90 protein-coding genes, 4 pseudogenes and 1 riboswitch are annotated in these 115,343 nt (G+C 71.6%); of the genes and pseudogenes, 33 read left to right on the top strand and 61 right to left on the bottom strand.

The features are described 5' to 3' along the window. Positions 1–2 precede the first annotated feature (2 nt). From AMK21_RS29330 to AMK21_RS29315, 4 genes are all read right to left on the bottom strand, one after another. Complete coding sequence (locus AMK21_RS29330) at positions 3–710, bottom strand: GntR family transcriptional regulator (RefSeq protein WP_073882199.1); 708 nt, start codon at positions 708–710, stop codon at positions 3–5. A gap of 221 nt (positions 711–931) precedes the next feature. Beyond that, entirely contained in the window at positions 932–1,747 is an 816-nt protein-coding gene (locus tag AMK21_RS29325; RefSeq protein ID WP_073882198.1) for a M23 family metallopeptidase, read from the bottom strand. Between the two features lie 13 nt (positions 1,748–1,760). Further along, a riboswitch (cyclic di-AMP (ydaO/yuaA leader) is annotated at positions 1,761–1,927 on the bottom strand. 223 nt (positions 1,928–2,150) lie between these two features. Beyond that, entirely contained in the window at positions 2,151–3,521 is a 1,371-nt protein-coding gene (locus tag AMK21_RS29320; protein ID WP_073882197.1) for a M16 family metallopeptidase, read from the bottom strand. A 26-nt stretch (positions 3,522–3,547) separates the two neighbouring features. Further along, a complete protein-coding gene (locus AMK21_RS29315) occupies positions 3,548–4,903 on the bottom strand; it encodes a M16 family metallopeptidase (RefSeq protein WP_073882196.1) in 1,356 nt (451 codons plus the stop codon). A 281-nt stretch (positions 4,904–5,184) separates the two neighbouring features. Between AMK21_RS29315 and AMK21_RS29310 the strand changes: the two genes are divergently transcribed. Continuing rightward, entirely contained in the window at positions 5,185–7,638 is a 2,454-nt protein-coding gene (locus tag AMK21_RS29310) for a DNA gyrase/topoisomerase IV subunit A (RefSeq protein ID WP_073882195.1), read from the top strand. Positions 7,639–7,675: 37 nt separating this feature from the next. Here AMK21_RS29310 and AMK21_RS29305 read toward each other — a convergent pair whose 3' ends face one another. Both AMK21_RS29305 and AMK21_RS29300 read right to left on the bottom strand, forming a co-directional pair. Further along, positions 7,676–8,812, bottom strand: a complete 1,137-nt coding sequence (locus AMK21_RS29305) for a CobW family GTP-binding protein (RefSeq protein ID WP_073882194.1) — start codon at positions 8,810–8,812, stop codon at positions 7,676–7,678. A 24-nt stretch (positions 8,813–8,836) separates the two neighbouring features. Then, positions 8,837–9,991 carry a citrate synthase gene (locus AMK21_RS29300; protein WP_073882193.1) on the bottom strand — a complete coding sequence of 385 codons (1,155 nt, stop codon included), beginning with the start codon at positions 9,989–9,991 and terminating at the stop codon, positions 8,837–8,839. A gap of 110 nt (positions 9,992–10,101) precedes the next feature. Here AMK21_RS29300 and AMK21_RS29295 point away from each other — a divergent pair, with 110 nt between their 5' ends. Then, positions 10,102–11,379, top strand: coding sequence for a citrate synthase (locus tag AMK21_RS29295; RefSeq protein ID WP_073882192.1), 1,278 nt, complete (start codon positions 10,102–10,104; stop codon positions 11,377–11,379). Here AMK21_RS29295 and AMK21_RS36385 read toward each other — a convergent pair. After that, positions 11,369–11,672, bottom strand: a pseudogene (locus AMK21_RS36385) (hypothetical protein); the annotation flags it as partial. The gene AMK21_RS29295 and the pseudogene AMK21_RS36385 overlap by 11 nt on opposite strands. A gap of 40 nt (positions 11,673–11,712) precedes the next feature. On the opposite strand from AMK21_RS36385, the gene AMK21_RS29285 reads away from it, so the two are divergent. Together AMK21_RS29285 and AMK21_RS29280 are read left to right on the top strand one after the other, a co-directional pair. Beyond that, complete coding sequence (locus tag AMK21_RS29285; RefSeq protein ID WP_073882191.1) at positions 11,713–13,380, top strand: ATP-binding protein; 1,668 nt, start codon at positions 11,713–11,715, stop codon at positions 13,378–13,380. Continuing rightward, a complete protein-coding gene (locus AMK21_RS29280; RefSeq protein ID WP_073882190.1) occupies positions 13,377–14,045 on the top strand; it encodes a response regulator in 669 nt (222 codons plus the stop codon). The genes AMK21_RS29285 and AMK21_RS29280 overlap by 4 nt, the downstream gene beginning before the upstream one ends. A gap of 56 nt (positions 14,046–14,101) precedes the next feature. Here the strand turns inward: AMK21_RS29280 and AMK21_RS29275 are convergent, their stop codons facing one another. The 3 genes from AMK21_RS29275 to AMK21_RS29265 form a co-directional block, all read right to left on the bottom strand. Beyond that, entirely contained in the window at positions 14,102–15,694 is a 1,593-nt protein-coding gene (locus AMK21_RS29275) for a cation acetate symporter (RefSeq protein WP_073882189.1), read from the bottom strand. After that, complete coding sequence (locus AMK21_RS29270) at positions 15,691–16,167, bottom strand: DUF485 domain-containing protein (protein WP_073882188.1); 477 nt, start codon at positions 16,165–16,167, stop codon at positions 15,691–15,693. Before AMK21_RS29270 ends, AMK21_RS29275 begins: the two co-directional genes overlap by 4 nt. A gap of 181 nt (positions 16,168–16,348) precedes the next feature. Beyond that, entirely contained in the window at positions 16,349–18,475 is a 2,127-nt protein-coding gene (locus AMK21_RS29265) for a DNA gyrase/topoisomerase IV subunit B (RefSeq protein ID WP_073882187.1), read from the bottom strand. Positions 18,476–18,922: 447 nt separating this feature from the next. Between AMK21_RS29265 and AMK21_RS29260 the strand changes: the two genes are divergently transcribed. Continuing rightward, positions 18,923–19,156, top strand: coding sequence for a DUF7455 domain-containing protein (locus tag AMK21_RS29260; protein ID WP_073803639.1), 234 nt, complete (start codon positions 18,923–18,925; stop codon positions 19,154–19,156). A 175-nt stretch (positions 19,157–19,331) separates the two neighbouring features. On the opposite strand, the gene AMK21_RS29255 is transcribed toward AMK21_RS29260, so the two are convergent. From AMK21_RS29255 to AMK21_RS29230, 6 genes are all read right to left on the bottom strand, one after another. Next, positions 19,332–20,162, bottom strand: coding sequence for a S1 family peptidase (locus tag AMK21_RS29255; protein WP_073882186.1), 831 nt, complete (start codon positions 20,160–20,162; stop codon positions 19,332–19,334). 155 nt (positions 20,163–20,317) lie between these two features. Beyond that, positions 20,318–21,865 (bottom strand): RNA polymerase sigma factor, encoded by a 1,548-nt coding sequence (locus tag AMK21_RS29250; protein WP_073882185.1) that lies wholly within the window; start codon positions 21,863–21,865, stop codon positions 20,318–20,320. A 323-nt stretch (positions 21,866–22,188) separates the two neighbouring features. Then, entirely contained in the window at positions 22,189–23,079 is an 891-nt protein-coding gene (locus tag AMK21_RS29245) for a FadR/GntR family transcriptional regulator (protein ID WP_199863306.1), read from the bottom strand. A 160-nt stretch (positions 23,080–23,239) separates the two neighbouring features. Further along, complete coding sequence (locus AMK21_RS29240) at positions 23,240–24,973, bottom strand: ATP-binding cassette domain-containing protein (RefSeq protein ID WP_073882183.1); 1,734 nt, start codon at positions 24,971–24,973, stop codon at positions 23,240–23,242. 146 nt (positions 24,974–25,119) lie between these two features. Next, positions 25,120–25,863: an NUDIX hydrolase gene (locus AMK21_RS29235; protein ID WP_073882182.1), complete on the bottom strand. Its 744-nt coding sequence runs from the start codon at positions 25,861–25,863 to the stop codon at positions 25,120–25,122. A gap of 142 nt (positions 25,864–26,005) precedes the next feature. Then, complete coding sequence (locus AMK21_RS29230) at positions 26,006–27,397, bottom strand: DUF4192 domain-containing protein (protein WP_073882181.1); 1,392 nt, start codon at positions 27,395–27,397, stop codon at positions 26,006–26,008. Between the two features lie 309 nt (positions 27,398–27,706). On the opposite strand from AMK21_RS29230, the gene AMK21_RS34600 reads away from it, so the two are divergent. Continuing rightward, positions 27,707–28,342, top strand: coding sequence for a hypothetical protein (locus tag AMK21_RS34600; RefSeq protein ID WP_073882180.1), 636 nt, complete (start codon positions 27,707–27,709; stop codon positions 28,340–28,342). 35 nt (positions 28,343–28,377) lie between these two features. Here AMK21_RS34600 and AMK21_RS29220 read toward each other — a convergent pair whose 3' ends face one another. Continuing rightward, positions 28,378–30,537, bottom strand: a complete 2,160-nt coding sequence (locus AMK21_RS29220; protein ID WP_073882179.1) for a RecQ family ATP-dependent DNA helicase — start codon at positions 30,535–30,537, stop codon at positions 28,378–28,380. A 341-nt stretch (positions 30,538–30,878) separates the two neighbouring features. Here AMK21_RS29220 and AMK21_RS29215 point away from each other — a divergent pair, with 341 nt between their 5' ends. Further along, on the top strand, positions 30,879–31,529 hold the full coding sequence (locus AMK21_RS29215; protein WP_073882178.1) for a hypothetical protein: 651 nt from the start codon (positions 30,879–30,881) through the stop codon (positions 31,527–31,529). A 77-nt stretch (positions 31,530–31,606) separates the two neighbouring features. Here AMK21_RS29215 and AMK21_RS29210 read toward each other — a convergent pair whose 3' ends face one another. The 6 genes from AMK21_RS29210 to AMK21_RS29185 all read right to left on the bottom strand — a co-directional run bounded on the left by AMK21_RS29210 (position 31,607) and on the right by AMK21_RS29185 (position 37,450). Continuing rightward, positions 31,607–32,257, bottom strand: coding sequence for a hypothetical protein (locus tag AMK21_RS29210; protein ID WP_073882271.1), 651 nt, complete (start codon positions 32,255–32,257; stop codon positions 31,607–31,609). 62 nt (positions 32,258–32,319) lie between these two features. Continuing rightward, the gene (locus tag AMK21_RS29205) at positions 32,320–33,030 is read right to left on the bottom strand and encodes a ribonuclease HII (protein WP_073882177.1); all 711 of its coding nucleotides are present in this window, start codon (positions 33,028–33,030) and stop codon (positions 32,320–32,322) included. Between the two features lie 95 nt (positions 33,031–33,125). Then, on the bottom strand, positions 33,126–34,889 hold the full coding sequence (locus AMK21_RS29200; protein ID WP_073882176.1) for a DUF4153 domain-containing protein: 1,764 nt from the start codon (positions 34,887–34,889) through the stop codon (positions 33,126–33,128). Between the two features lie 238 nt (positions 34,890–35,127). Next, positions 35,128–36,036, bottom strand: a complete 909-nt coding sequence (locus tag AMK21_RS29195) for an ADP-ribosylglycohydrolase family protein (RefSeq protein ID WP_073882175.1) — start codon at positions 36,034–36,036, stop codon at positions 35,128–35,130. A 12-nt stretch (positions 36,037–36,048) separates the two neighbouring features. After that, positions 36,049–36,708 carry a histidine phosphatase family protein gene (locus AMK21_RS29190; protein WP_073882174.1) on the bottom strand — a complete coding sequence of 220 codons (660 nt, stop codon included), beginning with the start codon at positions 36,706–36,708 and terminating at the stop codon, positions 36,049–36,051. Positions 36,709–36,844: 136 nt separating this feature from the next. Beyond that, positions 36,845–37,450: a YdbC family protein gene (locus tag AMK21_RS29185; RefSeq protein ID WP_073882173.1), complete on the bottom strand. Its 606-nt coding sequence runs from the start codon at positions 37,448–37,450 to the stop codon at positions 36,845–36,847. Positions 37,451–37,657: 207 nt separating this feature from the next. On the opposite strand from AMK21_RS29185, the gene AMK21_RS29180 reads away from it, so the two are divergent. Continuing rightward, complete coding sequence (locus tag AMK21_RS29180; RefSeq protein ID WP_073882172.1) at positions 37,658–38,194, top strand: TerD family protein; 537 nt, start codon at positions 37,658–37,660, stop codon at positions 38,192–38,194. A gap of 244 nt (positions 38,195–38,438) precedes the next feature. Here AMK21_RS29180 and AMK21_RS29175 read toward each other — a convergent pair whose 3' ends face one another. Both AMK21_RS29175 and nrdR read right to left on the bottom strand, forming a co-directional pair. Continuing rightward, positions 38,439–41,333, bottom strand: a complete 2,895-nt coding sequence (locus AMK21_RS29175) for a vitamin B12-dependent ribonucleotide reductase (protein WP_073882270.1) — start codon at positions 41,331–41,333, stop codon at positions 38,439–38,441. 165 nt (positions 41,334–41,498) lie between these two features. Next, positions 41,499–42,011 carry a transcriptional regulator NrdR gene (gene nrdR, locus AMK21_RS29170; protein WP_073882171.1) on the bottom strand — a complete coding sequence of 171 codons (513 nt, stop codon included), beginning with the start codon at positions 42,009–42,011 and terminating at the stop codon, positions 41,499–41,501. Between the two features lie 479 nt (positions 42,012–42,490). Here nrdR and lexA point away from each other — a divergent pair, with 479 nt between their 5' ends. Further along, on the top strand, positions 42,491–43,288 hold the full coding sequence (gene lexA / locus AMK21_RS29165) for a transcriptional repressor LexA (protein WP_073882170.1): 798 nt from the start codon (positions 42,491–42,493) through the stop codon (positions 43,286–43,288). A 90-nt stretch (positions 43,289–43,378) separates the two neighbouring features. Here lexA and AMK21_RS29160 read toward each other — a convergent pair whose 3' ends face one another. The 5 genes from AMK21_RS29160 to AMK21_RS29140 are packed head-to-tail and all read right to left on the bottom strand — an operon-like array spanning position 43,379 to position 51,546. Continuing rightward, positions 43,379–45,349, bottom strand: a complete 1,971-nt coding sequence (locus AMK21_RS29160; protein ID WP_073882169.1) for an ATP-dependent DNA helicase — start codon at positions 45,347–45,349, stop codon at positions 43,379–43,381. A 38-nt stretch (positions 45,350–45,387) separates the two neighbouring features. Next, a complete protein-coding gene (locus AMK21_RS29155) occupies positions 45,388–47,304 on the bottom strand; it encodes an IucA/IucC family protein (RefSeq protein WP_073882168.1) in 1,917 nt (638 codons plus the stop codon). Between the two features lie 60 nt (positions 47,305–47,364). After that, complete coding sequence (locus AMK21_RS29150) at positions 47,365–48,126, bottom strand: GNAT family N-acetyltransferase (protein WP_073882167.1); 762 nt, start codon at positions 48,124–48,126, stop codon at positions 47,365–47,367. A gap of 41 nt (positions 48,127–48,167) precedes the next feature. Next, a complete protein-coding gene (locus AMK21_RS29145; RefSeq protein ID WP_073882166.1) occupies positions 48,168–50,114 on the bottom strand; it encodes an IucA/IucC family protein in 1,947 nt (648 codons plus the stop codon). A 28-nt stretch (positions 50,115–50,142) separates the two neighbouring features. Then, positions 50,143–51,546: a diaminobutyrate--2-oxoglutarate transaminase family protein gene (locus AMK21_RS29140; protein WP_073882165.1), complete on the bottom strand. Its 1,404-nt coding sequence runs from the start codon at positions 51,544–51,546 to the stop codon at positions 50,143–50,145. Positions 51,547–51,902: 356 nt separating this feature from the next. Between AMK21_RS29140 and AMK21_RS29135 the strand changes: the two genes are divergently transcribed. After that, positions 51,903–53,072, top strand: coding sequence for a trypsin-like serine peptidase (locus tag AMK21_RS29135; protein WP_073882269.1), 1,170 nt, complete (start codon positions 51,903–51,905; stop codon positions 53,070–53,072). 72 nt (positions 53,073–53,144) lie between these two features. On the opposite strand, the gene AMK21_RS29130 is transcribed toward AMK21_RS29135, so the two are convergent. Both AMK21_RS29130 and AMK21_RS29125 read right to left on the bottom strand, forming a co-directional pair. Further along, positions 53,145–53,495: a hypothetical protein gene (locus AMK21_RS29130; RefSeq protein ID WP_073882164.1), complete on the bottom strand. Its 351-nt coding sequence runs from the start codon at positions 53,493–53,495 to the stop codon at positions 53,145–53,147. 59 nt (positions 53,496–53,554) lie between these two features. After that, positions 53,555–53,797 carry a DUF6411 family protein gene (locus tag AMK21_RS29125; RefSeq protein WP_073882163.1) on the bottom strand — a complete coding sequence of 81 codons (243 nt, stop codon included), beginning with the start codon at positions 53,795–53,797 and terminating at the stop codon, positions 53,555–53,557. 173 nt (positions 53,798–53,970) lie between these two features. Here AMK21_RS29125 and AMK21_RS29120 point away from each other — a divergent pair, with 173 nt between their 5' ends. Continuing rightward, the gene (locus AMK21_RS29120) at positions 53,971–54,420 is read left to right on the top strand and encodes an ATP-binding protein (RefSeq protein ID WP_199863305.1); all 450 of its coding nucleotides are present in this window, start codon (positions 53,971–53,973) and stop codon (positions 54,418–54,420) included. A gap of 81 nt (positions 54,421–54,501) precedes the next feature. Here AMK21_RS29120 and hflX read toward each other — a convergent pair whose 3' ends face one another. The 6 genes from hflX to miaA form a co-directional block, all read right to left on the bottom strand. After that, complete coding sequence (gene hflX / locus AMK21_RS29115) at positions 54,502–56,022, bottom strand: GTPase HflX (protein ID WP_073882161.1); 1,521 nt, start codon at positions 56,020–56,022, stop codon at positions 54,502–54,504. 161 nt (positions 56,023–56,183) lie between these two features. Continuing rightward, positions 56,184–57,638 carry a M1 family metallopeptidase gene (locus AMK21_RS29110; protein WP_073882160.1) on the bottom strand — a complete coding sequence of 485 codons (1,455 nt, stop codon included), beginning with the start codon at positions 57,636–57,638 and terminating at the stop codon, positions 56,184–56,186. 84 nt (positions 57,639–57,722) lie between these two features. Next, the gene (locus AMK21_RS29105; protein WP_073882159.1) at positions 57,723–59,873 is read right to left on the bottom strand and encodes a RelA/SpoT family protein; all 2,151 of its coding nucleotides are present in this window, start codon (positions 59,871–59,873) and stop codon (positions 57,723–57,725) included. A 193-nt stretch (positions 59,874–60,066) separates the two neighbouring features. After that, positions 60,067–60,939 carry a diaminopimelate epimerase gene (gene dapF, locus AMK21_RS29100; RefSeq protein ID WP_073882158.1) on the bottom strand — a complete coding sequence of 291 codons (873 nt, stop codon included), beginning with the start codon at positions 60,937–60,939 and terminating at the stop codon, positions 60,067–60,069. Positions 60,940–61,007: 68 nt separating this feature from the next. Continuing rightward, positions 61,008–61,448: a hypothetical protein gene (locus tag AMK21_RS29095; RefSeq protein WP_073882157.1), complete on the bottom strand. Its 441-nt coding sequence runs from the start codon at positions 61,446–61,448 to the stop codon at positions 61,008–61,010. A 107-nt stretch (positions 61,449–61,555) separates the two neighbouring features. Beyond that, positions 61,556–62,494: a tRNA (adenosine(37)-N6)-dimethylallyltransferase MiaA gene (gene miaA, locus AMK21_RS29090; RefSeq protein WP_073882156.1), complete on the bottom strand. Its 939-nt coding sequence runs from the start codon at positions 62,492–62,494 to the stop codon at positions 61,556–61,558. Between the two features lie 171 nt (positions 62,495–62,665). Here miaA and AMK21_RS29085 point away from each other — a divergent pair, with 171 nt between their 5' ends. Next, on the top strand, positions 62,666–62,932 hold the full coding sequence (locus AMK21_RS29085; RefSeq protein WP_073882155.1) for an antitoxin: 267 nt from the start codon (positions 62,666–62,668) through the stop codon (positions 62,930–62,932). A 66-nt stretch (positions 62,933–62,998) separates the two neighbouring features. Here AMK21_RS29085 and AMK21_RS29080 read toward each other — a convergent pair whose 3' ends face one another. Both AMK21_RS29080 and miaB read right to left on the bottom strand, forming a co-directional pair. After that, positions 62,999–63,712, bottom strand: a complete 714-nt coding sequence (locus tag AMK21_RS29080; protein ID WP_073882154.1) for a hypothetical protein — start codon at positions 63,710–63,712, stop codon at positions 62,999–63,001. Positions 63,713–63,802: 90 nt separating this feature from the next. Next, positions 63,803–65,323 (bottom strand): tRNA (N6-isopentenyl adenosine(37)-C2)-methylthiotransferase MiaB, encoded by a 1,521-nt coding sequence (miaB, locus tag AMK21_RS29075; RefSeq protein WP_073882153.1) that lies wholly within the window; start codon positions 65,321–65,323, stop codon positions 63,803–63,805. 89 nt (positions 65,324–65,412) lie between these two features. Between miaB and AMK21_RS29070 the strand changes: the two genes are divergently transcribed. Next, entirely contained in the window at positions 65,413–66,411 is a 999-nt protein-coding gene (locus tag AMK21_RS29070; RefSeq protein WP_073882152.1) for a TAXI family TRAP transporter solute-binding subunit, read from the top strand. On the opposite strand, the gene AMK21_RS29065 is transcribed toward AMK21_RS29070, so the two are convergent. Both AMK21_RS29065 and AMK21_RS29060 read right to left on the bottom strand, forming a co-directional pair. After that, the gene (locus AMK21_RS29065; protein WP_073882151.1) at positions 66,390–67,841 is read right to left on the bottom strand and encodes a sensor histidine kinase; all 1,452 of its coding nucleotides are present in this window, start codon (positions 67,839–67,841) and stop codon (positions 66,390–66,392) included. The two genes, AMK21_RS29070 and AMK21_RS29065, sit on opposite strands and share 22 nt — an antisense overlap. A gap of 18 nt (positions 67,842–67,859) precedes the next feature. Beyond that, complete coding sequence (locus tag AMK21_RS29060; RefSeq protein ID WP_073882150.1) at positions 67,860–68,552, bottom strand: response regulator transcription factor; 693 nt, start codon at positions 68,550–68,552, stop codon at positions 67,860–67,862. Positions 68,553–68,860: 308 nt separating this feature from the next. On the opposite strand from AMK21_RS29060, the gene AMK21_RS29055 reads away from it, so the two are divergent. From AMK21_RS29055 to AMK21_RS29020, 9 genes are all read left to right on the top strand, one after another. Beyond that, positions 68,861–69,646 (top strand): amino acid ABC transporter ATP-binding protein, encoded by a 786-nt coding sequence (locus tag AMK21_RS29055; protein ID WP_030571273.1) that lies wholly within the window; start codon positions 68,861–68,863, stop codon positions 69,644–69,646. Positions 69,647–69,692: 46 nt separating this feature from the next. Next, the gene (locus tag AMK21_RS29050) at positions 69,693–70,616 is read left to right on the top strand and encodes a glutamate ABC transporter substrate-binding protein (protein WP_073882149.1); all 924 of its coding nucleotides are present in this window, start codon (positions 69,693–69,695) and stop codon (positions 70,614–70,616) included. A gap of 157 nt (positions 70,617–70,773) precedes the next feature. Continuing rightward, a complete protein-coding gene (locus AMK21_RS29045; protein WP_073882148.1) occupies positions 70,774–71,421 on the top strand; it encodes an amino acid ABC transporter permease in 648 nt (215 codons plus the stop codon). Then, positions 71,418–72,371, top strand: coding sequence for an amino acid ABC transporter permease (locus tag AMK21_RS29040; protein WP_073882147.1), 954 nt, complete (start codon positions 71,418–71,420; stop codon positions 72,369–72,371). The genes AMK21_RS29045 and AMK21_RS29040 overlap by 4 nt, the downstream gene beginning before the upstream one ends. A 166-nt stretch (positions 72,372–72,537) precedes the next feature. After that, on the top strand, positions 72,538–74,280 hold the full coding sequence (locus tag AMK21_RS29035; protein ID WP_073882146.1) for an FAD-dependent monooxygenase: 1,743 nt from the start codon (positions 72,538–72,540) through the stop codon (positions 74,278–74,280). A gap of 32 nt (positions 74,281–74,312) precedes the next feature. Further along, on the top strand, positions 74,313–74,399 hold the full coding sequence (locus tag AMK21_RS37225; RefSeq protein ID WP_311307652.1) for a putative leader peptide: 87 nt from the start codon (positions 74,313–74,315) through the stop codon (positions 74,397–74,399). A gap of 74 nt (positions 74,400–74,473) precedes the next feature. Then, positions 74,474–75,118: a cysteine dioxygenase gene (locus AMK21_RS29030; protein ID WP_073882145.1), complete on the top strand. Its 645-nt coding sequence runs from the start codon at positions 74,474–74,476 to the stop codon at positions 75,116–75,118. Next, positions 75,115–75,537, top strand: coding sequence for a rhodanese-like domain-containing protein (locus tag AMK21_RS29025; protein WP_073882144.1), 423 nt, complete (start codon positions 75,115–75,117; stop codon positions 75,535–75,537). Before AMK21_RS29030 ends, AMK21_RS29025 begins: the two co-directional genes overlap by 4 nt. 175 nt (positions 75,538–75,712) lie before the next feature. Continuing rightward, positions 75,713–76,390, top strand: coding sequence for a DUF6197 family protein (locus tag AMK21_RS29020; RefSeq protein WP_073882143.1), 678 nt, complete (start codon positions 75,713–75,715; stop codon positions 76,388–76,390). An 85-nt stretch (positions 76,391–76,475) separates the two neighbouring features. Here the strand turns inward: AMK21_RS29020 and recX are convergent, their stop codons facing one another. The 3 genes from recX to AMK21_RS29005 form a co-directional block, all read right to left on the bottom strand. Beyond that, complete coding sequence (gene recX / locus AMK21_RS29015) at positions 76,476–77,246, bottom strand: recombination regulator RecX (RefSeq protein WP_073882142.1); 771 nt, start codon at positions 77,244–77,246, stop codon at positions 76,476–76,478. Positions 77,247–77,249: 3 nt separating this feature from the next. Further along, positions 77,250–78,383 (bottom strand): recombinase RecA, encoded by a 1,134-nt coding sequence (gene recA / locus AMK21_RS29010; RefSeq protein ID WP_073882141.1) that lies wholly within the window; start codon positions 78,381–78,383, stop codon positions 77,250–77,252. A gap of 227 nt (positions 78,384–78,610) precedes the next feature. Further along, positions 78,611–79,258, bottom strand: coding sequence for a hypothetical protein (locus AMK21_RS29005; RefSeq protein WP_234422073.1), 648 nt, complete (start codon positions 79,256–79,258; stop codon positions 78,611–78,613). 323 nt (positions 79,259–79,581) lie between these two features. Between AMK21_RS29005 and AMK21_RS29000 the strand changes: the two genes are divergently transcribed. The 5 genes and pseudogenes from AMK21_RS29000 to AMK21_RS28980 all read left to right on the top strand — a co-directional run bounded on the left by AMK21_RS29000 (position 79,582) and on the right by AMK21_RS28980 (position 85,810). Further along, the gene (locus tag AMK21_RS29000) at positions 79,582–81,171 is read left to right on the top strand and encodes a S8 family peptidase (protein ID WP_073882140.1); all 1,590 of its coding nucleotides are present in this window, start codon (positions 79,582–79,584) and stop codon (positions 81,169–81,171) included. 282 nt (positions 81,172–81,453) lie between these two features. Continuing rightward, positions 81,454–84,315 carry an ATP-binding protein gene (locus AMK21_RS28995; RefSeq protein ID WP_073882139.1) on the top strand — a complete coding sequence of 954 codons (2,862 nt, stop codon included), beginning with the start codon at positions 81,454–81,456 and terminating at the stop codon, positions 84,313–84,315. Between the two features lie 151 nt (positions 84,316–84,466). After that, positions 84,467–85,351: an SDR family oxidoreductase gene (locus AMK21_RS28990; RefSeq protein ID WP_234422072.1), complete on the top strand. Its 885-nt coding sequence runs from the start codon at positions 84,467–84,469 to the stop codon at positions 85,349–85,351. Between the two features lie 26 nt (positions 85,352–85,377). After that, positions 85,378–85,512, top strand: a pseudogene (locus AMK21_RS28985) (cytochrome ubiquinol oxidase subunit I); the annotation flags it as partial. Positions 85,513–85,606: 94 nt separating this feature from the next. Further along, positions 85,607–85,810 (top strand): hypothetical protein, encoded by a 204-nt coding sequence (locus tag AMK21_RS28980; protein WP_234422078.1) that lies wholly within the window; start codon positions 85,607–85,609, stop codon positions 85,808–85,810. Between the two features lies 1 nt (position 85,811). On the opposite strand, the gene AMK21_RS28975 is transcribed toward AMK21_RS28980, so the two are convergent. Together AMK21_RS28975 and AMK21_RS28970 are read right to left on the bottom strand one after the other, a co-directional pair. Next, positions 85,812–86,957, bottom strand: coding sequence for an AI-2E family transporter (locus tag AMK21_RS28975; RefSeq protein WP_073882137.1), 1,146 nt, complete (start codon positions 86,955–86,957; stop codon positions 85,812–85,814). A gap of 186 nt (positions 86,958–87,143) precedes the next feature. Next, complete coding sequence (locus tag AMK21_RS28970) at positions 87,144–87,338, bottom strand: DUF3046 domain-containing protein (RefSeq protein ID WP_073882136.1); 195 nt, start codon at positions 87,336–87,338, stop codon at positions 87,144–87,146. A gap of 80 nt (positions 87,339–87,418) precedes the next feature. On the opposite strand from AMK21_RS28970, the gene AMK21_RS28965 reads away from it, so the two are divergent. Beyond that, on the top strand, positions 87,419–88,333 hold the full coding sequence (locus AMK21_RS28965; RefSeq protein ID WP_073882135.1) for a hypothetical protein: 915 nt from the start codon (positions 87,419–87,421) through the stop codon (positions 88,331–88,333). 12 nt (positions 88,334–88,345) lie between these two features. On the opposite strand, the gene AMK21_RS28960 is transcribed toward AMK21_RS28965, so the two are convergent. The 3 genes from AMK21_RS28960 to AMK21_RS28950 form a co-directional block, all read right to left on the bottom strand. After that, the gene (locus tag AMK21_RS28960) at positions 88,346–88,651 is read right to left on the bottom strand and encodes an AzlD domain-containing protein (protein ID WP_018516352.1); all 306 of its coding nucleotides are present in this window, start codon (positions 88,649–88,651) and stop codon (positions 88,346–88,348) included. Further along, the gene (locus AMK21_RS28955) at positions 88,648–89,487 is read right to left on the bottom strand and encodes an AzlC family ABC transporter permease (RefSeq protein ID WP_073882268.1); all 840 of its coding nucleotides are present in this window, start codon (positions 89,485–89,487) and stop codon (positions 88,648–88,650) included. Before AMK21_RS28955 ends, AMK21_RS28960 begins: the two co-directional genes overlap by 4 nt. 104 nt (positions 89,488–89,591) lie before the next feature. Beyond that, positions 89,592–90,449, bottom strand: coding sequence for an AraC family transcriptional regulator (locus AMK21_RS28950; RefSeq protein ID WP_073882134.1), 858 nt, complete (start codon positions 90,447–90,449; stop codon positions 89,592–89,594). Between the two features lie 101 nt (positions 90,450–90,550). On the opposite strand from AMK21_RS28950, the gene AMK21_RS28945 reads away from it, so the two are divergent. From AMK21_RS28945 to AMK21_RS28935, 3 genes and pseudogenes are all read left to right on the top strand, one after another. Continuing rightward, positions 90,551–95,236 (top strand): DEAD/DEAH box helicase, encoded by a 4,686-nt coding sequence (locus AMK21_RS28945; RefSeq protein WP_073882133.1) that lies wholly within the window; start codon positions 90,551–90,553, stop codon positions 95,234–95,236. A gap of 41 nt (positions 95,237–95,277) precedes the next feature. Beyond that, the gene (locus AMK21_RS28940; RefSeq protein ID WP_073882132.1) at positions 95,278–96,129 is read left to right on the top strand and encodes an Fpg/Nei family DNA glycosylase; all 852 of its coding nucleotides are present in this window, start codon (positions 95,278–95,280) and stop codon (positions 96,127–96,129) included. Positions 96,130–96,188: 59 nt separating this feature from the next. Next, a pseudogene (locus AMK21_RS28935) lies at positions 96,189–96,820 on the top strand (SDR family NAD(P)-dependent oxidoreductase). Here the strand turns inward: AMK21_RS28935 and AMK21_RS36380 are convergent. The 11 genes from AMK21_RS36380 to AMK21_RS28880 form a co-directional block, all read right to left on the bottom strand. Next, the gene (locus AMK21_RS36380) at positions 96,768–97,100 is read right to left on the bottom strand and encodes a hypothetical protein (RefSeq protein ID WP_073882131.1); all 333 of its coding nucleotides are present in this window, start codon (positions 97,098–97,100) and stop codon (positions 96,768–96,770) included. The pseudogene AMK21_RS28935 and the gene AMK21_RS36380 overlap by 53 nt on opposite strands. 184 nt (positions 97,101–97,284) lie before the next feature. Beyond that, entirely contained in the window at positions 97,285–97,461 is a 177-nt protein-coding gene (locus AMK21_RS28925; protein WP_073882130.1) for a CsbD family protein, read from the bottom strand. A gap of 36 nt (positions 97,462–97,497) precedes the next feature. Next, positions 97,498–97,968, bottom strand: coding sequence for a Dps family protein (locus AMK21_RS28920; RefSeq protein ID WP_073882129.1), 471 nt, complete (start codon positions 97,966–97,968; stop codon positions 97,498–97,500). 253 nt (positions 97,969–98,221) lie between these two features. Beyond that, on the bottom strand, positions 98,222–98,605 hold the full coding sequence (locus tag AMK21_RS28915; RefSeq protein ID WP_003965837.1) for a helix-turn-helix domain-containing protein: 384 nt from the start codon (positions 98,603–98,605) through the stop codon (positions 98,222–98,224). Between the two features lie 109 nt (positions 98,606–98,714). Next, entirely contained in the window at positions 98,715–99,224 is a 510-nt protein-coding gene (locus AMK21_RS28910) for a CinA family protein (RefSeq protein ID WP_073882128.1), read from the bottom strand. Further along, positions 99,221–100,054, bottom strand: coding sequence for a CDP-diacylglycerol--glycerol-3-phosphate 3-phosphatidyltransferase (pgsA, locus tag AMK21_RS28905; protein ID WP_073882127.1), 834 nt, complete (start codon positions 100,052–100,054; stop codon positions 99,221–99,223). The genes AMK21_RS28910 and pgsA overlap by 4 nt, the downstream gene beginning before the upstream one ends. Next, the gene (rimO, locus tag AMK21_RS28900; protein WP_073882126.1) at positions 100,051–101,532 is read right to left on the bottom strand and encodes a 30S ribosomal protein S12 methylthiotransferase RimO; all 1,482 of its coding nucleotides are present in this window, start codon (positions 101,530–101,532) and stop codon (positions 100,051–100,053) included. The genes pgsA and rimO overlap by 4 nt, the downstream gene beginning before the upstream one ends. Positions 101,533–101,687: 155 nt before the next feature. Next, a complete protein-coding gene (locus tag AMK21_RS28895; protein WP_073882125.1) occupies positions 101,688–102,491 on the bottom strand; it encodes a helix-turn-helix domain-containing protein in 804 nt (267 codons plus the stop codon). 312 nt (positions 102,492–102,803) lie between these two features. Continuing rightward, positions 102,804–105,626, bottom strand: a complete 2,823-nt coding sequence (locus tag AMK21_RS28890; RefSeq protein ID WP_073882267.1) for a DNA translocase FtsK — start codon at positions 105,624–105,626, stop codon at positions 102,804–102,806. A 174-nt stretch (positions 105,627–105,800) separates the two neighbouring features. Further along, positions 105,801–106,484, bottom strand: coding sequence for a response regulator (locus tag AMK21_RS28885; protein ID WP_018516365.1), 684 nt, complete (start codon positions 106,482–106,484; stop codon positions 105,801–105,803). A gap of 244 nt (positions 106,485–106,728) precedes the next feature. Beyond that, a complete protein-coding gene (locus AMK21_RS28880; RefSeq protein ID WP_079181272.1) occupies positions 106,729–112,218 on the bottom strand; it encodes a HAMP domain-containing protein in 5,490 nt (1,829 codons plus the stop codon). Between the two features lie 342 nt (positions 112,219–112,560). Here AMK21_RS28880 and AMK21_RS28875 point away from each other — a divergent pair, with 342 nt between their 5' ends. Together AMK21_RS28875 and AMK21_RS37220 are read left to right on the top strand one after the other, a co-directional pair. Continuing rightward, entirely contained in the window at positions 112,561–115,188 is a 2,628-nt protein-coding gene (locus tag AMK21_RS28875) for a SpoIIE family protein phosphatase (RefSeq protein ID WP_073882123.1), read from the top strand. Between the two features lie 78 nt (positions 115,189–115,266). After that, a pseudogene (locus tag AMK21_RS37220) lies at positions 115,267–115,343 on the top strand (transposase); the annotation flags it as partial.

Genomic DNA, 115,343 nt, shown 5'->3' with positions numbered 1-115,343 from the left:
TGTTAATGGCGGGCGCCAGCGATGTTTACGCCGTGTTGCGAAGAACTCACCCGAGGGGGCGGCGCCGCGCGCCGACCGGGGCGGTCCGGGCGGCGCAGCCGGTGCGCTCCGGCCGCCCGTTCCGCATGCTGGGCGGTCAGCGCCCTGGCCCGCTCCGCGTCACCGCGCGCCACCGCGTGCACGATGGCCCCGTGCTCGGCCCACGAGTCGACCGGGCGGGCCGGCTGCTCGACGGCGTACATCCAGGCGATCTTGTGCCGGAGCTGGGTGAGCAGGGCGATGAGACCGGGGCTGCCGGACGCCTGGGCGAGGGTCTCGTGGAACCACCCGCCCAGCGACCGCAGATCCTCCCCCTCCCCGCGGCGGGCCCGCTCCTGGCCGAGCCTGACCAGCCCGCGGAGCACCTTGAGGTGGGCCTCCGTACGGCGCTGGGCGGCCCGGGCCGCGCCGAGCGGCTCCAGGAGCATCCGCACCTCCAGCAGGTCGGCGGCCTCCCGCTCGGTGGGCTCGGCCACACAGGCCCCGGCGTGCCTGCGGGTGACGACGAAGCCCTCGGACTCCAGGGTGCGCAGCGCCTCACGCACCGGGACGCGGGAGACCCCGTACCGCCGCGCCAGCAGCTCCTCGGTGAGGCGGCTGCCGCGCTCGTAGACACCGGAGACGATGTCGTCACGGATTGCCGTGCATACCGAATGCGCGGGAATGCGCATGTCCGAACCTCCGCCTTAATCCCCGCGAAACGCGGCCGGCCGACGCCTGTTCCGTGACTCTATTGCAATCTGCCGCAATTTCCGACGGCAGGCCGGAATTCATGGATATCTTCTGGCCAAGACCGGGGTGGGCGGGCCTCGGTACGGGCTTTCCCGGCTCGTGCCGAAGGCCCCGGCGGGAAGCCGGGGCCTTCGGGATTCAGGGGTCGCGCGAGGTGGGGTCAGACGTTGACGCCGTGTGAGCGCAGGTAGCCGACCGGGTCCATGTCCGAGCCGTACTCCGGGGTGGTCCGGGCCTCGAAGTGGAGGTGCGGGCCGGTGGAGTTGCCGGTGGAGCCGGAGAGGCCGATCTGCTGGCCGGAGGTGACGCTCTGGCCGACGGAGACGCCGATCGAGGAGAGGTGGCCGTACTGGGTGTACGTGCCGTCCGTCATCCGGAGCACGATGTTGTTGCCGTACGCGCCGCCCCAGCCGGCCTCGACGACCGTTCCGGCGCCGACCGCGACGACGGAGCTGCCGGAGGCGGCGCGGAAGTCCACGCCGGAGTGGCTGCCGGAGGACCAGAGCGCGCCGCCCGACTTGTAGCCGGTGGTGACGTACGAGCCGGCGACCGGGAGGTGGAAGGCGTTGAGGCGGGCGCGCTCGGCGGCGCGGGCGGCCCTGGCCTTCTCCTCGCGGATCTCCTCGGCACGGGCCTCGGCCTCGCGCTGGGCCTCCGCCCTAGCCTTGGCCTTCGCGGCCTTGGCCTTGGCTTCGGCGGCCGCCTTGGCCTTCGCCTTGGCGACGGCCTGGGCCTGCTGGTGCTGCGCATGGGCCTGGGCGTCGATCTGCTCGGCGAGCGTGGCGTCGAGGGCGATGGCCTGGGTGAGTCCGGTCTCGACGGCCTTGGGGGCCTCGGAGTCCGCTGCGGCGGCCGGGGAGGCCAGGGAGCCGAGGACTCCGGTGGTGGCCAGGGCCGCGACGCCGGCGACCTGGGCGCCGCGGCGCGTCAGGCGGCTCGGGGCACGGTGCTTCCCGGTGGCACGGGTGAACGCCATGGAGGAGCTGATCCTTTCCTTCCTTCTCGCCTACCGGGTTAGCTGACGGGTTCGGAGCAGGAAGGTCTCCTACGGAACTCCGCGCCGGGTCACGGCACGGGGATCCGATTCACCCCAGGGACTGCGTGGGTCCCCGGCTCCCCAGGCTCGCGCCTGACGGGGACTCGGCGATGGCTGCCCGGCGCCGCGGATGCGGCATACGGGTGACGGACAGCCGGGCCGACGCTAGGCGGGGCGGCTTCCCGTCACCAAATGGACAGGGGGATTTGTCGCGCATCCCACAGGGCATATAGCCACCTTCTCCTACAAGTAGGATTAACAACTCTTAGCGGACATACGAGAGGACCCCGGCGATTCACTCCTCGCCGGGGTCCTCTTCGTCCTGGTGTGTGCCGACGGCGTGTCAGCCGCTGACGACGGTCACCTCTCCGATGCCGAGCGCCTTCACCGGCTCCGCGATCTGGGCCGCGTCGCCCACGAGGACCGTGACCAGCCGGTCCACCGGGAAGGCGCTGACCACGGCCGCGGTCGCCTCCACGGTGCCCGTCTCGGCGAGGCGGGCGTACAGCTGGGCCTGGTAGTCGTCGGGCAGGTGCTGCTCGACCTGGTCGGCCAGCGTGCTCGCGACCGAGGCGGCCGTCTCGAACTTCAGCGGGGCGACGCCCACCAGGTTCTGCACGGCCGTCTCGCGCTCGGCGTCGGTCAGCCCCTCGGCCGCCAGCGTCCGCAGGACCTTCCAGAGGTCCTCCAGCGCCGGGCCGGTGGACTCGGTGTCCACAGAACCGCTGATGGCGAGCATCGCCGCGCCGCCCGAGTCGGGGCCGGTGGAGCGCAGGACCTGGGCGAAGGCGCGTACGCCGTAGGTGTAGCCCTTCTCCTCGCGCAGCACCCGGTCGAGCCGGGAGGTGAGCGTGCCGCCCAGGCAGTACGTACCGAGCACCTGCGCGGGCCAGACGCGCTCGTGCCGGTCGGCGCCGATCCGGCCGATCAGCAGCTGGGTCTGGACCGCTCCGGGGCGGTCCACGATGACCACCCGGCCGGTGTCGTCGGCGGTGATCGGCGGGACCGGCCGGGCCTGGCCCGCGTTGCCCGACCAGTCGCCGAGGGTGTCGGCGAGCAGGGCGTCCAGGTCGATGCCGGTGAGGTCGCCGACGATCACGGCCGTCGCGGTGGCCGGGCGGATGTGGGCGTCGAAGAAGGCGCGCACGGCGGCGGCGTCGATCCGCCGCACCGTCTCCTCGGTGCCCAGACGCGGGCGGGACATCCGGGCGGTGGCCGGGAAGAGCTCCTTGGAGAGCTGCTTGGCGGCGCGCCGGGACGGGTTGGCCTGCTCGTGCGGGATCTCGTCGAGGCGGTTGCCGACGAGCCGCTCGATCTCGCTCTCCGCGAAGGCCGGGGCGCGCAGGGCCTCGGCGACCAGGCCGAGCGCCTTGGCCAGCCGGGAGGCCGGGACCTCGAGGGAGACGCGGACGCCGGGGTGGTCGGCGTGCGCGTCCAGGGTGGCGCCGCACCGCTCCAGCTCGGCGGCGAACTCCTCGGCGCTGTGCTTGTCGGTGCCCTCGGAGAGCGCGCGCGACATGATCGTGGCCACGCCGTCCAGGCCCTCGGGCTCGGCGTCGAGCGGCGCGTCCAGGAAGATCTCCACGGCCACGACCTGCTGGCCGGGGCGGTGGCAGCGCAGCACGGTCAACCCGTTGGGCAGGGCGCCGCGCTCGGGCGCGGGGAACGCCCACGGCCGGGCGGTGCCCGGGGTCGGCTGCGGGTGGTACTCCATGGCTACTCCAGTCACGGCGGCGTCGCTCACTTGTCCGCCCCCTCGGGCACGTCGGTGGCCTCGTCGGCGTCCTCGGCCGGCTCGATGGGCTCGTAGACCAGCACCGCCCGGTTGTCGGGGCGCAGGGCCGCCCGGGCCGCCGCACGCACCTCGTCCGCGGTGATGTCCAGGACGCGTCCCACGGCGCTCAGGGCGAGCTGCGGGTCGCCGAACAGGACCGCGTAACGGCACAGTTCGTCCGCGCGGCCCGCGACCGTGCCCAGCCGGTCCAGCCACTCACGCTCCAACTGGGCCTGCGCGCGCTCCATTTCCTCCGGCGTCGGGCCCTCCTCGGCGAACCGTGCCAGCTCCTCGTCGACGGCGGCCTCGATCGTCTCCACCTCGACACCGCCGGAGGTCTTCACGTCCAGCCAGCCCAGAGAGGGCGCCCCGGCGAGCCGCAGCAGACCGAAGCCCGCCGCCACCGCCGTACGGTCGCGGCGGACCAGGCGGTTGTGCAGGCGGGAGGACTCGCCGCCGCCCAGCACCGTCAGCGCCAGGTCGGCCGCGTCACAGGCACGGGTGCCGTCGTGCGGGAGCCGGTAGGCGGCCATCAGCGCACGTGCCGGGACCTCCTCGTGGACCACTTCGCGCAGCTGCTCGCCGATGATCTCGGGGAGGGTGCCGTCGCGCGGCGGCTGCTTGCCGTCGTGGGACGGGATGGAGCCGAAGTACTTCTCGACCCAGGCGAGGGTCTGCTCGGGGTCGATGTCCCCGACGATCGAGAGCACCGCGTTGTTGGGCGCGTAGTACGTGCGGAAGAACGCGCGGGCGTCCTCCAGGGTTGCCGCGTCCAGGTCGGCCATGGAGCCGATCGGGGTGTGGTGGTACGGGTGGCCCTCGGGGTAGGCGAGGGCGGTGAGCTTCTCGAACGCGGTGCCGTAGGGCACGTTGTCGTAACGCTGGCGCCGTTCGTTCTTGACGACGTCGCGCTGGTTCTCCATGGACTCCTCGTCGAGGGCGGCGAGGAGGGAGCCCATACGGTCGGCTTCCAGCCAGAGAGCCAGCTCCACCTGATGGGTGGGCATGGTCTCGAAGTAGTTGGTCCGCTCGAAGCTGGTCGTCCCGTTGAGCGAGCCGCCGGCTCCCTGGACGAGCTCGAAGTGACCGTTCCCCTTGACCTGTCCCGAGCCCTGGAACATCAGGTGCTCGAAGAGGTGAGCCAGACCGGTGCGTCCCTTGACCTCGTGGCGCGAACCGACGTCGTACCAGAGGCAGACCGCGGCGACCGGGGTCAGATGGTCCTCGGAGAGCACCACACGCAGGCCGTTGGCCAGGCGGTGCTCGGTCGCTGTCAAGCCGCCGGAGCCGGCCTGTGCTGTGGCCGTGTGACCCATGGGCATGTACGTCCCTTCGATCGCGATACTGGACTTCCTGCCAGACCTGCCACTCTAAGCAAGCGCACCGGCACCTGGCGAAGTTCCCGTTCCGCCGATCTTTCCGTCCATGGTGTCGTGGGCGCCGCGGGCGCGGCCGCCGAAGGACCGCTTCGGACGGGTCGAGGTCGGCGTTGTCAGTGCGGCGGTCCACAATGGTCCGCGACAGCAGCTCGTCCTGTCAGCTCGTGTCGCCCCGAACAAGCTCAGGTTGTCCGAACAGAATCCGTGAAGGAGTCGCAGCCGCGATGGCCCGCCGTAGCACGAAGACCCCGCCGCCGGACGACTTCGAGGAGAAGATCCTCGACATCGACGTCGTCGACGAAATGCAGGGCTCCTTCCTCGAGTACGCGTACTCGGTGATCTACTCCAGGGCCCTGCCCGACGCCCGCGACGGCATGAAGCCGGTGCACCGGCGCATCGTGTCCCAGATGAACGAGATGGGTCTGCGCCCGGACCGCGGCTATGTGAAGTGCGCGCGCGTCGTCGGCGAGGTCATGGGCAAGCTGCACCCCCACGGTGACGCGTCGATCTACGACGCCCTGGTGCGGATGGCACAGCCCTTCTCGATGCGGCTGCCCCTGGTCGACGGCCACGGCAACTTCGGTTCCCTCGGCAACGACGACCCCCCGGCCGCGATGCGGTACACCGAGTGCCGGATGGCCGACGCCACGTCACTGATGACCGAGGCGATCGACGAGGACACCGTCGATTTCCAGTCGAACTACGACGGCCAGGAGCGCGAGCCGGTCGTCCTCCCGGCGGCCTACCCCAACCTCCTGGTCAACGGGGTCTCGGGGATCGCGGTCGGCATGGCGACCAACATGCCCCCGCACAACCTGGGCGAGGTCATCGCAGCCGCTCGCCATCTGATCAGGCACCCGGGAGCCGACGTCGAGACGCTGATGCGTTTCGTTCCCGGCCCCGACCTGCCCACCGGCGGCCGCATCGTCGGGCTGGCCGGCATCAAGGACGCGTACACGGCGGGCCGCGGCACGTTCAAGATCCGTGCCACCGTCGCCGTGGAGGACGTGACGGCACGCCGTAAGGGCCTCGTCGTGACCGAACTGCCCTTCACCGTCGGCCCGGAGAAGGTGATCGCCAAGATCAAGGACCTGGTCTCGGCGAAGAAGCTCCAGGGCATCGCCGATGTGAAGGACCTCACCGACCGGGCGCACGGCCTGCGTCTGGTCATCGAGGTGAAGAACGGCTTCGTGCCGGAAGCGGTGCTGGAGCAGCTCTACAAGCTCACGCCGATGGAGGAGTCCTTCGGCATCAACAATGTGGCGCTGGTCGACGGCCAGCCGCTCACCCTGGGCCTCAAGGAGCTGCTGGAGGTCTATCTCGACCACCGCTTCGAGGTCGTGCGCCGGCGCAGCGAGTTCCGCCGCACCAAGCGCCGCGACCGGCTGCACCTGGTCGAGGGTCTGATCGTCGCCCTCCTCGACATCGACGAGGTCATCCGGATCATCCGGGACAGCGACAACTCCGCGCAGGCGAAGGAGCGCCTGATGGCGCACTTCTCGCTGAGCGAGATCCAGACGCAGTACATCCTGGACACCCCGCTGCGCCGGCTCACCCGCTTCGACCGGATCGAGCTGGAGAGCGAGCGCGACAGGCTCAACGGCGAGATCGAGGCGCTGACGGCGATCCTGGAGTCGGACGCGGAGCTGCGCAAGCTGGTCTCCTCGGAGCTGGCCGCCGTGGCGAAGAAGTTCGGCACGGACCGGCGCACGGTGCTGCTGGAGTCGGCCGCATCGCAGATCGCGTCCGTGCCGCTGGAGGTCGCCGACGACCCGTGCCGGGTGCTGCTCTCCTCGACGGGGCTGCTGGCCCGTACGGCGAACGCGGAGCCGGTCGAGATCTCCGAGGACGCCCGGCGCACGAAGCACGACGTGATCGTCTCGGCGGTCGCGGCGACGGCGCGCGGCGATGTGGGGGCGGTGACCTCCACCGGGCGGCTGCTGCGGCTCTCGGTGATCGACCTGCCCCAGCTGCCGGACACCCATGCGGAGCCCAACCTCTCGGGTGGGGCGATGATTTCGGAGTTCCTCAACCTGGAGGCGGACGAGGAGCTCGTCTGCCTCACGACGCTCGACGAGGCGTCGGTGGGGCTGGCGATCGGCACGCTCCAGGGTGTGGTGAAGCGCGTCGTGCCGGACTATCCGGCCAACAAGGACGAACTGGAGGTCATCACCCTCAAGGACGGTGACCGCATCGTGGGCGCGGCCGAGCTGCGCACGGGCGAGGAGGACCTGGTCTTCGTCACCTCCGACGCCCAGCTCCTGCGCTACCCGGCGGCCTCGGTGCGCCCGCAGGGGCGGGCCGCCGGAGGCATGGCGGGCGTCAAGCTGGGGGCCGGGGCCGAGGTGCTGTCGTTCACGGCGGTGGACCCGGCGGCGGACGCGATCGTGTTCACGGTGGCCGGTTCGCACGGGACGCTGGACGACTCGGTGCTGACGTCGAAGCTCACTCCGTTCGACCAGTATCCGCGCAAGGGCCGGGCGACCGGCGGGGTGCGCTGCCAGCGGTTCTTGAAGGGCGAGGACGTCCTGGTCTTCGCCTGGGCGGGCGCCACCCCGGCCCGGGCCGCCCAGAAGAACGGCACCCCGGCGAAGCTGCCGGAGCCGGACCCGCGCCGCGACGGCTCGGGGACGCCGCTGCTGCAGCCGGTGGCCGTGATCGCGGGGCCGCCGCTGTAGGCGCGCTTGTCGTGCGGTGGAAAGCGGCCGGGGGGCGTTACGCCTCTGCGGCCGCTTCCCGCATGTCCACGGGCGCGTCTTCGGGGTCCGTTTCCTGTTGTACGTACCGGAGCACGCCCCACATGCTGCGTTCGGCGTCAGGGGTGTCGGCGGAGGCCCGCGTCGGCGCCGCGCTCTCCGCCGGCTCCGCCCGGCAGGCGGTGAGCCCGGCCCGCAGCGCCTCGGCGTCGATCCCGGCGCCGATCATCACGAGCTGGGTGAGCCGCTGTTCACCCAGCGCCCACGGCTGCGGTACGAAGCGCAGGAAGCGGCCGACCGCGTGCAACGCGTACTTGTTGTCCCGGTCCCCCGCGCCGAAGTCCGCGAACCCCTTGATCCGGTAGACGCCTTCGGGCCGGGAGTCGAGGAAGGCGATGAAGCGGCGCGGGTCCAGGGGGAGGTCCGAGGTGAAGTCGACGCTCTCGTACGCCGCGTGCAGGTGGCCGGCGTGGTCCTCGTGGTCGTGGCCCTCCTCCCGCAGCAGATCCTCGAAGGTGAGCTGACGGGCCTTCTCCTCGCCGTCCGGTCGCAGCGCGGGATCGAAGAGCAGCTCCGGGTCGATCCGGCCGTGCACGGCGGAGATCACGGCGGCGGGCCCGCTCAGCTCCGCGACCGTCCGCCGCAGCAGCTCCTGCTCGGCCTCCCCCACCCGGTCGGTCTTGTTCAGGACGACGAGGTCCGCGGCGGCGAGATGGCGGTCGATCTCCGGGTGGCGCTCCCGGGTCCCGTCGAACTCGGCGGCGTCGACGACCTCGACCAGCCCCCCGTACAGGATGTGCGGGTTCTCGCTGGCCAGCAGCATCCGTACGAGCTCCTGGGGTTCGGCGAGACCGCTCGCCTCGATGACGATCAGGTCGAGCCGGGCGGACGGGCGGGTGAGCGTCTTCAGGAAGGTGTCGAGTTCGCTCGCGTCGACCGCGCAGCACATGCAGCCGTTGCCCAGGGAGACCGTCGAGCCGACCTGCCCCGCGACCGTCATGGCGTCGATCTCGATGGACCCGAAGTCGTTGACGATCACGCCGATCCGGGTGCCCGCGCGGTTGCGCAGGAGGTGGTTCAGGAGCGTGGTCTTGCCTGATCCGAGAAAGCCCGCCAGAACGACGACCGGGATCTGCTGGGTGCGGGGCGGGGTCAACGGGGGCCTTCCTCGGATGGGCGGTCAGGGTGCGGGGACCGGCTGCGGCGGGGGGGTGCCGATGTAGCGGGCCGCTGGGCGGATGATCTTCGAGTCCTCCGCCTGTTCCAGGATATTGGCGCTCCAGCCGATCACCCGCGCCGCACAGAAGGTGGGCGTGAACATCGCGCGCGGCAGCCCGCAGAGCTCCATGACGACCCCGGCGTAGAACTCCACGTTGGTGTGCAGTTCCCGCCCCGGCTTGAGCTCGGCGAGGATGGCCTCCACCTGCTGTTCCACCTCCACGGCGAAGTCGACGAGCGGTCCGCCGAAGCCCTGCGCGATCGACTTGAGCATCCGGGAGCGCGGGTCCTCGGTGCGGTAGACGGGGTGGCCGAAGCCCATGACGCGACGGCCGGAGAGGACCTGCTCGCGGATCCAGCCGTCGATGCGGTCCGGGGTGCCGATGGCGTCCAGGGTGTCCAGCGCGCGGCTGGGGGCTCCGCCGTGCAGCGGTCCGGAGAGCGCGCCGACGGCGGCGACCAGAGAGGCGGCCATGTCGGCGCCGGTGGAGGCGACGACGCGGGCGGTGAACGTGGAGGCGTTGAAGCCGTGGTCGAGGGTGGAGATCAGGTACTGCTCGACGGCCCGGACCCGGTCGGGCTCGGCCTCGGTGCCGGTGAGCATGTACAGGTAGTTGGCCGCGTAGGGCAGATCCTCGCGGGGCTCGACGGGTTCGAGGCCCTCGCCGAGGCGCTGGAGCGCGGTGAGGATCGTGGGTACGGCGGCGCAGGCGGCCAGCGCGTCCGCGCGGCGGCGGTCGGCGTCCAGGTCGTAGACCGGGCGGTATCCGCTGGAGGCGCCGAGCAGCGACAGGGCCGTACGGAGTCCGGCGAGCGGCCCGGATACCGCGCCCGCGCGGGCGATGGCGGGCAGGGCCTCGCGTACGTCGGCGGGGAGCGCGCGCAGGCCTGCCGTACGGGCGGCGAAGGCGGCGGCCTCCGCACGGTCCGGCAGCTCGCCGTGGAACAGCAGGTACCAGACGTCCTCGAAGTCGCGGGTCTGCGCGAGCTCGATCGCCGAGTACTGGCGGTAGTGGTAGAAGCCTTCGCGGCCACGGACGTCGCCGAGGGCGGTGTCGGTGACGACGACGCCGGCGAGACCGCGGGGGACGGCAGGGACGACAGGGGTGGTGGTCATGGCCGTTCTCTCCTCCATGCATGCAACATTGATTCGACTGTCCATGCTTGACTTGAGATCTGTCAATATTGATTGAATCAATGTGGAGGATGGTGGATACGGTGGTCCCCATGACGGATCAACCAGAGCCCGGGCGGCAGGACGCACCCCGGCTGACCACCCGCGAGGCGGCCGAGCTGCTGGGGGTGAAGCCGGAGACGGTGTACGCGTACGTCAGCCGGGGCCAGCTCAGCAGCGTGCGGGCGGCCGGGGGCCGGGGCAGCACGTTCGACGCCGAGGAGGTGCGGGCCCTGGCCCGGCGCTCGGGGCGGCGCGAGCCGTCACCGGCCGGGGGTGACCTCGTGTTCCGTACCGGCATCACGCTCATCGAGGAGGACCGGTACTACCTCCGTGGGGTCGACGCGACGGAGCTGGCCCGGCAGCACAGCTACGAGGAGGTCGCGGAGTGGCTGTGGACCGGCGAGCTGCGGCCGGGCGTCCGCTTCGAGGCGCCGCCCGGAACCCTCGCGGCCGCACGCCGGACAGTCGGCGCGCTGCCCGCGCACAGCGGGTCGACGGACCGGCTGCGGGTGGCGGTGACCGCTGCCGCCGCCACGGATCCGCTGCGGTTCGACCTTTCGCCGGAGGCGGTGCTGAGCAGTGCGCGAAGCCTGATCCCGACGCTGGTGGGGGCATTGCCGGTCGTCGGCGGCGCACCGGAGGCCGCCGGGGATTCCCTGGCCCGGCAGCTGTGGCCCCGGCTGACCGCGCGGCCGGTGGACGCCCCGGCCCTCGCCGTCCTGGACGCGGCCCTGGTCCTCCTGATCGACCACGACCTCGCCGCCTCCACCCTGGCCGCCCGGGTCGCCGCCTCGGCGCACGCCCATCCGTACGCCGTGGTCTCCGCCGGCCTCGGGGTCCTGGAGGGGCCGCTGCACGGCGCCGCGAGCGGGCTGGCCCACCGCATGCTCCAGGAGGCCGTGGACCGGGGCAGCGCGGTCCCGGTGGTCGCCGACCACCTGCGGACCGGGCGCCGGGTGCCGGGCCTGGGCCACCGGCTCTACCGGGGCGAGGACCCACGGGCCCGCACCCTGTTCGCCCTGCTGGAGGACGTGCCGCAGGCGGCCGGGGCGCTGGCGGCGGCCCGGGAGGTGGTCGCCACGACGGCCCGCCCCGCGCCGCTGCACCCCAACATCGACCTGGCGCTCGCCGTCCTCTCCGTGGCCTGCGGGATGGCGGCGGAGGCGGGCGAGACGGTGTTCGCGGTCTCCCGCACGGCGGGCTGGATCGCGCACGCGCTGGAGGAGTACGGGGAGCGCCCGCTGCGGATCCGGCCGAGCGGGCAGTACACCGGCCTCCGGCCGCCCCAGCCTCTGCCCCACGCCCTCCAGATCGGGACCGACGCATGAGGAGGAGCTCGACGTAGCCGACCTCCGAGACCCCGCCCTTGGTCTGCGTGCAGAGCACCGGCGTGAGCCCCTGCCGGGCGAGCGCGCCGCCGACCGCCTCGGCGAAGGCCGGGATGATCGGGTTCTGCAGCTCGGGCAGGACCAGCCCGACCAGCCGCGCCCGCTCGCCCCGCAACTGGGTGGGCCGCTCGTACCGAGGACGTCCAGCGCGGAGAGACGGCCTGCCTGGTGGCGTCGGAGACGCCCGGCTTGCCGTCGGCGAGAATCCCCTGCCCCGTCCCGCGCCCGCCCACGGATTTCCGCGCGGCCCCCGCGCCCTTTACCGTCTCTACGATGAACGCCCCACCGCTCTCCGACCGGGGACCGCGCCGGTTCGGCTGGCCGCAGCGGGTCTTCTCCCAGGTCCTGCTGATGCAGCTGGCCATCATCACGGGCGTCACCGTGCTGGTCACCGGCCTGTTCCTGGCCCCCCTCAGCGCCCAACTGGACGAGGAGGCGATGCGCCGCGCCCTGGCCATCGCCCAGAGCACAGCCGCCCAGCCGGGGATCGCGGAGGACCTGCGCACCACGGAGCCGTCCGCGCTCGGCCCCGTACAGTCCGCCGCCGAGCGGATCAGGCGGTCCACCGGCGCGGAGTACGTCGTCGTGATGGACCGCCGGGGCGTGCGCTGGTCGCACCCGGAGGCGGACCGGATCGGCGAGGTGGTCTCCACCGACCCCGGGGACGCGCTCAGGGGCCGGGAGGTCATGGAGATCGACAGCGGCACCCTGGGCCGCTCGGCCCGGGGCAAGGTGCCGTTGCGCGACACCGCCGGCTCGTCCGAGGTGGTCGGCGCGGTCTCGGTCGGGATCGAGTACGACAGCGTCCGCGCCCGCCTCCTCGGCGCGATCCCGGGGCTCCTCGCGTACGCGGGAACCGCCCTGGCCGTCGGCGCGCTGGCCGCGTACCTGATCTCCCGCCGGCTGCAACGGCAGACCCATGACCTGGCGTTCTCCGACATCTCCGCGCTGCTGACCGAGCGCGAGGCGATGCTGCACTCCATCCGCGAAGGGGTCGTCGCGCTCGACGGCACGGGCCGGATCCGGCTGCTCAACGACGAGGCGCAGCGGCTGCTGGGCCTCGGCCCCGAGGCGGCGGGACGGCCGCTGGAGGATGTGCTGGGCCCCGGCCGGACCGTGGACGTGCTGGCGGGCCGGGTGGTGGGCGACGACCTGCTGGCAGTCCAGGGCAGCCGGGTGCTGCTGGCCAACCGGATGGAGACGGACGACGACGGCGCCGTGGTCACCCTGCGCGACCGGACCGAGCTCGAACACCTCGGCCGCGAACTCGACTCCACCACCGGGCTGATCGACGCGCTGCGCGCCCAGGACCACGAGCACGCCAACCGGCTGCACACCCTGCTGGGGCTGCTGGAGCTGGAGATGCACGAGGACGCCATGGAGTTCGTCACGGAGGTGGTGGGCGTCCACCGGGCGACGGCGGAGCAGGTCACGGAGAAGGTGCGGGACCCGCTCCTGGCCGCGCTGCTCGTCGGCAAGGCGACGGTCGCCGCCGAGCGCGGTGTCTCGCTGCGGCTGGCCCCCGGCACGCTGCTGCCGGACCGGGTGGTCGACCCGCGCGGCCTGGTCACGGTGGTCGGCAACCTCGTCGACAACGCCACGGACGCGGCGGCGGGGTCGGGGGACGCCCGGATCGAGGTCGGGCTGCGGGCCGAGGGCCGTACGGTGGAGCTGCGGGTACGGGACAGCGGCCCCGGGATCGCCCCGGAGCAGCACGCGTCGATCTTCACCGAGGGCTGGTCCACCAAGGACCTCCCGGCCCACGGCAAGCGCGGCCTGGGACTCCCCCTGGTCCGCCGGCTGGCGGAGCGCCAGGGAGGCAGCGTGACGGTCTCGGCGGCGGACGGCGGTGGGGCGGTGTTCACGGTCGTCCTCCCGGAGGCGCTCGGCGCAGCGGGCCCCACGACGCCCCATCCGGCCACGACGGGAGAGAACCGGTGATCCAGGTCCTGATCGTGGACGACGACGTCCGGGTGGCGGAGATCAATGCCGCGTACGTCGCCAAGGTCGCCGGATTCCGGGTGGCCGCGCAGGCCCACTCGGCGGCCCGGGCGCTGGCCGTGGTCGAGGACGTCCCGGTGGACCTCGTCCTGCTCGACCACCACCTCCCGGACCGCAACGGCCTCGCCGTCGTACGGGAGCTGCGCCGGGTGGGCCGTCAGGTCGACGTGATCATGGTGACCGCCGCCCGTGACGTGGCGACCGTGCAGGACGCGATGCGGCACGGCGCGCTCCAGTACCTGGTGAAGCCGTTCACGTACGCCGGTCTGCGCTCGAAGCTGGAGGCGTACGCGGCGCTGCGCCACACCTTCGATGGCGGCGGCCAGGCCGAGCAGGCCGAGGTGGACCGGCTCTTCGGCGCCCTGTGGGCGACGGGCGAGCCGGACCTCCCCAAGGGCCACTCCCCCACCACCGCCGAGCTGGTCCGGCGGGCGCTGCGCGACGCGGACGGCCCGCTCTCCGCCCAGGAGATCGCGGAGAGCGCGGGGATGAGCCGGCAGACGGCGCAGCGCTACCTGAAGCTGCTGGAGCGGACCGGGAAGGTCCGGCTGACGCTCCGGTACGGCGAGACGGGCCGCCCGGAACACCGGTACGCCTGGGCCTAGGGTCCCTCAGGTACGCCTGGGCCCAGGGCCGTTCAGGCCGCCCCTACGTGAGGTTTCTACGCCGCCCCCGCCCCCGTCAGCGCCCGGACCTCGCTCTCGGCGTGCTTGGCCTCGTCCGGCTTCTCCCGCGAGGTGACCGTACCGAGCCAGCCCGCCAGGAAGCCGAGCGGGATCGAGACGAGCCCCGGGTTCTCCAGCGGGAAGAGCTGGAAGTCGACGCCCGGGTACAGGGACGTGGGGCTGCCCGAGACGACGGGTGAGACCAGGACCAGGACGACGGCGGGGACGAGGCCGCCGTACACCGCCCAGACCGCGCCCCGGGTGGTGAAGTTCCGCCAGAACAGCGAGTAGAGCAGGGCCGGGAGGTTCGCCGACGCGGCCACGGCGAAGGCGAGGCCGACCAGGAACGCCACGTTGAGGTTCTGCGCGAGCAGGCCCAGGGCGATGGCGACCGCCCCGATCCCGGCGGCGGCGACCCGAGCGACGGCCACTTCGCCGTACCGCCTGCGTCCCGGACGGCGGAGCGAGGCGTAGAGGTCGTGGGCGACGGAGGCCGATGAGGCGAGCGTGATGCCTGCGACGACGGCCAGGATGGTCGCGAAGGCGATCGCGGCGACGACGGCGAAGAGAACCGTTCCGCCGGTGGAACCCTCACCGCCGCCGAGGTTGAGGGCCAGCAGCGGTACGGCGGTGTTGCCCGCGGCGTTCGAGGAGCGGACCTCGGCGGAGCCGACCAGAGCGGCGGCGCCGAAGCCGAGCACGATCGTCATCAGGTAGAAGCTGCCGATGAGACCGATCGACCAGACGACGGACCGTCGTGCCGCGCGGGCCGTGGGCACGGTGTAGAAGCGCGACAGGATGTGCGGCAGCCCCGCCGTGCCGAGGACGAGCGCGACGCCCAGGCTGATGAAGTCGAAGCGCGAGATCCAGTCGCCGCCGTAGCGCAGACCGGGGGCGAGGAAGTCCTTGCCGTGGCCGCTGCGTTCGGCGGCGGTGGTGAGCAGGCTGTTGACGTCGCCGCGGAACTGGACCAGGACGAGCACGGTGAGGGCGACGGCCCCGCCCATCAGCAGCACGGCCTTGACGATCTGGATCCAGGTGGTGGCGCGCATCCCGCCGAAGGACACGTAGACGACCATCAGCGCGCCGACACCGACCACGGTCCAGGAACGGGCCGCGTCGCTCGTCCCGCCGAGCAGGAGGGCCACCAGGGAGCCCGCACCGACCATCTGGGCGACCAGGTAGAGCACGGAGACGGTGACGGAGGAGGTGCCGAGCGCGGTACGCACCGGGCGCTCCGCCATGCGTGCGGCGACCACGTCGGCGAGGGTGAACCGGCCGCAGTTGCGGACGAGTTCGGCCACCAGCAGCAGGACGACCAGCCAGGCGACCAGGAAGCCGACCGAGTAGAGCATGCCGTCGTAGCCGAAGAGGGCGATCAGCCCGGAGATGCCGAGGAAGGAGGCGGCCGACATGTAGTCGCCGGCGATGGCGAAACCGTTCTCCATGGGCGAGAACAAGCGTCCGCCGGCGTAGAACTCCTCGGCGGAGCCCTGCCGGTTGCGGCTGACCCAGGTGGTGATGAAGAGCGTCACCGCGATGAACGCGCAGAACAGCAGCAGGGCGAGTGTCTGGTGGTCGCCTCTCAACGTCGCACCCCTCTCGTCATCTCCTGGGTGTCCCAGCGCAGATCGAGGGCGGCCCGGTCCCTATGCAGCCGCGCGTGGCGCGCGTACGCCCAGGTCAGGAGGAAGGTCGTGAGGAACTGGCCGAGGCCCGCCACCATCGCCACATTGACCGCTCCGGCGACCGGGCGGGCCATCAACGCGGGTGCCGTGGTGGCCGCGACGACGTACGCGAGGTACCAGAGGAGGAAGGCGAGGGCGGCGGGCATCACGAAGCGGCGGTAGCGGCGGCGCACCTCGCGGAAGGCCGCGCTGCGGTGCACCTCCAGGTAGATCTCGGCCGCGCTGGGCCCGGGCGGCGGCTCCCCGAGGCCTGGCGCGCCGTCCGCCGCCTCGCCTCCCAGGCCGTCCGCCTCGTCCCAGCCCGCGGCCGACGCCTCGTACCACGGGTCGTCGAGCCGCACCCCCGCGGCTGTCGGCCCTGCTTCCTTCTCCACCGAGCAACTCCCTTGTCCACGGACCTCTTCGGCCGCGTGGCCCACGATGGGCGGTGAGGGAAGGTCACGGGTGCGCCATTCGCCCGAATTCACCCCTTCAGGTGACAGGAGTGCCGAACGCAGGCGGCCCCCGCTCCCTGGTGGTCAGGAAGCGGGGGCCTCAGTCGCGGCTGCGGGAGACCTACGCGTCGATGCGCGAGCGGTCCAGGGTCGCCGCCGAGCTGGTGATGAACTCCTTGCGGGGCGCGACCTCGTTGCCCATCAGGAGGTCGAAGACCTGCTCGGAGGATTCCAGGTCACCGATGTTGATCCGGCGCAGCGTGCGGTGGCGCGGGTCCATCGTGGTCTCGGCCAGCTGGTCGGCGTCCATCTCCCCCAGGCCCTTGTAGCGCTGGATGGACTCCTTGATCCGGACGTTCTTGCGCTGGAACTCCAGCAGCGTCTGGCGCAGCTCGCTGTCCGAGTACGTGTACACGTACTTCTCCTGGCCCTTCTTGGGCTGGACCAGCTCGATCCGGTGCAGCGGGGGCACCGCCGCGAAGACCCGTCCGGCCTCGACCATCGGGCGCATGTAGCGCTGGAAGAGGGTCAGCAGCAGGGTGCGGATGTGGGAGCCGTCCACATCGGCGTCGGTCATCATGATGACCTTGCCGTAGCGGGCGGCGTCGATGTCGAAGGTCCGGCCGGACCCGGCTCCTATGACCTGGATGATGGCGCCGCACTCGGCGTTCTTCAGCATGTCCGAGACGGACGACTTCTGGACGTTGAGGATCTTGCCGCGGATCGGCAGGAGCGCCTGGAACTCACTGTTCCGGGCGAGCTTGGCGGTGCCGAGCGCCGAGTCCCCCTCGACGATGAAGAGCTCGCTGCGCTCGACGTCGTCGCTGCGGCAGTCGGCGAGCTTGGCCGGCAGCGAGGAGGACTCCAGCGCGGTCTTACGCCGCTGGGCGTCCTTGTGCTGGCGGGCCGCGATCCGCGTACGGGCGGCGGCGACGGCCTTCTCCAGCACCGCCCGGGCCTGCGCCTTGGCGTCCCGCTTGGTGGAGGTCAGGAAGGCCTTGAGCTCCTTGGCGACCACGGCCGCGACGATCCGGTTGGCCGCCGAGGTGCCGAGCACCTCCTTGGTCTGCCCCTCGAACTGCGGCTCCGCCAGCCGTACGGTGACAACGGCGGTGAGCCCTTCGAGGGCGTCGTCCTTGACCACGTCGTCCTCGGCGACCCGCAGCATCTTCGCGGAGCGGAGCGCTTCGTTAACCGTTTTGGTGAGGGAGCGCTCGAAGCCGCTGACGTGGGTGCCGCCCTTGGGGGTGGCGATGATGTTGACGAAGGAGCGGACGGTGGTGTCGTAGCCGATGCCCCAGCGCAGCGCGATGTCGACGCCGAGCTCCCGGGTGACCTCGGTCGCGGTCATGTGGCCGCGGTCGTCGAGGACCGGGACGGTCTCCTTGAACGTACCGGTGCCGGTCAGCCGCTGGACGTCGCAGACGGCCTTGTCCTGCGCCAGGTACTCGCAGAACTCGCTGATGCCGCCGTCGAAGCGGAACGTCTCCTCGGTCTTGCCCTCGCCGTCTATCCCCCGCTCGTCGCGGACGACGATGGTGAGGCCGGGGACGAGGAAGGCCGTCTGGCGGGCCCGCTGGTAGAGCGTCTCCAGGTTGAGCTTGGCGTCCTTGAGGAAGATCTGCCGGTCCGCCCAGTACCTGACCCGGGTACCGGTACGGGTCTTGGGCACCCGCTTGCCCTTGCGCAGGCCGTTGGCGGGGTCGAAGGGGCTGTCGGGGCCCTGCTCGGTGAACATGCCCGGGACGCCGCGCCGGAAGCTGATGGAGTGGGTCGCGCTGTTGCGGTCGACCTCGACGTCCAGGCGGGCGGAGAGGGCGTTGACCACGGAGGCGCCAACGCCGTGGAGGCCGCCGGAGGCCGCGTAGGAGCCGCCGCCGAACTTGCCTCCGGCGTGCAGCTTGGTCATGACGACCTCGATGCCGGAGAGCCCGGTCTTGGGCTCCACGTCCACGGGGATGCCGCGGCCGTTGTCCCGGACCTCCACGGAGGAGTCGTCGTGGAGGACGACCTCGATCTGGTCGCAGTGACCGCCCAGGGCCTCGTCGACGGAGTTGTCGATGATCTCCCACAGGCAGTGCATGAGCCCGCGGCTGTCGGTGGACCCGATGTACATCCCGGGGCGCTTGCGGACCGCCTCAAGTCCTTCGAGGACGAGAAGGTGCCGCGCGGTGTAGTTGGAGCTGTCCCGGTCGCCGCCTGCTGCGGTCAGCATCGCGGTGGACGGCACGGACGTTTCGGCGGTCACGCGGTTCGCTCCTCGCTGAATTTCATCTGGGCCCTTGGTGGGTATCACGGTCGGCTTCGGTTGCCGCTGAGAGCCTACAGAGGCCTGGTAGAGCGGTTGTAACGCCACCCTCGGGGAATCCTCATGCTAGTCGAGCTTCATCCGGGCTCGTATGGATGTTCGATCATTCGTCGGAGTGACGTGCACATCACGTTCCCTTCGACGCATGAACCATTTAGGCTCCGGGCACGTCCTCATGAACAAACCGGCAAGCCGGCCGGAGGGACCCACCCCCGAGACAAGCAATGCGAAACCGTAGCGCTCCGCATACGGCACATTCGCCGCCAACCGGCAACTGACAGCCATCCCGAGAAGAAGTTTCGAAGAAAAGCCACGAGCGGGAACGTTTTCGGCCTGGTTGGATGTTGACCCTGGTACGACAGCTCGTCGAGCTAGAGAAGAGGCGACGTGACTACTGTTCTGACCCCCGCGAGCCCGCTGACCGCAGCAGACCGCTGTGACCGTTGCGGCGCCCAGGCCTATCTGCGCGTCGTCCTGATCAGCGGCGGTGAACTGCTCTTCTGCGCCCACCACGGGCGCAAGTTCGAGCCGGAACTCAAGAAGATCGCCGCGGAAATACAGGATGAGACGGATCGGCTCACCGCCGTGCAGGCGACTGCTGCCGACGAGGAACAACACTGACACCTCGCGTCCACGACGAGCCAGGGGCCGGTCCAGGACCGGCCGACGGGCGGCACCCCCACCAAGGGGGCGCCGCCCGTTCTCGTTCGTCCGCGGGAGCCGGCGTTCTCAGGCGCCTGGGCGGGCCCGGCGGTCTCCGAGCCCATGGGCGGGCCCGAGCCGGCCGCCCGGGCACTCAGAGGCGACCCTCGGCCCACCCCAGGGCCGCGGAGACCCGGGTGTAGACCCCGGGGCTGCCCGCACGCCCGCAGCCGCTCCCCCAGGACACCAGGCCGATGAGCCGCCCACCGGCCACCAGCGGCCCGCCGCTGTCGCCCTGGCACGCGTCCCGCCCACCCGCCGGATCGCCCGCACAGAGCATCCCTGAGGCGTCGTACGTGCCCTCCCTGCCGCCCGGGTAGGCCCGGGCGCACTCGCTGTCCGCCAGGACCTGGACCCGGGCGGAGCGCAGCACGGAGGCGTACGTACCGGCCCCGGTCGTGTCCCCCCACCCGTAGACCGCCGCCGCCGTCCCGGCCCGGTACGCCTCGTCCCCTGCCCGGGCCATCGGGATGACGCTGCTCCTCGGCAGCGCCCGGGACAGCGTCAGCACCGCGAGGTCGCCGGCGTTGGTGTGGGGGTCGTACGCCGGATTGACCCAGACCCCCCGGACCGGGATCTCCTGGCCACTCGTGTCGCTCAGCCGGTCCCGTCCGGCGATGACGCGGAGGTCCTTCACCCGGCTCACCGGTCCGCCGAGCGCCTCTTCACCCAGACAGTGGGCGACCGTCAGGACCTTCGCGGGTGCCACGGCTACGCCCCCGCAGAACTGGCCCGAGCGCGCTCCTCCGAACCGGTCACGGCTCGACAGGGCCACCGCCCAGGGGCTGTCCGCCACGGGGGCGGGCTGTCCGCCGACGACGATGCTGTCGGCGGCCGCCGGGAGCGGCGAGGCGAGCGGGGCCACGACGGCCGCGGCGGTCAGGGCGAGGACCCCGGTCAGGGCACGGGCGAGGGGACGGGGCATGAAGGCTCCTGACACTGAGATGGCAACGATCCACCCAGCGTGATCGAGCCCGTCCGTCCGCGCACCCGCGGACACGCCGGAGGGCCCGAATCCCCTCGGGGGATCCGGGCCCTCGGCCGGTGAACTCCCGTTCTACCGGTGAAGCTCTCGCTCTCTTAGTCGAGGTAGTCGCGCAGGACCTGCGAGCGCGACGGGTGGCGGAGCTTCGACATCGTCTTCGACTCGATCTGACGGATGCGCTCACGCGTCACGCCGTAGACCTTGCCGATCTCGTCCAGCGTCTTCGGCTGCCCGTCGGTGAGACCGAAGCGCATCGAGACCACGCCGGCCTCACGCTCGGAGAGCGTGTCGAGCACCGAGTGCAGCTGCTCCTGGAGGAGCGTGAAGCTGACCGCGTCCGCCGGGACGACGGCCTCGGAGTCCTCGATCAGGTCACCGAACTCGCTGTCGCCGTCCTCGCCGAGCGGGGTGTGCAGCGAGATCGGCTCGCGACCGTACTTCTGGACCTCGATGACCTTCTCAGGGGTCATGTCGAGCTCCTTGGCCAGCTCCTCCGGGGTGGGCTCACGGCCCAGGTCCTGGAGCATCTGGCGCTGCACGCGCGCGAGCTTGTTGATGACCTCGACCATGTGCACCGGGATACGGATGGTGCGGGCCTGGTCGGCCATGGCGCGGGTGATCGCCTGACGGATCCACCAGGTGGCGTACGTGGAGAACTTGTAGCCCTTGGTGTAGTCGAACTTCTCGACCGCGCGGATCAGACCGAGGTTGCCCTCCTGGATCAGGTCCAGGAAGAGCATGCCGCGGCCGGTGTAGCGCTTGGCCAGGGACACCACCAGACGGAGGTTGGCCTCCAGGAGGTGGTTCTTGGCGCGGCGGCCGTCCTCGGCGATGATCTCCAGCTCGCGCCTGAGCTTCGGCGCGAGCTTGTCGGCATTGGCCAGCTTGTCCTCGGCGAAGAGACCCGCCTCGATGCGCTTGGCGAGCTCGACCTCCTGCTCGGCGTTGAGGAGGGGGACCTTGCCGATCTGCTTGAGGTAGTCCTTGACCGGGTCGGCGGTGGCGCCGGCGACGGCGACCTGCTGGGCAGGCGCGTCGTCCTCGTCGTCGTCGGAGAGGACGAAGCCCTTGTTCTCGCCCTCGCCCTCCTCTTCCTCGCCCTTGCCGGCCTTGACCTCTTCGACGGCCTCGTCACCGTCGAGCAGCTCGTCGTCCTGCTTGCCGGACTTCTTCGCCGCTGTCTTCTTGGCCGCCGTCTTCTTCACGGCGGTCTTCTTGGCAGCCGGCTTCTTGGCTGCCGCCTTCTTCGCGGGGGCGGCCGCGACGGCGTCGTCGGCCACCGCGTCCGCGCTCTCGGCCGCCGGGGCGGCGGTGGCCGCGACGGTCCTCGTCACGGTGGTCTTCGCCGCGACAGTCTTGGTGGCGGTGCGCTTGACCGGGCTCTTCGCTGCGACGCTCTTGCGGGCGCGCTTCGGCGACTCCGCGGCACTGACCATCAGCGTCACACCCTCTTCCTCGAGGATCTGGTTGAGGCTGCGCAGAACGTTCTTCCACTGGGTTGGCGGAATCTGGTCAGCCTCGAAGGCCCGACGCACGTCATCGCCGGCGATCTGCCCATCAGCCTTTCCCCGCTCGATGAGCGCCATCACAGACTCGGACTCGGCGATCTCCGGCGGGAGCGTACGGGATGTGCTGGCCGACACGAACAACCTCTCGGAACGATGGAAACGGCTTCCGGCCCCGCCCTGGAGAGGGCTGGAACCGACGACCGCCGACTGGGGATGTCATCGACGGCGCGGGTTTGGCCTCAGAACTGAACAGCGCGCCCAAGGGCTGCTGTATTCCTTCCGCGGCGGTCACCTCTTAAGTCATCGCGCTGCTTCGAGGAGTGTTACGCCCAATCCGCGTGGTCCGAGTCACACCCGATTCGCGACGAACCATGCCAGGGCGGGCACACCCTCACAATTGTGCCGCCGGACCCATGCGTCCGGCGGCACAGGGCCTGCCCTCCCCGGCCGTGGACCGGTCAGTGCTGCTCGCGGGGCGCGGGAACCACACGTTCCACGTCGGGGTGGACGACGAGCAGCTGGCGCATTGCCGTCTCGGCCCCCGCGGAGTCGCCCGAGGCCAGGGCGTCGACGATGCGCGCGTGGTGGGCGAGCGAGGCCTCGCCCGGCCGGTCACAGCCGGTGACCGGGCCGCCGGAGACGTGCAGGGCGGCCGAGACGATGCCGGAGAGGTGTTCGAGCATCCGATTGCCCGCGGCCTGGATGAGCAGGGCGTGGAATTCGGCGTCGGCGCGGGAGAAGGTGATCGCGTCCCCCTGCCCCATCGCGTGCCCCATGATCTCCACCATGTCGCCGAGGCGCTGCTGAAGGTCCTCCCGGCCGTGCCCGGCGGCGAGGCGGGCGGCGAGGGGCTCGATGGTCCAGCGGAGCTCGGCCAACTCGCGGCGCTGGTCGTCGCGCTGCGGACCGAAGGCGCGCCACTCGATGATGTCGGGATCCAGCAGGTTCCAGTCGCTGACCGGGCGGACCCGCGTACCCACATTGGGGCGCGCGCTGACGAGCCCCTTGGCCTCCAGGACGCGCAGGGACTCGCGCACGACGGTGCGGGAGACCTCGAAGCGCTGGCCGATCTCCTCGGGAACGAGGGGGCGGTCCGCGCCGAGGTCGCCGGAGACGATCATCTGGCCGAGCTGCTGGACGAGTTGACCGTGCAGGCCGCGTCCGCGGCTGGCCGCCCCCCGGCGGCTCGCCCGCCCCAACTCGGAATCGGAACCGCCCCAGGGCCGGGCCGCGGCGCGCTCGCCGGCCGACGCTTCCGTGTAGGCATAGCGATCGAGTTCGCCCGGGCCGGCCAGGCCGGAATCGGCGGAGCGGGCGGCGGTCATCATGGTGTGCGCAAGGGTACTCACGCATCCTTTGTCGGCGTGGCTCGCCCGCCTCTTGAGGTCTTTGGTGAAAAGCACACGAAAGGGTGATCGGCGCCCGTGCCGCAATTGACGCCATATGCGTATGAACCAGGCACTTCTTAGGGAACTACGGGCTCCTGTCCGCGACGCCGGGCCGGGGTGATCACCAACGCACCTTTCCGCGAAGGCTGGTGAACAGATACGCGCAGATCAGGGCCGACAACGACAGGGCGAGCGCGGCACCCACGGGCTGTGCCACCACCCGCGCGACGGCCAGGACCCAGCGGTCCGCCTCCTGCGGCAGCTGCCACCAGGCCAGTTCGCGCAGCCGACCCGGGAGTCCGGTCACCGAACGCGCGGACGGGGCCTCGAACACCTTCTGCACCAGCGGAACCACCAGCACCGGAACGGCCAGCACGGCGGCGATCCCGGCCACGGCCACCCGGAAGACACCTGCCGCCAGCAGCCCGGCCCAGGCGCAGCCCACGACCAGGCATGCCCAACTCGCGCCGAGCACGACGGCATTGGCCGGAACCGTGAGCAACTCCGGTCCGTAGAAGAGCCGGAGACCCTGCGCGCCGCAGACGACGGTGAGCGAGGCCAGCAGGAGGGCGAATCCGGCGGTCACCGTCAGCTTGGCCACCAGCAGGCCGATCCGCCGGGGCACGGTGCCCCGGCCGGCGGCGAGCGCCGGGTAGCGGAACTCGTCACCGAAGGAGAGCGCGCCCAGGATGCCCGCGCCCAGGGCGGCGGGCGGCAGCGGCAGCAGCTCGGGCCAGGCGGCGAGCGTGCGCGGCAAGGGCGTGCCGCCGGTGCGTGCCAGGAGGACGGAGAGCGCGGCGGAGACCAGCAGCACGGATGCCATGATCACGGTCGTCGTCCGGACGCCGAGGGAGCGGCGCAGTTCGTACCGGAGCGGGCGCAGGGGCCCGCGGACGGGGCGGGCCCGGATCGGCGGCGGCAGTTCGGAGAGGGCGGCGGAGGGCTGCCGGGCCTCCCTGTCGTCCGGCGGCGGGGCGACGGGGCCGGTGTCGCCGATCTCGTCGGCGAGTTGGTGGACCGGGACGCCGTGCCGGAACGCGGTGTCCCCGACCTCGGCGCAGGTGGAGCCGTACACGGTGAGCCGCCCGTTCGCCTCGGGGACCACCTCGACCGAGCGCTGGGCGGCCCGGGCTTCCCTGCTGACGACCGCGGCGAGCCGGGCCGCGTGCGGGGTGCGGACGGCGACGCGGGGGCGGAGCCGGGTGCGGGCGAAGTCGGCGACCTCCTGGTCCGCGACGAGGCGGCCGCCGTCGACGGTGACGACGTGATCGGCCGTGCGGGCGGCCTCCTTGGGGTCGGCGGTGGCGTACAGGACCGTTCCGCCCTGGGCGGCGTGGGCGCGCAGCAGCCCGTACAACCAGCTGTTCTCGCGCGGGGAGAGGCCCTCGGCGGGTTCGTCCAGGACCAGGGTGTGCGGGTCACCGAGCAGGGCGGAGGCGAGGCCGAGCCGGCGGTCCATCCCCACCGACAGGGTGCCCAGGCGCTGGTCCCCGAGCCCGGCGAGGCCCACGACTTCGAGCATCTCGTCGGCTCGGGTCGCGGGTGTTCCGGCAGCGGCGCAGAGCATCCGGAGCTGACCACGGGCCGTACGGGACGGGTGCCCCGGTACGTCACCGAGCAGCACACCCACTTCGCGGGCCGGGTGGGGGATGCGGTGCAGCGGCCTGCCGCGGAAGTAGGCGACGCCCCGGCCGGAGTCGAGTTCGAGCATCAGCCGCAGGGCGGCGGTCTTGCCCGAACCGGGGGCGCCCAGCAGGGCGGTGACGCGGCCGGGCGGGGCCTCGAAGGTCAGGTCGTCCACGGCGGGCGGAGCGTCGCGACGGGGGGTGCTGGTGAGTCCGATGGCCTGGAGCATCGCTTCTCTCGCGTTCTCTCACGGAAGGTGAGACCGCTCGGCGGCAGAGGGGTACCGCAGCAACATAACGCGACATTTCCGACTTTTCGTGCAGCAGTGGACCCGCGGGTGTTCCGCACTCCTCCGGCTGCCGACAGGCCCCGCCGTCAGACCTCCGGCCGCAGCATCGGCGGGTTGAGCACCGTGGCCGCACCGGCCCGGAACAGCTGCGCGGGCCGGCCGCCCTGCCGTGTGGTGGTCCCGCCGGAGGGCACCAGGAAGCCGGGGGTGCCCGTGACCTTACGGTGGAAGTTGCGCGGGTCGAGGACCACGCCCCACACCGCCTCGTACACCCGCCGCAGCTCCCCGACCGTGAACTCCGGCGGGCAGAACGCCGTGGCCAGCGAGGAGTACTCGATCTTGGAGCGGGCACGCTCCACCCCGTCGGCCAGGATCCGCGCGTGATCGAAGGCGAGCGGCGTGGTCGCCTCGCCTTCCCTGAGCAGATCCTCCACGGGTGCCCAGCGAGCGCTGTTGGCGTCCCCGCCCGCCCGGGGCGCGGGCAGATCCGGGGCGAGCGCGAGGTGCGCGACGCTGACGACCCGCATCCGGGGGTCGCGCGCCGGGTCCCCGTAGGTGGCCAGCTGTTCGAGGTGCGCGCCGTTGCCCACGGCGGGCTTCGCCGGATCGTGGGCGCAAAGCCCTGTCTCCTCGACGAGCTCTCGCGCCGCCGCGGACCCGAGGTCCTCGTCGGCCCTGACGAAACCGCCGGGCAGCGCCCACCGGCCCTGGAACGGCGTTTCTCCGCGGCGGACCACCAGCGCGCAGAGCGCGTGACGGCGCACCGTGAGCACGACCAGGTCCACGGTGACGGCGAAGGGCGGGAAGGTCGACGGGTCGTAGGGCGGCATGCCGTGATCATAGTCGTCTGCCTGACGATAAACACTCCCTTCGGCACTCCGGTGATCAGGAAGATCCCGTGTGCGGCCGGATCCGGCCGCACACGTCGAGAAGGTCTCCGCCGAGCCGTGCCGTCGAGCGGGTGGGCCGCCCTCAGCGACGCGTCCCGGCGCCGCGCCTGCCGTACCGCCGGACGTCGCGCACGCGGCGTCCGGCGGCCGCCGGCCCGGGCCCGGCCGTACCGGGCGCCGGTGCGGTCCCCCCGGTGTCCGTCACCCGCCGCCCGCTCGCGCGCCGCCGTGCCCGGTTCGCCGCCGGCCTGACTCTGCGGACATGCAGGGCGGGCCCCCTGGCGTCCCCTGCCCCCGTCGCCGCCCCGGTCTCCGCGGCGCCCGCGACCGCTGCCTCCGGCCCTTCACCACCGCCACCGTCACCGCGCAGGCAGCGTCGCAGGGTCTCCGGGTCCAACCCTTCGTTGCACGCCCGGTGCAGCAGCTGCGCGAACGTGTACTCCGGGTCCGCGCGGAGGGCCATGGCCAGTGCGACCCGCGCGCCGGGCTCGTCGCCGGTGGACCAGGAGACCCAACCGGCCAGGGTCAGCGGAGCCGCCGCGTGCTCGCCGTACGGCCCGACGCAGCGTCGGGCGAGTGTCCGCCACAGCCTCAGCGCGCAGTGGCCGTCGGGGCCTTCCATCCAGGCCGCGGCCTTGTCACGGGTCTCCCGGTCCTGGAGGCCGAAGATGACGGCGGCGGCCTCGTCCTCGTCGATCAGCCGGTCGTCCCCGAGGTCGGAGACGGCTTCCGGAGCGGGCCCCGTCCGCCCGAGGCGGTCCATCAGTGTGCGGGCGAGCGTGAGGGTCTCCTTCGCCACCTCGGCCTTCGCCCGCTCGTCCAGGATCCGGGGCACCAGCGACGGCGCGGCCCGGTCCAGCGCCCGCAGCTGTGCGGACACCTCGTCCGGCGTCTGCCAGGGAGCGAGCCGCGCCTCCATGTCGCGCAGCGTCCCCCGTACCCGGATCCCCGCATAGGCGGCCGCGGCGGCCATCACCGTCGTACCGGGCATGGCCAGGGGCTTTCCCTGGGGCGGGCAGCACCGGCCGTCGGGGCAGCAGTAGGACCAGTACCGGCCGTCCGAGAGGCAGAGCGCTTCGAGCACAGGCACGTCGAGCGCTCCGCACGCCGTACGCAGGCTCTGGGCGAACGGCCGCAGGCGCTCCATCGTCAGGTGGCCGCTCTCGCCGTCCGGCGAGTCCTGGCAGAGGAAGATCAGAATCGCGTCGGGCCGCCCGTCACGGCGCTCGCTCCCCGAGATCAGGCTCTCCGCCAGCTGTTCGGCGACCGGTCCCCATTCACCGGGCGCCCGCGGAATGCCGAGCCGGAGCCGGCCGCCGAACCGGCCCCGGCCGCCGTGCAGCGCCACCATCACGACGCTGTCGCTGGGGTGGAACCCCATCAGATACGGGAGGGCGTCGGCGAGTTCGGCAGGGCCTCGCAGGGTGATCTGCTGACCGTCGGACGGGCCGGTGGATTCGTGGTGCTTGTTCATGACTCGACGGTCCCGTGGGCCGCCTCATCCCGCCACCCCTGTGGATAACGTTATCCACAAGGGTGGCCCGGCGTTCGCGGTTGGCGGTCGCCATCGGGTTGCATGGCGACCGGGTCAGCCGATGGCCATCCTGTTCTTCCACCCGCCGTCGCCGTTGCCGACGATCTCGGTGCCCGAGCCGGACAGGGCGGTCCGTGACCCGGCGTGGATCAGAACCCCCGAGGGAAAGACCATGGCCAAGCAACGCATCACGTCTGTCTCCCGCCCTGCGCGCCAGGGGAGGCCCTGAACCGGGCGATCGCCGAGGCCATGGCTCCCTTCGACATGAACCGGCAGGACGATCTGCCCGACGGCTGGGACGGGGAGTGGGACTACTGGTACATCGCGTCGGGCTGGGAGTTCGCCGTGCGCCCGGGATACGAGGACGATCCGCGGATCGTCAGGGACAGTGAGGAGGAGGACGAGCCGCGCCCGCGCGACCGGTGCGACGGCGGGCCCAAAGCCCTGCTCGACCTCGATGCCGACCGGGTGCCGGCCGGCGAGGAGGCGGCCCGGCGCTGGGACGCGTGGCAGGAGTTCTCCGCCCGGTACCCGGCGGCTCTCCCGGCGCACCATTTCTGGGCACGGGTGCGGCGCGACCCCGAGCAGCGGTACTCGTTCGAGCAGGCGCGGGCGGAGTACGAGAGCCAGCCGCTGATCCGCGCCGTGTACGCCGACCCCGTACTGCGGGAGCGGTTCGGCGACGATCCGGTGCAGTTCATCAAGCCGGACCGGGACGCGTACGTCGCGGAGCAGTATGCCGACGTCCTGCTGACCTGGGCCCCGCTCACCCTCGACGGCCGGTGGATCGAGGGCGGCACCCATGAGTACCGTGCCGCCTTCAACGTCTACCTGGACGGACTGCCGGACGACACCGTGCTGGTGCGGGTGCTGTACCACTCCTGAAGGCCGGCTCCGGTCTCACCCGCGGACCGGGAGGCTCAGCCTCCCGCGGCGAGAACCAGGGGAAGAACCTGTTCACCGCCTGCCCGGCGGAGCAGACGGGCAGCGACTGCCAGGGTCCACCCGGAGTCCGTGCAGTCGTCCACCAGCAGGACGGGACCGGGGGAGCCTGCGAGGGCGAGGGCCAGTTCCTCGGGGACCGCGAAGGCTCCCGAGAGTGCCTTCAGGCGCTGAGCCGAGTTGCTGCGGCGCGCGGCGTGGGCGCCGTTCGCCCCGGTGTACGTCAGGGAACCCAGGAACGGGAGGCGGCCGACCGCCGCGATCCCCTGGGCGAGGGAACCGACCAGTTGCGGCCGGGTCAGGGACGGTACGGCGACGACTCCCACCGGTCGGGCCGGGACGTCCGGGCCGTCCGACGCCCAGCCGCCCGGAGAGCGCGCCCAGTCGGCGAGGACCGTCACGGCCGCCCGCAGGACGTCGTCGGGGACCGGTCCGTCGGGCGCGTCGTCCGCCAGCAGCGGGCGCAGCCGATTGCCCCAGCCGATGTCGGAGAGCCGCCCCAGGGCACGCCCGGTGGCGCACTGCTCCTTGGCCGGGATCCGCCCCTTGAGGTCGATGCCCAGTGCTGGCATGCCCGTCGGCCACATCCGGCGGGGCTCGACCTCCACCCCGGGGCGGTCCAGTTCCTTCGTCGCTCCCGTCAGCGTCTCCGCCGAGACGGAGCGGTCGACCCAGGCTCCCGCGCAGTTGTCACAGCGGCCGCACGGAGCGGCTCCCTCGTCGTCCAGTTGCCGGCGCAGGAACTCCATCCGGCACCCGGAAGTGCTCGCGTAGTCGCGCATGGCCTGCTGCTCGGACGCCCGCTGCTCGGCGACCCACGCGTAGCGCTTGGCCTCGTACACCCACTCGGCGCCCGTGGCCGTCCAGCCGCCCTTGACCCGCTTGACCGCGCCGTCGACGTCCAGCACCTTCAGCATCGACTCCAGCCGGTTGCGCCGGAGGTCCACCGCCGCCTCCAGGGCGGGCACCGAGAGCGGCCGTCCCGCACCCGCGAGGGCCGACAGGGTCTGCCGGACCTGCTCTTCGGGCGGGAAGGCCGTGTCGGCGAAATAGCGCCAGATGGCCTCGTCCTCCTTGCCCGGCAGCAGCAGCACATCGGCGTGGGCCACACCGCGACCCGCACGCCCGACCTGCTGGTAGTAGGCGATCGGCGAGGACGGCGACCCCAGGTGCACCACGAAGCCCAGGTCCGGCTTGTCGTAGCCCATACCCAGCGCCGACGTCGCGACCAGCGCCTTCACGCGGTTCTCCTGCAGGTCGATCTCGGCCTGCAGCCGGTCCGCGTTCTCCGTCTTCCCGGTGTACGAGGCCACGGGGAAACCGCGTTGGCGCAGAAAGGCGGTCGCCTCCTCGGCAGCGGCGACCGTGAGGGTGTAGATGATGCCCGAGCCCTGCAACTCGTCGAGGTGTTCGGCGAGCCACGCCAGGCGGTGCGCGGCGTCCGGGAGCTGGATGACGCCGAGGCGCAGGCTTTCCCTCTCCAGCGGGCCGCGCAGCACCAGGGCCTCTCCGGTCCCGGTACCGAGCTGCTCGGCGACGTCCGCGGTCACCCGGGAGTTGGCGGTCGCGGTGGTGGCCAGCACCGGAACTCCCTGCGGGAGCTCGGTGAGCATGGTGCGCAGCCGGCGGTAGTCGGGGCGGAAGTCATGGCCCCAGTCGGAGATGCAGTGCGCCTCGTCGACCACCAGCAGGCCCGTCGTGGCCGCGAGCCGGGGCAGCACCTGATCCCGGAAGTCCACGGAGTTGAGGCGCTCGGGGCTGACGAGGAGCACATCGGTCTCGCCTCGCTCGACCTCCCCGTAGATCGTCTCCCACTCCTCAGGGTTGGCCGAATTGATCGTGCGCGCCCGGATGCCGGCCCGCGCGGCCGAATCGACCTGGTTGCGCATCAGGGCGAGCAGCGGCGAGATGATCACCGTGGGGCCCGAACCGCGTCGGCGCAGCAGAGCCGTGGCCACGAAGTACACCGCCGACTTGCCCCAGCCGGTGCGCTGCACCACCAATGCGCGTCGACGCTCCTCCACCAGGGCCGCCACCGCCTGCCACTGGTCCTCCCGCAAGCGCGCCGAACCCCCCGGGTCGCCCACGAGCTCGGCGAGAACGGCATCGGCTTCGGCGCGGAGCTCCTGGTTGTCCATACCCCCATGCAACCCGATGCCTGGGACAATCGACGACTTCACTCCGCGTGACGGCCGCTTCACCCACACCCCCTGCCGCCGGAGTCCAGGGGGTGTGCCCGCTGGTCCTCGCGGTTCAGGGGTGACGGGACGCGTCATCCGGGCCGGGGCCGGGCAGGGATATCAGTGTCATTCCGGCTGATTCCCGTCAGTTGCGCCAATTGCTCGTTGCCGCCTGCCGATACGCCAGGAAGAATTGGGACTGCTCCCCGCACAGTTCTCGTCGGGCCCGGAAGGGCTGTGCCGCGGCGCGCCCTCACTCGACCCTGCCCGCACCATGGGCGCGTAGCGAAGGGAGGACCATGACCTTCGGATTCGCCCCGTCCTCAGCCACTTCGATATCGGCGTTCTCGACCCCACCGGGTGCCGCGGACTCCGTCAACCGCCTTGCCCGGATGCTGGAACCGGCCGAGTGGGCCTCGGCGGGGATACCGCTGCTGCGCAGTCCGCGCGAGGTCGTCAGCGGGCTGCACTCCCGGCACCGCCCGACACCCGCCACCGCCGTCGTCGCGGTCCTGGACCATGAGGAAAGGCTCACGGCGAGCGCCTCGTTCACGCGCCGGGACACGGTGGCGGCGGACGGCTGGGACTTCCGCAACGCCCTGCTCGCTCATCTGCGGCGCGTCATCCCGCACGATCTGCGCCGGCGTACTCCGGTGCGCACAGCCGTGCTTCTCTACTGCCGCGACGGCGACGAACGGTGGACCGAGGAGGACGGCGCGTGGATGTGGGGCCTGCGGGACGCCTGCACCCTGCACGGGCTCCGGTGCGGTGCCTACATCACGCTGACCGGCGGCGGTTGGCAGGTGCTCGGCGAAGGGCGGGGCGGACGGCGGCCCAGCTCCCTGTCGGAGCCGGCCCCGCTGGCCGACCTCGTCACCGAACAGCAGCCCGCGCTGACGCGGACCGGTGGCGGATCCGCCCAGGCGCTGCGCCGCTCGGCCGCCCGGTGAACGGAGAGCACACCGGAAGGTGAGCCCCGGCCGCTTGTGACGGCGGCCGGGGCTCCTGGGACGACCGGTACGGCGGTTCAGACAGCCGCGCCGAGTGCGGAGTTGATCGTCTGCGGGTCTCCGCAGACGATCAGCAGCGCGGCGGCGCGGTCACGTGCGACGGGCAGCGCGCGGGCGACGGTGTCACCGGCGTCCCCGTTGACCGCCACGACGACGACGGGCCGGGGCTTCGCCCGGTCGACCGCGGAGGCGTCCGCGAAGAAGACGTCGTCGCCGGCGTCCTGCTGGGCCCAGTACGCGACGTCGCCGAAGGACAGCTCGTGGGCGGCCCACGGGTGCTGCTCACCGGTGGTGAGCACCAGGATGTCGCCCGGCGCGCGGCCGGACTCCAGCAGCAGGTCGACCGCTTCCTCGGCCGCGTCGAGGGCTCCGCCCGCCGGGGCCGGGATCAGCTGGAGCCGCGGCGCGGAACGATTCTCCGGCCGGCTCGGAGCGCTCGTCGGCGCTACGGGAGCCGGTGCGGGCGCGGGTGTGGGTGCGGGGTCTGCGCGCTGTGCCGGAGGCGTGGGGCGCGCGGGGCCGGGGACCGGACGGCCGGGACGCGGCGTGGCCGCGGAACGCGGACCTGGTACGGGGCGGGGGGTCGGCGCGGTACGGCCGGCGGCCGGAGTGACGCGGGGACCCTGGGCACTCTCGTGAATCTGAGGCTCCTGGAGGAAGAGAGGCAGGAAGGTGGTTGGTCGGGGGCCGACGTGGTCGGTCGGCATCGCTGGTGGGCGCCTGCGCGCGATCAGAATTCGAAGCCGAGCTGGCCCCCGCTTTCGAGTGCGGCCGCCTCGGCGGAAAAACGGACCTTCTTCAGGTGCTGCCACCGGGGCAGCGCGTCCAGGTACGCCCAGGAGAGGCGGTGATGGGGCGTGGGCCCCCGCTCCTCCAGTGCGGCCCGGTGCACCGGCGAGGGATACCCCGCGTTGGCACCGAAGGCGAAGTCCGTGTACTCCTCGGACTCCCCGCCCAGTTCGGCCATCATCCGGTCGCGGTACACCTTGGCGATGACCGAGGCGGCCGCCACAGCGATACAGGACTGGTCGCCCTTGATGACCGTACGGACCTTCCAGGGGGCGCCCAGGTAGTCGTGCTTGCCGTCGAGAATCACCGCGTCGGGCCGCACCGGCAGCCCCTCCAGGGCCCGTACGGCGGCGAGCCGGAGCGCCGCGGTCATGCCGAGGTCGTCGATCTCCCTTGGGGATGCGTGCCCCAGGGCGTGGGCGGTGACCCAGCTCTCCAGCACGGGGGCGAGCTGGGCACGCCGCAGCGGCGTCAACAGCTTGGAATCGGTGAGGCCTTCGGGCGGTCGGCGCAGGCCGGTGACCGCGGCACACACGGTGACGGGCCCGGCCCACGCTCCGCGTCCGACCTCGTCGACACCGGCAACGGTCCTGGCACCGGTGGTAGCGCGAAGCGAGCGCTCGACGGTGTGCGTGGGTGGTTCGTACGGCATGGCGCCAGCCAGCGTACGCCGAGAGCGACGGCAGCGACACCCCGGGGCACCGTGCACACCGAGATTCGGCCGAGGGGCGTCCCTCCGGGGTGGGATCAGTAGGGGTCGTAGTCGTCGTGGTCCTGCTCGTAGCCGTCCCGCTCGCCTTCCCGTACACCGTCCGTGCCCAGGCCGTAGCAGGTGCGGTGGTCGGCGGTCGCGGGGCGCTCGCGGAGGATCTCCTCGGCCCGAGCCTCGCCCCAGCTGGTGGCGTACCAGGGGGAGTCGGAGCCGCGCAGTTCGCCTTGGATGACCCGGAGCGCACAGGAGCGCTGCGGCTCCGGCAGCTTGTCGAGGGCGGGTACGGCGTCGGCGGAGAGGTTCTTGAGGTAGTCGAGGTCGATCGAGGTGCGGTCGTCCTCGAAGCGCTGGACGTTCTGCTCGGCGACCACCGAGTCCGGGGAGATCACCCCGAAGGCCAGTACGGCGGCCGCGGCGCTGACCGCGATCGCGCGCGGCAGGAACCTGGCGCCGAAGACCCCGGCGGCCAGGATCAGGACGAACACGACGCCGAGCCAGAGCTCCATCGCGGCCACGGAGATCCGGAGCCTGGTCAGCCCGTACTCCTCGACGTACAGGTCCATGCGGCGCAGAGCCGAGGCGACGACGACCAGGGTGAGCACGCAGAGGGTGCCCAGCACGGTGCGTACCAGCGTCCGGTCCCGGCTGCCGCCGCGCGGCGCCCAGCGCAGGGCCAGGGCGATCACGAGGAGGGTGAGCAGGGTGGCCCAGAGCAGCTGCCAGAAGCCCTGGCGGGCGTACTCGGCGTGGTCGAGCCCGGTCTTCTCCCGCACCTTGTCGTAACCCCCGAGGAGGACGACGAGCTGGAGGGTGATGAACGCACCGAAGAGCAGGTCGAGGACGATGAGCGGAAGCGCCCACTCCGTACGTCCCCGGGGTTTGCCCGCCTTGACGGTGAGTCCGTCCCAGCGCACAGGGGCGGCGGCGGTGCGGGCGGCGGCCAGCGCGCCCACGAGGCCGACGAGGAAGAGGAACGTCCGCAACGGGCCATCGACGATCGACACATCGGGGGTGAGCCTGCCCAGCAGGTCGGCGAAGGCGGCGTCGGCGCTGGCGAAGAGCGTCCCGAACACCACGAGGAGCCCGACGGCCACGGCCGTGGTGCGTACGGCGGTGCCCCAGCGCCCGCGGGAGTCGTCGGCCCGCTCCCGTACCCCGCGCCAGCCCCACCGGATCCCCGCCGCGACCGAGTCCAGGGTGCCCACGGAGCCGATCAGCACGCCGAGCCAGCTCCGGCTGCCGTGCAGCGCGAGCGAGCCCAGGGCGAAGGCCGACACGACGGCCAGGAAGGTCGGCCAGCCCGCGTCCCGCAGCGCGGGCACCGCGAGCAGGGCGAGACCTCCGACGGCCCAGGTGGCGGTCCAGGGCCGCAGTCGGCGCCCCGCTGCCCGGGCGGCGAACCCGGCGGCCAGGGCGGCGGGCACCGCCACGATCAGGAGGTTCACCCCGAGGCCGTCGCCGAGCAGGAGCGCGCTGAGTACGGCGGTGGCCAGGGCGGCCCAGAGGACGGCGGGCGGGATCAGCGGGGGTGCGGCCGGGCGCAGCTCGGCCGTCGCGCCGGGGCCCTTGACGGGAGGCTGCCAGGGGCGGCCGGGCTGCCAGGTCTGCTGCGCCCCCTGGACCCGCTGCCGCTGGGCGTGCAGGTGCGCGGGGGTGGCCGGTGGCTCGACGCCCTGGGTCGCGTGGGGGCCGGGCTGCGGTGCCGGCGATGATGACGGCGACGGCGGAGTCGGTGAGCCGTCGGCCGGCGGGCCTGACGCCTTGGGCGGCTCGGATGCCCCGGGCGGTTGTTCGGACATGGGACCCCTCCCCCACCGAGCGCCCGCGCACACCCCAGGGGGCGCGTGGTCCCGGCATCTCATTCGGCGCGCGCCCATGGAGGTCGGGTGAAGATCGACCAGGGGACGGCGTGATCGAAAGGCTAATGCCGAACCGGTGTTCGCGAACACTCAGAGTGAGGCCTGTGGCAGGACCGTGACAGACGGTCGGCCCGTCCGCTTCCGCAGCAGGGTTCGCACGGTCGGAGGGCCCGTACGGTCAGCGCCGCTCCGGGAGCAGCCAGCCGGGGGGTGCCTCCGTCTGCGCCAGCCAGTCGGCGGGCGGTGCTCCGGCCGTACCCGCGGCGACGACTCCCCCGACGATGGCGCAGGTCGTGTCGACGTCGCCGCCCGCCTGTGCCGTCAGCCAGAAGGCCTCCTCGAAGTTTCCGAGGCTCCTGGCCGCCGACCAGAGGGCGAACGGCACGGTGTCGTGGGCGCTGGTCCTGCGGCCGTTGCCGAGGACCGCGGCGACCGTCCCGGCGTCCTGGTAGTCGAGCATGTCGCGGGCCCGGCGCAGCCCGGCGCCGACCGCGCTGCGGGGCACGAGCGCGATGACGCCGTCGAGGAGCTCCTCGGGTTTCGGCGGCCCGCCCGGGGCCGCGGCGAGCGAGGCGGCCGCCGCGACGGCCATCGCACCGACGACGGCCTCACGGTGCTGGTGGGTGGTGTACGAGGAGATCTCGGCCTGGTGGGTGGCCTGCTCCGGGTCGTCCGCGTACCAGGCGCCGAGCGGGGCGATCCGCATGGCCGAACCGTTGCCCCACGACCCCTGCCCCTTGAAGAGCGCCGACGCCAGCTCGCGCCAGTCGCCGCCCTCCCGCACCAGCCGGAGCAACCGGTTCACGGCGGGGCCGTAGCCCCGGTCGAAGTCGTGGTGATCGGCGAAGGAGTGCGCGAGCGCGTCCTGGTCCACGCGGCCGTGGGCGGCGAGCACGGCCAGGACCGAGGAGGCCATCTCGGTGTCGTCGGTCCACTGCCAGGGGCCTGCCGGCAGGACGCGCTGTTTGAGCAGCGGGTAGTTGACCGGGACGAAGAACTGGGAGCCCAGGGCGTCTCCCACGGACAGGCCACGCAGGCTGGCCAGGGCGCGTTCGAAGCGCCGCTCGGAAGCAGAATCAACGGTCATCGCCCTGCCACTCTATCCGGTGCGGCCGTACGGCTCAGGGGTGCGCCAGCGCTGGAAGGGCCGGTCGAGGGTGTAGCGGCCGTTCTCGCCGAGGAGCAGGGCCCTCGTCTCCCCGTTGCCCGGGTTGGAGAGCGATTCGAACTCGGCGACCGACCAGTGGAACCATCGCATGCAGAACAGCCGCATGGTCAGTCCGTGCGTGACGAGCAGGACGTTCTCGGGGTGGTCCGGCTCCTCGAAGCTGCGGTGCAGGCTCTCCAGGAACGCGCCCACCCGATCGTAGACGTCGGCGCCGGACTCCCCCTGGGCGAAGCGGTAGAAGAAGTGTCCGTAGGCGTCCCGGTAGGCCTTCTGGAGCCGTACGTCGTCCCGGTCCTGCCAGTTGCCCCAGTCCTGCTCGCGCAGCCGGGGCTCCTCGCGGACCCTGACCAGGGCGGGGTCCAGGCCGAAGGCCCGGAACGTCTCGTGGGTGCGCCGGTAGGGGGAGATGTAGACGCTCACCCGCTCCTCGCCGAACTGCTCACGCAGCCGCGCCCCGGTCTCCCCGGCCTGCCGCAGACCCGTCGCGGTGAGCCGGAGCGCGTGGTCGGGCTCCCGCTCGTACACCGTGTCGTCGGCGTTGCCCTCGGACTCGCCGTGCCGGACGAGGACAATGCGCTGCGGTCGTGCCATGCACCGACCCTAGGGGGTGTGCGGCGATTCGGCGTGATCCGTACAGGCCGGACGTGATCCATAAAAGGACCGGACGTGATCCATGGAGACCACGCGTGGCTCATAGAGGTCGCGCATGGCCCGCAGGGGACCCGTGTCAGACCGTCCAGGAGGGTTCCAGTTCGACCACGTCCCCCGTCAGCGCGGCCACGTCCGTCTCGGTCTGGGCGCGGGCCGCCAGGCGCTCCGCCCCGTCGGCGCGGTACTTGCCCCGCTCGGCAGCCGACTTCCACATGGACAGCACGAGGAACTCGTTGCCGGGCGCCTCCCCGAAGACTCCGCGCAGCATACCGGGGGAACCGGCCATCGCCGGGTTCCATACCTGCTTCTGCATCAGCACGAAGTGCTCGGCCCGGTCCTCGTGCACGCTGCTGTGCGCGACCCTGACGACATCCGTGTCCGTGAAGTCCGGCTCGAAACCCGTCTTCACGTCGAACCGGCGCTCGAAGAGCATGACCTGCATGTCACGGAAGGTGCCGGCCTGCCCGGTCGCCGGACGGTCGTGTCCGCGGGCCATGAACGAGTCGTAGAAGACGCGGTTCTCCCAGAACGCGAAGACATGGGCGACATCGGGGCGCGTTCGGCTCCACCCGCCGCTCTGCCCCCTGAACCCCGGCTCGCCGAGCAGCCCCGCCCACTTCCGCTGCCCCCGCTCGAAACCATGACGGTCCACCACGGAACAGCGAATCCACTTCACCAGCACCGCGCCATCGTACGGCGCGCGACATGGCCGGGGTCACGTTCGGCCGCGGACCACCCGAACCGGACGGTCCGCCGACGGCCCCGAGCGCATGGCCCGAATCGGCCGTCCGTCACCGGGGCAGTTGGCGGCGCGGCCCGTTCCGTACATGATCGGGTGAATCGGATGATGAGAACGGTCCATGGACCGTCGGCCAGGAGGGGAAGTCCGGTGAGCACTCCGAACAAGGACATCGAGAAAGTCGAAGTACGGATCAAATGGGACCCCAGCCCGCACGGTGAACCGGACATCGACCTCGACATCATCGCGGCCACCTACCCGGCGGACGCGCCGTACGGCAGCCCCGCGTACCTGGTGCACTTCGACAGCCGCTCGCCGGACGGGACCATCACGCTGAACCGGGACAGCAGGACCGGCCAGGGGTTCGGCTTCGATGAGGTCATGACGATCGAGCTGGACCGGCTGGCGGACCGGTACGGGCGGGTCGTGGTCGGCGTCGCCATCCAGCAGCGCGAGGGCCGCAGGACCTTCGGCGAGGTCGGCAGCACGGCGGTGGAGATCCGGGAGGGCTACACGAGCCTGATCGAGGACGACTTCGCGAGGGTGGCGTCGTCGACGGCGGCCGTAGTCGGGGAGTTCTCCCGCACCGGTTCCGGGCAGTGGACGTTCCGCGCGGACGTACGTGGCTTCGACGCCGACCCGAACGCGTTCGCCGCGGTCATGGGGGACCGCGACCCCGGGGTCTGACGGGATGCCTTGACGCCGACGTCTTGACGCTGATGTCTCGACGCCGACGTCTTTCGGCCAACCAGGGTGCCGCGGATCCTGATCACAGGGCACGCGGCATCACGGTCCGGCGGTCAGGTCCTGGCCGACCGGCCGCTACGTCGGAGGGGCGTCAGCGCGAGGCTGACGCCCCTCTCAACAGGGACTACTTGTCAGGGAGAAGCGTGCCGAGTGGTGCGCTCCGCGCACTTCCGCCCCGTTTCGGCTAGCTGCAACCGCTGGTCGAGCCACAGCCCTCGCAGATGTAGCAGGAGCCGGCGCGCTGCATCTTCGTACCGCAGGAGAAGCAGAGCGGGGCATCCGCGCTGATGCCGAGCTGCATCTCGACCAGCTCGGCCGAGGTGTGCGCCGTCGCGGGAGCCGGCTTCTCGGCGGACTCGCGGGGAGCCGCCACCGCCTTCAGCTCGGGCTGCACCGGGGCCGACTGGGCGAGGCTCTCGGAGTCCACGCCCTCCGCCTCGAACGACGGCTCGTACGAACCGGTGTCGAGGTGGCGCTGGCGCTCCTCGGCGGAGTGGATACCGAGGGCGGAGCGGGTCTCGAAGGGCAGGAAGTCGAGCGCCAGGCGGCGGAAGATGTAGTCGACGATCGACTGCGCCATCCGCACGTCCGGGTCGTCCGTCATGCCGGCCGGCTCGAAGCGCATGTTCGTGAACTTCGAGACGTACGTCTCCAGCGGGACGCCGTACTGCAGACCGACCGAGACGGCGATGGAGAAGGCGTCCATCATGCCCGCGAGGGTCGAGCCCTGCTTGGACATCTTGAGGAAGACCTCGCCGAGACCGTCGTCCGGGTAGGAGTTGGCGGTCATGTAGCCCTCGGCGCCGCCCACCGTGAAGGAAGTGGTGATGCCGGGACGGCCCTTGGGGAGGCGCTTGCGGACCGGGCGGTACTCGACGACCTTCTCGACCGCCGTACGGATGGTCTCCTCGGCCTTCGCGGTGACCTCTTCCTTCTCCTTGTCCTTGGTCTTGGCGGAGAGGGGCTGGCCGACCTTGCAGTTGTCGCGGTAGATCGCGAGCGCCTTGACGCCCAGCTTCCACGCCTCGAAGTAGACCTCTTCGACGTCCTCGACGGTAGCCGTCTCGGGCAGGTTGACGGTCTTGGAGAGCGCGCCGGAGATCCACGGCTGGATGGCCGCCATCATCCGGACGTGGCCCATCGCGGAGATGGAACGCTCGCCCATCGCGCAGTCGAAGACCTCGTAGTGCTCGGGCTTCAGGCCCGGCGCGTCGATCACGTTGCCGTGGTCGGCGATGTGGGCGACGATCGCCTCGATCTGCTCCGGCTGGTAGCCCATGCGGCGCAGCGCCTGCGGCACCGTGCCGTTGACGATCTGCATCGAGCCGCCGCCGACCAGCTTCTTGAACTTGACCAGGGCGAGGTCGGGCTCCAGGCCGGTGGTGTCGCAGGACATCGCGAGACCGATGGTGCCGGTGGGCGCGATGACCGAGGCCTGCGCGTTGCGGAAGCCGTTCTTCGCTCCGAGCCGGATCACGTCCTGCCAGGCTTCCGTCGCCGCCGCCCAGACCGGGGCGTCCAGGTCGTCGGTGCGGACGGCCTTGGCGTTGGCGTCGGCGTGCTGCTTCATGACGCGCTGGTGAGGCTCGGCGTTACGGGCGTAGCCGTCGTAGGGGCCGACGACCGCGGCGAGCTCGGCGGAGCGCTTGTACGAGGTACTGGTCATCAGCGACGTGATGGCGCCGGCCAGGGCGCGGCCGCCGTCGCTGTCGTACGCGTGGCCGGTCGCCATCAGGAGGGCGCCGAGGTTGGCGTAACCGATGCCCAGCTGACGGTAGGCGCGGGTGTTCTCGCCGATCTTCTGCGTCGGGAAGTCCGCGAAGCAGATCGAGATGTCCATCGCGGTGATGACCAGCTCGACGACCTGGGAGAAGCGCTCGGACTCGAAGGACTGGTTGCCCAGGCCGTCGTCCTTGAGGAACTTCATCAGGTTGAGGGAGGCGAGGTTGCACGAGGTGTTGTCCAGGTGCATGTACTCACTGCACGGGTTCGAGCCGTTGATCCGGCCGGACTCCGGGCAGGTGTGCCAGGCGTTGATGGTGTCGTCGTACTGGATGCCCGGGTCGGCGCAGGCCCAGGCGGCCTCGGCCATCTTGCGGAAGAGGGACTTGGCCTCGACCTCTTCGATGACGTCGCCGGTCATCCGGGCACGCAGCCCGAACTTGCCGCCGGCCTCGACGGCCTTCATGAACTCGTCGTTCACGCGGACCGAGTTGTTGGCGTTCTGGTACTGGACGGACGTGATGTCGTCGCCGCCCAGGTCCATGTCGAAGCCCGCGTCACGCAGGGCGCGGATCTTCTCCTCCTCCCTCACCTTGGTCTCGATGAAGGCCTCGATGTCGGGGTGGTCGACGTCGAGGATGACCATCTTGGCCGCACGGCGGGTGGCGCCACCGGACTTGATGGTTCCGGCGGAGGCGTCGGCGCCGCGCATGAAGGAGACCGGTCCCGAGGCGTTGCCGCCGGAGGAGAGGAGCTCCTTGGAGGAGCGGATACGGGAGAGGTTCAGGCCGGCGCCGGAGCCGCCCTTGAAGATCATGCCCTCTTCCTTGTACCAGTCGAGGATCGACTCCATGGAGTCGTCGACGGCCAGGATGAAACAGGCGGAGACCTGCTGCGGCTGGGGCGTTCCGACGTTGAACCAGACCGGGGAGTTGAAGCTGAAGACCTGGTGCAGAAGGGCGTACGCCAGCTCGTGCTCGAAGATCTCCGCGTCCGCGGGAGAGGCGAAGTAGCTGTTCTCCTCGCCGGCCTTCCGGTACGTCTTCACGATCCGGTCGATCAGTTGCTTGAGACCGGTCTCGCGCTGCGGCGTACCGACCGCGCCGCGGAAGTACTTGCTGGTGACGATGTTGACCGCGTTCACCGACCAGAAGTCGGGGAACTCGACGCCACGTTGCTCGAAGTTGATCGAGCCGTCGCGCCAATTGGTCATGACGACGTCACGGCGCTCCCACGCCACCTCGTCGTACGGATGCACGCCGGGGGTGGTGTGGATGCGCTCGATACGCAGACCCTTGCTCGCCTTGGTGCCCTTGGTGCGGGAACCTCGCGCCGGGCCGCTCGCCGTCTCTGTCATGCCGCCTCCCATATGTGGGCAAAAACGCCCTGAAGTGCCCAGTTCTTCCCAGGCACAGTGTGTGTCCGTCGCCCCGCGGGCCACCTCGGGCCGCGGGAAGAGGTTCTGAATCGCCCGGTCGCCGGCCGGCGGACATGACTCCGGACGGTGACGGGCAGGTGCCGCTCAGTCGGCGGCAATGGCAGGGGCGGGGACCTCAGGGGTCTCGCCGCTCCCGCAGTCCTCCGCGGTGGGCCGCTGCGCCCGCAATTCCACGATGGCGGCCTCGAAGTCTTCCAAAGAATCGAACGCCCGGTAGACGGACGCGAAGCGCAGGTACGCGACGAGGTCGAGTTCCTGCAGGGGGCCGAGTATGGCCAGACCCACGTCGTGGGTGGTCAGCTCGGCGCTGCCGGTGGCGCGCACCGCCTCCTCGACCCGCTGGCCGAGTTTGGCGAGGGCGTCCTCCGTGACGGGCCGGCCCTGGCATGCCTTACGGACGCCGGAGATGACCTTGGTACGACTGAAGGGTTCGGTCACGCCGCTGCGCTTGACCACCATCAGCGAGCACGTCTCCACCGTGGTGAAGCGGCGGGAGCAGTCGGGGCACTGGCGGCGGCGACGGATCGACGTCCCGTCGTCGGTGGTGCGACTGTCCACGACCCGGCTGTCGGGGTGCCTGCAGAAGGGACAGTGCATGGCTCCCAACCCTCCTTCACAGCGCGACTGAATAGCCTCTCCGGCCAGCCCTTGCGGGCCCCTCGGAGGCAGTCCCCAGCATAGGCGATGGCCCTGGGCCGAACGAACCCGGGACCACAACTTCTGGGCGGCCGGGACGATCCAACCACTAGATCTAGGGTTGAGTCGCAATTTCGGCCCAACCGCGTGTCGCACCCCGGGCGGCACCCGGGGGGAGCGCGAGCCAGAGAAGAGGGTACGGGAATCGCGCGGTCCGCCAGTCGCCGGGGCCCGGGGTGCGGAGCCGGATGACAGACTGGGGCAGGATCCGGCGGGGAGCCCGCCGGACGCCCGTACGTGCCCTCCGCCTTGTGCTCATACACCTGGAAGAAGGATCACGGCAGCCCTTTATTCGTTTTTCACTCGAACGTGTGTTTGGCGCAACCTTTCGAAAGCTACTACCGTTGTCCAGCTAGGGAGAACATTCGAAAGGGGCCGACGTGACCGCGACCGCAGACAGTGCCACCATCACCGCCCGGGACCACCGCTTGCAGAGCCGACTTGAGCCGGTGCATGCCATGAATGACTCAGTCACGAACACGGACGGGCCCGAGCCCGCGCGACCCGGGCGCTCCTTGCCCGGGAGGCCGCCAGGGATCAGGGCGGACAGCTCGGGACTCACGGACCGGCAGCGGCGGGTCATCGAGGTCATCCGCGACTCCGTGCAGCGCCGGGGCTACCCGCCCTCCATGCGGGAGATCGGTCAGGCGGTGGGCCTGTCCAGCACGTCGTCCGTCGCCCATCAGCTGATGGCCCTGGAGCGCAAGGGGTTTCTCCGGCGGGACCCGCACCGGCCCCGCGCCTACGAGGTGCGCGGATCGGACCAGCCCAGCACCCAGCCGACCGACACGACGGGGAAGCCCGCCGCGTCGTACGTTCCCCTGGTGGGCCGGATCGCCGCCGGTGGGCCGATCCTTGCCGAGGAATCGGTCGAGGACGTCTTCCCGCTGCCGCGCCAGCTCGTCGGTGACGGCGAGCTGTTCGTCCTGAAGGTCGTCGGTGACTCGATGATCGAAGCGGCGATCTGTGACGGCGACTGGGTCACCGTGCGCCGCCAGCCCGTCGCGGAGAACGGCGACATCGTCGCCGCGATGCTGGACGGCGAGGCGACGGTCAAGCGCTTCCGCCGCGAGGACGGCCATGTGTGGCTGCTCCCGCACAACGCCGCGTACCAGCCGATCCCCGGTGACGAGGCGACCATCCTCGGCAAGGTGGTGGCAGTGCTGCGGCGGGTGTGAAGATCACCGGTCGTTGACCTCAAGCACTCGACGGAGCCCCGGGACGCTTTACGGCGCCCCAGGGGCTCTTTCGTTCGCGTGCTCGTTGTCCTACTTGCCTTCCGCCTTGGCCAGGGCGTCGATCGCAGCGAGTGAGCGGCGCGCCTGGTTGCGGTCCGTCGTGTACCAGAAGTCCGGCAGCGAGGCGCGCAGATAGCTGCCGTACCGCGCGTTGGCGAGGCGCGGGTCCAGGACGGCGACGACGCCCTTGTCCCCCGTGGCCCGGACGAGGCGGCCCGCGCCCTGGGCCATCAGCAGCGCCGAGTGCGTCGCGGCCACCGCCATGAACCCGTTGCCGCCGGCCTCCTCGACCGCCTTCTGGCGGGCGCTCATCAGCGGATCGTCGGGGCGGGGGAACGGGATCCGGTCCATGACCACCAGCTGGCAGCTCGGCCCCGGCACGTCCACGCCCTGCCAGAGCGAGAGGGTGCCGAAGAGGCAGGTCTCCGGGTCGGCGGCGAAGTTCTTGATCAGCTCGCCGAGGGTCTCCTCGCCCTGGAGCAGGATCGGCTTGTCCAGCCGGCCGCGCAGCTCCTCGGCGGCCGCTTTGGCCCCCCGCATGGAGGAGAACAGCCCCAGCGTGCGGCCGCCCGCCGCCTCCACCAGCTCCGTGAGCTCGTCGAGCATGTCCGTGCGGGACCCCTCCCGCCCCGGGGTGCTCAGGTGCCGGGCGACGTAGAGGATGCCCTGCTTCGGGTAGTCGAACGGGGAGCCGACGTCCAGCCCCTTCCACTGCGGGATGTCGTCGCCCGCCGTGCCCTCGGGGGCCAGCCCCAGGGAGGCGCCCACCCCGTTGAAGTCCCCGCCGAGCTTCAGTGTGGCGGAGGTCAGGATCACGGAGCGCTCGGCGAACAGCTTCTCGCGCAGCAGCCCGGAGACGGAGAGCGGAGCCACCCGCACCGAGGCGCCGAACCGGTCGTGCTGCTCGTACCAGACGACGTCGTACTCCGAGCCCTGGGTGATGCGCTCGGCGACCCCGTGGACCGACTCGACCGAGGCCAGGGCCTGCTTACGGACGGCGTTCTCGTCCTCGACCGACTTGTCCCGGGTGGCACCGATCGCGGAGATCACCGTACGAGCCGCGTCCCGCAGCGCCATCAGCGCATACCCGAGGTCCTCGGGCACCTCCTCAAGACGCCCCGGGAGCGCCAGCTCCATCACCCGCTCGAACCCCTCGGCGGCGGTCTGGAGCGCGTCGGCGGCCTTCTCGTTGACCAGCTTCGCCGCCCGCCGGACCGCCCGGTTGACCTGGGCCGGCGTCAGCTCGCCGGTGGCGACCCCGGTGACCCGGGAGACCAGCTCGTGCGCCTCGTCCACGATCAGCACCTCGTGCGAGGGCAGCACCGGGGCACCCTCGATGGCGTCGATCGCGAGCAGGGCGTGGTTGGTGACGACCACGTCGGCGAGCTTGGCGCGCTCACGGGCCGCCTCCGCGAAACACTCCGCTCCGTACGCGCATTTCGACGCCCCGAGGCACTCACGGGAGGAGACCGAGATCTGCGCCCAGGCCCGGTCCGAGACGCCTGGGGTGAGGTCGTCCCGGTCGCCGGTCTCCGTATCGCTCGACCAGTCCCGCAGCCGCAGCAGGTCCTGACCCAGCTTGCTGGAGGGTGCTGCCGCCTCGAACTGGTCGAAGAGCCCCTCCTCCTCGTCCTGCGGGACCCCTTCGTGGAGCCGGTGCAGGCAGAGGTAGTTCGACCGGCCTTTGAGCATCGCGTACTGCGGGCGCCGGCGCAGCAGCGGGTGCAGGGCGTCCACCGTGCGCGGAAGGTCCCGCTCCACCAGCTGGCGCTGGAGGGCGAGGGTGGCCGTGGCCACGACGACCCGCTCCCCGTGCGCCAGCGCGGGCACCAGGTAGCCGAGGGACTTGCCCGTGCCGGTGCCGGCCTGGACGAGCAGGTGGGCTTGGTCGTCGACCGCCTCGGCGACGGCCTCGGCCATGGCGGCCTGGCCGGGCCGTTCCGTACCGCCGACGGCGGTGACGGCGGCGTGCAGGAGCTCGGGGAGGAGTGGCTTCGTCATAGCCCGACCACCCTACGGCGCGCCACTGACAACGGCGGTCACTCCCGGATCCGGGCGGAGGGGTGCAGTGGATTGGGAACCGTGCCGTGGATCGCCGCGTGCGGGCGGCTGGAGCGGTCGCGGTAGCCGTCCACGTGCAGCCGGTTGCGGTTGAGACAGAGCCGTTCGATCTCGGGGGTGAGCATGTCGAACAGCTCGAACCGCTCCTTGAGACCGGGGAAGCGGGCGTGATGGCGGACGATCTCCGCCCGGACGAGTGACCAGAAGGCGTCCTCGCTCACCCCCAGCTGCTCCTCGCAGAGCGGGGACAGATAGCGGAAGACACCGACGAAGAGGCCGGAGTGGATGAACTGGGTGAGGAAGGACGGCGCCTCCGTGAGGAGGACCGTGCGGACCTCCTCGGGCATGGTGTCGTGCTCGGGCAGCGGGTGGGCGCTGACGTTGACGTCGTCGACGAAGTCCTTGATCGCGAGGCGTACGGGCACGTCGTTCTCGTCGAAGACGACGATGGCGTTCTCGCCGTGCGGGGAGAACACCGTGCCGTAGCGGTAGAGGAAATGCAGCAGGGGCGGCAGCAGGGCGGCGAAGAGGCGGGTGAGCCAGGCCTCCGGGGCGAGCCCGGAGCGCTCGACGAGTTCGGCGGTGAACGCGCGGCCCGCCGGATCCGTATGCAGGAGGGAGGCGAGCGTGCGGGCGCGTTCGCCCGGTGCGAGGCGGGGCGGCAAGGGCTCCCGCCAGATGGCGCCGAGGATTTCCTTGTACTGGTAGGGGGCTTCGGGGAGGTGGTCGTAGAGCGGGTGTTCCACGGCGACGGAGGCGACCTCGCCGAGGAGGATGACCCGGCAGGTGTCACGCAGGAACGGATCGGCCTCGCACAGGCCCTGGACCCAGGCGGTGACGGCGGGGGCGGCGAGGGTCCGCTCGGTGGGCAGGCCGCGCCAGACCAGGGTGTTGAGGACGGAGAGCGGCAGCTTCACCGTGTGCCGGTCGGGGCGGGACACGTTGGCGAACGTACGGACGGACTGCTGGGCCAGGCGTGCGTCGCCGTCGGTGTGCAGCGCCAGGATGTCCCCGTCGGCGATGGCGGGGGCGAAGAGCGGCACGATCCATTCGTCCCACTGCCAGGGGTGTACGGGAAGGTAGAGGTAGCTCGCGGGATCGAGCCCCCGGGCGTACAGCTCGGCGGCGAACGAGGCGCGCACGGAGGGGTCGAGCTCCTGGGCGTAGAGGTGCTCGGGGGTGGTGAGGTGGCCCACGCCCCGGTACTGCGCGATGCGGGTGCTCACGGCGATCCACGGCAGCTGGAGGGGGCTGCGGGTCTCGGGCGTGAAGCGGGCCGCGTCGGCGGCGGAGAAGCCGAGCCGCCCCTTGCTCGCCACCAGCCAGGGGTGGCCGGTCTGGTGGCCTTCGAGCTCGGCGTAGCCGACGTCGGCGAGCTCGCGCGCGGTGAGGGCGGTGTGGTCGAGCCGGGCGTCGGCGGAGAGCGTGAGGGTCAGCTCGCGGATGAGGTGGCCGAGGGTGGCGCCGTCGAGGCCGAGGAGGCCGCGGGCGCGGGTGAGGAATCGTAGCGGGTCGCGGAACGGGCGGGGCCTGTCGGAAGAACCGTTGGAGGAGGCGTGGGCCGAGGCGTTGCGGGAGGGTGGGTGCGCGCCGTTGGAGAGGGCGGTCGAGGGCGTGGGGACCGTCTCGATGGAGTCGGGATCGACGCGCCAGCTTCCGTAGACTCCCCGGCGGGCCGAGAAGCGGAGCTCCGTACCGTCGTCGAGCGACAGGGAGTGCAGGCGGCCGTCGCCGGGCCGGCGTTCGGGCTCGATGATCTCCTCGTACGCGAACTCGCCGAGCATCTTGGCGAGCAGCCGCGCTGCGGCCCGGTCCCAGACCTGCCGGTTCAGCTCCGGGGGGCTGAGGAGTGGGTGGGGCTCGACTGAGTCATGGCTCGCGGGATATGTCGGCACGGGGACTCCTCCGGGTGTAACCGATGGGGTTCGAGCGGTGTGGACAGTGCGGCGCGATGTTCACAGGTGATCACGGTATGTTCGGTCGCGGATCATGAGAGCGGCACGTTTGTCGGGGAGGTCCACTTCTGCGGAGAGGCGGAATCCGGCGCTCAAAAATGCCGATACGGACGGGGTGTTACGCAGGTCCGGCTCGGCGACGACCCGGCCGCAGCGCGGAAGGTTGTCCAGCACGAGGTCGGCGACCGCGCGGAGCAGGGTGGTGCCCACGCCCCTCCCCCGGTTGCCCACGCCCCCGATGAGGAGGTGGATGCCGGTGTCGTGGAGGCGGGCGGGGTAGTGGCGGGCCAGCGGGTCCAGGTCGGCGCGGTAGATCTCCCAGTAGCTCATGGGCGTTCCGTCGAGGACGCCGAGGCAGGGGAGGGAGCGGCCGTCCCCTTCGAGTTGGGGCCTCAGATGGTCGGCGGTGACGGATTCGGGCCCGGCGAGCTCCCAGAAGGCGGCGACGGCGGGGTCGTTCATCCAACGGCTGAGGACGGCGAGATCGCGCTCCAGGACCACCGGGACCAGGTGGAAGACCCCGGCCTCGGTGGTCGCGCCGGGCCAGGTGGCCGGGTCACCGAGCAGATCGGCGGCGGGGCCGCGCCGACGAGCTGCCTTGCTCCGGTCTTCCGAGATGATGGCGAGGAGTTCTTCGGTGAGCTTCAGGTCGAGAGTGTCTTCCGTGCCGGCGGACGCGGCGGTGTTTCCCCGGCCGCCGGGCCCGGAGTCCGGTTTCTCGGGCGCCGCGTCGGATTCGGCGGGCGCGTCGGCGGGAGGCACGGTGACACTCTCCTCTCTGGAGCGGGGGGGGCCGGGGCCGCTCAGGCGTGCAGGGGGTTGGCGATGGAGACGTAGACGGACTGGGTGTCGACCGGACCGACCAGCTCGTCCAGGCCGTGCAACCGGGTCAGCAGGTTGGCCTTGCAGCGTAGTTGGCGGTTCTGGAGAAGATACGCGGGCAGGGGCGAGCCCAGGTCCGCGTTCTCGGTGAGGAAGTGGCGGAAGACGGCGAGGAGGACCTGCTCGTCGGCGAGGCGCTGCGCGCCGAACGCGCCGATGAGACCGAGGACGTTGTTGATGCCCAGGTAGTAGGCGAACCGCTCGTCGGTGACCGGGTCGGAGACGAAGGTGTCGCTGACGGTGCCGATGCCCGGGAGCCGCCGCTCCAACTCGTCGCGGCGGGAGTCGCGGAAGTAGTAGCCCTGGTTGTCGCGGTAGCGGCCGCCGACCGGCCAGCCGTCCGGGTCGAGCAGGACCAGGGTGTTCTGCTGGTGGGCTTCGAGGGCGACGCCGGCATGGGCGTCGAGCCAGAGGACGGGGCGTACGACGCGGTCCAGATAGCGCCCGAACCACTCGGCCGAGACGTCCGCGACCGGGCGGCCGGTCCGGGCGGCGAGGGTGGCGACGGCCTCGGCGAGCCGGGAGCGCATCAGGGGCTGCCCGGGCCGCGGGCGCTGTGCGGTGAGCCCGGCGATGCATACGGCGTCGTCGCCCGGGCCGAAGGGGTTCTGCCGGAGCATCACGTCGAGGCCGGTGACGGGGGCACCCTCGGGGTCGTCGGCGGCGAGCCAGGCGGGGTCGCGGACGATGTCGAAACCGGGGTGCTCCCGCTGCCAGCTGTCGGCCAGTCCGGTGGAGAGGAGGCGGTGGACCTCGACGCCCCGGTGCAGCTCCTTGCGGAGGTTCTCGCGGCGGGAGTTGGTGATGCGTACGCCGAGGGAGAGTTTGAGCATGACGCGGGCGCCGGGGCGGTGCACGGTGCGGATGGACGAGGTGGGGTGCCAGTGCTCGCCGTACGGGCCGAGGTCGTGCAGCAGGCCCGTCTCAAGGAGGGCGGCGACCTGCGGGCGGCTCAGCAGGTCGGCGGCCTGCCAGGGGTGCAACGGAACGGCGACGGTGCCGGACGGCAGGCGCAGCCCGTCGCGGTGCGGGGCGAGGAGTTCCTCGGCGGACGCCGCCCCTCCGTCGCTCCAGGCGGTGTCGGTGGCGGTCAGGGTGCGGTCCACGGCGAACCAGTGGAGCGGGAAGGAGCCGTGGAGCTCCGGCGAGTAGCGCCGGGACTCCGCCTCGGAGAGCCCTTCGCGGCTCTTGGGGGTGGGGTGGAGCGGGTGGCCGAGGAGGAGGGACTGCTCGGCGGTGAGGAAGAGGTCGGCGTCGGCCGGGTCGGCGGGGTGGCGCCGCCGCTGTTCGACGAAGCCGGCGGTCCGGCGTACGGAATCGGCGACCCGGGCGACCAGGTCGGCGGAGCCGTTGCGGTCGGCTTCCCGGCCGATGAGGACGGCGACGGTGACGGCGTCGGCGGTCGGAGCCTTCTCGGGGGCACCTTCCAGGACCGGGGCGCCGAAGCGATGGGCTCCGGTGGTGGACCAGTAGTGCACGGGGACGAGCAAGGCGGTGCCGGTGGCGGGGAAGGCGACGCGCAGGGTGTCACCTTCGGGGCGGGGCAGGTCGTTCTCCCGGGTCCAGCACCGCAGGAGGCTCTCGGTGCCGGCGGCGTCGGCGGCCCGCTGCGGGTCCGGGTGGTCCAACGGGTCCTGGCCGTCGAGGAGTCCATCGTACGGCGCCGCGTCGGCCAGGGGGCCGTCGTACCGGGTCTCCGGAGCGCCGGGCTCCGCGGGGCACGCCGGATCGATCAAGTCACCTCCCCGCAAAGCTTTCTGACGGGGAACGGTCGTCGCCTCGACCGCGCTGGGGGCGGCCGGTCCGTCCTGCCCTCGGTGCTGGGGGGTACCGGGGCCGTCGGCCTCGGAGGCGGGGGTGGGGTTCACGGCGGTCTTCCTTGTGTGGGTCCGGGGATCAGGTGGTCGGCCCGGCGGCGGCACTGCGGTGCGGCGAACGCTCCGCGGCTGCCAGCGCGTCGGCCAGCCTGTCGACGACGGCGCTCGCCTGCTCGTCGGTCAGAGTCAGTGGGGGCAGGAGGCGGACCACGGCACTGTGCCGGCCGCCCAGTTCGACGATGAGGCCGCGGTCCAGGCACTCCTGCTGGACGGCGCGGGCGAGGGCCGGGGCCGGCGGCGGGGCCGGGGCGTGGTCGTCGGCCTCGGCCGGCAGGGGCGCGGCCTCGGGGTCCACCAGCTCCAGGCCGATCATCAGTCCGCGCCCCCGTACGTCGCCGATCCCCCGATGGTCCGCCCGCAACTTCCGCAGGCTGTCGAGCATTCGGGCGCCCAAGGCCGCCGCCCGCTCCGCCAGCCCGTTCTCCCGGACGTACGCGAGGGTGGCCGCGCCCGCCGCCATGGCGAGCTGGTTGCCACGAAACGTACCCGCGTGGGCGCCCGGCTGCCAGAGGTCCAGCTCAGAGCGGTAGACGATGACCGCGAGCGGGAGGGAACCGCCGATCGCCTTGGAGAGGACCATCACGTCCGGCACGATGCCGCTGTGCTCGACCGCCCAGAAGGCGCCGGTCCTGCCGACGCCGGTCTGCACCTCGTCGGCGATCAGCGGGATGCCCCGGACCCGGGTGATCTCGCGCATCCTGCGGAGCCAGGCGTCCGGGGCGGGGTTGACGCCGCCCTCGCCCTGGACCGGCTCCACGATCATCCCCGCCGGGGCCGGGACCCCGCCCTTCTCGTCGTCCAGCAGATGCTCCGTCCACCGTGCGGCGAGGGCGGCGCCGCGCTCGCCGCCGATCCCGAACGGGCAGCGGTAGTCCTGCGGGAAGGGCAGCCGGGTCACCCTCACGTCCCGGGCGCCGCCGGAAGCTTCCAGCGCCCCGGCCGTCATGCCGTGGTAGGCGCCGGTGAAGGTCAGCAGGCCGTCGCGCCCGGTCGCGGCGCGGACCAGCTTGAACGCGGCCTCGACGGCGTCCGTGCCGGCCGGGCCGCAGAACTGGATCCGGGCGTTGTCGGCGAACTCGCGCGGCAGGGTGGCGAACAGCTCGGTGGTGAAGGCGTCCTTGACCGGGGTGGCGAGGTCGAGCACGTGCAGCGGGGCACCGGAGTCGATGACCTTCCGGATGGCTTCGAGCACGACCGGGTGGTTGTGGCCGAGCGCCAGGGTGCCCGCGCCCGACAGACAGTCCAGATAGCGCCGTCCGTCCGCACCCTCGATGGTGAGCCCGCGCGCCCGGACCGGGACGATCGGCAGGGACCGCGCGTAGGTGCGGGCGGCCGACTCGCGCAGTGACTGGCGGCGGAGGATGCCCTCGTGCACGGGGGGCGCGGGAGGCGGTGCCACCGGAGCGGGTTCGGTCACGGACACGGCTCTTGATCCTCCTGCGGTAACAGTTGCGTTGCACGTCGGTACGTTTTCGCGCGGACGGAGTGCGCGGGTGAACGCTGTCCTGGTGTCCCCCGTACGTACCAACGACGCCGGCCGCAAGGGATCACGGGTGTACCGGAACATCCTGGCGAGGACGGAACCGTGGACCTGCCTCGTACCGTCCCCGTCGGCACCGGCATAGTGGGGGCCGCACCGAGGGCCGGAGAAGGTTGTTCCGCTACCCCGAAGTGTCCGAAAGCTGCACGGAGTACCGAGTGACGAAGTCCCAGGGGGATCACCAGATGCGACCCATTCGCCCGACCGACACCGCACGCCGCGGCAGGCGCGTACGGCGCATGCCTTCCGGTGTGCTCGCCGCGACGGCGGCCGTCGCCGTCCTGGCGCTCACCGCCACCGCCTGCGGTCCGGAGGAGGACATCGGCGGCGGTACGACGCCCAGCGCCCCGGCCGGCCAGGCCGACGGCAAGATCACGATTCCGGACGATCTCAAGGACCGGCTCAAGGAGCACGGGATCGACCCGGACAAGTGGCGGGACGGCGAGTGGAAGAACTGGGACAAGGACAAGTGGCTGCGTGAGGCCCAGGACTTCGTCAACCCGATCATCGACGGCCTCTGGGACCCGGACCGGATGCGGGAGGCCGACGAGCCCCCGGAGAACCCGGTCGACAACGACATCTCCGGTGACGACGGCGTGACGGACCCGGCGCCCGCCCCCGTCCAGGCGGCCGGTGTCGCGACGCCGTACCACGACAACGCGCCGGAGGCCGGGAAGCTGCTCTTCGACGGCCCCAAGGGCCCGATGGTCTGTTCCGCGACCGTGGTGAAGGACCCGGCGAACCCCGGCAAGTCCAACATGGTGTGGACCGCCGGGCACTGTGTGCACGCGGGCAAGGCGGGCGGCTGGTACCGCAACATCGCCTTCGTCCCGTCGTACAACAACGACAACCTCTCCCTGGCGGAGCTGGAGACCGCGCCCAAGGAGAAGGTCGCACCCTACGGCGTGTGGTGGGGCCGGTGGGCCCAGACCTCCGAGCAGTGGATCGCCCAGGGTGCGGCGACCGGCGGGCAGGGCGCCCCTTACGACTTCGCGGTGCTGCATGTGACACCGGAGAAGGGGTCGACGGGCAAGTCGCTGGAGGAGACGGTCGGTTCGGCGCTGGCGGTCGACTTCACCGCCCCCGCCGTACCGCAGATCGCGGACATGACGGCCACGGGCTACCCGGCCGCGCCGCCGTTCGACGGCCAGAAGCTGCTCCAGTGCAAGGACAAGCCGGGCCGCCTCTCGGTCCGCCAGAACGAGCCGACGATGTACCGCATCGGCTGCACGATGACCGGTGGGTCCTCCGGTGGTGGCTGGGTCGCGACCGGCTCGGACGGGCAGCCCGCCCTCGTCTCGAACACCTCGATCGGCCCGGTCTCGGCGGGCTGGCTGGCCGGACCCCGGCTCGGCAAGGAGGCCGAGGGCGTCTACCGCGCGGTCAGTGAGAAGTACGCGGGCCAGTAGAACGCGTCGTACGGGCGCCAGTAGGACGTCGTACGAGGTGCGGCAGGGCCCATTCCCGCCCGGCCGGCCGACTCATCCGTCGGCCGGCCGGGCGGTTCGCTGTCCGGGCTCCCCGGCGGCGCCGAGTTCCGCGGCCCCGTCCTCCCAGCGGCGGCGCCGCTCGGCGAGGGACTGCTCCCACCACGGGGTGCCTCGTTCGCCGAGGGCCACCTTGGCCGTGTGCACCCGGCTTCGGGCCAGCTTCTCGGCCACCGGGTCTCGGTTCCGGTGCGAGGCAGCCACCCCTCGCCGGGCCGCCATGAGGTGACGGCGCAGACCGGCGGCGACATCCTCCGGGATCTCCGGATCGGTGGCCCGCCACCGACGGCCCTTCACCACGATGTACCGGCCGTCGGGGGTCCGCTCCGGCTGATCGGCGTCCATCCGGCCATGGTGCCCGACGTCAGGGGACTCCGGCGCGCGGACGTGCGGGTGGCACGCCGTCAGAACGGCATGTTCCACCGGGCGCGCCGACCGGCCGAACCGCTGCGGCCGACAGCCTTGGAGCTGCTGCGGAAGGGCTTGCTGAAGAGTCGGCCCAGCGGCCCCGGCGCCTTGCTGCCCGCGCGGGAGCCCAGGCCCAGAGTGCGTTGTGCACCACGCTCCGGACGGCGCGACAGCTTCGGGACGACGAAGGCCAGTACGGCCAGAACGACACAGACGGCGACTATTGCGACGATGATCATGAATCCTCCTCGTGTGGGGGGTGCCGCAGTCGTGTGCCCGATGCCCGGCCGGCCAATCACCTTCGTACCGGACGGAGCCGAAGCCTGGGCAGGGACGGTGTTCGGCGTTCCGGCGGGTACACGGGGAAGCGACCGAGCGCCGAATCCTGTGAGGCCGATCGAGAGGCATGGCAATGACTGACTCCACGATGAGGGCGGTGGGCTGGGCGCAGTCCTTCCCCATATCCCAAGGAGTGCGCGCGGGGCGGCACTGGGCGCGCGAACACCTCGAGTCCCTGGAGTGGGCCGACAACGCGCCGGATACCGTGGACTCGGTGCTCATCGCCGTCTCCGAGCTCATCACCAACGCGCACAAGCACGCCCGCAGCGACGCCCAGCTCGTCCTGACATGGGACAGCACGTGCCTGCACGTCAGCGTCCACGACTCCAGTTCGCAGCCGCCCGCCCGGCGCGCGGACGACCCGGGCGCACTCGGAGGCCGCGGTATGGCCATCGTGGACGCGCTGGCCGACAGCTGGCAGCACCATCCGCAACGGGACGGCAAGACCGTGACCGCGTGCTTCGTGCCGCCGGGGTACGAGGACTCCGATGCTGCGAGGCGCGAGGAGCCGGGAACCAGCTGACGCCCGGCCGGGAGGTCCCGGTCGGGCGTCTTGGGTCACAGCCTGTGCCGTGCGGTGCTCACGGCTTGCGTCGTGCGGTGATCAGTGCGCGGCGGGGACGAACGTCCCCAGCTCCGCCGCCAGTTCCTCGTGGACCTGGGCCTTGAGCAGGGTGCCCTCGGCGGTGTGCTCCTCGAAGAGGACCTCACCCTCGGCGTGCACCCGGGAGACCAGCGCCCCCTGGATGTACGGCACGAGCACCTCGATCTCGACGGACGGGCGCGGCAGCTCGGCGTCGATGAGCGCGAGCAGCTCATCGATCCCGGCACCGGTCCGGGCCGAGACGGCGATCGCGTACTTCTCGTTGCGCAGCAGCCGCTGGAGGACCAGCGGGTCCGCCGCGTCCGCCTTGTTGATCACGACGATCTCGCGCACGTTCACCGCGCCGACGTCCCGGATCACCTCGCGCACCGCGGCGAGCTGCTCCTCCGGCACCGGGTGCGAGCCGTCCACCACGTGCAGGATGAGGTCGGACTCGCCGACCTCCTCCATGGTGGAGCGGAACGCCTCGACGAGGTGGTGCGGCAGGTGCCGTACGAACCCGACGGTGTCGGCGAGGGTGTAGATGCGGCCGCTCGGTGTCTCGGCCCGGCGCACGGTCGGGTCCAGGGTGGCGAACAGGGCGTTCTCCACCAGGACACCGGCTCCGGTGAGCCGGTTGAGCAGCGAGGACTTGCCGGCGTTGGTGTATCCGGCGATGGCGACGGAGGGCACCTTGTTGCGCTTGCGCTCCTGGCGCTTGATCTCGCGGCCGGTCTTCATTTCCGCGATCTCCCGGCGCATCTTCGCCATCTTCTCGCGGATCCGCCGCCGGTCCGTCTCGATCTTGGTCTCACCGGGACCACGGGTGGCCATACCGCCACCGCCGCCGGAACCGGCGCCGCCCATCTGACGGGAGAGCGACTGACCCCAGCCGCGCAGTCGCGGCAGCATGTACTGCATCTGCGCCAGCGAGACCTGTGCCTTGCCCTCCCGGGACTTGGCGTGCTGGGCGAAGATGTCAAGGATGAGGGCGGTCCGGTCGACCACCTTCACCTTGACGACGTCTTCCAGGTGGATCAGCTGGCCCGGGCTGAGCTCACCGTCGCAGATGACGGTGTCGGCCCCGGATTCGAGGACGATGTCACGCAGCTGCAGCGCCTTCCCGGAACCGATGTAGGTCGCCGGGTCGGGCTTGTCGCGCCGCTGGTACACCGCGTCCAGGACCTGTGCGCCCGCCGTCTCGGCGAGGGCGGCGAGCTCCGCGAGGGAGATCTCCGCGTCACGCACCGTCCCCGAGGTCCAGACACCGACCAGCACGACGCGCTCCAGGCGCAGCTGTCGGTACTCGACCTCGCTGACGTCCTCGAGCTCCGTGGAGAGACCGGCGACGCGCCGCAGGGCGGCACGCTCGGAGCGGTCCAGCTGGTCGCCGTCGCGCGCTCCGTCGATCTCCTGGCTCCAGGCGACGTCCTCTTCCATCAGGGCGTCGGCCCGAAGGCTCTCGGTGAGGCTCTCGGGGATGTTCTCCGTGGCGCTCTGCGCGTCCTGCGCGTCCTGGGGAAGGGAAGAAGAGGAGGTCATTGGATCCTTACGTCGATAGAAGTCTTTACGTCAGTCACAACGTGTGACCTGTCCGGATGATTCCCGATCATTCCCGCCGGGGAATGCGGTGCGGTCCGCCGTGCCGACCTGTCGATAGTGGCACGGCCCCACCGGACCCGTCACTGGGGTTTTCCCCGCCATCAGGGGGTGGCAGCGGGCTCGGCCGCACGCCAGCCGGGGTGCCCGGGCATCGCCGGGGTCTTCTCCCCATACAGCCAGTCCTCGAAGAAGGCCGTCAGGTCCCGTCCCGCGATGCCGGACGCCAGCCGGGTGAAGTCCGCCGTCGTCGCCGTACCGTCCCGATGGATCCGGACCCAGGCGCGCTGCAGCCGGTCGAAGGCGGCCGCGCCGATCTCCTGGCGCAGGGCGTAGAGGACCAGGGCGCTGCCGTCATAGACGACGGGCCGGAAGAGGCTCAGCTTCTCCCCCTCGGCCGGGCCGTCCGGGTGCGCGGGCGGGCCGCCGTTCGCCCGCCAGCCGTCGGAGAGCTTGTACGCCTCGCGCATCCGCCGCTCCAGCGTCCCTCCGCCGTTCTCCTCCGCGTACAGGGCCTCGTACCAGCTGGCGTGCCCCTCGTTGAGCCAGAGGTCGGACCAGGAGGCGGGCGAGACGCTGTTGCCGAACCACTGGTGGGCCAGTTCGTGGACCATGACGGAGTCGACGTACCACTCGGGGTAGGCGGGCTCGGTGAAGAGGGTCCTGCCGAAGAGCGAGATGGTCTGGGTCTCCAGCGCGAAGCCGATGCGGCTGTCGGCGACGAGGACTCCGTACGTCTCGAAGGGGTAGCGGCCGACCCGCCGCTCCATCCACTCCAGCTGGGCGGGGGTCTTCTTCAGCCAGGGCTCCAGCTTCTCGCGGTCGGCGGCCGGGACGACGTCGCGCAGGGGCAGTCCGTGCGGTCCTGTGTGGTGGTGGACGTGGGAGCGGCCGATGGAGACCTGGGCCAGCTCGGTGGCCATGGGGTGCCGGGTGCGGTAGGTCCAGGTGGTCGTGGCGCCGTCACGGGTGTGGCCGGCGGGCAGCCCGTTGGCGACGGCCGTGAGGTCCTGGGGCGCGGTGATACGGAAGGTGAAGTGCGCCTTGTCCGAGGGGTGGTCGTTGCTGGGGAAGACCCGGTGGGCGGCGTCGGCCTGGTTGGCCATGGCGAGGCCGTCGGCGGTACGGATCCAGCCGCCGTTGCCCGCGGTGCCGGACGGGTCGCTGGTGTGCCGGACGGTGATGTTCAGCGGTACGCCTTCGGGGAGGCGGCGGGGGGCCTGGATCACCAGGTCCTCGTTCTTGCTGCCGAAGTCGGCGGCCTGCCCGTCGACCTCGACGCCCTGGACGGTGCCCCGGGCGAAGTCGAGGTTGATCCGCTCCAGCGGTGCGGTGGTGCGGGCCCTGATCTTGGTGACGGCGTCCAGGGGCTTGGTGTTGCTGCCGTGGTACGTGAAGGAGAGGTCGTACGTGAGGACGTCGTAGCCGGGGTTGCCCAGCTCGGGGAAGAGCCGGTCACCGATGCCGAGCGGCTCGGGGGCGGGCAGGGCGGCGGCGACGAGGGTGAACGAAGCTGTGGCCAGGAGGGCGGCCCGCAGGCGGCGGGAGAGGTGCGACATGGACTACCGCTATCAGCGCCGGGCGCTCTCCCGGTGGTGCCGCGCGCCGCACCACCCGAACGGGGCGGTCTCCCCGGAGTGCGGTCAGCCGGTGGCGGCCGGGTGCTGGGCGCGGCTGACGTCGTAGACCCCGGCGACCTCGCGCATCGCCCGCATCAGGGCGGGCAGGCCGGCGGCATCGGGGAGCTGGAGGGTGTAGGTGTGCCGGACACGCTGTTCGCTGGGGGGCTCCACGGTGGCGGAGACGATGGCCGCGTCGGCCGTGGCGATCGCCTCGGTGAGGTCGGCGAGGAGCCGGGGGCGCCCGAAGGACTCGGCGACGAGGGTGACCCGGCAGGCGGCGGTGTCGCGCCCGCCGTCCTCGTCGCGCCAGCGGGCGGAGACGGACGCGCGGCCGATCTCCCGCATCCGGGCGACGGCAGGACACTCCTGGCGGTGCACGGTGACGGCGCCGCCCCGGACCACGATGCCGACCACCTCGTCCGGGGGCACCGGAGTACAGCAGCCGGCCAGGCGGGTGAGGTTCTCCGGGCCGTCGACGACGACGTTGGCGGCCCGCCCACCGGACCGGGTGCGGGCGGGTGCGGTGGGCTGCGGGCCGTCGGCCGCCGACTCCGTACGGCCGTCGGCCCCGTCCGCTCCCTGGGTCTCCGGGCCCGGGGCGTCGGGGTGGGCGGAGAGCCAGCCGGTGATCGCGATGCGGGCGGCGGGGGTGCGGGCGTGGTCCAGCCACTCGGGCGACGGGCCGGAGGCCGTGTCCTGGGCGAGCAGCAGCTGCACGGTGTCGCCGTCGCTGAGGACGGTGGAGAGGGTGGCGAGGCGGCCGTTGACCCTGGCTCCGATGCAGGTGTGCGCCCGCTCCCCGTGCTGGGCGTACGCGGCGTCGACGCAGCTGGCCCCGGCGGGCAGTCCGAGCATCCTGCCGTCGGTGCCGAACACGGTGATCTCGCGGTCCTGGGCGAGGTCGGCGCGCAGGGTGGTCCAGAAGGTGTCCGGGTCGGTGGCGGACTCCTGCCAGTCCAGCAGCCGGGAGAGCCAGCCGGGCCGAGTCGGGTCGGCGCGCTCGTCGGACGGTTCGGCCTGCTGGGCGGCGGTGGGGTCGTGGGCGTACGGGTTGCCCAGGGCGACGACGCCCGCCTCGGCGACCTTGTGCATCCGGTGCGTACGGATGAGGACTTCGGCGACGGCGCCCTCGGGGCCGACGACGGCGGTGTGCAGCGACTGGTACAGGTTGAACTTGGGGGCGGCGATGAAGTCCTTGAACTCGGAGATCACCGGGGTGAAGCAGGTGTGCAGCTCACCGAGGACCGCGTAGCAGTCGGCGTCCTCGCCGACCAGGACGAGCAGCCGGCCGAAGTCGGTGGGGCGCAGCTCGCCGCGTTTCCTGCGGACCCGGTGGACGGAGACGAAGTGGCGGGGCCTGATGAGGACTTCGGCGCTGATGCCGGCTTCCCGGAGCGTTGCCCGGACGCTGTCCGCGATGGGGGCCAGGGGGTCGCTCTCGCCCGTCACCTCGGCGATGAGGGCGCGGGTGTCCTCGTACTCCTCAGGGTTCAGGATCGCGAAGACCAGGTCTTCGAGCTCGGTCTTGAGCGCCTGGACGCCGAGCCGTTCGGCCAGCGGGATGAGGACGTCCCGGGTGACCTTGGCGATCCGGGCCTGCTTCTCGGGGCGCATCACGGTGAGGGTGCGCATGTTGTGCAGCCGGTCCGCGAGCTTGATCGACATGACCCGGACGTCGTTGCCGGTGGCGACGAGCATCTTGCGGAAGGTCTCCGGCTCGGCGGCGGCGCCGTAGTCGACCTTTTCGAGTTTGGTGACGCCGTCGACGAGATAGCAGACCTCTTCGCCGAACTGCTCACGTACCTGATCGAGGGTCACCTCGGTGTCCTCCACGGTGTCGTGGAGGAGGGACGCGGTCAGCGTGGTGGTCTCGGCGCCGAGCTCGGCGAGGATCAGGGTGACGGCGAGCGGGTGCGTGATGTACGGCTCGCCGCTCTTGCGCATCTGGCCCCGGTGCGAGGACTCCGCGAGGACATAGGCACGGTGGAGGGTGCCCAGGTCGGCGTCGGGATGGTGGGCGCGGTGCGCGTCGGCGACATGGCCGATGGCGTCGGGCAGCCGGTCGCGGGGGACGGGGCCGAGCAGCGCCACCCGGCCCAGCCTGCGCAGATCGATCCGGGGCCGGCTCCGCCTGCGCGGCACAGCGGCGGGATCGGCGGCCTCTGCACTCATGGGGCACCTCCGGCGGCGTCGACCGGCGGTGGGGAGAGGCGGACGCTTCTCCGGGCCGGTGCTTGATGCTATCGACCCCACCACGTGGCGCGGTCCGGCTCTCGCCCAGCGTGAAACGGATCACCCATTCGAGCGAAGCTCGGACCGATCAGCGTTTCGAGTCGGGAGCCGCCGACCGGTCGGCCGCACAGCGTCAGACCGTGACCGTTTCCAGCCAGGCCAGGTCGATGGTGCCCTCGGCGACGATCACGGCGGCGCCGGTCATGTCGACCGAACCGTCCGGGTGCTCGGTGATGGTCAGGGTGCCGCCGGGGAGGTCCACCCGATACGTCGCGGGGAGTCCGGTCACCGCCGGATCCCTGCCGTCCCGCCGGGCGGTGGCGACGGCCACCGCGCAGGCGCCGGTGCCGCAGGAGCGGGTCTCGCCGGAGCCGCGCTCGTGGACACGCATGGCGACGTGGCGGGGACCCCGGTCGACGACGAACTCGACGTTGACGCCGTCGGGGTAGACCGCGGCCGGGCTGACCGGAGGGGCGGAGAGCAGGTCGCCGGCGTGGGCGAGGTCGTCGACGAAGGCGACGGCGTGCGGGTTGCCCATGTTGACGTTGCGCGAGGGCCAGCTGCGCTCCCCGACGGCGACCGTGGCACTCGCCTCGGGCAGCAGGGCGCGCCCCATGGAGACGGTGATGTCGCCGTCCTTGGCGAGGTGGACCTGCTTGATGCCGCCCCGGGTGGCGACGGCGAGGCCGCCCTGCTCGACGAGGCCTTCGCGCTGGAGGTAATGGGCGAAGACGCGCACCCCGTTGCCGCACATCTCGGCGATCGAGCCGTCGGCGTTGCGGTAGTCCATGAACCACTCGGCCTCGGCGGCCATGCCCTGGGCCTCGGGGTGGGCCGCGGAGCGGACGACGTGCAGCAGGCCGTCCCCGCCGATACCGGCCCGGCGGTCGCAGATCCGGGCGACGACGGACGCGGGCAGCGCGAGGGCGTTGTCCGGGTCGGGGACGATCACGAAGTCGTTCTCGGTGCCGTGGCCCTTGAGGAAGGTGATCTGCGAAGTGCTCACAGGGCAACTGTACGAGCCACCACCGACACTCCGCGAGGCCGGACCCGCCGGTTCTCCCCCGGGTGGCGTCAGCGCAGGCGGGCCACGCGCCACACGGCGAGTGCGACCAGTCCGGCGCCCGCGGCGACGTACAGCGCGATCACGCGCCAGTCGAGGCGGTCGCCCGAACCCCTGGCCGGCAGGCCGGGCCAGGTGTGGCCGACGCGACGGGCCGCCATCATGCCCCAGCCGGCCGCGCAGCAGCTGATCAGGAGCCCCAGCATGGCGACCACGGCACCGCCGTCACCGAACTCGAAGGCGAGCGGGAAGGCGAACATCAGGGAGCCCACTGTGGCCAGCACGACGATGGGTGCGAGCTGCCAGATCCGCAGTTTGCGGGTGGGGCGCAGCTCGACCTCGACCTCGGGGGCCACGTCCTGCTCGTCGGGCCCGTCGGGACTCAGCCGCCCCGCGATCTCCCGCGGTGGCGGTACATCGTGCTGCTCCGTGTCGCGAGGGCCGGCCTCCATCGCCACGCGCCCTCCCTACTCGGACTCCGCTGGTGGATCGATGCTCGATGATGGCATGGTCGCGGGTGCCGAATTGACGGCCGGAGCGTCCCGATGCCATCACGTGATCAGGCTGTGACCGCTCGTTCGATCAACGTCAGCGTGCGGTGCGGGAGTTCTTCCCGGTCACGGTGCCCGCCGCCGAGCCAGTGGACGCGCGGGTCGCGGCGGAACCAGGAGTCCTGCCGACGCGCGAAGCGCTTGGTGGCGCGTACGGTCGCCGCCCGCGCCTCCTCCTCGGTGCACTCCCCCGCGAGCGCCGCGAGGACCTGCTGGTAGCCGAGCGCCCGTGAGGCGGTGAGTCCCTCGCGGAGTCCGGACGCCTCCAGGGCGCGCACCTCGTCGACGAGGCCGGCCTCCCACATCCGGTCGACGCGCAGGGTGATGCGCTCGTCCAGCTCGGGGCGCTCGACGTCGACGCCGATCTGCACGGCGTCGTAGACCGGCTCGTCGCCGGGGAGGTTGGCGGTGAAGGGCTTGCCGGTGATCTCGACGACTTCGAGGGCGCGGACGATACGGCGGCCGTTGCTCGGGAGGATGGACCGGGCGGCGTCGGGGTCAGCGGCGGCGAGCCGCTGGTGCAGGAAGCCGGAGCCGCGCTCGTCCAGCTCCTCTTCGAGCCGGGCGCGCACCTCGGGGTCCGTGCCGGGGAACTCCAGGGCGTCGATGGCGCCCTTCACGTACAGCCCGGAGCCGCCCACGAGGATCGGCGTGCGGCCCTCGGCGAGCAGCCGGTCGATCTCCAGCCGGGCCAGGCGCTGGTACTCGGCGACGCTGGCGGCCTCGGTGACGTCCCAGATGTCCAGCAGGTGGTGCGGGACGCCCGCGCGCTCGGCGGACGTCATCTTCGCCGTACCGATGTCCATCCCGCGGTAGAGCTGCATGGAGTCGGCGTTGACCACCTCTCCGCCGAGCTCCCGGGCGAGGAAGACCCCCAGATCGGATTTTCCGGCCGCGGTGGGGCCGACGACGGTGATGACACGGGGGGCTGAAGCGGGACGGTTCACCGGGACAGTCTCCCAAATATCCAGGGGCCTCCCGCACACCGCCGAAAGCGTGGAAGAGCATCAGGGAAACGCTAAAGGGCGAGTAAAACCGGCAGGAAGGGACAGGTGACGGACAATGGGGGGCGGGAGAACGCTCCCGCAGACCGTCCTCACCGCACGGAAGGTGACCCAATGGGGTTCCTGGACAACCTGAAGGCCAAGCTGGGACCGGCCAAGGAAAAGGTCGGCGACCTCGCGCAGCAGCACGGGGGCAAGATCGAGCAGGGCCTCGACAAGGCAGCGCGCACGGTCGACCAGAAGACCAAGGGCAAGTACAGCGACAAGATCGACACGGGTGCGCGCAAGGCCAAGGAGGCCGTGGACAAGCTGGGCCAGAAGGACGGGGGCACCCCGGGGGCGCCCGGCACCACCCCGCCCTCTCCGCCGCCCGCCTCGTGATCTGACAGCGGCAGTCCCCGACGGCGGCACCGGTTCCCTCCCGGTGCCGCCGTCGGGCTGTGCGGGTCAGGACCAGGCGGCGACGGTGTAGCCCACCCCGTAGGGCGCGTCCTCGTACAGCAGCCGTCCGCCGAGGCCCGCTCCCCGTGCGGCGCCGCTGAGCAGCTGCCAGGGGGCCCTGCCGGCCGCCTTGAGCTCGTACGCGAGTGTCTCGTCCAGCGCGTCCAGTGCGGCGAGGTCCGCGGAGCCCAGTGCCTCGGTCGCCCGGGCGTCGAAGGCCTCGGCCCGCTCGTCGAGATAGCCGGGCGCCTTGAGCGTGCGGCAGGCGCTGCCGTCGCCCATCACGAGGAGTGCGACGCGGCCGGCCCGGCCGGCCAGCTCCCGCCCGGCCCGGGCGCACTCCGCGGCGGGGCTGCGCCCGTCCACCGCGAGCCCCTCGACCGGTGCCCCGGCCCAGCGGGCCCGGCTCAGCAGCCACGCGCCCACGGCGAGGGAGTCCGCGAGCGCCGGTCCCTGCGCGGCCGGGTCCGGCTCGCCCAGGGTGACGTCGAGGCCGACGCCGAAGCCCCGGAAGGAGCCGTGCCCGCCCGCCGGGTACGCCCCGGCGGTCCTGCCGTCCCCCGGTCCGACGACCACGAGCAGGTCGGGGCGGGAGGCGGCGAGCACCCCCACGGCGTCCAGGCACGCGGCGCGCGCGGGGTCGAGTTCAGGTGCGGCCGCGGCGGCGACCTCGGGCACCAGGAGCGGCGGGCAGGGGCACACGGCGGCGGCGACAAGCATGCCGGCCAGCGTACTTGCCGGGGGGCGGACGGAGTCCGGAGCCGTACTTGCCGGGGCGCGACCCCGCGCGCCCCGGCATCCCTCCAACGGTCAGCCGATGCCGCAGGCCGGGGCCGCGGCGGCAGGGAGCGGGGCCGGAGCGCCGACGGTGGGGAGGCCGAGCATCACGCCGGCCGGCTTGGCGGCCGCCGTGCTGCGCTTCTGCCAGGCGTCGCCCGCGCGGGTGCCCCGTACCGCGAGCGGGGTGCCCTCCGCGAGGAGGTGGTGCGGGGCGGCGTAGGTGATCTCGACGGTCACCACGTCGCCGGGGCGCACGTCCTGGGCGGGCTTGGTGAAGTGGACGAGGCGGTTGTCGGGGGCGCGGCCGGAGAGGCGGTGGGTGGCGCCGTCCTTGCGGCCCTCGCCCTCGGCGACCATGACCTCCAGGGTGCGGCCGACCTGCTTCTTGTTCTCGTCCCAGGAGATCTGCTCCTGGAGGGCGGACAGGCGCATGTACCGCTCCTGCACGACCTCCTTGGGGATCTGGCCGTCCATGTCGGCGGCCGGGGTCCCGGGTCGCTTCGAGTACTGGAAGGTGAACGCGTTGGCGAAACGGGCCTCGCGGACCGCGTGCATGGTCTGCTCGAAGTCCTCCTCCGTCTCGCCGGGGAAGCCCACGATGATGTCGGTGGAGATGGCGGCGTCCGGCATCGCGGCGCGCACCTTCTCGATGATGCCGAGGAAGCGCTCCTGACGGTAGGAGCGACGCATCGCCTTCAGTACGCGGTCGGAACCGGACTGCATCGGCATGTGGAGCTGCGGCATCACGTTCGACGTCTCGGCCATGGCGGCGATGACGTCGTCGGTGAAGTCGCGGGGGTGCGGGGAGGTGAAGCGGACGCGCTCCAGGCCCTCGATCCTGCCGCAGGCGCGCAGCAGCTTGGAGAAGGCCTCGCGGTCGCCGATGTCGGAGCCGTAGGCGTTGACGTTCTGGCCGAGCAGGGTGATCTCGGACACGCCCTCGGCGACCAGGGCCTCGATCTCGGCCAGGATGTCGCCGGTGCGACGGTCCTTCTCCTTGCCGCGCAGCGCCGGGACGATGCAGAAGGTGCAGGTGTTGTTGCAGCCGACGGAGATGGAGACCCACGCGGCGTAGGCGGACTCGCGGCGGGTGGGGAGCGTGGAGGGGAAGGCCTCCAGGGATTCGGCGATCTCGATCTGCGCCTCCTCCTGGATCCGGGCGCGCTCCAGCAGCACGGGCAGCTTGCCGATGTTGTGCGTACCGAAGACGACGTCCACCCACGGGGCCCGCTTGACGATGGTGTCGCGGTCCTTCTGGGCCAGGCAGCCACCGACGGCGATCTGCATCCCGGGCCGCTTGGTCTTCATCGGGGCGAGCCTGCCGAGGTTGCCGTAGAGCTTGTTGTCGGCGTTCTCGCGCACCGCGCAGGTGTTGAAGACGACGACGTCGGCGTCGCCGTCGGCGCCTTCGGGGGCCCGTACGTAACCGGCGTCCTCCAGGAGACCCGACAGCCGTTCGGAGTCGTGGACGTTCATCTGGCACCCGTAGGTGCGCACCTCGTAGCTCTTCTGGACGTCCACTGCTTCTTCGCTCCGGTTGCCGCTGCTCATGGGACCAGGGTAGGCGGTTGCCGGGCGCGCCCCGGTCCCTGCCCGGCCGGGCCTGGTCAGAGGGGCGGTGAGCTGGCAGGATCGCCCGCATGCTCCACGCTCTGTCCCGATTCGGTCGGCACCGCACCCTTCAGGCGGGCGTCGTGCTCACGGCCGTGCTCGGGCTGCTCGCGTGGTGGCTCCTTCCTCTGGGCGAACGGACCCCGAGCGGGTCACTGACCTTCTCCACGGGGGTGCCGAGCGGCGTCTACCAGCGGTACGGGGAACGGCTGGAAGGCGCCCTTGCCAAGGACATGCCCGATGTGTCGATAAAGCTCCTCACCAGCGAGGGCTCCCAGCAGAACCTCGCGCGGGTGGCGACGGGGGAGGCGGACTTCACCATCGCCACCGCCGACGCCGTGGCCACCTATGTGCGCGACGGCAGGCCCGGCGCACACCTGCTGCGGGGCTGTGTGCGGCTCTACGACGACTACGTGCAGCTGGTCGTCCCGCGCGACTCCGAGATCGGGAGCGTGGCCGATCTGCGGGGCAAGCGGGTCGGCGTCGGCCAGGAGGGCTCCGGTGTCCGGCTGGTAGCGGACCGGCTGCTGAACGCGGCGGGGATCCATCCGACGCGGGACGTGACCGCTGTGCCGGCGGGGATCAACACCATGCCCGACCGGCTGGTCGCCGGTGGGCTCGACGCCTTCTTCTGGTCCGGCGGGCTCCCGACGGGGGCCGTGCAGGAGCTTTCGCAGCGGTTCTCGATCAAGCTGGTCCCGCTGGACGAGGCCCTGATCAAGGAGTTGCAGTCGATCGGCGGCTCCGCCCGCTACTACCGGTCGGCCACGATGCCCGCCGACGCGTACCACTTCGCCCAGCGCGGCGTATCGGTCCCCACGGTCGCCGTCGCCAATCTGCTCATCACCACGGACCGTACGGATCCGGCCATGACCGAGGCGTTCACCCGTACCGTGATCAACAGCCGGGACCGGATCGGCCGCGAGGTGCACGCCGCGCAGCTGGTGGACCTTCGGACGGCGATCTACACGGACCCGCTGGCGGTCCACGAGGGCGCCAAACGTTACTACCGCTCGGTCAAGCCCTGACCCTGAGCCGGGTCCGCCGGTAGCCGCGGCCCTCGGGGGGTGAGCGGCAGCTCGCGCGGCACGGAGACGGTGACCAGCAGTCCGTGCGGCTCGTGGCGCTCGTACGTGATCGAGCCGCCGCCCGCCGCGAGCAGCACGCGGGAGATGGATAGGCCGAGCCCCGACCCGCTCACGTTCTGGTGGCGGGTGCTGCGCCAGAAGCGGTCACCGACCCGCTCCAGCTCTTGATCGGTGAGGCCGGGCCCCCGGTCGGCGACCACGACGGTCGTGACGGTGGTTCCCGGGGTGACCGTGACCCGTACGTCCTGTCCGGCCGGGGTGAACTTCAGGGCGTTGTCGATGACGGCGTCCAGCGCGCTGGAGAGGGCCACCGGGTCAGCCCAGGCGGTGGCGGCCGGGGCCCCGTCCTGGGTGAGGTGCACGCCCTTCTCGTCCGCCGTCGGGCGCCAGGAGGCGACGCGCTCGGCGGTGAGCGGGACGATGTCGGTCAGCTGGAGGTCGGCCTCGGTGTGTTCGGCCAGGGCCAGGTCGAGCAGGTCGTCCAGGACCCGGGCCAGTCGCTTGCCCTCGGTGCGTACGGCGGCGATCTCCTCGTTGCCCTCGGGCAGTTCCAGGGCGAGGAGCTCGATGCGCAGCAGGAGCGCGGCGAGCGGGTTGCGCAGCTGGTGCGAGGCGTCGGCGACGAAGGCGCGCTGTTGTTCCAGTACGTCCTCGACGTTGTCGGCCATCTCGTTGAAGGAGCGGGCCAGCCGCCGCAGCTCCGGGGGCCCTCCGGCGGCCGCGACCCGTGAACGCATCCGGCCGACGGCGATGTCGTGGGTGGCCGCGTCCAGGACCCGTACCGGCAGCAGCACCCAGCCGGTGAGCCGGACGGCGGCGCCGACGGCGACCAGCATGGCCAGGGCCTCGCCGACCGCGATCAGCAGCCAGGTCCGCAGGATCCGGGAGCGCATCTCGTCGGTGGGCGAGTCGATGACGACCACCGCCACGACGTCCCCGTCGCGCACGACGGGCGAGGCGACGACGACGCGGCCGTCCTGCCAGGGCCAGACCTGCGGGGGGTCGTGCGAACGGCGGCCGAGCAGCGCCTCGTTGAAGGCCGTGCGCCCCTCCCCCTCGGCGGGCAGCATCCAGGTGCCCGGGGCCTTCGCCAGGGCCAGGTCGTTGCGGTAGAAGACGCCGACCCGGATGCCGTACACCGAGGCGTAGACCTCCAGGTCGGTGGCGAGCGTCAGACGGCGCTCGTCCAGCGCCGGGACGGTGTCGGTGATGGACTGCGCGAGGGCCGCGAAGCGGGCGGTGTCGTCGATCCGGTCGATGACCAGGCGCTGCTGCTCGGCGGCGGCCACGCTCACCGCGAGCGGGAAGCCGAGGGTGAGCAGGACGGCCGCCATGAGGGTGATGAGCAGCGGAAGGAGACGGGTGCGCACCGGGGACGTACCGGCCCGTTACGCGGACGGCGCGACGAGCCGGTAGCCGACGCCCCGCACGGTCTCGATGAGGGCGGGCAGCCGCAGCTTGGAGCGCAGCGAGGCCACGTGCACCTCCAGGGTGCGCCCGGTCCCCTCCCAACTGGTGCGCCAGACCTCGCTGATGATCTGCTCGCGGCGGAAGACCACGCCGGGCCGCTGCGCGAGGAGGGCCAGGAGGTCGAACTCCTTGCGGGTCAGCTGGACTTCGGTGCCGTCGACGCTGACGCGGCGGGTGGGCAGCTCTATCGCGACGGATCCCAGGCGCAGGGCGGCGACCGGCGTCGGGGCGGTGTCCTCGCCGCTGGTGGTGCGCCGGGCGACCGCGTGGATACGGGCGAGCAGCTCGCCGGTGTCGTAGGGCTTGGTGACGTAGTCGTCGGCGCCGAGGTTGAGTCCGTGGATGCGGGAGCGCACATCGGCCCGGGCGGTCACCATGATCACCGGGGTGGCGGTGCGCTTGCGGATCTTGCCGCACACCTCGTAGCCGTCCTGGTCGGGCAGGCCGAGGTCGAGGAGGATGACCCCGAAGGGCTCCTTCTCCGCGGGCAGCAGCGCGCGCAGGGCCTCCTCGCCATTGCGGGCGTGCACGACCTGGAACCCGTGCCGGGCGAGCACGGCGGACAGGGCCGCCGCGACATGGTCGTCGTCCTCGACGAGCAGCAGTCTCATGGCCCTCCTCTCCGTCTCCCTGGATCTTCGGGCTTTGGCCGAAACATTCCGTTCAGCGACGCTTCACGTTCTTCTGCCGCACAGGGCATCCACTCCGATGACGGGTATGCCAGTCAAGGGGTTGCCGGTTACAGCAGGGTTTCCGTTATGCACCCGGTACGCCCCGGCGCAGCGCGTGGCGTCCCCTTCACGCGGAGTGTCCGGTTGCCGCCGGATCGTTATGCTCAATTTCCGCTCAGATGTAATGACGCTGGTCGCACCGCGTCATTAGTGTCCTTGGCACCCGAGGAGGACGGAGCAAGAAGCCGATGAGCGGAGTTTCAGTGACCAAGGCCGCCGAGAATGCCGCGCCTGCGGGCGACGACCTTGTCGTACTGAGCGACGTCAACAAGCACTTCGGCGCGCTGCATGTGCTCCAGGACATCGACCTGACCATCGCCCGTGGCGAGGTCGTGGTCGTCATCGGGCCCTCCGGGTCCGGAAAGTCCACGCTGTGCCGCACGATCAACCGCTTGGAGACGATCGATTCGGGTGCGATCTCGATCGACGGCAAGCCCCTGCCCCAGGAGGGCAAGGAGCTGGCGCGGCTGCGCGCAGACGTGGGCATGGTCTTCCAGTCGTTCAATCTCTTCGCACACAAGACGGTGCTGGAGAACGTCATGCTGGGCCAGACCAAGGTCCGCAAGACCGACAAGAAGGCCGCGGAGGAGAAGGCCCGGACCCTGCTCGACCGGGTCGGCGTCGGTGTGCAGGCCGACAAGTACCCGGCACAGCTCTCCGGTGGCCAGCAGCAACGCGTCGCGATCGCACGGGCGTTGGCGATGGACCCGAAGGTCATGCTCTTCGACGAGCCCACGTCGGCTCTCGACCCGGAGATGATCAACGAGGTCCTCGAAGTCATGCAGCAGCTGGCCCGGGACGGGATGACGATGATCGTCGTCACCCACGAGATGGGCTTCGCCCGCTCGGCCGCCAACCGCGTGGTGTTCATGGCGGACGGCAAGATCGTCGAAGAGGCCACGCCCGAGCAGTTCTTCAGCAACCCGCGCAGCGACCGGGCCAAGGACTTCCTGTCGAAGATCCTTCACCACTGACGACCGACGACTGACGACAACGACCTACGGCATAAGGAAAACTCACATGAAGCTCCGCAAGTCGGCCGCCGTCGCGGCCATCGCCGTCCTCGCCCTGACCGCGACCGCGTGTGGTGGCAAGGAGGGTTCCGCCGGTGACAAGCCGGGCGGCACCAAGCCCGGTTCCTCCGAGGCTCCCGCGCTGCCCACGTACACCGTCGCCAAGGACGTCGAGCTGGACTCGCCGGTCTTCAAGAAGGCGAAGCAGCGCGGCAAGCTGATCATCGGCGCCAAGGCCGACCAGCCCTACCTCGGCTTCGAGGACCAGTCGACCAAGGAGCGCTCCGGCTTCGACATCGAGATCGCCAAGATGATCGCGGCGGACCTCGGCTTCACGGAGAAGCAGATCGAGTGGAAGACCGTCGACTCCGGCATCCGTGAGACGGCGATCTCCAAGGGCCAGGTCGACTACTTCGTCGGCACGTACACGATCAACGACGAGCGCAAGAAGCAGGTCGGTTTCGCCGGTCCGTACTACAAGGCGGGCGCCGACCTCCTGGTCCGCAAGGACGACAACTCCATCACCGGCAAGGAGTCGGTGAAGGGCAAGAAGGTCTGCTCGATCGTCGGCTCCACCCCGCTCCAGGAGATCAAGAAGCCGGAGTACGGCGCGAACGTCGTCGAGCTGGCCAAGTACTCCGACTGCGTGCAGCAGGTGCTGACCAAGCAGGTCGACGCTCTCACCACGGACGACTCGATCCTCAAGGGTTACGCGGCCGCCAACTCCGGCAAGCTCAAGGTCGTCGGCAAGCCGTTCACCGACGAGCCCTACGGCGTCGGCCTGAACAAGGACGACAAGGTCCTGCGCGACGCGATCAACGACTCGCTGGACAAGCACGTCAAGGACGGCACGTACAAGAAGATCTACGAGGCGACGCTGGGCCTGTCCGGGTCGGCCTACACCGAGCCGCCGGCGCTCGAGCGCTACTGACGCCGTCCGCCGTCCCACGGCCGACGCCCCGTCACTGACGTACCGCGTGTGACTCAGGAGGCGTCCCGTACGCCGCCGCTGCCCCGCAGGGGCGGGGCGGGGTACGGGGCGCCCCTTCCCCTGCCCTGATGCCGCTGACCGCCGACGCGGAGACCTCATGAACGTACTGCTCGACAATTTCCCAGAGTTCCGCGACGGCTTCATAGGAACCGTGTCGATCACCGCCGTCAGCTCGGTAATCGCCCTGGTGCTCGGCGTCGTCATCGCCGGCTTCCGGGTCTCGCCGGTGCCGCCGCTGCGGTACTTCGGCACCGCCTGGGTGACGCTGATGCGCAACACCCCGCTGACGCTGCTCTTCCTGATCTTCTTCTTCGTCGTCCCGGAGATCCTCTTCCCGGGGATGAGCCCCTTCGTGCTCGGCTCGCTCGCCCTCGGCTTCTACACCTCCTCGTTCGTCTGCGAGGCGGTCCGCTCCGGCATCAACACCGTGCCGCTGGGCCAGGCCGAGGCCGCGCGCTCGATCGGCATGACGTTCGCCCAGACGCTGCGCATCGTGGTGCTCCCCCAGGCGACGCGGACCGTCATCCCGCCGATGAGCAGCATCTTCATCGCGCTCACCAAGAACTCCGCGATCGCCGGCGCCTTCAGCAACGCCGAGCTGTTCGGCTGGCAGAAACTGATGAGCGACAAGGGTTACGACATCGTCCCCGTCTTCATCTGGGTGGCCCTCGGCTACCTGGTCGTCACGTTTACCATCAGCGGCCTCTTCCGGCTGCTGGAGCGTCGCATGGAGGTCGCCCGATGAGCGCCAGCGTTCTCTACGACGCCCCGGGCCCCAAGGCTCTCGTCCGCAACCGGATCTACGCCGTCCTCGGCGCCCTCGCCATCGCCGCGCTGATCGCCGTCAGCCTGCTGCGGCTCGCCGACAAGGGCCACCTGGCCCCCGAGATGTGGGACATCTTCAACTACGCGGGCATCCGGCAGAACATCGCCGACGCCCTCGTCGCCACGCTCAAGGCGTTCGGCCTGGCCGCGGTCGGCTCGCTCGTCCTCGGTGTGGTGCTCGCGGTGGGGCGCCTCTCCGACCACAAGCCGGTCCGCTGGGCCGCGACCACCTTCATCGAGCTGTTCCGCTCGCTTCCGCTGCTGATCACGATCTACGCCATCTGGGTCGGCTTCCTCACGGACCACTCGATGTGGGCGCTGGCGGCGGGCCTGTCCATCTACAACGGCTGCGTCCAGGCCGAGGTGCTGCGCGCCGGCGTCAACGCCGTCCCCCGGGGCCAGAGCGAGGCCGCGTACGCGCTCGGTATGCGCAAGACCCAGGTCATGGTCACCGTCCTGATGCCGCAGGCCGTCCGGTCGATGTTGCCGACGATCATCAGCCAGCTCGTGGTGACCCTCAAGGACACCTCGCTCGGCTTCATCATCCTGTACCCGGAGCTGCTCCAGACCGCGCGTCTGATCGCCTCCAACACGCAGGTGAACGGGCAGTACCCGTACGTCTCGACGATCGCCGTCATCGGCACGATCTACATCGCGCTGTGTCTGCTGCTCTCGTCGCTGGCGACCTGGATCGAGAAGCGCGGCCGCCGCGCCAAGACCGGCATCGCGGTGGCGCCGGCCGTCCAGGCCCCCGGAACCATCGACGCGACGGCCGGCACGTTCGGCCCGACCGCTGAGGGAGCAGGGGGCGCAGGGGGCGCAGGCACCGGGATCGACGGTGCCGGTGGGGCCGGAGTGACGAAGGACTGACTCTCCTCGGTCTTTCCCGGCAGAAGCATTCGAGGCAGCGGCACACGCGTCGCTGCCTCGGTCACTTGACGCAAGCACCCCCAGTGGGTTGCATACGTTCTGTGATCACGCACCCGGCTTCCACTGCCACGTTCCGCATGACCGTACGGGCCGGAGGAGACGCGCCGTGGACCCGGTGATCGTCGTCGGCGCCGGACCCGTCGGTCTGACGCTGTCGCTGGCCCTCGCCGCCCAGGGCGTCCCGTGCGTGCTTTTGGACGAGGGGCCGGGCACCGAGGAAGTCCGTCTCGCCCGCACGGTCGTGCTGCGTGAGGACACCGCCGACCTGGTGGAACGCCTAGGCGCCGCCCACCTGGAGAAGGACGGGCTGCGGTGGAGCGGGTGGCGTTCGATGCGCCGGAAGCAGCTGGTCCGCGACGTGCCGCTGGGCGCGGGGCCCGATGCCTCCCATGACACCGGAGACTCCGGAGACGTCCGAGACTTCGGTGACGCCGGTGCCGCCGGTGGCCAGGGCGTGGCGTCCCTCCCGGCCCCTCTGCACGTTCCGCAGCACGCGCTGGCCTCCGCCCTGCGCGCGGCGGTCGCGGCGGCGCCGCTGGTGAAGCTGGTACCGCTGAGCCGCATCGACACCCTGGAGCAGGACCGGGACGGCGTCACGGTGCACACCAAGGGGTCCGATACGGCCTGGTGGCGCGGCAGCTATCTGGTCGGCTGCGACGGTGCCCGTTCGACCGTGCGCAAGCTCCTGGACATCAGGTTTCCCGGTCGTACGGCGGTGGAACGGCACGCCGTCGCCGCGCTCCGGGCCGAGCTGCCCTGGCCGGGCGAGGCCGTGCTGCACCGGCAGCCGCCGTGGGGCGGCGGGGGTGCCGAGGTCGGTGCGCGGCCGCTGCCCGACGGGGTCTGGCGGCTGGACTGGCTGCTCCCGCCGCGCGGCGAACTGGTCACCCCGGACGCCCTGATCACCCGTATCCGGGACACCCTGGCCGGCTGGTGCGGCGAGACCCCGGCGTACGAGCTGCTCGACACCGGCGTCCACACGCTCCACCACCGCCTCGCCCGGCGCTGGCGCGTGCAGCGGGCCTTCCTGGCGGGCGACGCGGCACATCTGCTGGGGGCGCTCGGCACCCAGGGGCTGGACGAGGGGATCCGGGACGCCGAGAACCTGGCCTGGAAGCTCGCCCACGCCTGGCACCACCGCGGCGGCGACCTCCTGCTCGACAGCTACCAGGCAGAGCGCCGGGCAGCGGTCGCCGCCCGGCTGCGCGCCGCCGACCAGTCCCTGCCGATACTGCGGGGCGGCGGAGGACTGCGGACCCTCGTACCGGGCACGGTCCGCGGCCACGACACCCTGCTCGCCGACGGGCACCTGGGCCGTGGAGCCCTCGGTGCGCCCCCTTCGTACTCGCACTCCCCCCTTGCACCACCGCACGCGGAGGCGCACACCGCGGTGGGTACGCCCCCCGGTGCGCCGGTCGCCGATGTACGGGTGACGGCACCGGACGGGACGGCCGTACGGCTGCGCGAGCGGCTCGGGCAGGGGCATCCGCTGGTGATCCTTGTGGCGCCCGGCACGGGCGTGTGGGACCGGCGGCACTGGCTGACCGCCGGCATCATGCCGCGCTTGGTGGAGGCCGTGGAGGCGCTGCCGTCCCCGGCGGAACTGCTGGTGACGGAGAGCTATCCGGGCGCCTCGGCCCACACCGTTCTGCTGGTCCGTCCCGACGGCCACCTGGTGGCCGCCTTCGCCGGCGTCCGGCCCGCGGAGCTGTTCGCCGCGGCGCGGGCGGCGCTGGGCGGAGCGCCAGGGGCCGGAGGCGGGGAGAGCGGCGATGACGAGCGGGGGGCGGCGCGCGCGCCGGGGCCTCGCGAGCGGGTTCACGCCGACCGGACCGCCAGGATCCGTTGACCGTCACGGGCGCACATGGTGTACTCCAGATCATGACCGACACCGATGTGCGCCTGTGGCGGAGGGTCCATATGGACCTCCTCCGTTACGCGGGCTGCGTGTGTCGCCCGTCCTGCTGAATCGCCTTCCTCTGCCGGTCCGTGCCGCTTTTCCGCACGGCCGGGACCTCGCGCGAACTTCCAGGACGGTCCCTGTGTCTTCCCTCTCGCCTGCCGTGCCCACGGCTGCTTCCGTACCTTCTCCCGCCACCGCGCCGGCGACCGCCGCTTCCGCTTCTCCTGGCGCCGCTGTGGCCTCCGCTCCCGCTGTCTCCGCGCGGGTCGGCTCGGCCCGTGCCGGCTCCTCCGGACCGACGGTCGCCGAGCTGCTCGACTTCGTGCGCCGCGCCGCCGAGGACGCGGCGCTCATCGCCTCCCTGCCACTCGATCCGGAGGGCCGCACCTGGGTCCGGCTCGACGGGCCCGGTGGCAGCGAGGCCTGGCTGATCGGCTGGCCGCCGGGGGCCGGGACGGGCTGGCACGACCACGCCGACTCGGTCGGCGCCTTCACCACCGCCTCCGGCACCCTCAAGGAGCACTCGCTGGCCGTACGGCTGCCCACCGACGGCTGGAAGACCCTGGAGCTGAACGAAGGGGTGGACCGGTCACGGGAGCTGGCGGCCGGTCAGGGACGGGCCTTCGGACAGAACCACGTGCACGAGGTCCTCAACGAGTCCGACAGCGTGCATGCCGTCTCCGTCCACGCGTACTACCCGCCGCTGCCGCGGATCCGCCGGTTCAGCCGCACCGGCGCGGTGCTCCGCCTGGAGCAGACCGAGCGCCCGGAGGACTGGCAGTGAGCGGCGACGGGGCGGCCGCCGAGGAGCGGGTGGGCATCGATGAGCTGCTGGAGCGGGCCCGGGCCGGTTACGACCGGATCGGCCCGCAGGAGGCGGCCGCGGCGGCGACGGACGGGGCGCTGCTGGTGGACATCCGGTACGCGGCCCTCCGGGACCGGGACGGGCTCATCCCCGGCGCGCTGGTCGTGGAGCGCAACGAGCTGGAGTGGCGACTCGATCCGCAGGGCAGCCACCGCGCCGCCGAAGCGGTGAGCCACGAGCTCCCGGTGGTCGTCATCTGCAACGAGGGCTACGCGTCGAGCCTCGCGGTGGCGTCGCTGCGGCAACTCGGGCTGCACCGGACCACCGATCTGATCGGAGGCTTCCAGGCATGGCGCGAGGCGGGCCTCCCCGTCACTCCGGGCGCCGCCGGCGGCTGATGCCGAGCTGGTGAGGGAGGGGGCGGCCACGGGCGTGACGTGGCCGCCCCCCTCCCTCACTCGTGTCTGATCTCCGGGCGGGGCACACCCGAACGCCACACTCCGGTGGAGCCATCGCCGTGCGCGACCGACATTCGCTTCACACAGAGGCGAAATGTACGGAGATGACACACTTATGGCGATCCCTGTTCTCACACCCGACCAGTTGGACGCCCAGGCGTCCCAGCTGCACGACACACAGGCATGGCAGAGCATCGTCTCGGGGTGGGAGCTCACCGCCCCCGAACCCGGGCCGCGCCCGGCGGAGCGTACGGAACCGGCCCGCGCTCAGCCCCCGGCATCCGCGCCGGCACCGGCACCGGCACCGGGCCGACGGCCTTCCGACTGGCGGAGTCTGCTCTCCGTCCCCGTGGACCGGCTCATCGACGACGCACTGCGGACGCTGCCGGCGGCGCCTCCGCCCGAGCGCCCGCTCCCCGGCCGGCTGGGGGCGGTCCTGCCCGATCGTGTCCACGCCTGGCGGCGGGTCGGCCAGGGAGATCTGAGGCCCTCCGTCCACCTCGGCTACGCACGGCAGATCCTGGCCGAGTGGGGCTGGCAGAACACCCCGTACCGGCTGCGCAACGCCCGTGGAGCCCGCTGTGTCTGTGGCGCGCTCCTCACCGCGCACCGGCTCGGCTACGGCTCCCCCACCACCGTGGACCGGGCCGGCGCCTGGCTGATCACCGAGCTCCGCTCCCAGGGATGGCCCGGGCTGATCGGCCCGTGGAACCGCGCGCCGGGCCGCACCGCCGCGGAGGCCCTGGCCCTCGTCGACGCGGCCGCCCGCCGAGCGGCCGCAGCCGGACACTGACCGGCCGACGGCCCCTGCCCCCGCCCCCCGCCCCCGCTCGCCTCGGAACGGCCGCTCCTCTCAGGAGGTCTCTCAGGGAGTCCTCTCAGAAAGGCTCGTCCAGCCCTTCCGTGTCCTCGCCCTCCTCCTCCAGCGCCTGGCGCACCACCCGCAGGGCCATGCCCTCCCCGTATCCCTTGCGGGCGAGCATGCCCGCGAGGCGGCGCAGCCGCTTGTCGCGGTCCAGGCCGCGGGTGGAACGGAGCTTGCGGGCCACCAGCTCCCGCGCCGTCTCCTCCTCCTGATCGGCGTCGAGCCGGCCGACCGCCTCGTCGATCACGGAGGAGTCGACGCCCTTGGTGCGCAGCTCGCGGACGAGGGCGCGGCGGGCGAGCCCCCGACCGTGGTGCCGGGACTCCACCCATGCCCCGGCGAAGGCCGCGTCGTCGATCAACCCGACGTCCTCGAAGCGCGCGAGGACTTCCTCGGCGGCCTCGTCCGGGATCTCCCGCTTGCGCAGGGCATCCGCGAGCTGCTTGCGCGTTCTCGGCGTCCCGGTGAGCAGGCGCAGACAAATGTTGCGCGCCTGCTCGACCGGGTCGCGCGGCTCCCCCTTGTCCCGCTGATCACGCGGCTCCCCCCGCTCGGCCCTCGACGAGGAAGGGGAGCCGCTGCTCCTGGTGCCGGAGCGGGCACGCCGGCCCGCGCCTTCGCCGAACCCGGCGTCCGCGTCCGCTCCCCCGCGTGAGCGGCGCCCGGACCGCGCCCCGCGGTCGGTCCCCGGCTCGTAGGCGGACCCGTCCGTGGGTCCGCCGGCGAATTCGGGGCCGTCTCCGGGCTCGGCGGGGCCTCCCGGCCACTCCGTACGACGTGTCACGGCCTAGCTCTTGGCCGCCGCGGTCTTGGCCGGCTTCGCCTTGGTGGCCGCGGCAGCGGTCATCGGCTTCGCCGCACCGTCGGCCGTCGCTCCCGCGGTCGCCGCTCCTTCCGTACCCGGCTCGGCGGACTCGGCATCCGGCCGGACACCGACGCCGAGCTTCTCGAGGATCTTCTTCTCGATCTCGTCGGCGAGGTCGGGGTTGTCCTTGAGGAAGTTGCGGGCGTTCTCCTTGCCCTGGCCGAGCTGGTCGCCCTCGTACGTGTACCAGGCGCCGGCCTTGCGGACGAAGCCGTGCTCCACGCCCATGTCGATCAGGCCGCCCTCACGGCTGATGCCCTGGCCGTAGAGGATGTCGAACTCGGCCTGCTTGAACGGCGGGGCGACCTTGTTCTTGACGACCTTGACGCGGGTCCGGTTGCCGACCGCGTCGGTGCCGTCCTTCAGCGTCTCGATCCGGCGGATGTCCAGGCGCACCGAGGCGTAGAACTTCAGCGCCCGGCCACCGGTCGTGGTCTCCGGCGAACCGAACATCACACCGATCTTCTCGCGCAGCTGGTTGATGAAGATCGCTGTGGTCTTGGACTGGTTGAGCGCGCTGGTGATCTTGCGGAGGGCCTGGCTCATCAGACGGGCCTGCAGACCCACGTGCGAGTCACCCATTTCGCCCTCGATCTCCGCACGGGGCACCAGGGCCGCGACGGAGTCGATCACGATCAGGTCCAGGGCGCCGGAACGGACCAGCATGTCGACGATCTCGAGCGCCTGCTCACCGTTGTCCGGCTGGGACAGGATCAGGTTGTCGATGTCGACGCCGAGCTTCTTGGCGTATTCCGGGTCCAGCGCGTGCTCGGCGTCGATGAACGCCACCGAACCGCCGAGCTTCTGCGCGTTCGCCACGGCGTGCAGCGTCAACGTCGTCTTACCGGAGGACTCCGGCCCGTACACCTCCACCACACGGCCACGCGGCAGACCGCCGACGCCGAGCGCGACGTCGAGGGCGGTCGATCCCGTCGGGATGACCTCGATGGGCTCGTTCGGCCGCTCACCGAGACGCATCACCGCGCCCTTGCCGAACTGTCGTTCAATCTGTGCGAGTGCGGCGTCCAGCGCCTTCTCGCGGTCGGTTCCTGCCATGGGTTCCACCCGATTTGCTTGAGTCGATCGCTTCACGTCAAAGACGCTAACCCCTGCCACTGACAATGGGCCTCGACGTCCTCCCGGCCTGTGGACAACTCCACGGTCGGGCCCGGAAAAACCCGGCCGAAATCCATGAGAATGGATGTTCGATTTTGGTGTCAAGCGCACCACGCGGGCCCCGGCAGGCCGGGATACGCCTCGCTGTCCCCGGGCAGCGTCAGTGATCATCCCCGGGCGGCCTCGGTGATCGCCGCCGCCGACAGCTCGGCCCGCGTCTCCTCGTAGGGGAGGTAGATGCCGAGCTCGTCCTCCAGGAGCCGCAGGAACGCCACGTCGCCCGCCCCGGGGCCATGGTGGACGAAGCCGAGCGCGGCCTCAGCCGGGACACCGTCCCTCAGGTGGGGCAGGCCCGGCTCGAAGCACGTCATGGCCTTGCCGTGGAGGCCGTAGTCGACACGGCTGAAGCCTTTCGCGTTGCGATGCACGGCGAACGCCCGGCCCCCGCTCGGACAGCGCCGCGATGTAGGTGCCCGTATGGCAGCTGAACTCCTCCAGCGCGTACGCCCAGCCCGCCACCGAGTCCGCTCGATGCTCTCCGGCGGAGCGGGCAGGAAGCCCGCGCTCGTCAGCCGGGCCACCTCCGCCTCATCCTCCCAGTCCAGGTAGTCGAGGTCGCTGAGGTGGTCGCCTTCGTCCCTGACCAGCAGTTCGTACGCCGCGGAGCGGGTCAGCGGGACGACGTGCCGTTCCTCGGCACCCACGCTGCGCAGCGGTTCCTCCGGTGAGAGCCCCTCGCCGAGCGTGAAGGTGAAGCTGATGTCGTAGGCGCCCGCTATCCAGCGCAGCCCGTTCTCCCCAGATCCCCGGTTCATGAATTTCCCTGCCCGGCGGCTCGTCACGATGGCGTTCTCGCGAGCAGAACCTATCGCCACGCCGGGCCCGGGCGGCCGGAACGGTTGGGTACACCTACGCATTGTTCGACCTGCCCCCATGGATCGATTCTTCCTGAGGCGGCGGTGGCTCCGCCCCTCGTGCATCTGCCGGCCCCCCAAGTTCGGCATCCGCCGTACGAGGCCGACGTCGCATCGTCCGGAGCCTCCGCCGTGCCCCTTCCTTCGCCCGTGCCCGGTATTCGCCGTGCGCGGGCCCAGCCCGGGCCGGAGCCGGTCCGGGCCAACCCCTCAGGAGGAATCGCATGGTGTCTCAAGCTGCGGTGTGGCGTGTCGCCGCTGCCGCGTGTGCCGTCGGCGCACTGATCGCCGGCGCCGGAACGGCCGGGGCGGCACCCACACCCCCGCCCTCCGAAGGCCGCATCCTGGGCGCCGACCGGGCCGGGGCGGTGAAGGGCTCGTACATCGTCACGTTCAAGGCCTCGGTGGCGCGGGCCGACGTGGACAGGACGGCGAGATCCCTCGCCGGACGGCACGGCGGAAGGATCGGCCACACCTACACCGCCGCCCTGCGCGGCTTCTCCGTGAAGGTGGACGAGGCGCAGGCCCGGCGGCTGGCCGCCGACCCCTCCGTCGCCCGGGTGGAGGCCGACGGAGTCGCGTACGCCCTGGGCACCCAGAGCGACCCGACCTGGGGCCTGGACCGCATCGACCAGCGTGACCTGCCGGGTGACCGGAAGTTCACGTACCCCGACACCGCCTCCAACGTGACGGCCTATGTCCTCGACACCGGGATACGCACCTCGCACCAGGAGTTCGGCGGCCGGGCGGTCAGCGGCTACGACTTCATAGACAACGACTCCGTCGCCCAGGACTGCAACGGCCACGGCACCCATGTGGCGGGCACGGTCGGCGGCGCGGCGTACGGCGTCGCCAAAGCGGTGAAGCTGGTGGGCGTACGGGTCCTCAACTGCCAGGGCTCCTCCGGCTCCACCTGGGCGCCGGTGCTGGCCGGCATCGACTGGGTGACGAAGAACGCGGTCAAGCCGGCGGTCGCCAACATGAGCATCGGCGGCGGGCGGACCGCATCGGTCGACGACGCACTGGCCAAGTCGATCGCCTCCGGCGTCACCTACGTCGTCGCCGCGGGCAACGACGGCGCCAACGCCTGCAACACCTCCCCGGCGGCCGTGCCGAGCGCGGTGACGGTCGGCGCCACCGACAGCCGCGACGCCCGGTCGATCTGGCCGAGCGGCAAGTCCTCCAACCACGGCACCTGCCTGGACCTGTTCGGCCCCGGCTCCGACATCGTCTCCGCCTCCCACCTCAACGACACCGGCTCCCGCTCCGACGGCGGCACCTCCATGGCCTCCCCGCACGTGGCGGGCGCGGCGGCCCTCATCCTCTCCGCCAACCCGTCCTGGACGCCCGAGCAGGTCCACGACCGGCTGATCGCCGACGCCACCCCGAACAAGGTCACCGACGCGAAGACCGGTTCGCCCAACCGCCTGCTGTACGTCCCGAACGACGGCACCACGCCTCCGCCCACCGGCAAGACCTTCGAGAACACCACCGCCTACCCGATCCGCGACAACGCGACCGTCGAGTCCCCGGTCACCGTGAGCGGTATCGCGGGCAACGCACCCGCGACGCTCTCCGTCGCGGTCGACATCCGCCACACCTTCCGCGGTGACCTGCGGGTCGACCTCGTCGCCCCCGACGGCGGTGTCTTCCGACTCAAGGACTACAACGCCAACGACAGCGCCGACGACGTCCGCGGGAACTTCACCGTGAACGCCGCCTCCAAGCCCGCCGCCGGGACCTGGAAGCTGCGGGTGAGCGACAACTGGGTCAACGACACCGGCACGCTGAACTCCTGGTCGCTGAGGTTCTGACCGCCCGGCGTCGGTATCACCCCCACCGAACTGCCGGTGATCCACGGTCCCGAACCCTGGTGGATCCCGGCGCACCCGGCCGTGAGACCTCTCCGCGAACCTCACGGCCGGACGGGGAGTGACGTCTGCGGCGCCCGCACACGCGCCGCGGGCGTCGCTCCCCTTTTCACCACCCTCGCGAAGGGCCATCATGCGCGGAGAACCATCACGAGGCCGCCGGGCGGCCGGGGCGAATCCGCCCGCCCGTCATGCCCATGCTGCCCACGGGTGCGGAAGGAAGCCGTGAACGCCGACCCGACGATCCCTCTCCACGCGGCCCTGACCGGGCGTTCCGCGCTCCTGGACGACCTTCGCCCGGTGCTCGGCCGTCGGCCCTCCGTCGTGGTGATCACCGGTGAGGCGGGGGTGGGTAAGAGCCGACTGGTCCGCGAACTACTCGCGCGGACACGGTCGTCGGACACCCCCACCCTGGCCGTCCGCTGTCAGGAGTCGGACGCCCCCTTCCCGTACGCACCGCTCATCGAGGCGCTGAGCCGCTGCCGGCCCCGTCCGGAAGAGCTGTCACCGGTGACCGGGGCACTGCGCGGGCTGCTGCCCGAGGTCGCAGACCTCCTGCCGCCCGTACCGCCCCCCGCGGACGATCCGCGCGCCGGAGCGCACCGCGTCCTGCGGGCCCTGTGCGCGTTGACCGCGTCCCTGGGGAGGGTGGTTCTGGCCGTGCAGGACCTCCAGTGGGCCGACGAAGGCACGATCGCCTTTCTCCGTGCGGTCGTCTCCGACCCGCCGCCGGACCTGGGACTCGTGCTCACCGCACGCAGCGACACCCTTCCCCACACCGACGCGGAGGGAGGTGGCGGGCTCCCCTTCCCGCTGCGCCCACCGGCCCATGCGGTGGTGGTCGAACGGCACCTCGCACCGCTCTCGGTGGCGGAGACGGGCGCGATGGCCGCCGGGCTGCTCGGCGCGCGGGCGGTGCCCGAGGAGTTCGCCGACCGTCTGCACCGGTGGACCGGCGGCCTCCCCCACGTGATCGAAGAGGTGCTGCGGGAGTGGTCCGACGCCACGGCGTGCCCTGCCCGGACGACCGGGCAGCCGGAACCTCCCCTGCCCGCGTCCGTACGCCGTCCGCTGGTGGAGCGGCTGCGTCGCCTTCCTTCGGACGCGCGGCGGGTGGTCGCCGCGGCAGCGGTTCTCGGTGACCCCGCGCCCGTACACCTACTGGGGGCGGTCGCGGGGCTGGACGAGCAGGAGACCCGCCGTGCGCTCGCCGCGGCTTTGAAAGAAGGCGTCGTACGGGCTGGGGACGGCACCTACGCCTTCCCTTACGAACTGGCGCGCAGAGCCGCGTACGAGGCGGTCGCCGAACCGGAGCGGCCCGTACTGCACCTGCGCGCGGCCCGCGCCCTCGCGCGGCACGGCGGCCCCCTCCCTCTGGTGCGGGTCGCCGAGCACTACCGGTGCGCCGGCCTCCGCACCCAGGCGGTGCGATGTCTGGAGGCGGCCGCGGACCGCGCCGCCCGGGGCGGGGACGCCGGTACGGCCACGGACCGCTATCTCGACGCCCTGCATGGGGGACCCTCCGCCGTTGTCCGCGACCGGGTCGCGCTGAAGCTGGCCCGCGTCGCGCTGAACGCCCGCACCGGCCCACAGGTGCCCGCCGCCCTGCGCAACGTGCTCGGCCAGTGCTCCCTCGGCCCCGGGCCGAGCGGCGAGATCCGGCTGCTTTTGGGGCTGTTGCTGCGCAACCAGTCGGGTTCCGGTCTTGAGGCACTGGAGGAGATAGCGCGTGCCGTTCCCGATCTTCTCGCCGTGTCGACGGGACAGGCCGCACGGGCGCTGGCGATCATCGCGATCCCCTCCCTCAAAGGGTGGCCGGTCGGTGAGCACCGGCGGCTGCTGGCCGAGGCGGAGCGGCTGCTGCCCCAGGTCGACGAGCAGGACCTGCGCTCGGCCGTGCTGGCCAACCGCGCCACCGCCCTGGCCCTGATGGGCGACCCGTCGGCGTGGGACGCGGTGGCCGATCTGCCCGAGGCCCTCACCGTCGAGGCGGCGGCGAGGGTGCACGCCAATCTGGCGGGCGCCGCGACCGCCCTCGGCCATCCGGAACGCGCCCGCGCCTTCCAGGCCCGGGCGTGGCAGGCCGTCCGGACGAACCACGCCCCGTACCTCGAAGCGTTCGTCGAGACCACGGACATGCTCGCCGCCTTCACGAGCGGCCGGTGGGCGGGGCTGCTGGAGCGGGCCGAACGCGCCGAGGAGCAGTACCAGGACGTGCCCGACTTCCACGCGGAGACCCTACTGGTCTGCGGGCTGCTGCGCCTGCACACCAAGGGGCAGACCGATGTGGCGCGTCGCCTCCTGGAGCGGGCCGTCCGCACGACCGCGCTGGACACCGGCATCGTGCTGACCTCCGCCGCGGCCGCCGTGGTGCGGGTCCATCTGGCCGCCGACCGCCCCGCGCAGGCCGTCCAGGCGGTGGAGGGGGTGCTGCACCACCTCCGCCGTACCGGTGCGTGGGTGTGGGCGACGGCCCTCGCACCGCCGGCCGTCCAGGCGCTGATCCGGGACGGGCGGGACGGGGAGGCCCACCACCTCGCCACGGAGCTGGCCGACGGCATCGCCCGCCGGGACGCGCCGGCCGCCCGGGCCGCCCTGCTGACCTGCCGGGCGCTGCTCACCGCGACGACCGGCCCGCAGACCGGGGCCGGCGGGTCCGACGCCCTGTACGCGGCCGCCGCGGACGCCTGGGCGGCTCTGGAACGGCCCTATGAGGCCGCGTACGTCAGGGAGGCATGGGGGCTGCGGCTACTGGCCGCCGGTGCTCGGGGCGGGCGCGCGGTGCTGCACGAGGCCATCGCGGCTTACCAGGACATCGACGCCGTATGGGATGTGCTGCGCTGTCAGCGCGGGCTGCGGGAACACGGCCAGGTCACCGTCCGCAGGCCCGGCGCCCTGGGGTACGGCGACCATCTCTCGCCCCGGGAGCGGGCGGTGGCCCGGCTGGTCTCGCTCGGCCTCTCGAACCGCGAGATCGCACGCGAGCTGGTCCTCTCGCACCGGACGGTGGAGCACCACGTGGCGCGTGCCCTGCGGAAGCTGGGGGTGTCGTCCCGTACCCAGATCGGCTCGCAGCTCGGGCCCTGAGGAAACAGGTGCCCTAAATTAGGGCGATATGGGACCCTCTTCGACACCGGAAACGCCGGACAGTTCCCCTGTACCGGACAGCTCCCCCACGTCCGACAGCTCCCCTGCACCGGACAGCGCAGCTGTTACGGACTCCGATCTCGCCGGACGGGTGGCGCTCGTCGCCGGAGGCACCCGCGGAGCGGGCCGCGGGATCGCCGTACAGCTCGGCGCCGCCGGGGCGACCGTCTACGTCACCGGGCGTACGAGCGGCTCCGAGCGCTCCGAGATGGACCGGCCCGAGACGATCGAGGAGACCGCGGCCCTGGTCGACGCGGCGGGCGGCCGTGGGATCGCCGTCCAGGTCGACCATCTGGTCCCCGACCAGGTCAGCGCGCTCGTCGCCCGCGTCTCCGGCGAGCAGGGAGCCCTGCACATCCTGGTGAACGACATCTGGGGCGCCGAGATCGAGTGGAACAAGTCGGTCTGGGAGTCCTCCCTCGACACCGGCCTGCACACCCTGCGACTGGCGGTCGACACGCACGCCATCACCAGTCACTTCGCGCTGCCGCTGCTGATCGAGACCCCGGGCGGCCTGGTCGTCGAGATGACCGACGGGACGGACGAGTACAACACGGACAACTACCGCGTCTCCTTCTTCTACGACCTCGCGAAGGCCGCCGTGAACCGGATGGCCTTCGCGCTGGCCCATGAGCTCGCACCGCACGGTGCGACCGCCGTGGCGCTCACCCCCGGCTGGCTGCGCTCCGAGGCGATGCTCCAGGCCCATGGCGTCACCGAGGCCACCTGGCGCGACGCGATCGCGCACGCGCCGCACTTCGCGATCTCCGAGTCCCCCGCCTATGTGGGCCGGGCCGTCGCCGCCCTCGCCCGCGACCCGGACGTGGCTCGCTGGAACGGCCGGTCACTCTCCAGCGGACAGCTCGCCCAGGTGTACGGCTTCACCGACACCGACGGAAGCCGGCCCGACGCCTGGCGGTATCTGACCGAGGTACAGGACCGGGGGCTGCCCGCCGATGTCACGGGCTACCGCTGACCGCCGTACCGCTGCCCTACCTGGCGATGATCAGCGGCTGGGTCTTCCGGGAGGCCGGCCGCCAGCCCTGGGTGGTGTACGGGCTGCTGAAGATCGAGGACGCCGTCTCCGGCCACTCCCCCGGAACCATGCTCGCCTCACTGATCACCTTCACCGTGCTCTTCGCGGCGCTGGCCGTCCTCAACGGATGGCTGCTCCTGCGACACGCGCGTCCCGGGCCGGTGGAGACGGGGCTCGGCCACGACGAGCGGGCCCGTGCGGAACCCGTCGCCGCAGGTCCGCCGCCCTTCGCCCCCCGCTACGGGCCCGGCACTCCATCCGGCGGCGCGCGCCGCGGACCGGGCGACGCTCACCCTGCTCCTCCCCGTCCTGCTCGCGTTCTGCCCGCTGCTGGTCGCCGCCCAGGCGTGGACCTGGCACACCTTCCGGCACCGGGTGACGCACCCCTCGTACCTCTGACTCAGGTCTGTCCGGCCGCCCCGCCGCCCGGCCTGCCGGGTCCGCCCAGCGCCCGGCGTATCCGGGAGAGGACAGGTTCCCCGCGCCTCGGTGGGGGGGCGCCGTGCACCCGGGGGTCGTCGGTGACGTCGTACCGCTTCACATAGGCCCCCAGGAACGCCTGGAGCGTGGCGACGGCGGGGATGGCGATCAGCGCGCCGACGGCTCCCAGCAGGGCCGTCCCCGCGACCACCGAACCGAACGCGACCGCCGGGTGGATGTCGACGGTCTTGGCGGTCAGCTTGGGCTGGAGGACGTAGTTCTCGAACTGCTGATAGACCACGACGAATCCCAGCACCCACAGCGCGTACCAGGGGTTGACCGTGAAGGCGATCAGCATCGGCAGGGCGCCCGCCAGATACGTACCGATGGTGGGGATGAACTGCGAGACGAGCCCCACCCAGACCGCGAGCGCCGGAGCGTAGGGCACGCCGAGGACGACCAGCAGGATGTAGTGCGCGACGCCGGAGATCAGTGCCATCAGGCCGCGCGAGTAGAGGTAACCGCCGGTCTTGTCGACCGCGATCTCCCAGGCGCGCAGCACCTCGGTCTGCCGGGCCGGCGGCAGTACGGAGCAGAGCGCGCGGCGCAGCCGGGGGCCGTCGGCCGCGAAGTAGAACGAGAACAGGAAGATCGTCAGCAGCCGGAACAGCCCGCCGAGGACCGTGGTGGAGACGTCGAGCACCCCCGTGGCGCTGTTCTGGACGTACTTCTGCAGCCAGTCGGAGTGCAGAAGGCTGTCCTGGACCTGGACCCGCGAGAGCTCGGTGCGGAAGGTCTGGTTGACCCAGCTGATCACCGAGTCGATGTACTGGGGGAAGTCGTCGACCATGTCCAAGATCTGGCCGGCCAGCATCGACCCCAGGAGGACGACGAACCCGGCGCTGAAGATCATCAAGCCGATGAAGACGAGGAACGTGGCCAGGCCCCGGCGCATCCCGCGGGCCGACATCCGGCCCACCGCGGGCTCGATGGCGAGCGCGAGGAAGAAGGCGATCAGCACATTGTTCAGCAACCCGATGACCTGGTCGAACGCCCAGCTGCCGAGCTGGAGGCAGGCGTAGAGCGCCAGCGCCAGGACCATCGCGCGCGGCAGCCAGCCCGGCATGCGGGCGGGCCCCGGACCGGACGGTGGCGCGGGGGGCCCGGCGGGCGGGGCGTCGGACGGCTGGGCCAGAACGGTCTCGTCTGTCGATGACACGGGACAAGTCTCGCCTACGCCACCGACAGCCGGTCCCCCGCCCGGGGCACCGGCGCCGAGGTCAGCGCTCGGCGGCGCGGACGCCCGCGGGCATCAGCGCTTCTCCGCGGGGACGTCCATAGACGTACAGACCGCGCGCCAGACGTCCTTCGCGGCCCAGCCCGTGTCCAGCGCCTGATGCACCGTGCGTCCGCCGAGTTCGGCCATCACATGGTCACGGGCGAAGGAGTCCGCGTACACGGCACCGAAGTGGTCCGCCATCCGCTCCCAGAAAATCGTCAACCGCATGCCCTCAGTATCGCGCTCCTGAGAGTGCAGCCGGTCCGCCGGGCATGTGCCGGGGCTCTTTTCCCCTCTACCGTCGGTCCATGGCTGGAACCGGAGCACATCACCTCGTCCGAGCCGAGCACTTCATCTGGCTCACCGCCCGCGTCCTCGAACAGCGGAGGTTCGCCCACCGCTTCCTCGACGGCGACCCGAACCCGGTCGAGACGGCCCTCGCCGCCTACCGCAACGATGACGGCGGCTACGCCCACGCGCTGGAACCCGATCTTCGCGGTCCGGTCAGCCAGCCGCTGCACACCGCCCACGCACTCAGCGTCCTCGACTCCATCGGCCGCTGCGACGGCCTGCGGGTGGAGCGGATCTGCCGCTATCTGAGCGACGTGTCGACCAAAGAAGGGGCGCTTCCCGCGCTGCTCCCTTCCCAGCGTGGATATCCCGCAGCACCGTTCGTCCCCGTGGTCGACGACCCGCCGGCCGAACTGCTCGCGACCGGTCCGATCGTCGGACTGCTGCACCGCAACGAGGTGTGGCACGCCTGGCTGTTCCGGGCGACGGACTTCTGCTGGAACGCCGTCGACGCCCTGGAGCACTCGCACCCCTACGAGATCGAGGCCGCGATCGCCTTCCTGGACGGGGTGCCGGACCGGGTCCGCGCCGAGCGGGCGGCGGACCGGCTCGGCCGACTGGTGCGCGGGCAGGGGCTCGCGGTGCTCGATCCGGCCCGGCGGGGGGAGTACCCGGTGGCGCCGGGCTACGCGCCCGGCGAGCACCACTTCCCGCACGACTACGCCCGTACGCCCGGCTCACTGGCCCGCCGCTGGTTCACCGACGAGGAGCTGGAGCGCTCGCTCGACCGTCTGGCGGCCGAGCAGCAGGAGGACGGCGGCTGGCCGGTGAACTGGCGGCAATGGGCACCGGGCACCGCCCTGGAGGGGCGGCCCCTGGTGACGCTCAGGGCCCTGGAGACGTTACGGGCCTACGGCCGTCACCCGGGCTGACCGGAGCCTCGCTCACCCCAAGGCGCGGACGCCCGCCGTGACGACCACGGCCGCGCCGACGACCACCAGGAAGGGGGCGCGCAGGACCAGCGCGAGCGCTGCGGCGGCGAGGCCGGCGGCCCGGGCGTCCAGGACGAGCTGCTGCCCGTCGCCGAAGGTCTGCTGAGCGGTGAGGGCCGCCAGCAGCGCCACGGGCAGCAGGACCGCCATCCGCCGCACGAGCGGTCGCTCCAGCACCCCCGCCGGGACCAGCAGGCCCGCGTACTTGGCGAGGTAGCAGCCCGCCGCGGTCAGACCGATGGCTATCCAGACGTTCATGCGTCCCGCCCGCCCTTCTCCGTGGTCTTCCCCCGCGTCGCCGTGCCGGGTCCCCGCTTGCGCCGTCCCATCAGAAAGAGGACGACGGGGGCCGCGAGCGCGGACAGCAGGACCGGCACGCCGGCCGGCAGAACGGGCAGCAGCGTCAGGGCCAGCAGCACGGCGAGACCCGCGGTGACGCGTTCGGTGGTGCTCTTGAGCATCGGTGCGAGCAGGGCGAGGAAGACGGCCGGACTCGCCGCGTCCAGGCCCCAGGCCTCGGTGTCGCCCAGCGCCTCGGCTCCCATCGCACCCACCAGGGTGGTGAGGTTCCACAGCACGTAGAGGGTGAGCCCGGTGACGGTGAATCCCAGACGCGCGGACCGCCGGTCGGGCTGGGCCACGGTGACCGCGGTCGTCTCGTCGATCACCCAGTGGGCGGCGAAGGGGCGCAGCGCGCGCGGAAGGGCCAGCAGTTGGGAGAGCCGCAGACCGTAGAAGGCGTTGCGGACGCCCAGGAAGAACGCTCCGGCCGCCGCGGTGTACGGGTTGCCGCCGGCGGCCAGCGCACCGACCAGTGCGAACTGCGAGGCGCCGGTGAAGACGAAGAGGCTCAGGGCACAGATCTGGAGCAGGCTGAGCCCGGAGCCGGCGGCGGTGACGCCGAAGGCGAAACCGGAGAGCCCGACGGCGATGCCGACGGCGAGCGCGTCCCGGACGACGGCCGCGTCGGGCTTGTGCGGTGAGGTGCCGGTCGGTCCGCCCGGCAGGGCGCCGGGCGCCGTCGGGCCGGGCGGCCCGGCGGATGGGGCACCGATCGCGCCGGTGCTCTCTGGGGGTGCTGTCTGTTCTGCCACGCGCCGCACGTTACGGGCACGGTCAGGGCCCGGTCTTGTACGTTCTTGCGCGCTCGCACCACCTCCAGGCCACGTCCCGCACTCCTAAAGCACTTCCCGCACTCCTACGACACATCCCGCCCGCGCCGGTACACACCCCGCTCGCGCTGGTACGCGCCGGGCGGCACCCCCACGATCCGGGTGAAGTGCCGGTTGAGGTGCGGCTGGTCGGTGAAGCCGACGGCGACCGCGGCCTCGGCGGGGGCGATGCCCGCGTCGAGGAGGCGACGGGCCCGCCGCACCCGGGCGTCGGTGAGCCAGGTGTGGGGCGGCATCCCGTACTCCTTCTTGAAGGCCCTCAGCAGCGCGAACGGGCTGGTGCCCAGCTCGGCGGCGAGCGTCTCCAGGGTGGGCGGCGCGTCCATCCGCCCCTCCAGCGCGCGGCGGGCGCGCTCAGCGTCCCGCGCGCCCCCGGCCCGGGGTGTCACGCCGGGGAGCGAACTGCCGTGCCGGGTGAGCAGGCGGACCACCAGGACCCGCAGCAGACTGTCGGCCGCCAGCGCGTTGCCCTCCTCCGCGGCCCGGTGCACCTGGCTGATCAGCCGGGCCGCGTACGGGTCGGTCACCCGCGTCTCGCCGAACCCCACCGTGCCGCGCAAGGGCGTCACCTCGGCCGCGATGTCGTTGATCACCTGGGCGGAGGGGTAGAGCGTGTCGTACGTCCAGCCCTCGGGCTGTCCCGGGCGAGCGGTGTGCGGCACCTCCGGGTTGATCATCACGACGGTGCCGGGGACCGCGTGCACCAGCCCGCCCGGCAGCCCCACGTCCTCGACGCCCCGGGTGACCGCGCCGAACACGTACCCCTCGTGGCTGTGCCGGGGGAAGGTGTGGCGGACGTACCGGGCGCGCAGGAGATCGAGGTCCGGTAGCTCCGCGTACGTCCAGTGCCGTGCCCACTCCTTCGCCCGATCCGCTCCCGCCATGGCCACATTCTCGCAGTTCCGGGCGGTGCGCCGCAGGGTGAGGGGCGGCTCCGGACTGTGTCGCGGGCCCGTTGTCAGTGGCGGGGTGCACGATGGGGGACATGACCGGCTCCGCTCTCGACGCCTTCTCTCCCGCGACCCGCAGCTGGTTCGCCGGTGCCTTCAGCGCGCCCACTGCCGCGCAGGAGGGTGCCTGGCGGGCCATCGGCGAGGGCAGCGATGTGCTGGTGGTCGCGCCGACCGGCTCCGGCAAGACGCTGGCCGCGTTCCTCGCCTCGCTGGACCGGCTGGCCGCCGGTCCGCCGCCCGCCGAGGCGAAGAAGCGCTGCCGCGTGCTGTACGTGTCCCCCCTCAAAGCGCTCGCGGTCGACGTGGAGCGCAATCTGCGCTCCCCGCTGACCGGCATCCGCCAGGAGTCGGTGCGACTCGGCCTTCCGGAGCCGGAGGTGCGGGTGGGCATCCGTTCCGGTGACACCCCGCCCGCCGAGCGGCGTTCCATGGTGACCAGGCCGCCGGACATCCTGATCACCACACCCGAATCACTGTTCCTGATGCTCACGTCCTCCGCCCGGGACGCGCTGGCGGGCGTCGAGACGGTGATCCTCGACGAGGTGCACGCGGTCGCCGGTACGAAGCGCGGCGCCCATCTCGCGCTCTCCCTGGAGCGCCTGGACGAGCTGCTGCCCCGGCCCGCCCGCCGGGTCGGGCTCTCCGCGACGGTCCGGCCGGTCGATGAGGTCGCCCGGTTCCTGTCGCCGCAGCGCAAGGTGGAGATCGTCCAGCCGCCCTCCACCAAGGAGTTCGATCTCTCGGTGGTCGTCCCGGTCGAGGATCTGGGCGAGCTGGGCGGTTCGCCCGCCACCGACGGGGACGGCGCCCAGGCGGAGAAGCCCTCGATCTGGCCGCATGTCGAGGAGCGCATCGCCGACCTCGTCCAGTCGCACCGCTCCACCATCGTCTTCGCCAACTCGCGCCGGCTGGCGGAGCGCCTGTGCAACCGGCTGAACGAGATCGCGTACGAGCGGGCCACCGGCACCGCCTTCGACCCGGACAGCCCCGCTCCCGAGCTGCCGGAGGCGCACGCCCCCGCCGAGGTCATGGCCCAGTCCGGCGCGGCCCGGGGCGCCCCCGCGCTGCTGGCCCGCGCGCACCACGGCTCGGTCTCCAAGGAACAGCGGGCCCAGGTGGAGGAGGACCTGAAGGCGGGGAGGCTGCCCGCCGTGGTGGCCACCTCCAGCCTGGAGCTCGGCATCGACATGGGCGCGGTCGACCTGGTGGTCCAGGTCGAGTCCCCGCCCTCCGTCGCTTCCGGTCTCCAGCGGGTGGGCCGGGCCGGGCACCAGGTGGGCGCGGTCTCCACCGGCGTGGTCTTCCCGAAGTACCGCGGCGACCTGGTGCAGGCCGCCGTCGTCACCGAGCGGATGCGGACCGGGGCGATCGAGGCGCTGCGCATCCCGTCCAACCCGCTGGACGTGCTCGCCCAGCAGCTGGTCGCCATGGTGGCGCTCGACAGCTGGCAGGCGGACGACCTGCTCGCCTTGGTCCGCCGGGCCGCCCCGTTCGCCTCGCTCCCCGAGTCGGCGTTCACCGCCGTTCTCGACATGCTCGCCGGACGCTATCCCTCCGACGCCTTCGCGGAGCTGCGCCCCCGGGTCGTCTGGGACCGGGTCGGCGGTACGGTCACGGGCCGCCCCGGCGCGCAGCGGCTCGCCGTCACCTCGGGCGGCACCATCCCGGACCGCGGCCTCTTCGGGGTCTTCCTGGCCGGCGCGGACCCGAAGAAGGGCGGCGGCAGGGTCGGAGAGCTGGACGAGGAGATGGTCTACGAGTCCCGAGTCGGCGATGTCTTCACCCTGGGCACCACGTCCTGGCGGATCGAGGACATCACCCGCGACCGGGTCCTCGTCTCGCCGGCTCCGGGCGTTCCGGGGAGGCTGCCGTTCTGGAAGGGCGACCAGCTGGGCCGCCCCCTCGAGCTCGGCCGCGCCCTCGGGGCCTTCCTCCGCGAGATCGGCGGCCTCTCCGACGAGGACGCCCGGCTGCGGCTGCTCGCCGCCGGGCTCGACGCCTGGGCGGCGGACAACATCCTGGCCTACCTGGACGAGCAGCGCCGGGCCTGCGGCCATGTCCCGGACGACCGGACGATCCTGGTGGAGCGGTTCCGGGACGAGCTGGGCGACTGGCGGGTCGTTGTCCACTCCCCCTTCGGCGCCCAGGTGCACGCCCCCTGGGCACTCGCCCTCTCCGCCCGCCTCGGGGAGCGGTACGGGATGGACGCGCAGGTCATGCACGCCGACGACGGGATCGTGCTGCGGCTCCCCGACGCGGACATGATGGGCCTGGACCTGCTCGACTTCGACGCCCCGCCCACCGGGGACGCGGAGAGCGCCGGACCGGCGCCGGGAGCCTTCTCGTACGACAGCGAGCAGCCCCCGGTCGGCGCCACCGACGTCGTCTTCGACCAGGGCGAGGTGCAGCAGATCGTCACCGACCAGGTCGGCGGCTCCGCCCTGTTCGCCGCCCGCTTCCGGGAGTGCGCCGCCCGCGCCCTGCTGCTGCCCCGCCGCTCCCCCGGCAAGCGCACCCCGCTCTGGCAGCAGCGCCAGCGCGCCTCGCAGCTGCTCCAGGTGGCCTCCGAGTTCGGTTCGTTCCCGATCGTCCTCGAAGCCGTCCGCGAGTGCCTCCAGGACGTCTTCGACGTCCCCGGGCTCACCGAACTGATGGGTGACCTGGAGGCGCGCCGGGTCCGCCTGGTCGAGGTCACCACTCAGGAGCCCTCCCCGTTCGCCCGCTCCCTCCTCTTCGGTTACGTCGCCCAGTTCCTGTACGAGGGCGACTCACCGCTCGCCGAGCGGCGGGCCGCCGCGCTCTCCCTGGACTCCCACCTCCTGGCCGAACTGCTGGGCCAGGCGGAGCTGCGCGAGCTGCTCGACCCCGAGGTCCTCACCGAGTTGGAGCGGGAGCTCCAGTGGCTCAGCGAGGACCGCCGGATCAAGGACGTCGAAGGCGTCGCCGACCTGCTGCGTGTGCTCGGCCCCCTGACCGACGCCGAGCTGGCCGAGCGGGGCGCCGAGCCCGCCTGGGCCGCGGAGCTGGCCACGACCCGCCGGGCCATCCAGGTCCGGATCGCCGGAGCGGATCACTGGGCGGCGATCGAGGACGCGGGGAGGCTGCGGGACGCCCTGGGCACCGCACTCCCGGTCGGGGTCCCCGAGGCGTTCACCGAGCCGGTGAAGGACCCCCTCGGCGATCTCCTCGCCCGCTTCGCCCGGACGCACGGCCCGTTCACCGCCGCCCGGGCCGCCGAGCGGTTCGGCCTCGGCACGGCTGTCACGGACGGCGCGCTGCAACGGCTCGCCGCCTCCGGCCGGACCGTCCAGGGTGAGTTCCACCCGGCGGGCATCGGCCAGGAGTGGTGCGACGCCACGGTGCTGCGCCGGCTCCGCCGCCGTTCCCTGGCCGCGCTCCGCCAGGAGCTGGAGCCGGTGGAGCCCGCCGCACTCGCCTCCTTCCTCCCACAGTGGCAGCACTTCGGCTCCCACCGCCTGCGGGGCATCGACGGGCTGGCCCGCGCCGTCGAACAGCTCCAGGGAGCGCCCGTCCCCGCCTCGGCCCTGGAGAAGCTGATCCTGCCGAGCCGGGTCATGGGCTACACCCCGGCGATGCTCGACGAGCTGACGACCACGGGCGAGGTCGTCTGGGCCGGGGCGGGAGCACTGCCCGGCAAGGACGGCTGGCTCGCCCTCTATCCCGCCGACAGCGCCCCCCTCCTCCTCCCCGCGCCGCACCCGCTGGAGCTGTCGGCGCTCCACGAGTCCCTGCTCACCACCCTCTCCGGCGGGTACGGCCTCTTCTTCCGGCAGATCGCCGACCAGGTCCGGGCCACCACCCACCCGGACTGCTCCGACCAGCAGCTCGCCGACGCCCTCTGGGAGCTGGCCTGGTCGGGCAGGCTGACCAACGACACCCTCGCCCCGCTGCGCTCCCTCCTCGGCTCCGGCCGGACGGCGGGCTCCACCGCCCACCGGGCCAGACGCAACGTGCCCCGCGGGCGGTACGGATCCCTCACCGCGGCCGCCCGCCCCGCCTCCCGCACCGGCCCCCCGACGGTCTCGGGCCGCTGGTCCCTGCTGCCCCCGCGCGAGCCGGAGCCGACCCACCGCGCGCACGCCCTCGCCCGCACCCTTCTCGACCGGCACGGCGTGGTCACCCGCGGCGCGGTGCAGGCCGAAGGTGTGGAGGGCGGCTTCTCCGCGACGTACCGCATCCTGGCCGCCTTCGAGGACAGCGGCCAGGCCCGGCGGGGCTATGTGGTGGAGGGCCTCGGGGCCGCCCAGTTCGCGATGGACGGGGCGGTGGACCGGGTGCGGGCGGCCGCCGGGACCCGCGACCGCCGGGACCCGGGCACCGCGCCCCAGGCCCTGGTGCTCGCCGCGGCCGACCCGGCCAACGCGTACGGTGCCGCCCTTCCGTGGCCGGAGTCCCCGGACGGCGCCGGGCACAAGCCGGGCCGCAAGGCGGGGGCACTGGTGGTCCTCGTCGACGGCGAGCTCACGCTCTACATGGAGCGTGGCGGCAAGTCCCTGCTCGCCTGGCAATCCGACCCCGAGTCCCCAGCTCTCCTGGCGGCGGCCGAGGCTCTGGCCGCGTCCGCCCGCGCCGGTGCGCTCGGCACACTGACGGTGGAGCGGACCAACGGGGCCTCCTCCCTCACCTCGCCGCTGGGCCGGACCCTGGAGGCGGCCGGGTTCCTCGCCACCCCGAGAGGCCTGCGCCTGAGGGCTTGAGGGTCTGAGCCCAACAGGCCCGGCGGGCCCATCATGGAGGTATGCCCGAAGGAGACACCGTCCTACAGACCGCCGCCCGGCTGCACGCAGCACTGGCGGGGCGGGTCCTGACCCACGCTGACCTGCGCGTCCCCCGGTTCGCCACCGCCGACCTCAGCGGCCGCACCGTCCTTGACGTCACCGCACGCGGCAAACACCTGCTGACCCGGGTCGAGGGCGGCCTGACTCTGCACAGCCACCTCCGGATGGACGGGGCCTGGCGGATCTACGCACCGGGCGAGCGCTGGCGCGGCGGCCCCGGGCACCAGATCCGCGCGGTCCTGGCCAACACCGACCGCACCGCCGTCGGATACCGCCTCCCCGTCCTCGAACTGCTGCGCACCAGCGAGGAGAGCAAGGCCGTCGGCCACCTCGGGCCTGACCTGCTGGGCCCGGACTGGAACCCCGGCCTCGCCGTGGAACGCCTCCTCGCCGCCCCGGACCGCCCCCTCGGCGAAGCACTCCTGGACCAGCGCAATCTCGCGGGCATCGGCAATGTCTACAAATGCGAGCTGTGCTTCCTGGCCCGCGTCACCCCCTGGCTCCCCGTGTGCGCCCTCCCCGACGGAACCCTCCCCCGGCTGGTCGCCCTGGCCCACCGCCTCCTCGACGCCAACCGCGAACGCCCCACCCGCACCACCACCATCCGAGCCGAGCGCCGCCCCCGCCCGGACCCGTCGGCCCCCGTTCCCGGGAAGAGGCCGCTCCCGCCCCTTCGGGTGCAGGAGCCCCTCTACGTCTACGGCCGGGGGGGCCGCCCCTGCCTGCGCTGCGGCACCCCGATCCGGAAGATCGACCAGGAGGACCGGCCCACGTACTGGTGCCCGGCCTGCCAATCGGGCCCGACTCCCTGACCAGCACAAGGCCCGCACACTAGTTGACGGCCCGTCAGATCGAGTCGTACGGTCCCGTCATGCCGCTCTCCGCGTACCACGCGTACGACCTCACGGGCCGCTCCGCATTCGTCACCGGCGCCGCCGGCGGGATCGGCCGGGCCTGCGCCGTACTGCTCGCCGAGGCCGGAGCCACGGTCCACTGCGCCGACCGCGACGAGACCGGCCTGCGGAGAAGCATGATCCCGGCCACCGCGACCAGGATGTCGAGCCGGGTGCTGGCGGTCAATTTCAAGGGGGTGCTGTACGCCTGTCAGGAGGTCGCCCGCTCCATGATCGCCCGCTCCGCACCCGGGTCACTGGTCACCATGGCGTCCGGCGCCGTGGACTTGGCGAGCGCGGGCCTGCTCTGCTACAGCGCGGCGAAGGCGGCCGTGGTCCAGCTCACCAAGACGCTCGCCACCGAGCCGGGCCCCCACGCCATACGGGTGAACGCGGTGCCCCGGGCTGGATCCGTACACCGATGACCGACCGGCACGGAACTGGGCAGCAGCAACGGGCGGAGGCCACGATGGCCCGGATCTCTCCCCTCGGCCGGGTCGGCGAACCCGAGGACGTCGCCCACACCGTCCTGCACCTGGCGTCCGACGCGTCGGCCGTCATGACCGGCCGGATCCTCCGCCCGAACGGCGGCGCCGCCATGCCCTGGTGAGCCCCGCCGCAAAACGCCCAGGAGCCGACCCAGGCCGCCCCTGCCCGGCCCGTGAAACCCGCTCCCCCGGCCCCGCGCGCCCGACCGGCACCTCCGCACCCCCCGACGCACCCCCGGAGAGCCCCGACGCCACGTGGACCGGCAGCAGGCTCAGCCCCCAGCCGCCCGCCGCTACCGCACCCTCCACCACACCGGCCTGCTCCGGCTGGAGCACCAGCCGCAGCACCGCCCACCACCACAGCCCGCCGAGGACCGGCGCCGGCACCCACCGCCGTACCATCGCTGCCCTCCTGCGGCCGACGTCCTTTCGGGCAGTTTCCCCTGGCAGCGGCACCACTGCATCCAGAACGTACGGCCGACAGCTGCCCGCACGCCCGGGTGCCCCCGCCGGAGATCGACGGGGGCACCCGGGTCGTTCAGGCGCCGGAAGGGGCCGGCGCTCAGGGGGCAGCGGCCGCGACGCGCTACTTGTGGTTGTCGTCTCGGAGCGAGTCCGTGACGCCCTTCGCGCGGTCACCGGCCTCGTCGACCTTGTCCTTGGCCGTGGCCTTGGCCTGGTCGGCCTTGCCCTCGGACTCCTTGCGGCGGTCGCCGGTCAGCTTGCCGACGGCCTCCTTGCCCTTGCCCTTGATCTTGTCCATGGCGTTGTCACCAGTCACGATGTCGGTTCCTTCCGCTCAGGCACTTTCGGCCTGGAACATCCAGGCGTGCTTTTCGAGGTCTGCCGTCAGTGAGATCAGGATGTCCTGGGTGACGGGATCCGGCGCGTCGGTCACCTCGATGCGTTCCCGCATCCGGCCGATGACCACGCCCAGGGCGTCCACGAGCGCCTTCACGGCGTCGGTGTCCTTGATCCAGCCTTCGGGGACCGACCGGATGGCGGTCTCCTTGGCCACGGTCGCGGAGCGGCCGTCCGGGTTGACCCCGATCGCGGAGGCTCGCTCGGCGACCGTGTCGGAGTGCTGCCGGGCCGTGACGACCACGTCGTCGAGCTGGAGATGTACGGACCGGAAGCGCGGACCGACCACGTTCCAGTGGATCTGCTTCGCCACGAGGGAGAGATCGACCAGGTCGACCAGCGCGCCTTGCAGCGCTTCTCCGACGAGCTTGTGATCGCTCTCGGACAGTGGGCTCTTCACCACAGACATGCAAACTCCCATCCGTCAGGCGTACTGCTGACCGTCGTCAGGCGTTTCGCTGACTGTTCCGGCGCACCACTCACGATGGCACAAAAGAAACAAAACAGTCATGTCGGCCTCAACCTCCGTCTGCCCGCTCCCTCGCGCCTCACACACGAAAGACGCATACGGAAAGCGCGCGGGACGCCGCACACGCGAAAGTCCCGGCCGACCCCTAGGGGGGTCGGCCGGGACTCCGGTCGAGCACTGTGCCGCGCGCGGGTCAGGCGGCGACGACGTCCACCGCTTCCGCAGGCGCCTTGATGGTCACCCGTCCCGACGGCACTCCTGCGACCGACGACACGGAGACGGAATTGAGCATGGGACGAACCGGTACTGGGACCGGATCACTGGCAGCTGCCGACTCGGCCAGCTCGGCGAGCGAGAGCTCGTCGCTCACTTCACGCATGAGCTCGGACATCCGTACGTCAAGCGCGTCGCAAATCGCGGAGAGCAGCTCGGAGGATGCCTCCTTCTGCCCCCGCTCCACCTCGGACAGATAACCGAGCGAGACCCGGGCGGACGAGGAGACTTCGCGCAGAGTACGGCCTTGGCGCTGGCGCTGCCGACGCAGCACGTCACCCAGCAGGCGACGGAGCAGAATCATCGGTGGCTCCCTCCTCGGACCGCGTAGCCGCATCCTTCACGCCCTACCGTACCGCCTTGTGCTGCGGCCGTGCGGGGAGCGATGTCGTGTTCACTCAGGGCTGCAAACATCAGTTCCCCCCGATCTGTTCCGTATCCTGTGCCCGCGCATTCTCTCCGAGTTCGCCGGCCAGCAGATCGAGGACGCTTCGTACACTCTCTCTACGGATGTCCGCCCTCGAACCATTCAATCGCAGAGCGGACACTTTCTCGATGCCGTAGGGTCCCGCGACGGCCACGTATACCGTCCCGACGGGCTGCCCGTCCTGGGGTTCCGGGCCCGCGACGCCGGTCGTGGAGAGCCCCCAGTCCGCACCGAGGGCACGGCGCACCCCGGCCGCCATCTGCCGCGCGACCTCGGGATCGACCGCCCCCCGCTCCGCCAGGAGGGTCCCGTCCACGCCGAGGATCTCACCCTTGAGGACCGTGGCATACGCCGTGACCGATCCCCGGAAGGACCGGGAGGCGCCGGGTACGGAGGTGAGTTCGGCCGCCACCAGGCCGCCCGTCAGCGATTCGGCGACGGCGAGCGTCTCACCGCGCTCCACGAGCAGCTCCAGCGCCCGGGCAGCGGCTGTCACCGCTCGGCCTCCGCGCCGTCACGCGCACGCACGGCGGGCTCCACAGCCGTCGAACCACCGGAGACCCGCACGGTCGCGCCGGGAACACCGGCATCCGCCACACCGGCGGCACCGGCGTCCGCGACGACGGCACCGGGAGACCCGGCCGCCTCGTTCAGCGCCTCCGTGGTCCGGCCGACGGCGGCGCGCTCGGCGGCGAGGCTCCTGCGGCGCAGGACGACGGCCTGGCGTACGTAGTCGAGACCGGTGACGACCGTCAGCACGACGGCCACCATCATCATCCAGAAGCGCAGGGTGGCCAGGGGTCCGGTGAGCACCAGGACGTACATCCCGGCCGCCGTGCCCTGGGCCAGGGTCTTCAGCTTGCCGCCTCTGCTGGCCGGGATCACCGCGTGCCGGATCACCCAGAACCGCATCAGCGTGATGCCCAGCTCACGGGCGAGGATCACCCCGGTGATCCACCACGGCAGGTCGCCGAGGACGGAGAGGGAGACCAGCGCTGCGCCCATGATCGCTTTGTCGGCGATCGGGTCGGCGATCTTCCCGAAGTCCGTGACCAGGTTGTACGCCCGCGCCAGATGACCGTCGAACAGGTCCGTGATCATGGCGACGGCGAAGGCCGCCCAGGCGAAGGAGCGCCAGACCGGGTCGTACCCGCCGTTGTGGAACAGCAGCAGCACGAAGCCGGGAACGAGCAGCAGCCGCACCATGGTCAGGATGTTGGCGATGTTCCACAGGCTGGCCTGGTTGACGGCCGCAGTGCCCAGCTTCCCGCCGCGGACCGGCTTCGCGCCGGAACCGCCTGCCGCGGATGCCGGGGCTCCCGTCATCTGGCCGCCTCCGCAAGCTCGTGGTGTTCGGCCACCAGGTCGACGCCCTCGGTGCCCACTGCCTTTGCTTCGACCATACGGCCCGGCACGAGTCCCTCGCGTGTGGTGAAGACCACCTGACCGTCCGTTTCCGGGGCCTGGTGCGCGGCACGGCCGATCGCGACCTCGCCGTCCTCGTCCGACTCGACGGACTCCACCAGCACCTGGAGGGTCTCTCCGACGCGCTCCTCGGCCCGCTGCGAGGTCAGCTCCTCGGCCAGCTGCGAGATGTGGGCGAGCCGCTCGGCGATGGTGTCGGCGTCCAGCTTGTTCTCGTAGCCGACCGCCTCGGTGCCCTCCTCGTCGGAGTAGCCGAAGACGCCGATGGCGTCGAGCCGGGCGCCGGTGAGGAAGCGTTCCAGCTCGGCGAGGTCGGCCTCGGTCTCACCGGGGAACCCGACGATGAAGTTGGAGCGGGCGCCGGCCTCGGGAGCCTTGCTGCGGATGGTGTCCAGGAGCTCCAGGAAGCGGTCGGTGTCGCCGAAGCGGCGCATCGCACGCAGCACGCCGGGGGCGGAGTGCTGGAAGGAGAGGTCGAAGTACGGGGCGACCTTCGGCGTCGAGGTGAGGACGTCGATGAGGCCGGGGCGCATCTCGGCGGGCTGGAGGTAGCTGACCCGGATCCGCTCGATGCCGTCCACGTCGGCCAGCTCGGGCAGCAGGGTCTCCAGGAGGCGGATGTCGCCGAGGTCCTTGCCGTAGGAGGTGTTGTTCTCGGAGACGAGCATGACCTCCTTGACGCCCTGCTCGGCCAGCCAGCGGGTTTCCTGGATCACGTCCGAGGGGCGGCGGGAGATGAAGGAGCCGCGGAAGGAGGGGATGGCGCAGAAGGAGCAGCGGCGGTCGCAGCCGGAGGCGAGCTTCACCGAGGCGACGGGGCTGGTGCCGAGCCGCCGGCGCAGCGGGGCGCGCGGTCCGGAGACCGGTGCGACGCCCTCGGGGAGGTCCTCGGGCGCCGGGGCGGGCGCCTCCTGGGCGTGGCCGGGCAGGGCCACGGCGGCGTCCTGCCGCTCGGCGGGGCTGATCGGGAGCAGCTTGCGGCGGTCGCGCGGAGTGTGCGAGGCGTGGATGCCGCCGTTGAGGATGGTCTGGAGCCGGTCGGAGATGTCGGCGTAGTCGTCGAATCCGAGGACACCGTCCGCCTCCGGCAGGGCCTCGGCGAGGTCCTTGCCGTAGCGCTCGGCCATGCAGCCGACGGCGACGACGGCCTGGGTGCGGCCGTGGTCCTTGAGATCGTTGGCTTCGAGCAGGGCGTCGACGGAGTCCTTCTTGGCGGCTTCGACGAACCCACAGGTGTTGACGACTGCGACATCCGCGTCCGAGGCGTCCTCGACGAGGTCCCAGCCGTCCGCTGCCAAGCGGCCTGCAAGCTCCTCCGAGTCCACCTCGTTACGGGCGCAGCCAAGAGTGACAAGGGCGACGGTACGGCGTTCGGGCATGGACTCAAGACTACTTCGTCCCGGCGGCCCTCCCGCCGTGCAGGGTTGCCTGCCCTTTGCCTGTTACTCCCCGTAGCAGGCGCACATGGTGCGGAGAACGCCGACGGGCGCCCGGCACGAGGCCGGACGCCCGTCGATGGGTGGAAGGCGCGGGGTCAGCCGGCCTCGGGGTCACCCTTGGTGTACGTGAGCCGTTCGACCTGACCCGGCTCGAAACGGTCCTGGAGCTTCTTCCCGTTCACGAAGAGCTCGATCGCCCCGGCGTTGCCGAGGACGAGGTCGATGCGCTCCTTGTCCTGGAAGGTCTTGGACTCACCCTCCAGCAGCAGCCCGTCGAAGAGCAGCCTGCCGTTGTGGTCCTTGACGGAGATCCAGCTCTTGTCCTGGCTCGCGCTGAGCTTGACCGTCACCTTGTCCCGGGGGGCGGCGGCGATGGCACTCTCGGACGGCACGGGCGGGGGGTCGGCCGGCTTGGTGGTGGTGGGTCTGGCCGCGGTCTTGTCGGGCTTGGAGCCCTCCGCGACCTGGGCGGTGTTCGAGGGCTTGTCGTCCCCACCGTTGAACAGGGTGAAGCCGACGAAGCCGATGACGGCGACGATGGCCGCGACCATGGCCGCGGTCCAGTTGGGCCGCCGCGGTTCGGAACGGATGCGCTCCGCTTCGAACAGCGGAGCCGCGGGGGTGGGTGCGGGACGGCCGCCGTGGTCACCGTCGAAACGCTCGACCAGAGGTTCCGGGTCGATACCGACGGCACGGGCGATGTTGCGGATGTGGCCGCGTGCGTAGACGTCGCCGCCACAGCGCGAGAAGTCGTCCTCCTCGATCGCGTGCACGAGGGGGATGCGCACCCGGGTGGAGCTGCTGACTTCCTCGACCGTGAGGCCTGCGGCGATGCGAGCCTGCTGAAGGGCACGACCGATCGAAGGCCGGTCGTCTTCGGGGGAGTTGCCGATGGACACGGGGGCGCCTTTCGAGCGTGAGCCACCTGCTGGATGTTCAGTCTAGGGGGGGTACGAAAGGGAGGGGCAACCGGGAGGGACGACTTTGTACGCCATCGGGTTCGCCGGACGGCCCCGCGGACCGCTCCGCGGGCGGAGCGGGGACAGGACCGTGCCCCGATCGAGGACTGGGCAACCTGGAGTGGGCCGAACAGGGTGGGGGACAACGGGCTGGGCGGGAGGGAGGAGCATCGTTCCGCCCCTCCCTCCCTCCAACTTGACGTACGACCGCACGAAACGGTTGCCCACCAAACCTTTACGGGTGGATTACCTCTACGGAGCCGATTCCCCGCGGATGACGGCCAACACCCCGTCGAGCTCGTCCGGTTTCACCATGACGTCGCGTGCCTTGGACCCCTCGCTGGGGCCGACGATGTTGCGCGACTCCATCAGATCCATCAGCCGCCCCGCCTTCGCGAAGCCGACCCGCAGCTTGCGCTGGAGCATCGAGGTGGACCCGAACTGGGTGGAGACGACCAGCTCGGCGGCCTGGCAGAGCAGGTCCAGGTCGTCGCCGATGTCCTCGTCGATCTCCTTCTTCTGCTTCGTACCGACCACGACGTCGTCCCGGAAGACCGGAGCCATCTGATCCTTGCAGTGCTGGACGACGGCCGCGACCTCGTCCTCGGTGACGAAGGCGCCCTGCATACGGGTGGGCTTGTTCGCGCCCATCGGGAGGAAGAGCCCGTCACCCTTGCCGATGAGCTTCTCGGCGCCGGGCTGGTCGAGGATGACCCTGCTGTCGGCGAGGGAGGAGGTGGCGAAGGCGAGCCGGGAGGGCACGTTCGCCTTGATCAGACCGGTCACCACGTCGACCGAGGGGCGCTGGGTGGCGAGCACCAGGTGGATTCCGGCGGCCCGGGCCAGCTGGGTGATGCGGACGATGGAGTCCTCGACGTCGCGCGGGGCGACCATCATCAGGTCGGCCAGCTCGTCGACGATGACAAGGAGGTACGGGTACGGGGACAGCTCCCGCTCGCTGCCCTCGGGTGTCTTGGCCTTGCCGGTGCGCACCGCGTGGTTGAAGTCGTCGATGTGCCGGTAGCCGAAGGCGGCGAGGTCGTCGTAGCGCAGGTCCATCTCCCGCACGACCCACTGGAGCGCCTCGGCGGCCTTCTTGGGGTTGGTGATGATCGGGGTGATCAGGTGCGGGATGCCCTCGTACGCGGTGAGCTCGACGCGCTTGGGGTCGACCAGGACCATCCGGACGTCCTCCGGGGTGGCCCGCACCATGACCGAGGTGATCAGGCAGTTGATGCAGGAGGACTTGCCGGAGCCGGTCGCGCCCGCGACCAGGACGTGCGGCATCTTCGCCAGGTTGGCCATCTCGTAGCCGCCCTCGACGTTCTTGCCGAGCGCCACGAGCATGGGGTGGTCGTCCTCGGCCGCGTCCGCGAGGCGCAGCACGTCGCCGAGATTGACCATCTCCCGGTCGGAGTTGGGGATCTCGATGCCGACGGCGGACTTCCCCGGGATCGGCGAGATGATCCGCACGTCCGGACTGGCGACGGCGTACGCGATGTTCTTGGCGAGCGCCGTGATCTTCTCGACCTTCACGGCGGGGCCGAGCTCGATCTCGTACCGGGTGACCGTCGGGCCCCGGGTGAAGCCGGTGACGACGGCGTCGACCTTGAACTCGGTGAACACGTTGGTCAGGGAGGCGACGACGGCGTCGTTGGCGGCGCTGCGGGTCTTGCCGGGCCCGCCGCGCTCCAGCAGGTCGAGCGAGGGCAGCGAGTACGTGATGTCGCCGGAGAGCTGGAGCTGCTCGGCGCGGGCGGGCAGGTCCCCGGTCCGCTCCGGAGCGGGCTTGGTCAGATCCGGTACGCCGCCGGGGTCGACGGGCCCGGAGGCCGCGCCCCCCGCCGTACCCGCGCCGGTCCGGTCCTTGCCCGCGCCGCCGCGCTGTCCGGCCTCCCGGGCTCCGGGCACGGGCGTGGAGCCGGTACGTTCCCGGTCCCGGTCCACCGAGACGCCCTGGGTCAGGTCGGCGACGACCGGCGAGGGCGAAATACCGTTGAGCACGGCCCCGTCGAGTGCGGCGGCCGCGGCCGCGGCGACGTCCACCGCGTCCAGGGGCCGGTTCATCGCGGGCTGAGCGGCGGGCCGACGGGGCCGCCTGCGCTTGGTGGGCGCCCCGGCCTCGGCATGGTCGTGGTCGTGGGCCGCGTCGTCGTCGGCGGGGGCCTGTCGGCGTCCGGAGCCGCGCCGCGTCCCGGCGGGCAGCGCCTCGCGCCACTGCTCGTCGTACCGCTCGTCGTCGTCCTCGTACACCTCGCCGAGCTCGTACGCGGGTTCCACGATGCCGAGGCGGACGCCGAGCTGCCGCAGCCGGCGCGGGATGGCGTTGACCGGGGTCGCGGTGACCACGAGCAGGCCGAAGACGGTGAGCAGCACCAGCAGCGGTACGGCGAGAACCTCGCCCATCATGAAGATCAGGGGCTTCGACGCTGCCCAGCCCACCAGCCCGCCCGCGTCCTGCATCGCCTCCGTGCCGTCCTCGCGGCCCGGTGACCCGCAGGCGATGTGGACCTGGCCGAGGACGCCGACGACGAGGGCGGAGAGTCCGATGACGATCCGGCCGTTGGCGTCGGGGCGCTCCGGATACAGAATCAGCCGTACGGCCATGGCGCCGAGCAGTATCGGCGCGAGCAGATCGAGCCGGCCGAACGCCCCGGTCACCAGCATTTCCACCAGGTCGCCGACCGGCCCCTGGAGGTTGGACCAGGTGCCCGCGGCCACGATCAGCGCGAGGCCGAGGAGCAGGAGTGCGAGGCCGTCCTTGCGGTGGGCGGGGTCAAGTCCCTTGGCGCCGCGCCCTATGGAGCGGAACACCGCGCCGACGCCGTGCGCCGTCCCGAGCCAGATGGCGCGCACCAGCCGGTAGATGCCGTTGGTGGGAGAGGGTGCGGGTTTGGGCGCGGGCCTCTTGGCAGCCGCTTTCTTCGCGGGTGCCTTCTTCGCGGGCGCGGTCGACTTCTTGGGGGCGGTCTTCCTGGCGGGCGCGGCTTTCTTCGCCGGCCCGGGTGTACGGCCGACGCGCTTCGCGGTGCCCGCCGTGCCCTGGGAACCCTTGCCGGACGTACGTGAGGCCATGGTGCCGAGGTTACCGTTGTCGACGCCCGTGAACACGTTCGCCTACTGGTTCACCCGACCGTGTCGCCTCCGGACAGCCGGGAACTGACGTGCCCTCAGGGCCAGGAGCGCCCCGGACACGGCCCGAAGCGCCCTGATCCGTACGAATGGTGCTACTTCCCCTGCGGCGAGGCCCTAGTTCTGAGCGGGCAGGATTCCGGCGCCGCCGCCCGTGCCCGGCTCCAGCGCGTCGAGCGCGCGGCGCAGGCCGGTCAGCTTGCGCTCCAGATGGGCCGCCGTGGCGACGGCCGCTGCGTCGGCGGACTCGTCGTCGAGCTGCTTGGAGAGGGCTTCCGCCTGCTCCTCGACCGCCGCGAGCCGCGCGGAGAGTTCGGCCAGCAGCCCGGCCGGCTCCTTCTCGTGCTCACCGCCCGCGTGGCCGTCACCCTCCAGCTGGAGCCGGAGGAGCGCGGCCTGCTCGCGAAGCTTGCAGTTCTTCATGTACAGCTCGACGAAGACCGAGACCTTTGCCCGCAGCACCCACGGGTCGAACGGCTTGGAGATGTAGTCCACCGCGCCGGCCGCATACCCCCGGAAGGTGTGGTGCGGGCCGTGGTTGATCGCGGTGAGGAAGATGATCGGGATGTCCCGCGTCCGCTCCCGCCGCTTGATGTGGGCGGCGGTCTCGAAACCGTCCATGCCCGGCATCTGGACGTCCAGCAGAATGACCGCGAAGTCGTCCGTGAGCAGCGCTTTGAGCGCCTCCTCCCCTGACGATGCCCGGACCAGTGTCTGATCGAGCGCAGAGAGGATGGCCTCCAGCGCCAGCAGATTCTCCGGCCGGTCATCGACCAGGAGGATCTTGGCCTTCTGCACCATGGCCCGTCCTCCTCGCCCCGGAAATGCACCGGGTGCCGCCCCACGGGACGACTCCCTTACGCCGTCCGTCCTTGTGCCGGTCATGGTAGCCGCACCCCGCCCGTCACCACACCCTGTCACCGCGATGTCACTGTGCACATACCGCAAACGCGGTGGGAGACCAGAAGGTTCCCCGGATGCAGGGCGTTCACACCCGTTCGCGCACAGCCGGTCAACAACTCATGCTGATTCGCTCGGTATCCCATCACTCTCCGTGCATCCACTGCTCCATCACCGCCAGCAGATGATCAGGATCGACCGGCTTCGTCACATAGTCGGAAGCCCCGCAGTCGATCGCCTTCTCCCGGTCGCCCTTCATCGCCTTCGCGGTGAGCGCGACGATCGGCAGCCCGGCGAACTGCGGCATCCGCCGGATGGCGGTCGTGGTCGCGTACCCGTCCATCTCCGGCATCATGATGTCCATCAGGACGACCGTCACATCGTCGTGCTGCTCCAGCACTTCGATCCCCTCGCGGCCGTTCTCCGCGTACAGCACGGCGAGACCGTGCTGCTCCAGCACGCTGGTGAGCGCGAAGACGTTACGGATGTCGTCGTCGACGATGAGCACCTTCTCCCCGCGGAACCGGAACGTCCGCCGGGGCGCCGGAGCCTCCTCCGTGCCGGCCGGGCTCCCCTGCACCCAATCCTCCTGCGGAGCGCTCGCGCCGGCCGGCCGCCCGGCGGGCAGTGCGGGCCGTCGGGCCGCGTCCCCGAGGGCCTTGCGCCGCCGTCGGAACACCCCGGCGGAGTTGGCCGGGTCGCCGAGCGGGGCGGAGTCGCCGTCCTGCGGAGCCTGCCCGTTCTCGGACCCGCCGCCCAGGCCCTCGCTCGAACCGGACCCCACCTGCGGGTAGCCCTGGGGCGGAAGTTCGGCGCGGTGCAGCGGGAGGTACAGCGTGAAGGTGGAGCCCCGGCCCGGCTCGCTCGCCGCGTGGATCTCGCCGCCGAGCAGCCTCGCGATCTCCCGGCTGATGGAGAGCCCGAGGCCCGTGCCGCCGTACTTGCGGCTCGTCGTCCCGTCCGCCTGCTTGAACGCCTCGAAGATCACCAGCATCTTGCTGGAGGCGATCCCGATCCCGGTGTCGGTGACCGAGAAGGCGATCAGATCGGCGTCCGCGTCCCGCAGCGAGCCCGACTCCAGCAGGTGCTCCCGGATCGCGTTCGGCACATCGGCGCCGGCCGGCCGGATCACCAGTTCCACCGCCCCGCTGTCGGTGAACTTCACCGCGTTCGACAGCAGGTTCCGCAGCACCTGGAGCAGGCGCTGCTCGTCGGTGTGCAGCGTCGCGGGAAGCTCCGGCGAGACCCGTACGGAGAAGTCCAGGCCCTTCTCCGCGGTGAGCGGGCGGAAGGTCGCCTCCACGTAGTCGACCAGCTGGACCAGAGCGATCCGGGTCGGGCTGACGTCCATCTTGCCCGCCTCGACCTTCGACAGGTCCAGGATGTCGTTGATCAGCTGGAGCAGGTCGGAACCGGCCCCGTGGATCGTCTCGGCGAACTCGACCTGCTTCGGCGAGAGATTGCCCTCGGCGTTGTCCGCCAGCAACTTGGCGAGGATCAGCAGCGAGTTGAGCGGTGTGCGCAGCTCGTGCGACATGTTCGCCAGGAACTCGGACTTGTAGCGCATCGAGACCGCGAGCTGCTCGGCGCGCTCCTCCAGGACCTGCCGCGCCTCCTCGATCTCGGTGTTCTTGACCTCGATGTCGCGGTTCTGCTGGGCCAGCAGCTCGGCCTTCTCCTCCAGTTCGGCGTTGGACGCCTGGAGGGCCTTCTGCCGGTTCTCCAGCTCCTGCGAACGGTCACGCAGTTGCTCGGTCAGCTCCTGGGACTGCTCAAGGAGCTTCTCCGTCTTGGTGTTGACGCTGATGGTGTTGACGCTCGTCGCGATCATCTCGGCAAGCTGGTTGAGGAAGTCCCGCTGGATGTGCGTGAACGGCTGGAACGAGGCCAGTTCGATCACGCCGAGCACCTTGCCCTCGAAGAGCACCGGCAGCACGATCACATGCGCGGGCGGCGCCTCGCCGAGACCGGAGGAGATCTTCAGGTACCCCGGCGGCACATTGTCCACCTGGATCGTCCGCTTCTCCTCGGCCGCCGTCCCGATGAGCGTCTCACCGGGCCGGAACGAGGTCGGCATCGAACCCGCGGAATAGCCGTAACTCCCCCGCATCCGCAGCTCGTACGAGCTGTCGTCGGCGCTGTCCGGACCCACCTCGTCCGAGTCGCCCGGGGACATGGCCAGGAAGAACGCGCCGTGCTGCGCCGAGACCACCGGCGTCAGCTCACTCATGATCAGCGAGGCCACGTCATCCAGATCGCGACGGCCCTGCATCAGACCGGAGATCCGGGCCAGGTTGCCCTTCAGCCAGTCCTGCTCCTTGTTGGCGAGGGTGGTGTCGCGCAGATTGGCGATCATCGTGTTGATGTTGTCCTGGAGGACCTGGATCTCGCCGGCCGCGTCCACATCGATCTTCAGGTTCAGATCGCCGCGGGTCACCGCCGTGGCGACGGCCGCGATGGCACGCACCTGGCGGGTCAGGTTCCCGGCCATCTCGTTCACCGACTCGGTGAGGTCGCGCCAGGTACCGTCCACGTCCCGCACCCGCGCCTGACCGCCCAGCTGCCCCTCGGTGCCCACCTCGCGGGCGACCCGGGTCACCTGATCGGCGAACGAGGAGAGCTGGTCGACCATCGTGTTGATGGTGTTCTTCAGCTCCAGGATCTCACCGCGGGCGTCGATGTCGATCTTCTTGGTCAGATCGCCCTTGGCGATGGCCGTGGTGACCGTCGCGATCTGTCGCACCTGGCCGGTCAGGTTGGAGGCCATCGAGTTCACGGACTCGGTGAGGTCCTTCCACGTACCGGAGACTCCCGGCACCCGGGCCTGGCCGCCCAGCTCGCCCTCCGTACCCACCTCACGGGCCACCCGCGTGACCTCGTCCGCGAACGAGGACAGCGTCGTCACCATGGTGTTGACGGTGTCGGCCAGCTCGGCGACCTCGCCGCGCGCCTCCACGGTGACCTTCTTCGTCAGGTCGCCGTTGGCGACCGCGGAGGAGACCCGGGAGATGTTCCGTACCTGGCTGGTCAGGTTGTTGGCCATCAAGTTGACGTTGTCGCTGAGGTCCTTCCAGATGCCGGTCGCCCCACGCACCCGTGCCTGGCCGCCGAGGATGCCCTCGGTACCCACCTCGCGGGCCACCCTGGTCACCTCGTCGGCGAAGTTGAGCAGCTGGTCAACCATCGTGTTGACGGTCGTGACCAGTTCGAGGATCTCGCCCTTGGCGTCGACGGTGATCTTCTTGGAGAGGTCGCCCTTGGCGACCGCGGTGGTGACCTCGGCGATGTTACGGACCTGGAGGGTCAGGTTGTTCGCCATGCCGTTGACGGACTGGGTGAGGTCCTTCCACGTACCGGACACGCCCTGCACCTCGGCCTGTCCGCCGAGGATGCCCTCCGTACCCACTTCGCGGGCGACCCTCGTCACCTGCTCGGCGAAGTTGGAGAGCTGGTCCACCATCGTGTTGAGGGTGTTCTTGAGCTCCAGGATCTCGCCCCGGGCATCCACGTCGATCTTCTGCGACAGGTCACCGCGCGCCACCGCCGTGGCGACCTGCGCGATGTTGCGGACCTGGGCGGTGAGGTTCCCCGCCATGCCGTTCACCGAGTCGGTGAGATCGCGCCATACTCCGGCCACCCCGGGCACCTGCGCCTGGCCGCCGAGCCGACCGTCCGTACCCACCTCACGGGCGACGCGGGTCACCTGGTCGGCGAAGGCCGAGAGCTGGTCGACCATTGTGTTGATCGTGTTCTTGAGCTCCAGGATCTCGCCCCGGGCATCCACGTCGATCTTCTGCGACAGGTCGCCCCGCGCCACCGCCGTCGTCACCTGGGCGATCTGCCGCACCTGGGAGGTGAGGTTCCCGGCCATGAAGTTGACGGAGTCCGTGAGCTCCTTCCACGTACCCGAGACGCCGTCCACCCGCGCCTGGCCGCCGAGGCGGCCCTCGGTGCCCACGTCCCGGGCCATCCGCGTCACCTGGTCGGCGAAGCTGGACAGCTGCGCCACCATCGTGTTGACGGTGTTCTTCAGCTCCAGCATCTCCCCGGCCACGTCCACGGTGACCTTCTGCGACAGGTCACCGTTGGCGACCGCCGTGGTCACCTGCGCGATGTCCCGGACCTGACCGGTCAGGTTACGGAAGGCGGTGTTCACCGAGTCGGTGAGGTCCTTCCACGTCCCCGCGGCCCCCGGCACCTGCGCCTGGCCGCCGAGGCGGCCCTCGACGCCGACCTCCCGGGCGACCCTGGTGACCTCGGAACCGAACGACTGGAGCTGGTCCACCATCGTGTTGACGGTGTTCTTCAGCTCCAGCATCTCCCCGGCCACGTCGACCGTGACCTTCTGCGACATGTCGCCGCTGGCCACCGCCGTGGTCACCTGGGCGATGTCGCGCACCTGGGTCGTGAGGTTCCGGAAGACCGTGTTCACCGAGTCGGTGAGGTCCTTCCACGTCCCCGCGGCCCCCGGCACCTGCGCCTGGCCACCGAGGAGCCCCTCGCCACCGACCTCGCTCGCCACACGTGTCACTTCGTCCGCGAAGGTGCGCAGCGTCTCGGTCATCTGGTTGATCGTCTCGGCGAGCTGCGCGACCTCGCCGCGCGCGCTCACCGTGACCTTCTGCGTCAGGTCACCGCTGGCCACCGCCGTCGTCACCTCGGCGATGCCGCGCACCTGGGAGGTGAGGTTGCCCGCCATCGTGTTGACGGAGTCGGTGAGGTCCTTCCAGACCCCGGCCACACCCGGCACGGTCGCCTGACCGCCCAGCTCACCCTCCGTACCCACCTCGCGGGCGACGCGGGTCACCTCGGAGGAGAACGAGGACAGCTGGTCGACCATCGTGTTGACGGTGTTCTTCAGCTGGAGCATCTCGCCGGCCACATGGACGGTGACCTTCCGCGACAGATCGCCCTTGGCGACCGCCGTCGTCACGAGCGCGATGTCACGGACCTGGGCGGTCAGCCGGTACGCCATGGTGTTGACGGAGTCCGTGAGGTCCTTCCAGGACCCGGACATCCCGCGTACCTGGGCCTGCCCGCCGAGCTTGCCCTCGGTACCCACCTCGACGGCGACGCGGGTCACCTGTTCGGTGAAGACCGACAGCTGGTCGACGAGGTTGTTGACCGTACGGGCGACCTTCAGGAACTCGCCGCGCAGCGGGCGCACCGTCTCGTCCGTCGTGTGCGACCGCAGCTCCATCCGCTGCTCCAGGTCACCGTCGGCGACCGCCGACAGCACCCGGCCCACCTCGGAGACCGGTCGCGCGAGATCGTCGACGAGCTCGTTGGAGGCGTCGATCGCGGCGGCCCAGGAGCCCTCGCAGGCCCCCGTCTCCAACCGCTCCGTCAGCTTGCCCTCACGCCCGACCACACGCCGTACCCGCGCCAGCTCACCCGTGAGGTGGAGATTGCGGTCGGCGACCTCGTTGAAGACCGCCGCGATCTCCGTCATCACGCCGTCGCCGGAGACGGTGAGCCGCCTGCGGAAATTGCCGTCGCGCATCGCCACGAGTCCCGCCAGCAGTCTGTTCAGAGCTGCCGCGTCGACCTCGACGGTGCCATTGCGCTGCTTTGTCACGGACTGCCCGCCTTTTGTACGCGTTTTTGAACCCCGCGCCGCCACGCCAGACTCCACCGTGTCCCTCCCGCAGGGGTTGGCCGTTTCGCTCGGGCCTATCCGGAAGCTTGCCCAGTTCCACTTTGGACCATCGCCACAGCACACCGTCAACGGGTGACCGGGCGGACGTCAAATCGTTGCAACGTACCAGGCCGGAACGGGTCGGCGGGCAACCTCCCCCGCTTGCACCCCGTCACTCCTACCGGAACACATACTCGTGCGCCCGCGCACAACTCCTGCGGCGTCCTGTCCCGATCTCGGCCCTCGTGTACCCGGCACCCTTGCCGAACGTCTAGCCTGACAAGCGAATCGAAGCGGCGAGAAACGGGCACAGGACTCGGGGAAGCGACGAGACACCATATGGGGAGTGCTGTGATCACCGCGCGGGCGGCCGCCACCTTCGAACCGGTCGGGCGCTCGGTCGCGACCGCCCGCGCCTTTGTCCGGGACACCCTCCAGGGGTGGGGATACAACGATGTCGTCGACGACGCGGTCGTCCTCACCAGCGAGCTCGTCACCAACGCCGTGGTCCACGCGGGGACGGCGGCCGATGTCCTCTGCCTCCGTACCGAGGACGGCGTACGCGTCGAGGTCGCCGACCACTATCCGGAACGTGAGGTCCCGCTCCAGAGCAACGGACTCGACTTCGGCTCGCCCGACCGCGAGAACGGCCGGGGCCTGCTGCTCTGCGCCGCCCTGGCCTCCCGCTGGGGCGTCGAGTACGCCCCCACTCGCAAACATGTCTGGTTCCAACTCGACCTTCCCGAGCGCCCGGTCGGCATCCGGTCCGCCGGACCGCTCCTGCCCACCGCACTGCTGCCCGTGGCGGACCAGCGCGTACGGGTCGCCGTCATCCAGATCGACCACTCCGGCTCGATCGCCGCGTGGAACGACGACGCGGCCTTCCTCTTCGGGCACGGGGCGGAAGAGGTGTCCGGCAAACAGCTCACCGACTTCGTGGCCTGGCCGCACACCCCCGGCACCAACACCGGCATCGCGGACGCACTCCGGCTCTCCCGCTGGGAGGGCAGCTACGGAATCCGCTGCGCCGACGGCCGCGTCACCCCCGTCTACGCCTCGCACCTGCGAGTCCGCGACACCGACGGCGAGCCGTCCACGGTCTGCCTCCTCGTCCGCGACTACGAACGTGCGGTCCTCCAGTCCCCGGTCCGCGCGCCGGTCTCCGACTCCTCGTCCGAGAACCGCTCCACGGACCCGTTCGAGGTCTTCATCGGCTCCCCCGCCCCCGACGACCTGGACGGCCTGCTCCAGCGGACGGTGGAGCGGGCACGCGACATGCTCGACGCCGACGCGGCCTTCCTCCTCCTCGCCACCGACGACGAGACGGAGCTGGAGGTCCGCGCCACGACGGGTCTCCCCTCGGCCCGCCAGCGCTTCGCGAGAGTCCCCGTCGAAGCCGGAACCGGACGGTACGGCTCCGCCCGGATGCCGGCGGTCCACGAGGACCTGACCGCCGTCCCGGGCGCCGTTCCGCTCCTCACCGACACCGGGATGCGCTCGGTCGTCACGGTCCCGCTGAAGGTCGAGGGCCGCCTCACGGGCTCCCTGGGCGTGGCGGCCGAGGCCCGGGGCCGCTACTCGAACGAGGAGGCCCTGCGCCTCCAGTTCGCCGCCGACCGCATCGCCCTGGCGGTGGAGTCGGCGCGCCTCGGCGAGCTGGAACGGCTGCGCCGCGGCTCCCTCTCCTTCCTCGTCGAGGCCTCCGACCTGCTGGCCGGCACGCTCGACCGCGACCAGACGCTGGCGCTGATGGCCCAGATGACGGTCCCGACCCTGGCCACCTGGTGCGCGGTCTACACGATCGCGGACCAGTCCTCGGACCCGTACCTCTCGTACGTCCTCCACGAGGACGAGGACCTCATCGACGGCCTCAAGGCCCTGCTCTCCAAGATCGCCCCGCCCGACCCGGTCCCGGCTCCCGGCGCCCGCATCTGGGCCGCCCCGTCCGAGGCCGGTCACCGTGCGGCGCTGTCCACCTCCACCCGCAGCCTGGCCCACGACGCGCCCCTGAGCATGTCCACGGCCACCCGCACCATCCTCGCCACGGCCCAGGCGGTCGGCGGCGAGACGGTGGTCCTGCCGCTGGTCGCCCGCAACCGTGTGATCGGCATGCTGACGCTCGGGAAGCCCTCGGATGACCACTTCCGCCAGGAGATCCTGGAACTGGCCGAGGACCTCTCCCGCAGGGCCGCCCTGGCCTTGGACAACGCGCGCCTGTACTCGGAGCGCATGGCGATCAGCCAGTCCCTCCAGCGCAGCCTGCTGCCCCCGGGCCTCCCCGACGTCCCGAACGTCGAGATCGAGGTCATCTACCGCGCCGCAGGCGAGGGCAACGAGGTCGGCGGCGACTTCTACGACGTCTTCCCGATCCACGACGGTGCGTTCGGCTTCGCCATCGGCGACGTCTGCGGTACGGGCCCGGAGGCGGCCGCCGTCACCGGCCTGGCCCGCCACGCCCTGCGCCTGCTCGCCAAGGAGGGCTTCACCGGCCCTGCGGTCCTGGAGCGCCTCAACGCGGCCATCCTGGACGAGGGCGCCCGCAGCCGCTTCCTGACGCTCCTGTACGGCGAGCTGTGGCCCCAGGAGGACGGCAGCGCCCTCCTGAAGGTCGTCTGCGCCGGCCACCCGCTCCCGCTGCGCCTGCGCCAGGACGGCTCCGTGGAGTCGGCGGCCGAACCGCAGCCCCTGCTCGGCGTCCTGGAGGACTTGGAGCTGTACGAGCAGGAGGTCACGCTGGACCCGGGCGACGTCCTCCTCTGCGTCACCGACGGCGTCACCGAACGCCGCGAGGGCACCCGCATGCTCGGCGACGACGGCCTCGCGGACGTCCTGTCGACCTGTACGGGCCTGACGGCCGGAGCGGTCGCCGCACGCATCCTGCGGGCCGTGGAGCGCTTCGCCGCAGAGCCCGCCTCGGACGACATGGCCATCCTGGCGATGCGCGTCCCGGAGCCGCCCCGCGCCTGATGTGAGGCCCTACTGAGATTGAACGCGTGGTGTCGTAGGGGGTGACGGCTGGTCGGTGGCTGCGGTATCACCGAAGGTATGCGGTATCCACAAGGGGGCGGGCTGACCGCCGAACGGCAGCAGTTTCGCGAGGAGTTACGGCTGCAGGCGGCCGA

The organism is Streptomyces sp. CB00316 (genome assembly GCF_001905595.1).
Taxonomy (GTDB): domain Bacteria; phylum Actinomycetota; class Actinomycetes; order Streptomycetales; family Streptomycetaceae; genus Streptomyces.
This window is presented reverse-complemented; position numbering and strand designations above follow the sequence as displayed.

Bases quoted from the DNA above. Each gene is read 5' to 3' on its own strand.
- AMK21_RS29330 (WP_073882199.1), bottom strand. From the start codon at position 710: ATGCGCATTCCCGCGCATTCGGTATGCACGGCAATCCGTGACGACATC.
- AMK21_RS29325 (WP_073882198.1), bottom strand. From the start codon at position 1,747: ATGGCGTTCACCCGTGCCACCGGGAAGCACCGTGCCCCGAGCCGCCTG.
- AMK21_RS29320 (WP_073882197.1), bottom strand. From the start codon at position 3,521: ATGGAGTACCACCCGCAGCCGACCCCGGGCACCGCCCGGCCGTGGGCG.
- AMK21_RS29315 (WP_073882196.1), bottom strand. From the start codon at position 4,903: ATGCCCATGGGTCACACGGCCACAGCACAGGCCGGCTCCGGCGGCTTG.
- AMK21_RS29310 (WP_073882195.1), top strand. From the start codon at position 5,185: ATGGCCCGCCGTAGCACGAAGACCCCGCCGCCGGACGACTTCGAGGAG.
- AMK21_RS29300 (WP_073882193.1), bottom strand. From the start codon at position 9,991: ATGACCACCACCCCTGTCGTCCCTGCCGTCCCCCGCGGTCTCGCCGGC.
- AMK21_RS29295 (WP_073882192.1), top strand. From the start codon at position 10,102: ATGACGGATCAACCAGAGCCCGGGCGGCAGGACGCACCCCGGCTGACC.
- AMK21_RS29285 (WP_073882191.1), top strand. From the start codon at position 11,713: ATGAACGCCCCACCGCTCTCCGACCGGGGACCGCGCCGGTTCGGCTGG.
- AMK21_RS29255 (WP_073882186.1), bottom strand. From the start codon at position 20,162: ATGCCCCGTCCCCTCGCCCGTGCCCTGACCGGGGTCCTCGCCCTGACC.
- AMK21_RS29240 (WP_073882183.1), bottom strand. From the start codon at position 24,973: ATGCTCCAGGCCATCGGACTCACCAGCACCCCCCGTCGCGACGCTCCG.
- AMK21_RS29235 (WP_073882182.1), bottom strand. From the start codon at position 25,863: ATGCCGCCCTACGACCCGTCGACCTTCCCGCCCTTCGCCGTCACCGTG.
- AMK21_RS29230 (WP_073882181.1), bottom strand. From the start codon at position 27,397: ATGAACAAGCACCACGAATCCACCGGCCCGTCCGACGGTCAGCAGATC.
- AMK21_RS34600 (WP_073882180.1), top strand. From the start codon at position 27,707: ATGGCTCCCTTCGACATGAACCGGCAGGACGATCTGCCCGACGGCTGG.
- AMK21_RS29220 (WP_073882179.1), bottom strand. From the start codon at position 30,537: ATGGACAACCAGGAGCTCCGCGCCGAAGCCGATGCCGTTCTCGCCGAG.
- AMK21_RS29215 (WP_073882178.1), top strand. From the start codon at position 30,879: ATGACCTTCGGATTCGCCCCGTCCTCAGCCACTTCGATATCGGCGTTC.
- AMK21_RS29205 (WP_073882177.1), bottom strand. From the start codon at position 33,030: ATGCCGTACGAACCACCCACGCACACCGTCGAGCGCTCGCTTCGCGCT.
- AMK21_RS29200 (WP_073882176.1), bottom strand. From the start codon at position 34,889: ATGTCCGAACAACCGCCCGGGGCATCCGAGCCGCCCAAGGCGTCAGGC.
- AMK21_RS29195 (WP_073882175.1), bottom strand. From the start codon at position 36,036: ATGACCGTTGATTCTGCTTCCGAGCGGCGCTTCGAACGCGCCCTGGCC.
- AMK21_RS29190 (WP_073882174.1), bottom strand. From the start codon at position 36,708: ATGGCACGACCGCAGCGCATTGTCCTCGTCCGGCACGGCGAGTCCGAG.
- AMK21_RS29175 (WP_073882270.1), bottom strand. From the start codon at position 41,333: ATGACAGAGACGGCGAGCGGCCCGGCGCGAGGTTCCCGCACCAAGGGC.
- nrdR (WP_073882171.1), bottom strand. From the start codon at position 42,011: ATGCACTGTCCCTTCTGCAGGCACCCCGACAGCCGGGTCGTGGACAGT.
- AMK21_RS29160 (WP_073882169.1), bottom strand. From the start codon at position 45,349: ATGACGAAGCCACTCCTCCCCGAGCTCCTGCACGCCGCCGTCACCGCC.
- AMK21_RS29135 (WP_073882269.1), top strand. From the start codon at position 51,903: ATGCCTTCCGGTGTGCTCGCCGCGACGGCGGCCGTCGCCGTCCTGGCG.
- AMK21_RS29130 (WP_073882164.1), bottom strand. From the start codon at position 53,495: ATGGACGCCGATCAGCCGGAGCGGACCCCCGACGGCCGGTACATCGTG.
- AMK21_RS29125 (WP_073882163.1), bottom strand. From the start codon at position 53,797: ATGATCATCGTCGCAATAGTCGCCGTCTGTGTCGTTCTGGCCGTACTG.
- AMK21_RS29120 (WP_199863305.1), top strand. From the start codon at position 53,971: ATGACTGACTCCACGATGAGGGCGGTGGGCTGGGCGCAGTCCTTCCCC.
- hflX (WP_073882161.1), bottom strand. From the start codon at position 56,022: ATGACCTCCTCTTCTTCCCTTCCCCAGGACGCGCAGGACGCGCAGAGC.
- AMK21_RS29110 (WP_073882160.1), bottom strand. From the start codon at position 57,638: ATGTCGCACCTCTCCCGCCGCCTGCGGGCCGCCCTCCTGGCCACAGCT.
- AMK21_RS29105 (WP_073882159.1), bottom strand. From the start codon at position 59,873: ATGAGTGCAGAGGCCGCCGATCCCGCCGCTGTGCCGCGCAGGCGGAGC.
- AMK21_RS29095 (WP_073882157.1), bottom strand. From the start codon at position 61,448: ATGGAGGCCGGCCCTCGCGACACGGAGCAGCACGATGTACCGCCACCG.
- AMK21_RS29085 (WP_073882155.1), top strand. From the start codon at position 62,666: ATGGGGTTCCTGGACAACCTGAAGGCCAAGCTGGGACCGGCCAAGGAA.
- AMK21_RS29080 (WP_073882154.1), bottom strand. From the start codon at position 63,712: ATGCTTGTCGCCGCCGCCGTGTGCCCCTGCCCGCCGCTCCTGGTGCCC.
- miaB (WP_073882153.1), bottom strand. From the start codon at position 65,323: ATGAGCAGCGGCAACCGGAGCGAAGAAGCAGTGGACGTCCAGAAGAGC.
- AMK21_RS29070 (WP_073882152.1), top strand. From the start codon at position 65,413: ATGCTCCACGCTCTGTCCCGATTCGGTCGGCACCGCACCCTTCAGGCG.
- AMK21_RS29060 (WP_073882150.1), bottom strand. From the start codon at position 68,552: ATGAGACTGCTGCTCGTCGAGGACGACGACCATGTCGCGGCGGCCCTG.
- AMK21_RS29055 (WP_030571273.1), top strand. From the start codon at position 68,861: ATGAGCGGAGTTTCAGTGACCAAGGCCGCCGAGAATGCCGCGCCTGCG.
- AMK21_RS29050 (WP_073882149.1), top strand. From the start codon at position 69,693: ATGAAGCTCCGCAAGTCGGCCGCCGTCGCGGCCATCGCCGTCCTCGCC.
- AMK21_RS29045 (WP_073882148.1), top strand. From the start codon at position 70,774: ATGAACGTACTGCTCGACAATTTCCCAGAGTTCCGCGACGGCTTCATA.
- AMK21_RS29040 (WP_073882147.1), top strand. From the start codon at position 71,418: ATGAGCGCCAGCGTTCTCTACGACGCCCCGGGCCCCAAGGCTCTCGTC.
- AMK21_RS37225 (WP_311307652.1), top strand. From the start codon at position 74,313: ATGACCGACACCGATGTGCGCCTGTGGCGGAGGGTCCATATGGACCTC.
- AMK21_RS29020 (WP_073882143.1), top strand. From the start codon at position 75,713: ATGGCGATCCCTGTTCTCACACCCGACCAGTTGGACGCCCAGGCGTCC.
- recA (WP_073882141.1), bottom strand. From the start codon at position 78,383: ATGGCAGGAACCGACCGCGAGAAGGCGCTGGACGCCGCACTCGCACAG.
- AMK21_RS29005 (WP_234422073.1), bottom strand. From the start codon at position 79,258: ATGAACCGGGGATCTGGGGAGAACGGGCTGCGCTGGATAGCGGGCGCC.
- AMK21_RS29000 (WP_073882140.1), top strand. From the start codon at position 79,582: ATGGTGTCTCAAGCTGCGGTGTGGCGTGTCGCCGCTGCCGCGTGTGCC.
- AMK21_RS28975 (WP_073882137.1), bottom strand. From the start codon at position 86,957: ATGCCGGGCTGGCTGCCGCGCGCGATGGTCCTGGCGCTGGCGCTCTAC.
- AMK21_RS28970 (WP_073882136.1), bottom strand. From the start codon at position 87,338: ATGCGGTTGACGATTTTCTGGGAGCGGATGGCGGACCACTTCGGTGCC.
- AMK21_RS28965 (WP_073882135.1), top strand. From the start codon at position 87,419: ATGGCTGGAACCGGAGCACATCACCTCGTCCGAGCCGAGCACTTCATC.
- AMK21_RS28960 (WP_018516352.1), bottom strand. From the start codon at position 88,651: ATGAACGTCTGGATAGCCATCGGTCTGACCGCGGCGGGCTGCTACCTC.
- AMK21_RS28950 (WP_073882134.1), bottom strand. From the start codon at position 90,449: ATGGCGGGAGCGGATCGGGCGAAGGAGTGGGCACGGCACTGGACGTAC.
- AMK21_RS28945 (WP_073882133.1), top strand. From the start codon at position 90,551: ATGACCGGCTCCGCTCTCGACGCCTTCTCTCCCGCGACCCGCAGCTGG.
- AMK21_RS28940 (WP_073882132.1), top strand. From the start codon at position 95,278: ATGCCCGAAGGAGACACCGTCCTACAGACCGCCGCCCGGCTGCACGCA.
- AMK21_RS36380 (WP_073882131.1), bottom strand. From the start codon at position 97,100: ATGGTACGGCGGTGGGTGCCGGCGCCGGTCCTCGGCGGGCTGTGGTGG.
- AMK21_RS28925 (WP_073882130.1), bottom strand. From the start codon at position 97,461: ATGGACAAGATCAAGGGCAAGGGCAAGGAGGCCGTCGGCAAGCTGACC.
- AMK21_RS28920 (WP_073882129.1), bottom strand. From the start codon at position 97,968: ATGTCTGTGGTGAAGAGCCCACTGTCCGAGAGCGATCACAAGCTCGTC.
- AMK21_RS28915 (WP_003965837.1), bottom strand. From the start codon at position 98,605: ATGATTCTGCTCCGTCGCCTGCTGGGTGACGTGCTGCGTCGGCAGCGC.
- pgsA (WP_073882127.1), bottom strand. From the start codon at position 100,054: ATGACGGGAGCCCCGGCATCCGCGGCAGGCGGTTCCGGCGCGAAGCCG.
- rimO (WP_073882126.1), bottom strand. From the start codon at position 101,532: ATGCCCGAACGCCGTACCGTCGCCCTTGTCACTCTTGGCTGCGCCCGT.
- AMK21_RS28890 (WP_073882267.1), bottom strand. From the start codon at position 105,626: ATGGCCTCACGTACGTCCGGCAAGGGTTCCCAGGGCACGGCGGGCACC.
- AMK21_RS28885 (WP_018516365.1), bottom strand. From the start codon at position 106,484: ATGGTGCAGAAGGCCAAGATCCTCCTGGTCGATGACCGGCCGGAGAAT.
- AMK21_RS28875 (WP_073882123.1), top strand. From the start codon at position 112,561: ATGGGGAGTGCTGTGATCACCGCGCGGGCGGCCGCCACCTTCGAACCG.